Below are 115,343 nucleotides of genomic sequence, written 5' to 3' on the forward strand. Positions count from 1 at the left end.
CCGCTTTCAAGCCCGTATGTGATGCGCGCGCGGCACTTTATCCGGCAATACGCGTGTCAGGGCATTCGCACCGAACAGGTTGCGGATTACGTCGGTGTCTCGCGTTCGTCGCTCGAAGAATATTTTCGCCGCGAACTGCAGTGCACCGTGCATCAGGAAATTTTGCGCCATAAACTGGATGCCGCCAAAACCATGCTTGCAAAGCGCGACGCCTCGAGTGCGGAAGTCGCGATCCGCTGCGGATTCACGTCGCTGCAATACATGTACGCGGTTTTTCGTCGTGAACTCGGCTGCACGCCGCGCGAGTATCAGGAACGCGCGACGTCGTCGGCTGCGCCGGGTTGACTCTTCTACCTCCCCACTTTCGCCGACATGATTACTCACGCTCGCCTTTCCTCCGCCTCCTGGGGCACGCTCGCAAGCGGCGACCCGGTGCGGATCTTCACGCTGCGTAACGCGCACGGCATGAAGGTCGCCGTCAGCGATCTCGGCGCGACGCTCGTTTCGTGGCACGCACCCGATCGCGCCGGACGTCTCGACGACATCCTGCTCGGCCACGACACGCCCACCGAATACTTCGCGGCCACGACGTATATGGGCGCGCTCGTCGGCCGCTGGGCGAACCGCATCGCGCATGCGCGCTTCACGCTCGACGGCATCGATTACGCGCTCGACCGCAACGACGGCCCGAACCTGCTGCACGGGGGCGCTGCCGGATTTCACCGCGCGATGTGGGACGCAAGCGAAGATAACGGCGCGCTCGTGATGCGGCTCGAATCCGCGGAAGGCGACGCGGGTTTTCCGGGCAACGTGACAGTCCAGGTGCGCTACACGCTCGACGACGACGGCACGCTCGGCATCGATTACGAAGCCGTGTCCGATGCACCCACTCCGCTCAACCTCACGAGCCATCCGTATTTCAACCTGACGGGCCAGCCCGACACGGACATTCGCGGTCACGTGATGACGATCGAGGCTGACGAATTCCTCGAAGTGGACGCGGAGCTGATTCCGTCCGGCCGCGCGGAAGTGGCTGGCAACGCGTTCGATTTCCGGCAGAGCGCACCGGTCGGCGCACGGCTCGACTGGCCGCATGTGCAACTGGCGCGCGCCGGCGGCTTCGATCATTGCTACGTGCTGCGCGACGTACCCGGGCCCGATACCGTCCTGCGGCCGGTCCGGCACGTGGCGCGCGCGTACGAACCGGCGAGCGGCCGCGCGCTCACGGTATCCACCAACGAACGCGGCCTGCAGTTCTACACGGGTAACTTTCTGGAAGGCACCGTGGGCCGCAACGGCACCGTGTATCGCAAGCACGCGGGACTCTGTCTCGAAGCGGGCGGATTCCCGAACCAGATCAACATGGAAGAACGCGAGCGCGAACAGGTGATCCTGCGGCCTGGCGAGGTCTATCGCCAGCTCACGCGCTACAACGTGGGCGTGGCCACGTAACGCGCGCCGTCAAACGCCGCCGGTGCGTCGCGTGACGAGCGCCGCGCTTTCGATCACGCAACCCGCCAGGCGCTCCGCAGCCGGTTGCGTATCGCGACGCGAGCGCCGCACGAGGCCGACTTCGCGAAAGAACGTATCGTCGCCTAACGGCAGCGCGATCACGCCGGCGGGCCACGCGCAGAGCCCGGCGGCTTCGGGCAGCAACGCGACGCCCATGCCGCGCGCAACCAGTTCGACGATCGCCTGCAGTTCATCGCACTCGATTGCATCGCGCACGTCGAGCCGCATGCGCCGCAAAAAGCGCTCGACCTGCCGCCCGCCAAACGACCTGCGGTCATAACGGATAAACGGCCCGGCGCAGATCACGTCGCGCCAGTACATGCGCGCTTGCGCCTCGGGCACGAGCAGCACGAACGGCTCGGTCACGAGCGGATGCCACTTCAATTCGGGCGACAGCGCAAACGGCGGCCGGATGATCATCGCGATATCGATCTCATCGGAATCGACCTGCGCAAGCAGGTTCAGCGAAACGCCCGGCACGATCCGGATTCGCCAGGCGGGGAAGTCATGCCGGAACAACGCGAGTGCATCGGGCAGCAGCGAGACCTGGGCGGAAGCGATCGCGCCGATATTCAGCAATCCGCCCTGCCCGGCCATGTCCGCCTGGTCGCCAAGGCGCGCGTACATCGACAGCAGTTCCTGCGCGAGCGCGAGTGTGCGCTTGCCGGCGGCGTTCAAGGTGGCCGAGCGGCCGGTGCGGTCGAAGAGCGCAAAACCCAGATGTTCTTCGAGCCGCTGGATCTGCGCGCTCACAGCGGATTGCGTCAGCCCCATGTGTTCGCCCGCGCCCGCGAACGTGCCGTGTTGCGCCACCGCGATAAGGGTCTGGAGTTCCCGGATCATCTCAATCCATCAATTTTTGTGGATGTCAGATCCAGAATATATCGTTTTTCAGCGATTATTTTAATGAATAAACTGGCTCCATCCAATGTGCGGGCGACACGCCGCACTGTCCTTTCCAACCCTGGAGCCATCGCCGTGAGCATCACCGAATCTGTCATGCCCCCGTTTCATCTCGCCTTTCCCGTGCATTGTCTTGCGGCCGCCCGCGCGTTTTACGGCGAGCTGCTCGGGTGCCCGGAAGGCCGCGCGTCCGCTGAATGGGTCGACTTCAATTTCTACGGCCATCAGATCGTAGCGCATCTGGCGCCGCAGGAAGCCGGCCATCGTTCGACGAACGCCGTGGACGGCGACGCCGTGCCGGTACGTCACTTCGGCGTGGTGCTGTCGATGCCGCAGTGGGAAACGCTCGCCGGGAAGCTGACGCGCGCGGGGACGCAGTTCATCATCGAGCCGCACATCCGCTTCAAGGGTGAAGCCGGCGAGCAGGCGACGATGTTTTTCCTCGATCCGTCGGGCAACGCGGTCGAGATCAAGGCGTTTGCCGATATGGCGTCGCTGTTCGCGAAGTAATCAGGCTGCGCGCGCCGGCACGCGTGTTGAGGCCGGCCGGCGCACCCGCGTTCAGCGATGTTGCGTCGCGACCCGCAGCCCGAGCGAAATGAAGATCGTGCCGATGATCTTGCCCTGCCAGCGGCTGAGCCACGACAGGCGCTTTACCAGCCGGCCGAGCGGGCGGATGGTGAGCACGATCGCCGTCGTATAGGCCGCGCTCAGGCCGACGAAAATCAGCCCGAGCACGCTGAACTGCACGAGCGTCGAACCGTGTTCCGGATGCACGAACTGCGGCAAAAACGCGAGGAAGAAAAGCGCGGTCTTCGGGTTCAGCACTTCGGCGGGAATCGCCTGGAAGAAAGCGCGCGACGGCGTGACGGCGGCCACTTTCGGCAGCGTCGGGTCCGAGGGCTTGTCCATCAGCGCGCGCACGCCGAGATACACGAGGTACGCGGCGCCCACGAGCTTGACGACGTTGAACGCCAGCGCCGACGTCATCAGCAGCGCGGACAGTCCAACCGAAGCACACAGCGTATGGATGAAGTCGCCGCTTGCGATGCCGAGCCCGGTGAGAATGCCTGTCTTGCGGCCGCCCTGCACGGTGCGCGTCAACACCAGCAGCACGGCCGGCCCCGGAATCAGGAACAGGCCAAGCACGACAGCTACGAACGTGCTGAGGGTCGTCGGATCGAACATGTTGTCTCCTTTCTGAGTGGCGCCTTATGCGGGCTTTATGCGCGCCTTACGTGTGCTTTACGCGCGTTTTCACGTGGCATGAGCCGGTTTTCGTACGCGGCGGCGGATTCAACGCCACGCACAACGCGCTCAATATACCCGGACTGCGTAACGCGCGCAGAACGTCATTGCGAAGCGTCCGCGCTCAATCCATCGCCGCGTGCGCGATCGAGCCGGTTGGCGCTGTCGCCGGACGGATCAGCAGGATCAGCGGCACGACAAGCAATGTCGCGACGAACATCAGCTTGAAGTCGTTCAGATACGCGATCATCGAAGCCTGCTGGTTGATCGCCTGGTCGAGCACCGCCATGTTGAGATTCGCGCCATTCCCGAGCATCGGCTGGATCGCGGGGTTGAACACCGTCACGTTGGCCGCGAGGCCCGCATGCGCGACCTGTGTGTTGCGCGTCACGAGCGTCTGCACGATCGAAATGCCGATGCTGCTGCCGATATTGCGCGCGAGGCTGTAGGTGGCGGTGCCGTCCGCGCGCAGCTCGGGCATGAGCGTCGTAAACGTCAATGCGCTTAGCGGCACGAACACGAGGCCGAGACCAAAGCCCTGAATCACGCCCGGCCAGACGATGTCGGACGCCGACAGCACGATCGTGTATTGCATCATCTGCCACAACGCGAACGCCGAGATCAGGAAGCCGGCAAGCAGGAGCACCCGCGCGTCCACGCGTTTGAGCAACTGCCCCGCGATCAGCATCGCGACCATCGTGCCGGCGCCGCTCGGCGCGGTGACGAGGCCCGTCGTCGCGACGGGATAGTTCATCAGGTTCTGCAACATCGGCGGCAGCAACGCGCGCGTCGCGTACATCACCGCGCCGATCACGAAGATGAAGCACGTACCCGTGGCGAAATTGCGATCCTTCAGCAGTTCATAGCGGAAGAACGACTTCGCGCCCGCGGTTGCGGTGTGGACGAGAAAGAACGCGAACGCGAGCACGGCCAGCAGCGCCTCGATACGGATTTCCAGCGAGCCGAACCAGTCGAGCTGCTCGCCGCGATCGAGCATCGCCTGCAACGCGCCGATGGCGAGGCTCAAGGTGGCGAAGCCGAACGCGTCGAATTTCGCGTCGTGTTTTGCGGGGCGCGAAGGCAGGAACGTCAGAACGCCGAAGAGCGCGAACGCGCCGATCGGCACGTTGATGAAGAACACCCAGCGCCAGTTGTAGCTGTCGGTGAGCCAGCCGCCGAGCGTCGGGCCGAGAATCGGGCCCACCATCACGCCCATGCCCCACACCGCCATCGCCTGGCCCTGCTTTTCGCGCGGATTGATGTCGAGCAGGATCGACTGCGACAGCGGCACCAGCGAGGCGCCAAAAATACCTTGCAGCAGACGCGACGCAACGATCTGCGTCAGCGTTTCCGAAAGCCCGCACAGCGCCGAGGCGATCGTGAAGCCCCCAATGGCAAACGCGAGCAGCCGCTTCACGCTCAGGCGATCCGACAGCCAGCCGGTCAGCGGCGTGGCGATGGCCGCCGCGACGATATACGACGTGAGCACCCACGTGATTTCATCCTGCGACGCGGACAGCGTGCCCTGCATGTGCGGCAGCGCGACGTTCGCGATCGTGCTGTCGAGCGTCTGGATGAGCGTCGCGAGCATGATCGAGACGGTGATCATGGGCCGGTTGAGCGGCACGGCGCCACCGTCCGGCTGTGTTTCAGATGACATGAGGGGAGATCACAAGGAGTGTCTTATATAATAAGCATGCTTATTATATAGATCGCCTCCCGTTGCGCAATCAGTACAGACGAAAAGCCGCGCGCGCTGCTTTCATCCCGCAAGGCTTCGTATAATTGGCCGATGAAAACCCCATTTGAACAGCGCTTCGGCTTTCTGGTGTCGGACGTGGGACGCCTGTGCGGCAAGCGTTTCGACGATCTCGCGAAGTCGTCGCTCGATCTCACGCGCGCGCAGTGCCGCGCGCTCGCCTACCTGTCGCACTACGGCGACGTCAACCAGGCGCGCCTTGCCGATCTGCTCGAAGTGGCGCCGATTTCCGCCGGCCGGCTGCTCGACCGCATGGCGGAAGGCGGCTGGATCGAGCGCTCGACGAACCCGCGGGATCGCCGCGAACGGCAGATCCGCATGACGGAAAAAGCGGAGCAGACGCTCGGCCGGGCCCGTGTCGTGGGCGACGAAGTCGCGGCCGAGGCGCTCAACGGTTTGAGCGAGGAAGAAACGCAGCAGCTGATTTCGCTGCTGCAGAGGGTGCGCAACAACCTGAGTACGATCGTCGAGAGTTGAGTGAGGGCTTACAGATGACGATGCCAGAGCACCAGATAGTGGCCACGCTGCGATCGTGCCTCCAGCCAGCGACTTATGCGAGCGAGGCGTCCGCTAAACGGAACGACGCGCGCCAGCCCAGTTGCTCGCGTGCCTTCGTGGTATCGACGTCGCCTTCGGGTTCGGCGATATTGAACACACCTTCGCTGTCGAACTGAAGGGCAAGCAGCACGGCGTGCGCGGCGGCATCCACATGCACGCGGGGCGTGGCAGGCGGCGCATCGAAACCGGTGCCGGGACCATAGAAGTGCCCATAGCGCAGCACGGTTCCCCGCAGGTCTGGTGTTTGCAGCGTGAATTCTTCAAGCGCGACGACGCCACCGACGCTCATCGCCGAGGGCGCCTGCGGATCGAGATCGAGCGGCGCGGTTTCGGCAAACGGCACAGCACCCTGGGCGTAAAACCACGCGATGCTTTGCGAAATCATCCGGTGGCACCCGGCTTCCAGCGCGGCATTCACGAGGTTGCGCGTGCCTTTCACGCGGATCGCCGCGTTACGCACCACGGCTTCGGCCATACGCGCCTTGTCGAGCCCCGGCGGCAGGTCTGTCAGCTGATGCACGACGGCGTCCGGCTGCACTTTCGCCACTTCGGCGCGCAACGCATCGGCGTCGAACACATCGACGATCACGGGCATCGCCCCATTCGCTTCGATCGACGCGGCTTTTCGCGCGTCACGCGTCGTGCCGAATACCGCGTAACCCGCTTTCACGAGCAACGGCGTCAACCGCGCGCCGATAGCACCCGCCGCTCCCGCGAGAAATATCCTTTCCTGTGCCACGTCCCGATCCTCCTGAAGTGATCATCATCCCGCCCGGCCAGATGCGCTCACGTCACATATCGAACGCGACGCATGCAGGCAATGCGAACCCGCCATCGACGGGCAACGGAAATTCTAACGTTTTGGCGACGATGCATGCACTGACGCTCCCGTTCCAGTGCGACAGCGGTTCGCTTCTATCCGCATGCACGGTTGATCTGGCCTGCTTCGACAACGACCGGAAGCGCTTCGTTGCGATCCTTCAGGATCACACCGTGGCCGGTTGACCGGCCACGCTAATCGACCTTCTTCGGATAGTCGATCGACTGCACCTCCACCTCGCCCTGCCCTGGAGTCTGTCTCCGTGTCTTGCGAGCGGCGCGCCCAGTTCGGCAAGACACGCCGTTCAACGAGCGTAGCGCCGGCTGAACAAATGAACAAATTAACAAAGTGCATGGCCCGAACGCGACATGGGTTTGGCTCGAACCGACACGCGAGGCGCAACCTTTGTTCATGCTGATACCACCCGGTTTTTATTGATTGACCGTTCAATATAAAAAAACTACCATGGCCACTCAAATCCATCTGGACGGATCGTTTTCGTCATACGCGGTCCACCCGAAGCGAATGCCCACAACAGCGCTTGCACCATGCCCAAACTCGGAATGCGTGAAATCCGTCGCGCACAGCTGATCGACGCCACGCTCCTCACGATCGACCAGACCGGTCTCGGGGGGACGACACTGGCTTCGGTCGCGCAGCGCGCGTGCATTTCCACCGGCATCGTCAGCCACTATTTCGGCGACAAGGACGGTTTGCTCGAAGCCACCATGCGCCACGTGCTGCGCGATCTGTGGCAGGCCACGTCGCGCCGGCGCCGGGCGGCGAAATCCGATCCGCGCTCGAAATTGCGCGCGGTGGTCGCAGCGAATTTCGATGCCGGGCAGACCAGTGGGCCTGTCATGAAAACGTGGCTCGCGTTCTGGTCCGAGAGCATGCACAAGCCGCGATTGCGGCGGCTTCAGCAGGTGAACACGCGCCGGTTGAACTCCAACCTGTGCGCGGACTTTTCCAGGACCATGCCGCGTCCGGCGGCACGTCGCGCGGCGAGCGGCCTCGCGGCGTTGATCGACGGCCTGTGGCTGCGCGGCGCGCTGTCGGGCGAGCCACTCGACACCAAAGCCGCGCTGCGCGTGGCAAACGACTATATCGATCTGGTCCTCGCCTCGCGCGAGTAAGGACATGAACAGACCGGCGACACCTTCAGAAAGGAGCAGGTCATGGCGGTATTCGCAACGCAACGTCTCTATATCGGCGGTGCCTATGTCGCCGCAACCGGCGGCGAGACCTTCGATACGCTCGACCCCGCCACCGGCGAAACGCTCGCGACGGTGCAGCAGGCCTCGGAGGCCGACGTCGATCGCGCGGTACGGTCCGCGCAAGAAGGCCAGCGCGAATGGGCCGCGCTCACGGCCATGCAGCGTTCGCGCATTCTGCGCCGCGCGGTGGAGCTTCTGCGCGAGCGCAACGACGAACTCGCCGCGCTCGAAACGCGCGACACGGGCAAGCCGATTGCGGAAACCCTCGCGGTGGATATCGTCACCGGCGCGGACGTGATCGAGTACTACGCGGGGCTCGCCACTGCGATTGAAGGGCAACAGATCCCGTTGCGGCCCACGTCGTTCGCGTACACGCGGCGCGAACCGCTCGGCGTTTGCGCGGGCATTGGCGCGTGGAACTACCCGATCCAGATTGCGTGCTGGAAGTCTGCGCCGGCGCTGGCGGCCGGCAACGCGATGATCTTCAAGCCGAGTGAAATCACGCCGTTGTCGGCGTTGAAACTCGCCGAGATTTATACCGAGGCCGGCGTGCCTGCTGGCGTATTCAACGTAGTACAAGGCGACGGGCGCGTCGGCGCAATGCTCGCCGTCCATCCGGACATCACGAAGATTTCCTTCACGGGCGGCGTGGAAACGGGCAAGAAGGTGATGTCGCTTGCCGGAGCATCGTCGCTGAAAGAAGTAACAATGGAACTCGGCGGCAAGTCGCCTCTGCTCGTCTTCGACGATGCCAGCCTCGAGCGCGCCGCCGACATCGCGATGAGCGCCAACTTCTTCAGCTCCGGCCAGGTCTGCACGAACGGCACACGTGTATTCGTGCAGCGTGGCGTGCTGGAACGGTTCGAAGCGCTGGTGCTGGAACGTGTAAAGCGGATTCGCGTGGGCGCGCCAACTGACTCGAACACCAACTTCGGCCCGCTGATCAGCGCCGCGCAATTGCAGAAAGTGCTCGGCTACATCGAAAACGGCGTGCAGGAAGGTGCGCGGCTCATTGCAGGCGGCAAGCGGATGAGTGAAGGGCACTTCGGCAACGGCCAGTACGTCGAGCCGACGGTTTTCACCGGCTGCCATGACGACATGCGTATCGTGCGCGAAGAAATCTTCGGCCCGGTGATGAGCATTCTCGTGTTCGACGACGAAGACGAAGCGATCTCGCGTGCCAATCACACCGCCTATGGTCTTGCCGCGGGCGTCGTGACCGAGAATCTCTCGCGCGCGCATCGTGTGATTCATCGGCTCGAAGCGGGTATCTGCTGGATCAACACCTGGGGCGAGTCGCCAGCGGAAATGCCGGTGGGCGGTTATAAGCAATCGGGCGTCGGCCGTGAGAACGGCATCACGACGCTCGAACATTACACGCGCATCAAGTCCGTACAGGTCGAGCTCGGCCCGTATCAACCGGTGTTCTGAGGAGTGGTGGCGATGGCTTCGAACGAATACGACTACATCATCGTGGGTGCCGGCTCGGCGGGCAACGTGCTCGCCTCGCGCCTTACCGAAGACACGGACGTGACCGTACTGCTTCTCGAAGCAGGCGGCCCCGACTACCGTTTCGACTTCCGCACGCAGATGCCGGCGGCACTCGCCTATCCGTTGCAAGGACGCCGCTATAACTGGGCGTACGAAACGGACCCTGAGCCGCATATGAACAACCGGCGCATGGAATGCGGCCGTGGCAAGGGGCTTGGTGGTTCGTCGCTGATCAACGGCATGTGCTACATCCGCGGCAATGCGCTCGATTACGACGGTTGGGCCGGGCGCCCTGGGCTTGCGAACTGGACCTATCTGGATTGCCTGCCGTACTTCCGCAAAGCCGAAACACGCGATGCGGGCGCGAACGCGTACCACGGTGGCGACGGTCCGGTGCATGTGACGACCAGCAAACCCGGCAACAATCCTTTGTTCGCCGCGATGGTCGAGGCCGGCGTGCAGGCGGGCTTTGCACGCACCGACGATCTGAACGGCTATCAGCAGGAAGGCTTCGGTCCGATGGACCGCACGGTCACGGCGAGCGGCAGACGCGCCAGCACCGCGCGCGGCTATCTGGATCGTGCGAAGGCGCGGCCGAATCTGACCATCGTCACGCATGCCGTGACCGATCGCGTGCTGTTTTCGGGCAAGCGTGCGATTGGCGTCGCGTATCTGCACCATGGCAATGCTGTGACTGCGCATGCACGCCGCGAAGTGCTGGTGTGCAGCGGCGCGATTGCCTCGCCGCAATTGCTGCAACGCTCGGGCGTCGGCCGCTCGACGTGGCTGCGCGAACTCGACGTGCCGCTCATCCACGATCTGCCGGGCGTCGGCGAAAATCTGCAGGACCATCTGGAGATGTATATCCAGTACGAATGCAAGGAGCCGGTCTCGCTGTATCCCGCGTTGCAATGGTGGAATCAGCCTGCGATCGGACTTGAATGGATGCTGCGCGGCACGGGTATTGGCGCGAGCAATCAGTTCGAAGCAGGCGGCTTCATCCGTACCCGCGATGAGGACTTGTGGCCAAACATTCAGTATCACTTCTTGCCCGTCGCGATTAACTATAACGGCTCGAATGCGATCAAGCTGCACGGCTTCCAGGCGCACGTCGGATCGATGCGTTCACCCAGCCGCGGCCGTGTGAAGCTCACGTCACGCGATCCTGGCGCTCACCCGGGCATCCTGTTCAACTACATGGCCGATCCACTCGACTGGCGGGAATTCCGTGACGGCATTCGCATTACTCGCGAGATCATGCGTCAGCCGGCCCTCGATCGTTATCGAGGCCGCGAGCTGAATCCGGGCGCGGAGTTGACGACGGATGAACAGCTCGATGCGTTCGTGCGCATGCGCGCGGAGACCGCCTTTCATCCGTCGTGCTCGTGCAAGATGGGTTATGACGATATGGCTGTCGTCGACAACGAAGGACGCGTGCATGGCATGGAAGCATTGCGCGTGGTCGACGCGTCGATCATGCCGCAGATCACGACCGGCAATCTGAACGCGCCGACGATCATGCTCGCGGAGAAGATCGCGGACCGGATTCGTGGACGGGATGCGCTGGCGCGGGTGGAGACGCCTTACTTCGTTGCGAATGGCGTGGCGTCCAGGAAACGCGAAGCGACGGCGGGTTAATCCGCGCTCCGCCGGGCAGCTGTGATAACGACGGAGGGAACGGCACGAAAGCTAAACCCAAACCCTCAAGCCCTGAGTCTCAAGCCTCACTTCCCGGCTACATAAGCCTTCACCGCCGGTAACCCATCCTTGCCATCAAACGTCTTCACGCCGGCGAGCCACTTGTCGAGCACACCCGGATTCGCCTTCAGCCAATCCTTCGCCGCCTTGTCCGGATCCGTCTTGTTCATGATCGGCAGCATCACGTGGTTCTCGATATCGGTCGTGAAGTGCAGATTCGACACCAGCTTCGCCACGTTCGGGCAACGCGTCGAGTAATCGTTCGCGACGATCGTCAGCACTTTGGCTTCGCCGTAGTTCGGGCCGAACACGTCGTCGCCACCGGACAGATAATCGATCTTCATCTGCACGTTCATCGGGTGCGGTTCCCAGCCGAGAAACACGATCGGCTTCTTCTCGCGAATCGCACGATTCACTTCGACCAGCATGCCTGCCTCGCTCGACTCCACCAGCTTGAACTTGCCAAGGCCGTACTGGTTGCTGTCGATCATCTTCTTGATCAGCGCGTTGCCGTCGTTACCCGGTTCGATGCCATAGATCTTGCCGTCGAGCTTGTCGTAGTTCTTCGCGATGTCGGTGAAGGTTTTAATGCCCGCCTGATACGCATAGTCTGGCACGGCAAGCGTGTATTTCGCGCCGGTCAGGTTCGGCGTCGGTAGCACGGTGAGCTGGCCGGCCTTCCTGAATGGTTCGATCATCGGGTCCATGGTCGGCGACCAGTAGCCGAGGAACACGTCGATCTGCTTGCTCTTCACGCCAGCAAACGTGATCGGCACCGAGGCGATGGTCTTGGTCGGCTTGTAGCCGAGCCCTTCGAGCACTGTCGAAGCGAGACCGGTAGTCGCCGCGATATCCGTCCAGCCGACATCGGCAAACCGGACGTTCCGGCAAGTAGCGGGTTCCGCGGCAAGGACAGACGACACCGACAGCGCGCACAACGATACAGCCAGCAAACGTTTCATGGCGTTCCCTCAGGGTGATTGATGTTTCACTGGTTTTGTCAGGCGGATTTTCCGACGCGGATCCTTTTATGCCAACTCATTCACGCGGACTCGTTCACGCTGACAGCCGCCGCTCGACGCCCGGCGCGTGGCCAAACTGCGCGCCCGGGAAACCGCCCGCGTCGCCGCGTTCGAAATGCCTCAGAACGAATGCCGCATCCCGATCCGTACATCCGACTGCGTATTTGAAGTCGACGGCGTGAAGCTGTAGCCGATCACCGCGTTCACGCCATCCGAAGCGCGCAGATAATCGCCAGAAATGTACACATCGGTGCGTTTGGACAGCAGGTAGTGCAATCCGAGCGAACCCTGGTTCCAGTGGTTGCCTTCGAAGTTCGTGTGCTGATAGCCCCCATAAAGCGCCAGCGCAGGCGTGAAGTTGTACGACGCCCCCGCTTCATAAACCTGCATGCGCGAGGTCAGCCCGAGGCCCTTGATCGTGGTGTAGGTGAAATCGCCGGTGAGCATCAAGTTGCCGATCGTATAGGCCGCACCGACCGCGAACGCGCCTTGCCTGTCCACCGGGAACGACGACGCGCTATACAGATCGGTCACCGCGCCGGTGGCCGGATCGACGGAAACGGTCGGTTGGCCGAGGAAGGTGCGCGTGCCGATCATCGCGTACGGATCGAAGGCATAAATGCCATAAGGATTGTTCAACTGCGTATACGCCGCGCCCATGTTGAACGGACCGTGGTCGTAATGCGCGCCCACGCTCCACGCGCTCTTCTGATGGAAGTCGCCGGCGGTGTTGCCGAACGAGTACATGCCGCCGAAGGTGAAGCCTGCAAAATCGCTCGACAGGAACTTCACGGAGTTCGGCAGACGGTCGCCGTTCATCCGGTCGAAATCGCCCTGGTGAATCGCGTAGCCGCTCGCCCATGCGGAGATGTTGTACAGATAGACGAACTCCTCGGTCATGTCGAGCTGGTCGCCGAGCGAGACAGTCCCCCACGTGCTCTTGATGCCGACATAAGCCTGCCGCCCGAATTCAGCACCGCCGAATCCCAATTGGCCGTTGCCCAGCCGAAAGCCCGATTCGAGTGCAAAGACGGCCTGCATGCCACCACCGAGATCTTCCACACCTTTGAAGCCGATCCGGTTGCCGTACGAAATGCCGTCGTCGAATTTGAATTGATGTGCGCCGCCGGCATTGTTCACGTAGGTGATGCCCGCGTCCAGAATCCCATACAGGGTGACGCTGCCTTGAGCATGGGCCACCGTTGGCGCGCATGCTGCGCTTGCCGCGAGGGCGAGTCCCGAAAGACTGACGGCATTTCTCTTCTTCATCTAATTCTCCCCTGCTCTTTGCCTGCGTATTTCGTTGGATAAAGCGATCCCTGCCGCGCGCTGTCTTCCAACGCGCGGCGCTTCTCGCATGACGGGCATTTCGAAACCGGTTGAGACTGATTGAAGCGAATTCAAGCTGACTAAATTCGATCAATGCTGATTGAAGCTGTTCGCAATGCATACGATCATCTGTCATGCCTGCATCGACGCATCAAGAATAAGGGTCCAGATTTATAAGGATTAAACCGGATGCGACGTGAATCTGTCGATTAGCGACCTCATCGTCAGGAGTGCCGGTGTCATTTCATGCCAAGCGCTGTTTGCACCGCTTGCAAGCCGTTGGCACCGCTCGCGGTATTCACACCGTCGAGCCATGATTTCAGCAATTCGGGGTGTCGCTTGAGCGCGTCGGTGGCGGCCACATCAACGGCGGTTTTCTTCTCCAGCACCTCGCTGATCACGCCGTTTTCCAGATCGACATTGAACGTGAGCTGCCTGAACAGGCGGCCAATATTCTGGCACTGCCCGGTGTAGCCGCTGCGCGCGACTGTATTGACCGTGGCGCCGCCGTAGTTCGGGCCGAAGTACTTGTCGCCGCCGTCCAGGTAGGTCAGTTTGAATTTCGTGTTCATCACATGCGGTTCCCACGCAAGGAACACAATCCATTTTTTTTCACGGACCGCTCGCTCGACCTGCGTCAGCATGCCGGTCTCACTCGATTCGACCAGCTTCCAGCTGCCGAGGCCGAACGCCTTGTCATCGACCATCTTCTTGATGTTCTGATTGGCCGGTGCCCCAGGTTCGATGCCATAGATCTTGCTGTCGAACTTGTCGGCGTTTTTCGCGAGGTCCGCGAACGAATGCACGCCAGCCGCCGCCACGTAATCGGGAACCGCGAGTGTGAACTTCGCATTGCTCAGATTCGGATGCACGACCTCGATCGATTTTTCGTCTTCGAACGGCTTGACGAGCGGCGCTTGCGCCGGCATCCAGTTGCCGAGAAAAACGTCGATCTGCCCTTTCTTCAAGCCCTGGTAAGTGATCGGCACCGACAGGTTCGCCACATTCTGCCGGTAGCCGAGCGCCTTCAACAGAATACCGGTCATCGCATTGGTCGCGTCGATGTCGCTCCAGCCCGGCCCCGCCATGTTGACCTGCGTGCAGGATCGCGGCTCGGCGGCCGCGGCAAAGGTGGTCGCCGCGCATAGCAGCGCCACGCCGGATACAACCTGTTTGAAGAGCTTTTTCATCATGTCGGCTTCCTGTAAGTGGGGTGAACGTTGCGCAGAGGCATCAACGCGCGACGGCCGGAAAACGCGCCATTGCTTCGAGCGTGTCGAGATCGATGTGATTACGCATGTAGCGCTGGCTCGCGTCGACCAGCGGTTGCCAGTCCCATGACGCGATCGCGCCTTGCGTCGTGGCCTCGAAATGGAAACGGCGGCGGCGCTGGCTTTCCAGTACATTGTCGTGCAACGCGGCGAGGTTCCAGCGTTGGGCGATCTCCTCGCGCAGCGCTGTGACCAGCGACGCGTGTTCGGGGCGCGCCGCGAGATTGTCACGCTCCAGCGAATCCACGGCCACGTCGTATAGCTGGTCAGGATCGGCTGGCGTGTGAATGAATTTGAAGCGTCCCCGCCGCAGCATCACAATCGGCGCGATTGCGCCTTCACCCAGATATTCGCCGATCGCTTCGTCGTGGCCGCCCTGGATGCCGTCGGTGCCCTGTATCCCGAGCAGGTGTGCAATGAGACTTTGCCCATCGAGTGAATCGGGCCAGGCGGTCGGCCGTTCACCGCGCGCCATTTCCACCAGCGTGGGCAGCAGATCGAGATGCGAGACCGATTCACGCACGCGATGCGCGTCGAACTGCCGCGGCGCATGGACGATCAGCGGCACACGGCAGCCTCCCTCGAAGAACGTCATCTTGTACCAGAGGCCGCGCTCACCGAGCATCTCGCCGTGATCGGACGTCACGACGATGATGGTGTCGCTGGCGAGTCCCGACTGTTCGAGCGCATCGAGGATCGCGCCGAACTGATCGTCGACGTAAGAGATCGCACCGTAATAAGCCCGCCGTGCATTGCGAATCTGCTGATCGGTCGGCGGTGTGCGGTCGGTTTCGCAGACGTGCCTCAAGCGCTTCGAGTGCGGATCGGCTTGATCGAGCGAATCGCGAAACGCTGGCATCTCGATGTCCTCGTCTGCGTACATGTCCCAGTACTTCTGCGGAATTGCGTAAGGATCGTGCGGATGCGTCAGCGAAGCGACCATGCAGAACGGCCGTGCATCCTTGCCGGCTTGCCGCTCACGCGCGATATCGAAGAGCTTCTGGCGCGTGGTAAACGTGACTTCATCGTCGAAGTCGAGCTGGTTCGTGCGCACGCAGGGGCCTGCGTCGATCACCGAACTCATGTTGTGATACCACGTGGGACGCGTTTCGAAATCATCCCAGTTCGGCGTCCAGCCGAAATCGGCCGGATAGATGTCCGTCGTGAGCCGCTCTTCGAATCCATGCAGCTGGTCAGCGCCGCAGAAATGCATTTTTCCAGACAGGATCGTGCGATACCCTTCGGCGCGAAGATAATGTGCGAACGTCAGCGTTTGCGACGGAAATTCTGCTGCATTGTCGTAAGCGCCGATCGCGGACGGCAGCTTGCCTGACAAAAATGAAAAGCGCGACGGCGCACACAGCGGACTCGCGCAATATGCCGATTCGAATACCACGCCCTGCTTCGCGAGTCGATCGAGATTGGGCGTCTTCGTTAAACGGTGTCCGTAAGCGGCGAGCGCAAACGGCGTCATCTGGTCAGCCATCAGAATGAGAATATTCTGTTTCGTATCAAGCATTGGCGCGCGCCTCGAATAGAATCGCAAGTGTCGGTGCAGGTGTCACTGCACGCGGGATAACCGGCATGCCGGTCTCGCAGTGAGCACCGCCGCGGTGAACATCACTATTGCCGTCCAATTCGCCGCTGTGAAGACGGCAATTCGTTATGTGCCTATAAGGGGGTGTTATGTCGAGGCAGGATCGCTTGCCGCCGATGCAGGCGTTGACGATGTTCGAATCCGCAGCGCGTCTGGCGAGCTTCAGCGCGGCCGCGCGCGAACTGGGCTCGACGCAGCCAGCGGTCAGCCAGCGCGTCGTGCAACTCGAAGAAGCACTCGGCGCACCGCTATTCGAACGCGGCCACCGCGGCGTTACGTTGACGGAAGACGGCGTGCGCCTCTTCGAAGCAGTGCGCAGCGCACTCGACACCATCCGCCTCGCTACCGCGGGGATTCGCGCCCGGCGCACGCCGCAAACCCTCACGCTTGCCACCGATTTCGGTTTTGCGACCTATTGGCTGATGCCCCGCCTGTCGCAATTCAAGGCATTGATGCCGGACGTCGATGTGAAGATCATCACGTCGCAGCATGTGATCGACCCGTCGCACGATCAGGCGGACATTGTGATTGCGTTCGGCGACGAGAATGCCGACTGGACCGCGCGCGGCGCACTCAAGCTGTTTCCCGAGCGCGTGACACCCGTCTGCAGTCCGGCGTTTCTCGCGGCGCATCCGCCATTGCGCACCCCGTCCGATCTGATGACCTTGCCCCTGCTGCATCTCGAACCGACCCAGCCGGCGCGCTGGCTGTCGTGGGCCGACTGGTTCGGGGTGCATCGTCTGGACGCGCCCGCCGCGCATCGCGGCATCACGTTCAACAGCTTTACGCTCGTGGCCCATGCAGCGATCATGGGCCAGGGCGTCGCGCTCGGCTGGGCGCCGCTGATCGACGAACTCCTCGCCACCGGACAACTCGTCGAACCGTTCGATACGCCTGTCGTTACCGGGCGCGGCTATCTGCTCTTCACGCAGCGCGCGGCGACACCCGCAGTCAGCGCATTTCGTCAATGGCTGCTCGGGGAATGCGGACTCGACGCGGAATAAGCGCCTGACGCTCCCATTCCAGTGCGACGGCGGTTCGCTTCTATCCGCATGCACGGCCGGTCTGCTCTACTTCGACGATGCATGCCGCGCCCCGCGGCATCGCCTGTCGCCTGAATGGAGCGTGCATGACTTCCGATTCCCGTCCCGAGCAACTGGTGCTGACCGTCGCGTGTCCGAGCGCGGCGGGCCAGGTCGCCGCCGTCGTCGGCTTTCTCGACCGGCATCATGGCTATATCGACGAGCTCACCGTTTTCGACGACGACCTCAGCGGGCGCTTCTTCGTGCGCTGCATGTTTCATGGTGTGGATCGCAACGAAACGCTTCAGGTGCAGGCGCTGCAGCGCGAGTTCACACCGATCGCCGATCGCTTCCAGATGACATGGGCGATGCACGACGTCGGCACCCGGCCGAAGGTGCTGATCATGGTGTCGAAACTCGAACACTGTCTCGCCGATCTGCTGTTCCGCTGGCGCATGGGCGAACTGAAGATGGATATCGTCGGCATCGGCTCGAATCATCGCGATCTCGAGCCGCTCGCGCAGCAGCACGGCCTGCCCTTCCATCATCTGCCGATCAGCGCCGGGACGAAGCCGCAACAGGAAGCGCGCCTGCTCGACCTGTTCGAGACGTCCGGCGCGGAACTGATGATCCTTGCGCGCTATATGCAGATTCTCTCGGGCGAAACGAGCCGCGCACTCGCCGCGCGGGCGATCAACATCCATCATTCGTTTCTGCCCGGCTTCAAGGGCGCAAAGCCGTATCACCAGGCACACGCGCGCGGCGTCAAGCTGATCGGCGCGACCGCGCATTTCGTCACCGACGATCTCGACGAAGGTCCCATCATCGAACAGGTGGTTGAACGCGTCGATCATTCATACAGCCCGGAGCGGCTGCTCGCCACCGGCCGCGACGTCGAATGCATCACGCTGGCTCGCGCGGTGAAGGCGTTTATCGAGCGGCGCGTGTTCATCAACGGCGATCGCACCGTCGTGCTGCAATAAACGAAACGCCGCTTTTTCAGCGGCGTTTTCGCTTTCTCCAGAGAAGTTGCCGCGCTGCAGGCGGCAACGCGCGCGTCACTTCACCCAGCTATCCACCCGGTCGCCGTGCGCGCTGATCCACGCATCCGCGGCGGCGGTCGGCTTCTCGCCGCTCTGCGTCGCCAGCATCACGCTGTCGATCTCGCCCGGCTTCCACTGGAACTTCTTGAGAAACGCGACGACCGGCGGCGCCTTCTTCTCGAGTTCCGGATTCACGACGTTATCCACGTGTTCTGCTTCGCCGAACACTTTCTTCGGGTCGTCGAGGAATTTCAGCTTGTACTTCGCGAACATCCAGTGCGGCTTCCAGCCCGTCACGATGATCGGCTTTTTAGCGGCTTCGGAGCGCGCCAGTTCAGCGGTCATCGCGCTGCCCGAACTGGGCATCAACTGATAGTCGAGCTTGTAGACCTTGATCGCTTCGCTGGTTTTTTCCATCACGCCCGCGCCGGCATCGATGCCGACAATGCGTGAGCCGAACTCCGCCTTCTTCGCTTCCAGATCGCCGAGCGTGTTCACGTCGGCGTTTTCCGGCACGATCAGGCCGATTTTCGCGTCGTTGAAGTTCGCGCCGAGGTCGACCACCTTATCCTTGAAGTTGTTCCAGTACGCGCCGTGCGTGACCGGCAGCCACGCGGACAGCGTCGCGTCGAGGTCGCCGCGCGCCACGCCCTGCCACATCACGCCGGCCGCGACCGGCACGAGTTGCACCGGATAGCCGAGGCGCTTCTCGATCACGCGCGCGGCCACGTTCGAGGTGGCGACGCTATCGTCCCAGCCTTCCACATAGCCGATCTTGATGGTCGGCTTCGTCTGCGCCAGCACGCTCGCGCTGCTTGCCGCCAGCGCCGCGCTCATCGCGCTCAACACCAGTATCTTTTTGATCAGTCTCATCGCCGTTCTCCCGTTTACCGTCAAGTCAACCCGTTGAGTATTTAGAATCACCAGCCAGAATTGCCGGGTAGCGCCGATTTCCGACATCCAGTTGTCCGCAAGCGACCTGTGTCGCCGGCGAACGGATCGTGCACCGTGCTTTCGCCTTTTTCGCCTTATTTGTCGACGACCAGATCGCTCAACGGCGTGCTGCAGCAAAGCAGCACCATGCCCTGATCGATCTCCCGCTGACGAATGCCCCCCGCGTGCTTCATCGCGACCTCGCCCGACACGAGCTTGACCTTGCAGGTGCCGCACATGCCTTGCGTGCATGACGACGGCAGACGCACACCAGCCTTTTTTGCCGCATCGAGCACGTGCTGTGCGCTGCCGCATTCGATCTGGCGATTGCTTTTGGTGAAGCTGACCTTGAACCTGACGTCCGTCTCGACGGACGTTTTGACCGGTGCCGGCCGGGGCGCACCGGCAGGAGGTTCCACCGTCTGCAACGCATCGGCCACGCGCGCGGTCGTCAATGGCGCGACCTCCTCGCTGACTATTTCGCTGAGCGTTTCGAACGAGAAGCTTTCCTCGTGATAATGACCGCGATCGAACCCGCCCTCTTCCAGCAGGCCGCGCACCGCCTGCATATATGGCGCCGGCCCGCAGGTGAAGATTTCGCGCTCCAGAAAATCCGGCGCGATCAGCTTGAGCAGCGGCAACGTCAGAAAACCGGTGACACCTGGCCAGTTCGTGCGCGTGCCCACCCGTTCGCAAACGAAAGCCGTGCGGAAATGAGCCTGATTCGACGCGATCAGATCGAGTTCGCGCGCGAAAATGATGTCGTCCGGCGTGCGGGCGCTATGCACGAACACGATATCGCTGTCTTCGCCGAGCTCGTGATGCGCGCGGCTCATCGACATCAACGGTGTGATACCCGAGCCTGCCGAAAGAAACAGATACTTGCGCGCCGGATGCCGCGCGCAGGTGAATTCACCAGACGGCCCCAGCACGCGCACCTGCATGCCGGCGTGCAGCGTGTCGTGCAGCCAGTTCGACACCTTGCCACCGGGCACCCGCTTCACCGTGATCGAAATGGTGTGCGGGCGCGTAGGCGGCGACGAGATCGTATAGCAGCGATTCACCGGCTCGCCATCGATCTCCAGTTCGAGCGTAATGAACTGCCCCGGCTCGAATACGAACGCCCGCTCAGACGGCGCACGAAAGAAGAAGCTCTTGACGTCATGCGTTTCCTGCCGCACCTGGCAGCACACCAGCGTGTCGTCGGCATCGCTGTTCCAGCGCGCCGGCAACGTCTCCCAGAAGCGCGGCTGCGTCACGCGATTGGGTGCCGCATCGGGACTGGGCTGAAATGCCGCCTGATCGCGCATCATTGATTTCTCCCGCTCCTGGTTGCGGCGTCGCGCTCAGCGCTGGAATGAGACGATTTTTTCGCCGTGCGAAACCGGCGTGTCGCCGGCATCGGTGGTGTGCGGCGCATTGCTGTAACCAGCCATGCGCCCGATGTACCACGCGCAGAATTTCTCGACGAGTCCTTCGGTGAACGGCGAGTACGGGCCCGGCTCATACGCGCTGCTGGTCGCGCCACGCTGCGAATACTCGACGAGCGTGCGGTCCTGATCGTTGGTCGCGCGCCATACGGCTGTCAGGTTGTCCACGTCGTAGTCGACGCCTTCGCGCGCGTCCTTGTGTACGAGCCATTTGGTGCGCACCAGCGTTTTTCCGGCCGACAGCGGCATCACCGAGAAGCTGACGATATGGTCGCTCATGAAGTGATGCCACGAATTCGGCTGGGTCCAGAACGACAGGCCGCCGAGATCGGCCTGCTCGAAACCGCCAAGCAGCTTTTTCGACGCCACGCGTGCATCCATGGTTTGCGATTCGCCGTCGCGGTCGAGCGGCAACCGTTGCGCGCGAAAGCCGGTGACAAGGTCGTCAAGCCGGTCGATTTCCGCCGACGGCAGCTGCATCGCTTCCCATTGCGCCGTGCGGCGCGCCACGGTCGCCTCGAACGCCGCCATGCCTTCTTCGTTGGCCGGCGTGCGCTGATAGCCGAACCCGTATTCATACAGGGAAATGGTCAGCTCGGGATGGTTCGCGACGCAGTGATAGCACTCGCGATTGTTCTCCATCGTCAGCTTCCAGTTGCCTTCCTCGATGATGTCGATCGACGCGGCGATCTTGCAGTTCGCCAGATCGTGCGGCAGCAGATACGGCTCCATCGCGGCGCGCATCACCGCGAAATCCGCGGGCGGCGTGTCGGCGAGGCAGATGAAAATCAGCCCGGCGAGGTTCTCGACGTGTACCGCCTTCAGGCTGTGCTTGCAGCGGTCGAACTGGTCGCCCATGTGTTCGGCGAACATCAGGTCGCCGGTCAGGCTGTAGGTCCAGCTGTGGTACGGGCACACGATATTGCCGACCGAACCCCTTTCGGCATTGCACAGCCGCGAGCCGCGATGGCGGCACACGTTGTGGAACGCGCGCACCTGCATGTCGTCGTCGCGCACGATCAGGATCGAATCGTTGCCGATGTCCACCGTGACGTAATCGCCCGGCTCCGGCACGTCCGGTTCGACCGCGACCTGAATCCAGTGCTGCCGGAAGATCGCGTCGAGATCGAGCGCGAAAATGTCTTCGCTCGTATAGAACGGCGCTTCCAGCGTATGGCCACTTTTGCGGCGTTCGATCATCGCGCGAACGTCTGCGGAAACTTTCATTGTGTGCTCCGTTGCGTATCTCGTCTGGCGCCGCGCCAGGCCCTCCTGGTCGCATGCTGGCCGGAACCGGAAATCAGTAATCCACGAGTTGATGCTCGCGCAAATACGCGAGGATCACTTGTGCTTTTTCGACGGAACTCCCTTCAATTACGACGTTGCCGCCGCGGTTTTCCGTCGTGGTCGCCGAGAGCATGCGGGCGTGGCCAGAGCGCTTTTCGGCGGCGGCGAGGCGCACCGGTCTGGCGGTGGCCGGGCGGGTGGTCCAGGCGAGGCGGTCGTCAGCATGGATTGCGGCCTGCGCCGGAACCGCGCGGATCGTGCCTTCGCGCAAGCGCGCGTACGCATAGCCCGGCGTGGCGTTTGCCAGCGGATGCACGGCGACCAGCGCCGGCAACCCGACTTCCACCCGCCGGCGCAAACCCTTCGGCATGAACTGGCGGATTTCGGCGCAACCGTCGCGAATCGTCAGATCGACGGCCGCGCCGACCAGCGGAATCTCCAGCGCATTCGCGACGCGATACGGCAGCATGCCGCTGTCAAACGCGCCTTCGGCACGGGTCCCGGTCAACACCAGGTCGTAGCCCTTCAGGCGCGCGGCCAGCGGCGGCGCCGCATCGGCGTGCGGTTCCGGCGTCGATGACAGGTCAAGCACTTCGACGCTGCGCGCGCCCAGCGCGAGATATTCGCTTAACGCGGGGCTCGACGGATCGCCGGCATGCAGCACGTCGAGCGTCGCGGCGTGCTGTTTCGCGAGCGACAGCGCGATGCCGAGCGCGGCGGCGTCGTTGCGGCTGTAGCGCGCCGTGCCGCTCACCGGATGGCGTCCCACTGAAACCAGTACGGCGATTTTCATGCAAGCGCTCCTTCTGCCGCGGCTGCGGAATTCAACAGCGCGGCGCCCGTGCCGCTCGCGCTGCGCGCGGCAGCCGCCGCCTCCGTCAGGGCCGCGATGGTTTCCCGTGCGTCGGCGACCACGGTCAGGTCCGCGCGTCCGGCGATCGGCGCGCTGGCGTCGAGATTGACGGCGATCACGTGCCGGCAATCCTTGATGCCCTGCAGATGCTGCACCGCGCCGGAAATGCCGAACGCGATATAGACGCTCGCTTCGACGGTCTTGCCGGTCGCGCCGATCTGCTTGTCGCGCGTGAAGCGGCCGTCGTCCACGGCGACGCGGCTTGCGCCGACCGCGGCGCCCAGCGTACTCGCCAGACGCTCGAACGCGGCGACATCGCTGACGCCATTCCCCGCCGACACGATGAAATCCGCTTCTTCCAATGCGAGCCCGGCAGCGTCGGTCTCCTCGATGCCGAGATCGCGCACCCCGCCTCCGGCCGACGACACGGGCTCGCCATCGAAGCCGTCGAAGCGCCACACCACGCGTTCGCCCGCACCGACAAACGGCAATTTCGGATCGACCGCGTTCGGTGCGAGCAGCACGACCTCGGGCAACCCGCACACGGCGAACGCACGATGGGCCTGCACGTAAGTCGCGACATGCGCCGTGTCGATCTCGACGACATGCGTCGCGACGCTGGCATTGACGGCAGCCGCATAGCGGCGGCCCAGGTCGCCATCGCCGGTTGCGTTGTCCGGCATGAAAACGTGTACCGGCGCATAGGCTGCCACGCACGCGGCCAGTGCGTTCAATTCGTCGTGCGGCGCAAACCGGCGGCGGTCGAACATCGACAGCTCGATCAGCTTGTCGGCGCCGGACGCGGCCGCGTCGCCGGTGAATTCGCCGAATATCAGCAACACGACTTCGGTTTGCGCGTCCGCGAGCAGCGCCGCGGCGGCAAGCGCCTGGCGTGCATGATCGTCGAGCGCGCCACGGTCGGTGTGCGCGGCGACCAGCATCACGCGCTGCGGCGTGGCCGTGGTGCGGCGCGGCTTCGACTGTTCACGATGCGCGGGGCCAGGCGCGGAAAATCCGCTCGGGTCCGCGGCACCGGCAACCCCGAGCGTGATGCGCTTGAGCCCTTCCGCCGTGATCGTGAACGGCCGGCGCGGATCGATTCGTTTGAGCGTGTTCATCGCGTTACTCCAGCGCCGCTGCGACCAGTTCGGCAACGTCGATCACTTCCGGACGCGGGCCGACCACGCCTTCGAGCATCGCCGTGCAATTCGGGCACGCCACCGCGACGATGTCGGCGCCAACCGCGCGCGCGTCGTCGATACGGATGTCGGGAATGCGCTTCCTGCCGGGAATATCGGTCAACGGCGCACCGCCGCCGCCACCGCAGCACCGTCCACGCATGCCGTTGCGCTCCATTTCCACCACCTTGATGCCGATGGTTTTCAGCAGGCGGCGCGGCGCTTCCGTTTCACCGTTATAGCGGCCCAGATAGCACGGATCGTGATACGTGATCTTGCGATCCTCGAATGCGGCGACCGCGCGCACCGACAGCTTGCCGCTGGCCACCAGCTCCCCGATCAGCGCCGTGTGGTGCTGCACTTCATAGAAGCCGCCCAGCGCGCGATATTCGTTGCGCAGACTGTGCAGCACGTGCGGGTCGGCGGTCACGATCTTGCGGAACGCGTACCGCGACAGCGTATCGATCAGCTGGTGCGCGAGCTGCTGGAACGTGGCTTCGTCGCCGAGCCGCCGCGCGGTGTCGCCGGTATCGGTTTCGACGCCGCCGAGCACCGCATAGTCGATGCCCGCGCGGTTCAGCACCTTCACCAGCGCGCGCAGCGTGCGCTGGTAACGCATGTCGAACGCGCCTTCGCCGGCGATCAGCAGCACGTCCACCGGACGCCCCGGCTGCGCGACCTGCACCTGCAGATCGACGGCCCAGTCGTAACGCGCGCCGATGTCGTAGCCGTTCGCGCTGCCGGTCTCGCGCAGGTTCGCGAGCGTGACGGGCCCCTTGCCCGGCACGTTGCCTTCAACCAGCGCCTGGTTGCGCCGCATGTCCACGATCGCGTCGACGTGCTCGATCAACATCGGGCACTCCTGCACGCAGGCGCGGCAGGTCGTGCATGACCACAGCGTATCCGCTTCGATGAGGCTCGAAACCAGCGGCTTGTCCGGCGCTCCGCCGTGCTGGCCGGGCGCAATGCCGGGCGTCGGGCTGCCCGCGTACGCGGCGTCCGTGCCGCCCACCATTCCGGTGACGAGATCCTGGATCAGCTTCTTCGGATTGAGCGGCTGACCGGCGGCGAACGCGGGGCACGCGGCTTCGCACTTGCCGCACTGCACGCACGCGTCGAAGCTCAGCAACTGGTTCCAGCGAAACTCAACCGGCTTGCCGACGCCATATTCCCTGGCGTCGAGCAGCGGCGCCTTCAGCGCGGTTGGCGGCACGACGTCGTTGTCGTTGCGCCCGGCAAAACGCTCCTGGCGCGGATGAAACGCGAGATGCAGGAGCCCGGCGAGCGCATGCTTCATCGGGCCGCCGCGCGCGGCGCCGAACGTCATCGTGAACGCGCCCACGCCGATCAGCAACGCAACGATCACCGCGAGTACACCCGACATCGCGGCCGCCGGCAGCGCGATAAAAAGCGCGAGACCCAGCGCGAACGACCCGAGCAGCAGCGGCAGATGGTCCCACGGCCCGCGCGAGAGCCGCGCCGGCACCGCCTTCGCGCCGTGTCGCCGACGCCAGACGAACACCGCGCCCATCAGCATCACGAGTGCCGCGAGGAAGATCAGCCTGTCGAGCCACGGCGAATAGATCGCGAGCCCGTAGTTCACGAACACCAGCGCCATCGCGAGGATCGCGCCGCCCGCGGTCGCCATGTGCGTCTTCGCGATGTACGGATCGCGCGCGACCACATGATGCAGGTCCACGAAATAGCGCTTCGGAATGGCAAGCAGACTGGCCCAGCCGTATGCGCCCGCCGCCGTCGCGCGGCCTTCGCGCCAGTAAGCGGCGCGTCGGGCCAGCGCGAACGCGAGGCCGGCCACCGACAGCCACAGCAGGACGGTGATGACAAACACGGGGCTCATCGTCAGAAATCCTTGCAAAGGCGCAGCGCGTCGTAGATCGCGCCGTGAATGTTGTGCATCGAAATGCAGTCGCCGACGCGGAACAGCAGAAAGCGGCCGTTACCGGTTTCCTCGCTCAGCGAAGGCTGCGGTTCGGAGGCGAACAGCTTGTGGACGTCCACCTGGCCGCGGTTGACCGACTCCGGCTTGAGCGCCCAGTACAGCGCGTCGTTCGGCGTGCTGCCGTTTTCGATCACGACCTGATCGACCGCGCGCTCTTCCTGCTCTTCGGTGTACTCGTTGCGGATCACGGCGATTTTTTTTCCGTTCTCCTCGTAGACCTTGTCGAGCCAGTAGTTCGGCGTGTGAATCACGCCCTGCGCGTAGAGGCGGCGATAGAAGATCGGGAACGTGGTGCCGCCCACGTCGTCGGCCACTTTCACGTCGGGCGTGACGATCTCGACATTCGAGCCGCGGCTCGACATGAAGTCGGCGACGCCCGCGCCGGCATGCGTGCTCACGCCGTCATAAACCAGCACGTTCCTGCCCGGCTCGACCCTGCCCGACAGCACATCCCACGAACTGACCGCGAGCCCTGCGTCAACGCCCCACGCGGCGACTTGCGACGTATATGACGAGCCGCCCGTCGCCAGCACGACGATGTCCGGCTTCTCGGCCATGATGGTTTTCTCGTCGGCCGCGACGCCGAGGCGGCGATCGACGCCGAGGCGCTTCGTCTCCATGTCGAACCAGCGCACGATGCCCGCCATCTGCTCGCGCTGCGGCGCCTTCGCGGCCAGCATGATCTGGCCGCCGACGTAGTCGTTCTTCTCGAACAGCACCACGTCATGACCGCGCGACTTCGCCACGCGCGCCGCTTCCAGTCCAGCCGGACCCGCGCCGACCACGACCACCTTGCGCTTCGGCCCCCGCGTCTTTGCGATCACGTGCGGCATGGTTTCTTCGCGCGACGTCGCCGCGTTCTGCACGCACAGCACGTCGAGCCCGTTGTACTGCCGGTCGATACAGTAGTTCGCGCCGACGCACTGCTTGATCTCGTCTTCGCGGCCGTCGCGGATCTTGATGACCATGTGCGGATCGGCGATCTGCGCGCGCGTCATGCCGACCAGATCGACCATGCCGCTGGCGAGCAGCCGTTCCGCCTGGCCCGCATCGCGAATGCTTTGGGCATGCATCACCGGCAGCTTCACGACCGACTTGATGCCGGCCGCGAGATGCACGAACGGCTCGGGCGGCAGCGCCATCGGCGGCATGCAGTTCGCGAGCGTGTTGTGCGTGTCCGCGCCCGAACCGATCACGCCGAGGTAATCGATCAGACCGGTTTCCGACATCGCCTGGGCGATCTCTTTCAATTGCTCGTGATCGAGTCCGTCCTCGTGGAATTCGTCGCCGCACATGCGCAGACCGATGCAGAAATCCGCGCCCACCGCTTCGCGCACCGCCTTCAGCACTTCGATCCCGAAACGCAGGCGGTTTTCGAGTGAACCACCCCATTCGTCGGTGCGAAAATTCGTGCGCGGGCTCCAGAACTGATCGATCAGATGCTGATGCGCGGCCGAGATTTCGACGCCGTCCATCCCGGCATCCTTGACGCGCTTCGCGGCGGCTGCGAAGTCGCCGATGATGCGGCGAATCTCCTCCACCTCGATGATCTTCGCGTTGCCGCGATGGACGGGCTCGCGCACGCCGGACGGCGACATCAGATGCGGCCAGTGCTCGCCGTGAAATGCCGAACGGCGGCCCATATGCGTCGCCTGAATCATGATCTTCGCGCCGTGCCGGTGCATCGCCTCGGCGAGGCGCGCGAGCGGATCGATAATCCTGTCGGTGGACAGATCGACCGACTTCCACCAGCCCTGCGGGCTGTCGATCGACACCGGGCTCGAGCCGCCGCACACCGCGAGGCCAACGCCGCCCTTCGCCTTCTCCTCGTAGTAACGGATATAACGGTCACCGGGCAAGCCGCCGGGTTCCGCATACACCTCCGCGTGCGCGGTACTGACGATACGGTTGCGCAAGGTCAGCTGGTTCAGCGTGAGAGGCTTGAAAAGGTTCGGGTAACGCATCGCGATCGACCTCGGAATGAACTGGCTTGTTGCGGTGTTTTGTACGCGTCTGCGTCTGCGTTTGCGTGTGCGTGTGCTGTTACGCCGTCAGCGGAGACACTTCGAATACGCAGTGATCGTGACCTTCGGCCGCGCATTGCACTTCTTCCGAATGTGACGGGGGACCCTTGCGTGCCGCATCCGGCGCCGTGTCGTTGACCCAGTCCAGCGCGCCCGCGAACCAACCGGCGAACATGTAGCAAAGCTTGCCCTGCTTGCCCGGCTGCGCGAGCACGAACGACGAGTGACGCAGCTCGATGCGCGCGTGCGAACTGGACGGATCGGCTTCGATGATCCTGAAGCGACCCCAGCCGCGTTGCGACAGACGGTTCAGGTAGTGCTCGAATACCGCCATGCCGGCAATGCCGTGCTGCTTCGCTTCCTTCTCGCACCAGAAATACGCGGACCTGTAGCCGGCCTTGTAGAGAATCCCGGCATACGTGTCGCGGCCGAGCGCTTCTTCGGCGGCGATATGGTTGTTCGTGAAGAAATGGCGCGGCACGTACAGCATCGGCAGCGCGTCGGTGGTCCAGACACCGGTGTCCGGATCGACGTCGATGGGCAGTTGAGGTTGCATGGGGAGACTCCGTATTGATGTGGGTGGCTTTCGTGAGCGCGTGAGAATCAGACCTTCCACACTTCGCCGAACACCCGTACCCAGTTCTCGCCCATGATCTTCTTGATGCGCGTCTCGCTCCAGCCAGCGTGTTCCATCGCGGCGGTCAGGTTCGGAAACTCGCCGATCGTGCGGATGCCTTCCGGGTTCACCACCTTGCCGAAGTTCGTCAACTGGCGATAGCGGCCTTTGTCATGCGTGATCCAGTCGAAGAATTCGGTGCTGTAGCCCTGCGTGAAGTCCGTGCCGATGCCCACCTGATCCTCGCCGATCAGGTTCACCACGTATTCGATCGCCTCGATATAGTCTTCGACGGTCGCATCCGGGCCGCGCTTCAGGAACGGCGCGAACATCGTCACGCCGACAAAGCCGCCTGCGTCCGCGATCTCTTTCAGCTGTTCGTCGCTCTTGTTGCGCGGATGTTCTTTCAGGCCCGACGGGCAGCAGTGCGAGTAGCACACCGGCTTGTTCGAAGCGGCAATCGCTTCAGATGAGGTCTTTCCGCCCACGTGCGACAGATCGACCATGATGCCGACGCGGTTCATCTCCTGAATCACTTCGCGACCATAGCCCGACAGTCCGCCGTCGCGTTCATAACAACCCGTGCCCACCAGGTTCTGCGTGTTGTAGCAAAGCTGCACCACGTTCACGCCAAGGTCCTTGAACGCCTCGATATAGCCGAGGTTGTCCTCGAATGCGTGCGCGTTCTGGAAGCCGAAGATGATGCCGGTCTTGTTCTCTTTCTTCGCGCGGTAAATGTCGTCGGTGGTGCGCACGAGCGTCAGGATTTCGCCGTATTCACGGATCTGCTGCTTCATTTCGGCGATGTTGTCGACGGTCTTCTGGAAGCTTTCCCAGACGGACACTGTGCAGTTCACCGCGGTCACGCCGCCCTTGCGCATGTCCTCGAACACCGTGCGCTCGAACTTCGAAATGTTCAGGCCGTCGATGATGATGCTGTTGTCGTGCAGTGTGCTCATCGTGTGCTCCGGGCGTACTCAGTAGATGGGAAAGCGTTCGCACAGCGCGAAAATCTCGCGGCGCACGCGTTGTTCGGTGGCGGCATGGCCTTCCGGATGGTCGCGCAGCGCGTCGAGCACCTCGACGATGAGGCGCCCCACGTCACGGAATTCAGCCACGCCGAAGCCGCGCGTCGTGCCGGCCGGCGTGCCGAGGCGGATGCCGGAGGTCACCGTCGGCTTCTCGGTATCGAAAGGAATGCCGTTCTTGTTGCAGGTGATGCCCGCGCGTTCCAGTGCCTGCTCGACCTGGTTGCCCTTGAGCCCCTTGGGCCGCAGGTCGACCAGCAGCAGGTGGTTGTCGGTGCCGCCCGTCACCAGATCGACGCCGCCCGCCTTCAGCACAGCGCCCAACGCCTGCGCATTGGCAAGCACGTTGTCGATATAGGTCCTGAAACCGGGTTGCAGCGCCTCGCCGAACGCCACCGCCTTGCCGGCGATCACGTGCATCAGCGGGCCGCCCTGCAAGCCTGGGAACACCGCGGAGTTGATCTTCTTCGCGATCTCTTCGTCGTTCGTCAGCACAAAGCCGCCGCGCGGACCGCGCAACGTCTTGTGCGTCGTCGACGTGACGACGTGCGCATGCCCGACCGGATTCGGGTGACGGCCCGCCGCGATGATGCCCGCGATGTGCGCCATGTCCACCATCAGCTTCGCGCCGACGCTGTCGGCGATCGCACGCAGCCGCGCGAAATCCAGCGCGCGCGGATAGGCCGAGAAGCCGGCGATCAGCAGCGCGGGTCGATGTTGCCGCGCGAGTTCCTCGATCTGCCCGTAATCGATCAACATCGTGTCGCGCTGCACGCCGTACTGCACCGCGTTGAACCACTTGCCCGAGAGCGCCGGCTTCGCGCCGTGCGTGAGGTGGCCGCCCGCGTCGAGCGACATGCCGAGCACCGTGTCGCCCGGCTTCGCCAGCGCGAGCATCACGGCGCCGTTTGCCTGCGCGCCCGAATGCGGCTGCACATTGGCGAATTTCGCGTTGAAGAGCTGTTTGATCCGGTCGATCGCGAGCGATTCGATCACGTCGACGTATTCGCAACCGCCGTAGTAACGCTTGCCCGGATACCCTTCCGCATACTTGTTGGTCAGCACCGAGCCCTGCGCCTCGAGCACCGCGCGCGACACGATGTTTTCCGACGCGATCAGCTCGACCTGCGACTGCTGGCGCTCGAGCTCTTTCAACATGGCGCCGCGCACCGCCGCATCGCGCGTCGCCAGCGATTCTTCAAAGAAGGGATTCGGGTTCGACATGAAAGGTCCGTGAGTTCAGGAAAAAAGCCAGTGACGCGTGCCGGAAGCCGCCTTGAAACGCTGCTGCAACCGGTCTGCATGGCTTCTATTCTTGACGTTCGGTTCGCGCGCCAATTTATGAATTCAGACGCGTTCTTTACCTTTTCCGCCATGTGCGACCTTTTTCGACAAGTCGTCATCGGTGTCGCCGCAGCCGGTTTTCAGACGGCCGGGCCAATGTTGCACCGCAACCGGTCGTCGCGCGCGGCTCAGGTGCGTACCGGCATGGCGGCGGCGCCGCTGTGGTGCTGACTTCCCGCGATCCCGGCGAGATTCCACACGCAAACAAGGGTTTAGCCGGATGGCACGGCAGTTGCCTTGATCCTCAAAATCGCAGGAGTCGCCGCTTCCCCACCGCGACGCGACATTACAGATTCGAAGGAATCATTCCTCCCATGTCCACCGATCGCACTGCGTCGTTGTCGCATTTCGCATTCATGCCGGTGCCCAACTTCACGATGATCGCGTTCACCAACGCCATCGAAGTCCTGCGCATGGCGAACTATCTGACGGGGCAAACGCTGTATCGCTGGTCGATCGTGAGCCCCGAAGGCGGCCCGGTGATGGCGAGCAACGGGCTGTCGGTCGACACCGGGCCGGTCGAATGCGTCGGCCAGCCGGATATCGTGTTCGTGGTCGGCGGCATCGACGTGCAGCGCGCCACCACGTCCTCGCACCTCTTTGCATTGCGCCGCTTTGCCCGCATGGGCTGCGTGCTCGGCAGCCTGTGTACGGGCACGTATGCACTGGCGCGCGCCGGCTTGCTGGCCGGCTACGCGTGCGCGATTCACTGGGAGAACATGTCGGCGCTCAAGGAAGAGTTTCCCGACACGCGCTTTCTGAAAGAACTGTTCGTAATCGACCGCGATCGCGTCACCTGCACGGGCGGCGTCGCGCCGCTCGACATGATGCTGAACCTGATTGCACCGCGCGTGGGCACCGCGCGGGTCACGCAGATCGCCGAGCAGTTCATCGTCGAACATGTGCGCGATACCAGCGCGCAACAGAAAATGCCGCTGGTCGCGCGGCTCGGCTCGGCCAACAAGTCGCTCTTCGAAGTGGTCGCGCTGATGGAGAACAACATCGAAGAGCCGCTCTCGCGCGAAGAACTCGCGCGGCTCGCGGGCATGTCGCAACGGCAGTTGCAGCGCCTCTTCCGCGAGCATCTGGGGATGACGCCCACGCATTACTATCTGACGCTGCGCCTGCGGCGCGCGCGTGAGTTGCTGTTGCAGACCGACATGTCGATCATGCACATCACGATGGCCTGCGGCTTCCAGTCGGCGTGCCACTTCTCGAAGAGCTATCGCGACGCCTTCGGCACCGCGCCGACGAGCGAGCGGCGCAAGCAGGCGCCTTCGCTGGCCCCCGCGCCGGCGATGCTGGCTTGACGGCTGCTTCGCGAAACAAGGGTCTTTCCGGCCTGAAAAAACAGACGCACGCGCTGAGCGGGAAACCGCTCAACTCGTGCGTGATTCGTCAGACTCCTGAGATTCGATCGAAAGCAGAAAGCCCCTGCGTCATGCGTCAAGCCGCTTTCAGCAAACCGTGCGGATCGAGGACAAACTTCTTCGGTGCGCCGCCATCGAACTGGCGGTAGCCTTCCGGCGCCTCGTCCAGCGACACGACCGTCACGTTCACGATGTCCGCGATCGGCAGACGGTCCCACAGGATCGCCTGCATCAGGTTGTGGTTGTACTTCATCACCGGCGTCTGCCCCGTATGGAACGAGTGCGACTTGGCCCAGCCGAGCCCGAGGCGAATGCTGAGGCTGCCCTTGCGCGCGGCGGCATCGGCTGAACCGGGATCGTCCGTCACATAGAGCCCCGGAATGCCAATCGCGCCCGCGGCCCGGGTGATTTCCATCAGCGAATTCAGCACCGTGGCGGGTGCCTCTTCATGCTGGCCGCTGCTGCCGTGGCCGTGCGCCTCGAAGCCGACGCAGTCCACCGCGCAATCCACTTCGGGCTTGCCGAGAATCTGCTCGATCTGCTCGCCGAGCGCGGCGTCTTTCGACAGGTCGATGGTCTGAAAACCCATCTTGCGCGCATGCGCGAGCCGCGCCTCGTTCATGTCGCCGATGATCGTACAGGCCGCGCCCAGCAGGCGCGCCGAAGCCGCCGCCGCCATTCCGACCGGGCCGGCGCCGGCAATGTAGACGGTCGCGCCGGGCTTCACGCCGGCCATCACCGCGCCGTGATAGCCGGTCGGCAGAATGTCGGAGAGGCAGGTCAGATCGCGGATCTTCGACATCGCCTGTGCGCGGTCGGGGAACTTGAGCAGATTGAAGTCGGCGTACGGCACCATCACGTACTCGGCCTGGCCGCCGATCCAGCCGCCCATGTCCACGTAGCCATAGGCGCCGCCCGCGCGCGACGGGTTCACGTTCAGGCACACGCCGGTATGCTGGGCCTTGCAGGTCGGGCAGCGTCCGCAGGCGACGTTGAACGGCACCGACACCAGATCGCCGATCTTCAGGGTTTCCACGTCGCGGCCAATTTCGATCACCTCACCGGTGATCTCGTGACCCAGCACGAGGCCGACTTCAGCCGTGGTGCGGCCGCGCACCATGTGCTGGTCGGAGCCGCAGATATTCGTGCTGACCACTTTCAGGATCACGCCGTGGCCGATTGCGCGGCCACGCGGATCGACCATCTTCGGATAGTCGATCGACTGCACTTCCACCTTGCCCTGCCCGAGATACACGACGCCGCGATTGCTGCTCATTTGCCTGTCTCCATGTCTGGTGAGCGGCGCGCCGGTTCGGAGTCACGCGCCGTCTAACGAGCGTAACGCCCGCGCCAACAAAGGACATGATCCGAACGCGACACCGGTTTGGCCGGAACCGACATGTGCGGCGCAATTGCCCAATCGCGCAGGCGCACAAGCGGGCGCTACGGCCGCAGCCGTGCGCGCGCGGCGCCGGCAATGCGCGCGAGCGCCTGCGCGCTCAGCCGCGCGGCGATCTTTCGCACGTAGTCGTGATGCCGCGGCTCCAGTTCGGCGCCAAGTTGTTGCGCGAGCAGATAACGGATCAGCGCGATGCGCCGGTGCCGCAACGCGATGCTCTGATCGAGCAACGCGAGCGCGGCGTGCGCGTCGCCTTGATGGCACGCGCGCTCGGTGAGGCGCGCGGTGGCCAGACGTGTCGACGTCATGTCGGTCACAGGCAGGAAAGGTGCGAAGCGAGCGATGCGGCGCGGCACCGCTCGCGGCGCGTCACGCCATCAGCGGGCCGGCCGCGTCGAGCATGATCTTCACGAAATAGTCCGCGAAGCTGCGGCGCACGACGATGTCGAAGCTATCCGCGCCGGTGGGCAACAGCGTGATCGACGCCTTGAAATAGTGGCTTTGCGCGCACTGTCCGGTGGTGAACAACCGCGGATGCAGATCGAGCGGGCAGCCGCGCGCCAGCACTTCACGCGTGCGCGTGCCGCTGATGTCGAGCACGGTATAGCCGCTGCCGATATCCACCACCGACGCGAAAACGCCCGCGAACGCGGCACCGAGTTTCGCCCGCAGCGGCGCGGTACGCGTGGCGTCGTGCGCCGTGGCCGAGCGCACCAGCCACTCGTCGGGGCCGAGCCACAGCATGTCGTAGCCGTTGCCTTGCGCCGTCGTGTTGGGCGTTTCCGGCGGACGGCAGCCGAGCACGCCTTCCACGGCACGCACGAACGCGGCGTCGCGTGTGTCGCCCCGCACGTTGACCAGTTCCAGAAACGGCCGCTCGCCAAGGCGAAACGCGGACGATGCCGTTGCCTGGTGCTTCTTCAGCAACGCGTCCGCGCCGACCAGCGGAGACTCCTGCCACACACCCGTTTGCCCGCCGACAGCGCGATCGACCATCGACGGTCTCCCTGTTGTTTCATTCCACATGTTGACGTGCTCCTTCGCTGTCGTAGAACACCGAACTGGTGATGCTGGCCGCGACCTGCCTGCCGTCCGCGAGCGGAATCGTGACGGTTTCGCCGATCCTGTCGAGTCCGCCCTTCACCACCGCCATCGCGATCGAGCGCTTCAGGATCGGGCTGTAATAGCTCGACGTGACGTGACCGAGCATCGGCGCAGTGTCGCCCTGGAAGGGACCGGCGACGATCTGCGAGCCTTCGGGGATCACGAACGACGCATCGTCCGGCAGCAGCCCGACCAGTTGCTTGCGCCCGGCCTTCGCGGTGTCGCTGCGTGTCAACGAGCGCTTGCCGAGAAAGTCTTTCGACTTCGCGACGAGTCCGCCCATGCCGAGATCGTACGGCGTCATCGAGCCATCCGTATCCTGTCCGACGATGATATAGCCCTTCTCGGCGCGCAGCACGTGCATGGTTTCGGTGCCGTACGGCGTGATGTCGAACTCCGCGCCGGCGGCCATCAGCGCTTCCCACACCGCACGTCCGACGTTGGCCGGCACGTTCACTTCATAGGCGAGTTCGCCCGAGAAGCTGATCCGCATCACGCGCGCGGCCGCGCCGGCCACCGTGCCTTCGCGATAGCTCATGAACGGGAACGCCTCGTTCGCGAAGTCGACGTCGTGGCAGACCTTCTGCAACACCTTGCGGCTGTTCGGGCCGACCACCGCGAACGTCGCCCAGTGATCCGTGACGGACGCGAGCCGCACGCGCATGTCCGGCCATTCGGTTTGCAGCCAGCGTTCGAGCCAGGTGAGCACGCGCGCCGCGCCGCCCGTGGTGGTCGTCATCATGTAGTGCTGGTCCGCGAGGCGCACCGTGACGCCGTCGTCGAAGATCATGCCGTTTTCGTCGAGCATCAGGCCATAGCGGCACTTGCCGACCTCGAGCTTGCTCCACGGATTCGTATAAACCCAGTTCAGCAGCTTCGCCGAATCGGGGCCCTGGATGTCGATCTTGCCGAGCGTCGAGGCGTCGAGAATGCCGACGCTCGTGCGCACCGCGAGCGATTCGCGCACGACCGCCGCGTGCATGTCCTCGCCCGGCTTCGGGTAGTACCACGGACGCTTCCAGTTGCCGACATCCTCGAACGCCGCGCCGTTTTCGACGTGCCATTCATGCACCGCCGTCTTGCGCACCGGATCGAGAAACTCGCCGAGTTCACGGCCGGCAAACGTGCCGAACGTGACCGGTGTGTAGTTCGGGCGGAAGGTGGTCGTGCCGGTTTCCGGAATCGTCTTGCCGAGCACCTGCGCCAGGATCGCCATGCCGTTGATGTTGCCGAGCTTGCCTTGATCGGTGCCGAAGCCCATTGCCGTGTAGCGCTTCACGTGCTCGACTGATTCGAAACCTTCGCGCGCGGCGAGGAAAATGTCCGCCGCCGACACGTCGTTCTGGAAGTCGACGAATTGCTTCGGTCCTCGCGCGGCGAGTTCGCGGCCGCCGACCAGCCACAGCGGCTGCATCTTCGCCTCGACCGTGTCGGCGACCTGCACCGGGTCCGGGGGCGCGACGGAATACCCGATAGCGCGCGCCGCCTCGACGCCGGCGTCGACGGCGAGGCGAATGCCCTGGCCGAGCGCGAAGTCGCCCGCGCACGCGCCGACGCTGGTTTCCGCCTGCATCGCCTTGCCTGGCACGAAACAGGCCTTGTCGTCATGCCAGTGCGCCTTGCCGCCCGACTGCGCGAACAGATGCAGCACCGGGCTCCAGCCGCCGGACATCGCGAGCAGGTCGCACGGCAGATCACCCTGTTTCGCCCCGGGCTGTCCATTCGAATACGACGCCAGCTCGACCGACGCCACGCGCAGCTTGCCGTGCGCCGCCGTGACGGCCACCCCGTTCATGATCTTGATGCCATGGCGCCGCGCGAGCACCGGCAGCGTCCCTTTCGACTCCGCCGCGCGCGGATCGACCACCGTCACCTGTGCACCGGCCGCCTTGAGGTCCAGCGCGCATTGATAGCCGTCGTCGTTGCTGGTGAACACGACCGCGTTGCGACCCGGCAGCACCGCATAGCGATGCAGATACGTCGACACCGCCGAGGCCAGCATCACGCCCGGCAGATCGTTGTTGCCGAACACGATCGGCCGTTCATGCGCACCCGTGGCGAGAATCACGCGTTTCGCGCGGATCTTCCACATCAACTCGCGCGTGCCCTTGCGTTGCGACACCGGCAGGTGCTCGGTGAGCCGCTGCGTCACCGTCACGAGGTTGTGGTCCTGATAGCCGAATGCCGTGCTGCGGCACAGGATCTTCACATCAGGCATCTGCCGCAACGCATCCTCGATCTGGTGAACCCATTGCAGCGCGGGCTTGCCGTCGATCTCCGCGCGACACGACAGCAGCGAGCCGCCGGGTTCCGGCTGATCGTCGACCAGCGTCACGCGCGCCCCAGACCGCGCCGCCGCGTGCGCCGCCGCCAGTCCGGTCGGGCCGGCGCCGATCACGAGCACGTCGCAATGCGCGAAGCACTTGTCGTAGCGATCCGCGTCCTTTTCCTCCGGCGCCGTGCCGAGGCCGGCCGCGTCGCGGATCGCTTCCTCGTACTTCGGCCAGAACCTGCGCGGCCACATGAACGTCTTGTAGTAGAAGCCCGCCGGAATGAACCGTGCGATCTTCTGATTGACCGCCATGCGGTCTTTCTCGATGCTCGGCTTCGCGTTCACGCTGGTCGCGACGAGCCCCTGATACAGTTCGACTTCGGTCGCACGTGCATTCGGCACGGTGTAGGCGCCCGTTTCGAGTTGCACGATCGCATTCGGTTCTTCCACGCCTGCCGTGACGATGCCGCGCGGCCGGTGATATTTCCAGCTGCGCGCGACGAAATGCACGCCGTTCGCGAGCAGCGCGGAAGCCAGCGTGTCGCCCTGAAAACCCTGATATTTGCGGCCGTTGAACGTGAAGTTCAGCACGATCGCGCGGTTGATGCGCCCACCGCCGGGCAGTCGGTCTTTCTGGCTCATGCTGTCTTGCCCTCGTTGTCATCCATCGCGAGCAGTGGACGCTCGAACGTCTCGTAGCCCTGAATCTCGTAGCTCACCGTGTCGCGCTGCGCCTTGAACCAGCGGCGGCACCCCTGCGTGTGCAGCCATTGCTCGCGATGCACGCCGCGCGGGTTCCTGCGCATGAAGAGGTAGTCGCCCCATTCCTTGTCGGTGAGCTTTTCGGTGTCGAGCGGACGCGCGATATCCGCTTCGCCGCCGCAGGAAAATTCGGTTTCGGCGCGTGGTCCACACCACGGGCATTCGATCAGCAGCATCTATGTTCTCCCTACTCTGGTCCCATGCAACTCACGTTGCAGCGCGTGAATATCAGTGAGCGACGGCGGCGGCACCGTGCTCGTCAATCAGGTGGCCGGTATAGAACCGATCCAGCGAGAACGGCGCGTTCAGCGGATGCGGTTCATCCTTTGCGATCGTGTGCGCGTAGGCCCAGCCCGAACCCGGCGTCGCCTTGAAACCGCCCGTGCCCCAGCCGCAATTGAAATAGAGTCCCTTCACGTCGGTCTTGCCGATGATCGGGCACGCATCCGGCGAAACGTCCACGATGCCGCCCCACTGCCGGTTCATCCGCACGCGCGAGAACACCGGGAACATCTCGACGATCGCCTCCAGCGTGCCCTCGATGATCTGAAAGCTGCCGCGCTGCCCGAAGCCCGTGTATTGATCGACGCCCGCGCCGATCACCAGATCGCCCTTGTCGGACTGGCTGATATACGCATGCACGGCATTCGACATCACCACCGTGTTGACGACCGGCTTGATCGGCTCGGACACCAACGCCTGCAGCGGATGGCTTTCGAGCGGCAACCGCACGCCGGCCATGTCGGCGAGCGTCGACGTGTTGCCCGCCGCGACGATCGCGACCTTCTTCGCCTTGATGAAACCCTTGACGGTGTCGACGCCGGTCACCTGGCTGCCGTCGCGGCGAATGCCTGTGACCTGGCAGTTCTGCACGATATCGACGCCGGCCTGGTCCGCGCCGCGCGCGAAACCCCATGCCACCGCATCGTGCCGCGCCACGCCGCCGCGCCGCTGGATCGACGCGCCGAGCACCGGATAGCGGCTGTTCAGGTTGATGGTCGGCTCGATTTCCTTGATCTGCGCGGGCGTGAGAAATTCGGCGTCGACGCCGTTCAGCCGGTTCGCATTCACGCGCCGTTCGGTGTCGCGCACGTCCTGCAACGTGTGCGCGAGATTCATCACGCCGCGCTGGCTGAACATCACGTTGTAGTTGAGGTCCTGCGAAAGACCTTCCCACAGCTTCATCGCCTTCTCGTACAGCGCGGCCGATTCGTCCCACAGATAGTTCGAGCGCACGATGGTCGTATTGCGCGCCGTGTTGCCGCCGCCGATCCAGCCTTTCTCCAGCACGGCGATATTGCGCACGCCGTGCTCTTTCGCGAGGTAATACGCGGTGGCGAGGCCATGGCCGCCGCCGCCGACGATCACGACATCGTATTCACGCTTCGGCTCGGGGCTCTTCCACTGTCGCTCCCAGTTCTCGTGATACGACATCCCGTTGCGCAACAGGCTGAATATCGAATAGCGGCTCATCGTCGTTCCTTGTTGGTACTGTTTGCTTCTTCAGTCGTTCAGCACTCGATGACGTTCACGGCCAATCCGCCGCGCGACGTCTCCTTGTATTTCGTCTTCATGTCCGCGCCCGTTTCACGCATCGTCTTGATCACGTTGTCGAGCGACACGTAGTGCTGGCCATCGCCCTTCATCGCCATGCGCGCGGCGTTCAGCGCCTTGATCGCGCCCATCGCGTTGCGCTCGATGCAGGGAATCTGCACGAGCCCGCCAACCGGGTCGCAGGTCATGCCGAGGTTGTGCTCCATGCCGATTTCAGCGGCGTTCTCCACCTGCGTCGGCGTGCCGCCCATCACGGCGGCGAGCGCCGCGGCGGCCATCGAACATGCGACACCCACTTCGCCCTGGCAGCCCACTTCGGCGCCCGAGATCGACGCGGTTTCCTTGTAGATGATGCCGATCGCGGCGGCGGTCAGCAGGAAGGTGACGATGCCGGCGTCGTTCGACGCGTGCATGAACTTCACGTAGTAGTGCAGCACGGCGGGAATCACGCCGGCCGCGCCGTTCGTGGGCGCCGTGACGACGCGCCCGCCCGCGGCGTTCTCTTCGTTGGCGGCCATCGCGTAGAGGTTGACCCAGTCGAGCATCGACAGTGGATCGCGCAACGACTCTTCCGAGCGCGAGCGCAATTGCTCGTACAGATCGGCGGCGCGGCGCTTGACGTGCATCGGGCCGGGCAGTTCGCCGCGCACCTTGCAGCCGCGTTCGACGCAGGCGGACATCGTGCGCCAGATCGCCAGCAGCCCATCGCGCACCTCCTGTTCGGTGCGCGACGCGCATTCGTTGGCGAGCGTCACCTGCGCGATCGACAGGCCGGTTTCGCGGCACACGCGCATCAGATCGTCGCCGGTGCGAAACGGGTGAGGTACGCCGGCGCCGGTGCGCACGCCATTCACGCGATCGCCTTCGCGATTGACGACGAAGCCGCCGCCGATCGAGTAATACTCCTTCTCCACCAGCAGCTGGCCGTTTTCGTCGAAAGCCTGAAAGCGCATGCCGTTCGGATGCACGATGTCCGAGCCCGGCGCGCCCGGCATCAGCTTGCGGAAGAAACCAAGGTGTTCGCGCTCGTCGAACCGGACCGGATGCCTGCCGAGCAGCACGAGCTGTTTCGTTTCGCGGATTTCCCGCAGGCGCGGCTGGATGACGTCCGGATCGACCAGGTCGGGCAGATTGCCTTCGAGGCCGAGCAGCACCGCCTTGTCCGTGCCGTGCCCCTTGCCGGTCGCGCCGAGCGAGCCGTACAGTTCGACCTTCACGCGGCGCACGAAGCCGAGCAGGTTGGCGTCTTCGATATGCGAGGCGAAGCGGCAAGCGGCGATCATCGGCCCGACGGTGTGCGAGCTCGAAGGACCGATACCGATCTTGAACAGATCGAAGACGCTAACGTTCATGACGTGCCTTGTGCATTGCGATGCCGGAGTGGCGGGCGCTGCCCGGTGTGACCTTTACCTGCCTCCATTGCACCAAACGTCAATCCGGACCGATAGAATAAAAACGGCATCACGGTGGGATGGTGGCGTCAAACCGTACGCCCGCAAAGCGCGGCGGCGGATTAACGAAGATTCCTGACGCATTGGCGACAGGCGCGTGGAACGCGACTGGCGATGCTGGGGCACGATTGCCGTGGCGCATCGCGCGGTATACCCGCACAGCCGGATTGCACGCCTAGATTCCACGCCGGCCACGAGTGCTATGCTTGATTCACCCCTTTCCTTGCGGGCTGTGTGCATGAATTCCGCTGAACCGCGTCCCCTTCGATCCATCGACGCCACCCCGAAGCAACGCATCCGCTTCGGCATCATCCTGCTGCCCAACTTCACGCTGACAGCGTTCTCGGGTTTCGTCGACCTGTTGCGCCTGTCGGCGGACGAAGGCGATTTCAGCAAGCCCGTGCGCTGTTCGTGGAGCGTGATAGGGGAAACCCTTGCGCCGGTGCGCGCGAGTTGCGGCATCCAGATCACGCCGTGGGAAACCTTCGACCACGCCGAGCCGTTCGACTATGTCGTCGTGGTCGGCGGCCTGCTGCACTCGGGGCCTGCGGCCAGCGACGCGACGCTCGCGTTCATCCGCCGCGCCGCCGCCACCGAAGCGACGCTGGTCGGCATGTGTACGGGCGTGTTTTCACTGATGCGCGCGGGCGTGCTGGACGGTTACCGCATCTGCGTGAGCTGGTTTCATTACTGGGATTTCATTGAGCGCTTTCCGTCGGTAAATGAAGAAGCGCTCGTCGCGGACCGGCTGTTCGTGATCGATCGCCGGCGCATCACGTGTTCCGGCGGACGCGCGTCGATCGACGTCGCCGCCGCGATCCTGCTGCGTCACTTCGAAACCGCCACGGTGCAAAAGGCGCTGCGCATCCTGCTGGTCGACGACATGCAGAAGGGCAACGCGCCGCAGCCGCATCCGCCGGGTCTCGCGCCCGCCGCGCATCCGAAGGTGAAGCGGGCGATCCTGCTGATGGAACAGCACGTGGGCCGTGCGCTGTCGCTCGACGAGCTGGCGGGCAAGCTGGATCTCTCCGCGCGTCAGCTCGAGCGGCTCTTCAAGGCGCAAACCGGCAAGGCACCGCAGGCTTACGCGAAGCAGGTGCGTTTGCGAACGGCCGCCTGGCTGCTGACAAGCTCGGATAAAACGGTGGCGGATATCGCGTCGAGTTGCGGCTTTTCCGACGCTTCGCATCTGGGCCGCGAATTCCGCAAGCAGTTCGGCCTGCCGCCGGTGATGTACCGCGAGCAACGCGGCACGGCGGCCGAAGCGGACGACGGCGCCGGGTATGACGAAACCTTTCCGGGCCGGGCGCAGGCGATCTGAAGCTGGCTTTCACATGGCTCGCGGTGCGCGTTTTTCTACGCCAGCAAGCGCCGCTCGACGCTCGGCGCGTGGCCGAACTGCGCGCGATAAGCCTTGCTGAAATGACACGGCGAATGAAAACCGCACACCGTCGTCACGCGCGCAATCGACGCGTCGGTATTGCGCAGCAGTTCGCGCGCGAGACGCAAACGCAGCGTCAGGTAGTAGTGCGTCGGCGACACGTTGAGGAACATCTTGAACATGCGCTGCAAATGCCGCTGCGACAGATTGACGAGCCGGGCGAGTTCATCGGGCGACAACGGCTCCTCGATGTTCGCTTCCATCAGCCGCACCACCTCGACCAGCTCCCCGCGCGTGAAGCCGACCCGCGCATCGACGGGAATGTGCTGATAATCGGTCGAGCCGCGAATCCGCTCGACGATGAACTGCTCCGACACCTGCGCCGCGAGCGCGCGGCCGAGGCGCATGCCGACCAGCGTGAGCATCAGGTCGAGCGGCGCGGTGCCGCCGGTGCAGGTCAACCGGTCGCGGTCGATCACGAAGAGTTCGTCGGCGAAACGCACGTGCGGGTAGCGCTTGTGCAGCGGCGACATGTCTTCCCAGTGCACCGTACAGCGATAACCGTCGAGCAGATTCGCGGCGAGCAGCGCGTACGGCCCGGTGCAGATCCCGCCGAGCGGAACGCCTCTGGCCGCGACATCCTGCAGCAGCGCGATCACCGTGGCGTCGACGTAATCGCTCACGTGCCAGCCCGCGCAGACGATCAGCACGTCCGGCATGCCGGCTTCGGCGAGCGTCGTGGTGGGCTTCACGGCAATGCCGTTGCTGGCGCGCGCCGGTTCGCCATCCGGCGTGATCACCGACCACGTGTAGTGCTGCGCGCGGCTCACATAATTCGCCATGCGAAGCACTTCGACCGCGCTCGTGAACGCGATCATCGAAAAATTCGGCAGCGTCAGGAAGCCGAAGTGCGCGAGCCCTGAGAGCGGCGATTCAGCCGGTGTTTCGACAGGGGGAAACGCGTCGCGCTTCATGGGCGACTCAGCCGTGCTGCGCCGCCGGCGCGCGGCGCACCTTCATCACGCTGCGCAGGCCCGACAGCAGCGGCGCACGCGCCATGCCCGGCGAGCGGCCGAAGCTCTCCGTGATGCGGTCCAGAATGATCGCGAGCATCACCACCGAGAGGCCGCTTTCGAAACCGAGCCCGATGTCGAGCCGCTGGATGCTCGCCAGCACGTCGTTGCCGAGACCGCCCGCACCGACCATCGAAGCGATGATCACCATCGAGAGCGCCATCATGATCGTCTGGTTCACGCCGGTCATGATCGACGGCAGCGCGTTCGGAAACTGCACCTTGTAGAGCAACTGAAACGGCGTGCAACCGAACGCCTGCCCTGCTTCGACGATTTCGCGGTTCACGTGCTTGATGCCGAGCGCCGTGAGGCGCACCGCGGGCGGCATCGCGAAGATCACCGTCGAGAGAATCCCCGGCACGCGGCCAAGGCCGAACAGCATCGCCGCCGGAATCAGGTAGACGAACGCGGGCATCGTCTGCATCAGGTCGAGCGCCGGGCGCACCACCATCTCGACGTAGCGGCTCTTCGCGGTCCAGATGCCGAGCGGCACGCCGAGCAGCAGGCTGATCAGGGTCGACGACAACGTGAGCCCGAGCGTGATCACCGTCTGATCCCAGAAGCCGGTTCCGTAGATCAGCAGCAGCGCGAGCAGCGTGAACAGCGCGAACCGCCAGCCCACCCGCCACAAGCCGATGCCGACGAAAAACGCCATCAGCGCCCACATCGGCACCGCCTGCAAGCTGTGCTCGATCAGGGCGGCAAAACTCTCGATGACCTTGCCGATGGAATCGAAGGTTTTCGCGTCGTGATCGAGCAGGTAACGAACACCGTGATCGACCCAGGTGCCAAGCGGAATGATTTCAGACATGGGAGCCTCGGTGGCGGGTCAGGACATTGAGCACGTTCGTCTTGTTGACCGAACCGCAGTAGGAGCCATCCGCCTCGACGACCGGCAGCGGCGCGCGGCTCGCCACCACGCGTTGCACGACGTCGTCGAGCGGCGTGCTGCGGCGGATGCATTCGACGGCGTTGAGTCGCGGCGACGCGCCGCCCGTCGTGTCGCGGCACACGAAGCCGCGAATCCGGCGCTCGCCGTCGAGCACGAACGCGTAGTCGGCGTGGCCGTTCAGTGTCGCCGCGACGCTCGATGCGTCGATCTGCGTCGTGTGCGAGTGCATCAGCGGCACGGCATCGGTCTGCATCAGGTCGCCGGCCGTCAGATAGCGGCTGGTGTCGATACCTTCGAAAAACGCGCGCACGTAGTCGTCGGCGGGATTCGTGATGATGTCGCGCGGCGTGCCGATCTGCACCACCTTGCCGCCTTCCATGATCGCGATCCGCGTGCCGATTCGCATCGCTTCTTCGAGGTCGTGGGAGACGAACAGGATCGTGCGTTGCTGCTCGCGTTGCAGGTCGAGCAGCACGTTCTGCATTTCCTTGCGCTTGAGCGGATCGAGCGCGGAGAACGCCTCGTCCATGATCATCAGCGACGGGTTGACCGCCAGCGCCCGTGCGAGCCCGACGCGCTGCTGCATGCCGCCCGACAACTGCGCCGGCAGCTTTTCGGCGAACGGCGCGAGGCCGACCTGCTCCAGCACGATCATCGCGCGCCGCTCGCGCTCCTTCTTGCCGACGCCCGCCACTTCGAGTCCGAACGCCGCGTTCGACAGCACGGTGCGTTGCGGCATCAGCGCGAACGACTGGAACACCATGCTCATGTCCTTGCGGCGCAGCGCCGTCAATTCCGGGCGCGGCACGCTGGCCACGTCGCGGCCGTCGATCAGCACCTTGCCGGCCGTCGGCTCGACGAGGCGATTGATCAGGCGGATCAGCGTCGACTTGCCGGAGCCCGACAGGCCCATCAGCACGAAGATCTCGCCTTCCCTGACTTCGAAGGAGACGTTATGGACGCCAACGATCTGACCGGTGCGCGCGAACACTTCCTCTTTGGTTGCGCCGCCTGCCAGCATGCTGGTCGCCTGTTTCGGGTTGGGGCCGAATACCTTGCACAGCCCTTCGACCACGACCTTGGGGGAATTCATCGAATACGCTCCTGGTGTGGCGGACGTGCGTCCGCTCCGTGCATACATAGTTGCCAGAAAAAAGTACCCCTGGCCGACGAATTGCGACAGGCACATGTGGAAATGCGACACGGGTCGTGCGTGGATGCTGGCCGACGGTGGTAGAAGCTTTGCCGGGCAAGGGTTTGGTGGGTGTTGGCCGGCGTGGCCGGGCGTGTCGTTTGCGTGCAAGTGGGGCACGTATGGGGGGATAAACTTCGGCCGGGATGGCGTTGCGCGCCAGCCTGATGACGTAAAAGCAGGACAGCTTCGTTTGCAAATTTGTGCTGCAGCGCCGCAAGTAACCGGCGCAAGCCGCGCTTACGGTCAATGTGACGACGCACGAGTCGCACAGACTCATCGTGCTCACGCCGCTCAAAACCGCGCAAGCCTCACGACCTGCTGCTCATCACACCCAAACGCCACGACACGCGTGCGGCCTGAAATTTGTCGTCGCTGAACCTTACAGTTAATATCAGACGAAAATCCGATCCCACGCCGGTGCGTCATCCATGACCCCGGCACCTCGGCACACCGGCAGCGCTACCCCGCTATCGAAACGATTTCTGGAGGAATGCAATGGTTCGGCTGGTGATGATCCTGCTGGGCGTCGACTATCTGCGCACGCGCTGGCGGCCGTTGATGGCGGTGGGCTGGATCAGCGTGATCGTCGGCGTCGTCATCTTCATCGATGCGCTCGACAACGCGCTGTATTTCCCGATCACGCCATTCGCGCTGCTGCTCCTCGCGGAGGGCCTCGCGACGCTCGCCGTCGCGTGGACAGGGATGGGCGGCCAGCGCACGCTGCGCTACGTGAAAGGCGGGGCGTTCTGCATCGCGGCGCTCCTGATACTCGCCGGGGATCACCACGGCAACTTCATCCTCTCGCTGATTTTCGGCACGCTCTTTCTCGCCGATGGCCTGCTGCAGATCGTGTCCGCGAAGGTCGTGCGCTTTCGCACGTGGCGTCTCGCGATAGCGGGTGGCGTCGTCGAAATCGCGCTCGCGATCTTTTTCTACCAGCCGTTTCCGACCTGGTATCTGGGCACGGTGCCGTATTGTCTCGGGCTCGGTTTGATCTTCGGCGGCTGGAACATGATCCTGCTCGCCTCGCGCGTGCGGCGGCTCGCCGCGAACCCGGCCGTGGCACGCGAAGCCGCCGCGCAGGTGGCGAGCGCGACGCCGCGCGAGCGGCAAAAACGCGGCGTCGTCGAATGGGACGGACCGCCCGCGCCCGGCGAGCCCGCGCTGACGGTTCACGTGTGGACGCCGGTCGGTTCGTCGAAATCGGAAGCGCGGCGTCAGTTGATCGTCGACCGGTACATTGCCGCCGTGGACCGCAACGGCGTGATCTCGACAGGGCATGCTGCGCTCGAATCGCCGGAAGGCGTCTATATCAGCCTGTATCCGGGCGTCGAGATCGACCGCTCGCCCGACGACTTCACCCGCATCCTGCGCGCCACGCGCGAAAACGACGTGCCCGGTGTGTTTCAGCCCGACTACACGACGGAATCGAAGGCGTGGTGTCCATCGACGGTTCAGGTGCGTATCCGCAATTACGATCCCGAACGGCTGCGCCGGTTCTGGGAAGCGTATCGCCAGGACGCCACCTACAACCTGACCCACCGGAACTGCTCGAGCACGGTTTCGCGCGCGCTGGAAGCGGCCATCGAGGGCGCCTCGGCACGCGTCTGGCAACGCGCGGGCGGCTGGCGTCCGTTCGTGCGCGTGCTGACCACGCCCGAGCTCTGGGTCGCGGCGCAGATCCGCAAGCGCGCGGCGACCATGGCGTGGACGCCCGGCCTGACGCTCGACTACGCACGCGCGCTCAGCATGCTGGCCGATCCGCGCCCTTCAGGCTGGGGCAAGATGGCGAGGCTCGCGCTGCAACGGATGTATCGCTCGCGGCAGCAATGGCGCGAAGAAGAAAAAGCCGCCGGGGAAGGCAGCAGCCCGAAGCCGGCGGGCACGGCAGGCAGCGAGATCTAGCGGGGTTTGAAAAGCGCCCTGTTATGACACCGGCGTTGAGCGCTCGCCCGCGTTTCCCAGGTACGCACGCAGAGGCGTCAATCGCATACATGCCTGGCGGTCTACCGTTGCGGTGCGGGCTGAAAAATTCCACGGTTCGCGATGACATAGTCGCGCACGGAAACCGGCTTTCGACCGGTAATCTGTTCGACGACATCGTTCGTGCCAGCGAATTCGCCAGCCTGATAGCCGCGATACACAGACGTGATGTGCTGGACGAAATGTGCCGACAGGCCGATTTGCCCAAGACGCGCCTCGAATGATTCCAGGCTTTCCGGTTCGTAGCGCACCGGGCGGCCGAGCGCATCGCCGACAATCTTCGCGATCTGCTCATGATCCAGTTCTTCGGCGCCGAACAACGAATATGTTTTCCCTGCATGAGACGCCGGGTCCAGCAGTACGCAGGCGATCACACGGCCCTGATCGGCGGCGGCGATCGGCGCATGGCGGCCGAATTCAGGGCGCGCTTTCCGAAAGTCATCACGGAAGAAGAGCGGATTTTCGTCAACGATGGTCCAATCTGGACTTCAGCGGGAATTGCAGACGCGGAAGACGAACGATCTGATCGGGAGCGATCGCTCCGACGGGCGCGGCGAGGATCGACATCCGTGGATCGTCAGCCTCTTAAGTTCGGAAAGCTATTGGCCGGCAATCTGGCCGAACCCGAACGTGCTCTCGTGCGATCGACCGTCCGCGCCGCGGCGACAGCCAGACTTCCGCACTCGACCCAGCCAGGACGTTGTGCGATTTCCGTCGAGTGTCGTAGCGTCATCCAGGCGGTCATTGAAATCACACTGCGAGAGACTGTTGCCCCCGCAACGCGAACCTTCGCCCGGACGGCACGACTTAGATACCCAGCCCACCCAGTGACTTCCCACCGTCCACGAACAAGGTTTGGCCGGTGATAAAACGGCTAGTCGGCGACGCGAAAAAAGCGATGACATGCGCAATGTCATACGGCGATGCCGGTGCTCCACCGGGTTCCAACGCAACGGCCGCAGCGTATTGATCGGCCGGCATGGTGCGCGTCATCGGCGTATCCGTAAAGCCCGGTGCAATCGAATTGACCACAATCTGGCGGGGGCGCAGTTCCATCGCCATCGCACGCGTCAATCCGATCACACCCGCCTTGGAGGCAACGTAGTCGGCAAACCCTTTGCCACCCAATGCCCCACGCGACGAAACGGTCACGATTCGGCCACCGGCGCTCATCCGACGCGACGCTTCCTGCGCGGCGACGAATACACCAAGAAGGTTGACTTCCAGTGTCCGCCGGAAGTCCTCGTCGGTGATCTCGTCGAAATAGCGAGGCGCATAGATCCCTGCTGCACAGATCATGACATCCACTCTGCGCTGTGTGGCCACGATTCTGTTGATCGCTGGACGATCGCAGACGTCGGCGACCGCCCCCTCGACAGAAAGTCGTTCCGCAGTAAAGTGTTCAACCATCTGGCGCACGGATTCCGCATTCCGGTCAATCGCGATCACATGAAAGCCTGAGCGCGCCAGAATCTCCACCGTAGCCAGGCCAATGCCGGATGCGCCACCTGTGACGAATGCGGTCTGCGTTTCAGAGAAGCTGCTGTCTGTCGTTGGCATGTTCAATTACCTTTGCTCTGGGGACAGGTTTATGTATTGAAGGGTACTCATTCGGCGCGCTATCTGACGCTTCTCCTCAATCCGAGCGCAGACGTTGGGATTTTGAGTAAGGCAGAAACGCGGCAAGCAGAACAGCGACCGCCACACTGAGGGCAAGACAATAGAGCGCCAAAGTGAAGTCGGGCGTTCTGGCCCGCACCACTCCCACCAGCCACGGCGCAAAGAAGCCTGCCAGTCCGCTGATTGCATTGATCAGGGCCATGCCGCCTGCGGCGCCGGCACCGGCGAGAAACGTCGGGGGTATCGTCCAGAAGACGCTCAGCGAGCCGACAATGCCAGCCGCCGCCAGGCAAATGAATATGAACGAGACCAGCGGCATCGAAGAAGTCAGGCCGCTTGCCGCGAGTCCGGCCGCGCCCACGATCAAAGCGCTCGTCAGATGCCATCGGCGCTCCATGGTCCGATCGGAATGCCTGGCATTGGCGATCATCGCGACCGCGCCCAGAATGAACGGAATCGCACTCACCAGCCCGATTTCGATGATCGACAGGTTGGTGAGTTGCTTGATCACCTGAGGCAACCATGTCGAAATGCCGAAGAAGCCGATCCCGATGCAGCAGTACAGGCACCCCATCAGCCACACCATCGGCGCAGCAAGCGCATTCTTAAAGGTCGCGCTCCCCTTGCTTGCCGCCGTCGCCTGCTCGCTCGCCATCGCGCCGACCAGCCAGCTTCGCTCCGCCGGGCTGAGCCAACGGGCTTCGGATGGCTTGTTGACCATATAGAAGAAGGCCACCACGCCAAGCACGGTCGCGGGTGCGCCCTCAATGATCATCATCCAGCGCCAGCCCGAGAAGCCGCCCTTCTCATGAAAATGCGAAATGATCAGAGCGGAAATCGGCGACCCGATAATGAGCGAAACGATGTTGGCCGAGTAGACCTGACTGATGGCCTTGCCAAGATGCTTTGCCGGAAACCAGAGCGCGAGGTAGTACAGCACCGAAGGGAAAAAGCCGGCTTCGACGATACCGAGAACAAGACGCGCCACATACAACTGCTGCGGCGTTTGCACGAAAGCCATGCCGACCGACACCAATCCCCAGGTGAACATGATCCGGGCGAGCCAGGTGCTGGCGCCGAACCGATGCATCATCATGTTGCTGGGTACTTCGAACACGATATAGCCAAGGTAAAAGATCCCGGCGGCGAAGCCGAACATTTCCGGCCCCATGCCGAGTTCCTGATTCATCTGCAAAGCGGCAAAGCCAATGTTCGCCCGATCGAGGTAGTTGATGAACCATGCAATAAAGATGAGCGGCACGAGGCGCCACGTGACCTTGCTGATGAGCTTCGTTTCTGCCGCATCGTCCAGCACGGCACGAGCCGTGTCCCGCTGATGAATGTCGTCGATACAGGCCGCCCCAATCGGGGGTAACGTGGCATCCGTTTCTTTCACGATGATCCTCTAGCTTTGAATAGGAAGACAGACGTCGAACTTTTCCGTGATCGCGATCTGGAAGAGATTGGAAAAGAGCCCGCCATGCATGGTGCCGATAATGTTGCTATCTACGTCGCCGAGCCGCTACGCGACAAGGATTTTCGAGTCTGCGGCATACGCGACGATTTCGATCTTCATGCCGCTCACGACCAGCGCGTTCACGATCACCGTCGAACGATTCGGGTACGGCTTCTGAAAGTACTGCCGATAGATTTTGTCCACCGCTCCGACGTCCGTGACATCAACCAGATAGATCAGCACCTGGGCCACGTCGCGCAGCGATGCGCCAGCTCCGTTCAGCGTGAGTTCGAGGTTCCTGAACGTCAGATGTGCCTGATCTTCAATTGCGCCCGTCTCAATCGACCCATCCAGACGCACGGGTCCGTGCGCGGTGTAGATCACGCCGGCAGTGCGGGTCGCCCAGGAAAATGGCTGGCTGATTTCCGGCAGGTGTGTTTCGATAGCTTCAGTCATGACGTGGTGAATAGATTCAAATGAAGGCACGCGCACCAGGCTCGTGGCTTTGAATAGCGTGCGACCATACTGCGCTGAACAGACGATTCCGCCGGGAAAAACACGGAACCGCCGCAGCGCCAGCTACAGCGATTCAGCGAAATGCGCGACCGTGTCGGCAAGCGAATAAGCGGCAGAAAATCCGAGTTCGCGCCGTGCGGCGCTGACATCCGATGGCGCCGGGCGAATATGCGGGAACGCAGCGAAGCCACCTTCTGGCAGCTTGAGTTCCGCAATGCTCAACGACGGATAGCACCGCCGCACCACTTCAATAAATTCGTCGAGCGAAAACCATTGACCTGTCGCGATGTTGTAGACCCGTTGCGTCGGTGTGGGCGCGCATAACGCTGCAACGTTGGCAGCGGCGCAATCACGTGCGTCGATGAATTCTTCACGACCGTTCCACAGCAGGATGGGGTCATCAAGGCGTGCCGCCGTACTGCTCCGCCCTGCCTGAAGCAGGCAACCGAGCAACTTTCCGGGTACGCTCGTCGCCGCCTCGGCCCCCGCGCCAAGTACCGCCCCATAACGGAGAACGACGACACTCAGGTCGTAGAGCGACGCGTACGCCAGCGCCAGATGCTCGCTGGCAATCTTCGTGGCGGCGTAAATGCTCGCCGGCCGCTCGCTCACGATCCGATACGGAAAATCTTCCGGGATCGGCGTGGCCGGCAGCGACGCGAACGCCGAATACATCACCGTCGTCGAGCTTGCAATCACGATGCGCGCCAGCTTGCGCCGCCGCGCGATCTCCAGGACGTTTGCCGTACCCATCGTGTTAACCCGGATGCCTGCCAATGGATCGCGACGAATCGCGGTAGACAGCAGTGCTGCCGTATGCACGATCGAGGTTACCCCGTGCCTGGCCACGAGATCGTCGAGTTGGGTGAAATCGGTCACATCGCACAGCGCCAGCCTTACCCCGCCCAACGTCTCTTCCGGGCGCGGGTTCACGTCGACAAGCAGAACCTCTTCGCCCCGCTCCTGCAGTTGAGCCGCTGTTAGCCGGCCGATCGTGCCCGCCCCCGTGATCAAAACAGTCATCGTCTTCTCCTCCAGGTCAGTGGTCGGCAGGACTTCCACGTCCCTTCACATGCCGGCTGGAAACAACGATACGAGTACAAATTATCTTCGTCAACACAAAATTATGTTGATTTTATAAATTTCTACAATAATTATACGAACCTGTTGAGATCAACGAATCGCACCACGCACACGGAGCAAGCTCTTGTCTAACTGTAAGAATCGACTGAAACCACAGATGGCGTTGCCCACGCCGAACGCGCAGGCGTATGAAGAATGCGTGCTGGGGTGGTCGTCGCGTGAATACCCGCAATTGCGGGTCGAGAAGGACATCGCGTATGGCGATCACCCCGCGCAGCGCTATGACGTGTACGGCGGAGACCACACGGCCGACGCGCCGATCGTCGTGTTCTTTCACGGCGGCGGCTGGACCAATGGCTACAAGGAGTACGCAGCGTTCATGGCGCCCTGTGTCGTGGCTGCGAACTGCGTGCTGGTTACGCCAGGCTATCGCCTCGCACCAGAGCATCCCCTACCCGCTGCATTCGACGATGGCGTTGCGCTACTCAGTGCACTGGCACGCACTCGTCCCTCCTGGGCGGGAAACGCACAACGCGTGATCCTCGCAGGTCATTCGGCCGGCGGCCACCTTGCAGCTCTGCTGGCGCTACGCCCGGATTCACTGGAAGGCGCCGGGGTGAATCCCCGGATCATCGCCGGCTGTATGCCGGTGAGCGGCATCTTCGATCTGCATCATCCTCACCCGACCCCCGGCTCTCTGGAAGCGCGCGTCTACGACCTGGTGCTCGGCACCGATACCGATGACGCACGCATGAGCCCGCTCTGCTGGACTCGCGGCAACACGGTTCCGATGGCGCTGACCTACGGTGAACACGACAGCGAGAGAGTCATCCTCTCGAACCGCCGGATGGCCAGCCTGCTCGCTTTGCAGCCAGCGCCGACGTCCTGCGAGGTCGAGCGCAATGCCGACCATTTCCAGACCCACACCTTTCTCGATAACGCCGCACATGCCTGGTATTCGCGGCTTGCCGTACTCGCGCACGCGAGCGCTGTGTAGTCCGCAATTCTGAATTCCCATCCCATTGGAGTCTTTGAAATGAGCAAAGCTGGACTTAAAGCATCCCCGATCGCGGCCGCCGTTCTCTCGCTGTCCGCCGTCACCTGCCATGCGCAGTCGAACGTCACGCTGTACGGCATCATCGACGCGAGTGTCGACTACGTGTCGAATGAAAGCGGCCACCACGCGGTGCAGGCGCAAAACGGCATGATCAATGGCAGCCGTTGGGGATTGAAAGGCAATGAGGACCTTGGCGGAGGCACCAGCGCGGTCTTCCAGCTGGAGAATGGCTTTAACATCTTCAACGGGAAATTGGGCCAGGGCGGACGGGAATTCGGCCGTCAGGCATGGGTCGGTCTCAAGGACAAAACACTCGGTACGGTGACGTTCGGCCGGCAATACGATCCGACGATCTGGTATCTAGCCGTCTATACCGGGGGCTTTAACGGCGGAACCGCATTCGCGCATCCGTTCGACAACGACAACATGGGCAATTCGTTCAGACTCGACAATGCGGTTGAGTATGCGAGCCCGACGTGGGGCGGATTTTCGATGCGCGGCATGTATGCATTCTCGAATCAGGCGGGCGGCTTCAAGAGCAATCGCGCTTATAGCGCCGGCGCCGGCTATACGCGCGGAGGCTTGAGTCTCGGCACAGCGTTCATCATGATCGACAACGTCGGCGGCAATGCGGGCGGCGCCGTGGATGGCAGCACGACTGGCGACTCGACGTTCATCGGCAGCCGTCAGATGGTGTGGGGAACTGCAGCGAGCTACACGTACGGAAGCGGCATCTACGGAGCGACGTGGACGCACACCCGGATCGAAAATGGAACATCGGTGAATCTGGCTGGCTACAAGCCATTGGGGAACGCCGGCATGAGCCTGGATAACTTCGATGTGAACGTGACGTACAACGTGACGCCAGCGTTTGCCCTGCTCGGCACCTATACCTACACGATGGCGCGCTTCACAAACTCACAGGTCAGTGCGAGTCCGAAGTGGAATCAGTTCAACGCACAGGCTGATTACTTCCTGTCAAAACGAACGGATATTTATCTTGATGCCGTGTATCAACACGTGAGCGGCGGTGCGAACACACCGTTTGCAAACGCGATTATCTGCGGCTATTCGCAATCCTCATCGCCGAGCCAGCTCGTGGTTGGCCTGGGCCTGCGCCACCGCTTCTGATTCCGGGCTGCGTTGCAACTCGGCTGGGTTCGCATCCGTGTGCCGGGCGAAACGTGCCATTCAGTTCCGGACATCGCGCCGCGCGTTCATCAGAACGCGCGATTTGCAAAACATTTACGCCTTTGCCAGTTCAGCAGATTTTCGTGCTCGCCGTGGTGCGGCACGTTTTGATTCAGGTGATGCGTTGCCCGTGGCCTGTGCTCGCGCCGCCGCGGTAGACCGGGGAGTCCTGGCGGCAGCCCTTCCGGAGGCCATCTGGGATTGCTCGGAGGCCGGTTCGTCCAGATAGTCGATTACCGCGAGCGTCGCATTCAGATGTTCGCGCAACACCGTGCATGCCCGGTTCACGTCGCGTGACAGGGTCGCTTCCATGAGCACCTGATGCTCGTTGAAAATACTGTCGGTTTTGGCCGTGAAGCCCAGCCGCGCGAGGCGAAGGCGCCGGTAGCGTTCGGCATGATCGATAAGCTGCCCATTGATCCGGTGCAACCATGGCGAACTCGCCGCACCGAGCAGCGCCCGATGAAAGCGCCGATGGGCCGCTTCCCAGGCGTCGACACCCTCAATATCGTCTAACGACGCAGGGACAGGCTCATGAGTCAGCTTATAAAACGCTGCAGAAATCTCTGCCCCCCAATCGGCGTCGCCGCGAAGGATCGATTCAGTGAGCAGGATGGTTTCGATATGAACACGCGCAGAAACAATATCCCGGAGATCTTCGGCCGACACCGGCGCGACCCGGAAGCCGCGTTGACCTTCATTCGACACCAGACCTTCGCGGCTCAGCAGCATCAAGGCTTCGCGGATCGGACTCATGCCGAGGCCATAGCGGTCCTGAAGTCCTTGCAAACGGAGCTTCGAATCGGGTTCCAGCACGCCAGACAGGATATCCCGGTGCAGCAGCCTGTATGCCTGATCGGAAAGCGTGCGTTCGCTCTCCTCCTCAACACGCGGAGCGCGCGCATTACGTGACGCAACGAGATTTCGGCTGATCGGTTTCATTTCAAATGGTGAGTGTGAATCAGGCAGCTGACTTCGCGCCCGTCTCAGACAATAGTATTTTGAAAATCATACGCGAATTATAAATTTTGTGGTGGTCAAGATTTTGCATGCCCGTTTGGAAAACCTCCGGGAAAGGCGCCTGTCGCCACTGTCCGTAGCGGGATAGGCTTCGGCCTTCCATGGCGACCCCGCAATGGACCGCTCCTGGCCGAGGCCGTGTAAAAACGTGTGAGCCGGCAGTCTGTCGGGCATCTGGTGAGGCATGAAGTTGTTGTCGCGACGGTTGACTGCCTTGAACTTGCTACAGTCGATAGCTACGACACGCTTGTGTGAACAGCTTCAGGTCACGGCATATCATCACGAAGCGCCGGCATACGTTGCGAATGCCGTCGCCATTGCTTCGCCTGAACTCGGCAATCGTCATGAAGTCCGGCGCAAGCCGGCCGGTCAGCCACATCAATTCGACATTGCGCTGGCACTCCCGCTCCAGGCGTCGGCCAGACTGCACGCGATTGAGATAACCGTAGATATAGATCTTGAGCAGCACGGCCGGGTGGTAAGAAGGTCGCCCGGTGCCTGCCGGCGTGGTGCCTTCGAATCCGGGGGATGCCAGTTCGAGTTCGTCGACGAATGCGTCCACAATTCGCACAGGGTTGTCTTCAGCGATGAAGTCATCGAGACACTCTGGCAGAAGTGTCGCCTGACTGCGTTGCGCACCTTCGACAAATCGCCCCATCTGCGCCTCTCATTTCAGCAGATTGATTCAGTCCAGGTGATCACACGCGTTTTTACACGGCCTTGGCCGAAACCGGTCAGTCGCCGGCCAGGGCTGTGGAACAGCTTCGGCTGGAAGCAGCCAGATTCATGATCGAGCAGAGCCGGCACACGATTAACGTGGTGGCACAGGAAACGGGCTTTGTGGACCGGGAACGCATGCGCCGCGCGTTCCTCCGAACGTTCGGCGTGCCCCGCCGATGTCCTGCGCAGGAACCCCCGGCGGGAACCGGTCGCTGGCGGCTGAAATCCGTTCTCACGCCGGCGAATCCAGCGAATCGTCAGCCGCCGGCAACACGTCCCCGCACCACACGCTTTCGTCCTTCAGGCCAACGCCCGTGAGCTTCATGGTGCGTGCGGCCTCGAGCAGATGAACCAGTTTGAAGGCGGCCACATCGTAGCTCAAGCCTTCCGGACGCACGTTGGAAATGCAGTTACGCTCGGCATCGCTTCGTCCTGTGGCTGGCCGATAGGTCAAGTAGACCCCGAGGCTCGCTGGCGAACTGAGTCCCGGCCGCTCGCCGATCAACACGGCCACCATGTCCGCGTTCAACAGTGCGCCGATCGGGTCACCGATCGCGACACGCGCCTGGGTTGCCACGACAACCGGTCCGATACGCCAGCCGCGCAGCTGTGCGATCGTTCTGTCGATCAACGGAATGGCGTGGAGGGCAGCCGCGTTGGCCGACAGCCCGTCGGCAATCACGAAAACCAGATCGGTCCGTGCTGTCCCTGATCCCGCGTACGGTACGAGACATGCGGCGCTTTGCACGTCAAGCATGCGCCCCAGATCCGGACGCCGTAGATACTGCTCGCGATTCTCCGCCGCACTGCACACCTCGACCGAATCGAGTGCCCTCTTGTCGAGTTCGCGCCTTAGCAGAGCAGTGTCGAGCGGCGTGTGAACGGCATCACGAGCTTGCGCATGGGACAGATTGAACGCAAGCAGCGGCGCGGTTGGCAGGCTGCTGCCCGTGCGTCCGAGCGCGATCCGCGCAGCGGTGAAACGGCGCAACGCATGCCACGGATCCACCGTGATCGCGCTATCTCCAGCCGTGGCTGGAGCATGGTCCCGGGTTTCCCGTGTCATCGCCCGATCCATTCGAGGAGCGGCTGTGCCCGCGACTGATCCTGAATCAGACCCCGCGCGTCGGTGACACCCATCGCCTCGAGCCATGCGTCGAATTCCGGCGCCCGTTTGAGACCGAGCAGCCGTCGTACATAGAGCGCATCGTGAAACGACGTGCTTTGATAGTTCAGCATGATGTCGTCGGCGCCCGGGACGCCCATGATGAAGTTGACGTTGGCCGCGCCGAGCAGCGTCAGCAAGTTGTCCATGTCGTCCTGATCGGCTTCGGCGTGATTCGTATAACAGATGTCACACCCCATCGGTACGCCGAGCAGCTTGCCGCAAAAATGGTCCTCGAGTCCGGCGCGGATGATCTGCTTGCCGTCGTACAGATACTCAGGGCCGATGAAGCCGACCACCGTATTGGTCAGAAACGGATTGAACCTGCGCGCGACCGCGTACGCCCGCGCTTCGCAGGTCTGCTGGTCAATGCCATGATGCGCGTTCGCGGACAGCGCGCTGCCCTGTCCGGTCTCGAAGTACATCATGTTTTCGCCGACCGTGCCGCGCTTGAGGGAACGGCCCGCGTCATACGCCTCGGCGAGCAGCGACAGGGACACGCCGAAGCCCGCGTTCGCCTTCTGGGTACCGGCGATCGACTGGAAGATCAGATCGACAGGCGCACCCTTTTCGATCGCGGCAAGCGTGTTGGTCACGTGCGTCAGCACGCAGGTTTGAGTTGGCACTTCGTACGCGCGCCGGAACTCGTCCATCATGGTCAACAGCGCGGTGATCGCGGAGACCGAATCCGACGCGGGATTGATGCCGATCATCGCATCGCCGCACCCGTACATCAGGCCGTCGATCATGGACGCCGCGATGCCCTTCACGTCGTCGGTCGGATGATTGGGCTGCAGGCGCACCGACAGATGCCCCGGCAGCCCGACCGTGTTCCTGAAGCGGGTGACGACCGGGCGCTTGCGCGCAACGAGGATCAGATCCTGGTTGCGCATCAGCTTGGACACCGCGGCGACCATCTCGGGCGTAAGACCGTCTGCAATACGTTCGAGCATCGCGGTGTCGGTGGTATCCGCGAGCAGCCAGTCGCGAAACTCACCGACTGTCAGATGCGATACCGGCGCAAAGGCCACGGCGCAATGTTCGTCGATGATGAGACGCGTGATCTCGTCGTCTTCGTACGGTATCAGCGCTTCACCCAGAAACGTTCGAAGCGGCACCGCCGCCAGCGCCATCCTGGCGGCGACGCGTTCCTCTTCGGACGCAGCGGCAATCCCGGCAAGCTCGTCGCCTGAACGGCGCGGGCTTGCCTTCGCAAGCAGCGTGCCGAGGCTGTCGAAGCAATAGCCGCGCGTGCCGATGGTTTCGCGAAAGTTCATTTCATCCTTCCCGCAATCCGGTTCCGGCGGCGACTATGCACCGCTGCCTCCAACGGTTTTCAGGCTTTTCCATTGTCCCTGCTGGACCTGAAACAACGTGTACGGCGGCTTGATCAGATCACCATACGGATCGAAGCTGATCTTGCCGGTCACACCCGTGACCGTCACTTTCGGCATGCTGTCGACGATCTTTGCGCGGTCGAGCGAATTCGCGTCGTGAATCGCCTTGATCATCGCGAGCGCCGCGTCATATGAAAACGGTGCGTACAGTTCGACACTCTGATTGAAGCGTGCCTTGTAACGCTGACCGAACGCCTGTGCGGCGGGCAATTTGTCGAGCGCCGGACCGGGTTCCAGATCCTGCGTGCCGTCACCCGCCGCACCCGCGATCTGCAGGAACGCATTGCTCTTCAGCGCGCCCGCGCCGAACAACTGCGCAGTCATGCCCAGCGAGCGCATCTGCTTGACCAGCATCGCGCCCTGCTCATCCAGGCCGCCAAAGAAAATCAGGTCGACGTTCCTGCTTTTCAGCGTCGTCAGAATCGCGCGGAAATCGACGGCTTTGTCGTTGGTGAACTCGCGATCCACCACGTTGCCATTCGCTTCCTTCGCGCCCTTTTCAAAGGCATCCGCGAGACCTTGTCCGAACGCCGTGCGATCGTCGATGATCCCGATGCGCTTCGCCTTGATCTGCTCAACCACGAAATGGCCCGCGACGACGCCGCCGACGCCGTCGTGCCCCATCGTGCGAAACACGTTCTTGAAGCCCTGTTTAGTCAGTTGGGGATTGGTCGACCCCGGTGTGATCATCGCGACATTCGCCTGATGGTAGACAGCCGAGGCCGGAATGCTGCACCCCGAGTTGTAGTGGCCGATCACGCCCACCACGCCGTCGTCGACCAGTTTCTGCGCGACCTGAATCGCCACGCGCGGGTCGGCCTGATCGTCCTGCACGTCGAGCACGAATTTGACCGGTTTGCCGTTTACCGTCGGATGCTTCGCGTTTTCTTCATCGAGCGCGAGCTGCGCGCCATACTGCAAGTCCTTGCCGACGCGTGCCACCGGACCCGTCAACGGTCCGACGAAACCAATCTTGACCTCTTCCGGATCGGCAGCCCAGGAAGACTGTATTTGCGCACCGAGTGCGCAAACGACGAAACTCAAAAACCAGTAGCGGCGATTCATGATGCGCTCCTTACGAGATATCGCGTCGCGGGTTGTGTCGATCAGCCGGTTCGATACGCGACGTCTCGAAGCCGCCCTGCAGTGCTTGCTACGAATCCTGAAACTGCTGCCGGCAACGCCCTGGCGAAATCTGGAAACGCGTGGCCGCATAGGGTGCGAGATCGAGCGGCGGTGCGCGCTTCGCAACCAGGTCGGCGACGATGCGCCCGCTCACGCCCGCCAGCGTCAGCCCGAGATGCTGGTGGCCGAACGCGTAAATCACCCGTTCACTGGCGCTCGAACGTCCGAGCACCGGCACGCCATCCGGCAAGGTCGGGCGAAAACCCAGCCAGCTGTTGTCGGGTTGATCGAGTGCCGGTAACGCGCGCTTCGATGAAAACGTCAGCAGGCTGATCAGCGAGTCGTTGTGCGCATTCCCGAATCCAGCCAGTTCGACAGTGCCGGCGACGCGAATTCCATCGCTCATCGGCGTCATGTAGAAACCCCGCTTCGCCCAGCCGACCGGCCGCGATATCAGTTGCTGTGCGCCCGGATAACGCACGTGATAACCGCGCTCGGTATCGAGCGGCACCGCGTCGCCGCATTGCGTGGCGAATTGCGCGGAGCGCGCGCCGGTGGCGATCACCACATGGCTGAAACGCTGCGCGCTCCCGTCGACCACCACGCTTGCCCCATCCGCCAACGGCTGCACCGCGCTCACGGTGGAGCGCTGCAGCGACAGCCCTTGCGCCGCGAGCTGTTCATACAGTTTCTGCAGGAAACCGGGCGGATCGGAGAAGTGCCAGGAGTCGCTGAACAGCACGCCTCGCTCGAAGATCGGCGCGAGCGACGGTTCGAGTGCGCGAATGTCGCCGCCCGTCAGCACGTCGAAGGACACACCCAGCTTCTTGCGCAGATCGAGCGCGGGACTCGCGGCATCGAAGGACGCGGCATTCGAATACAGATAAAGGCATTCGCGCGAGCGGACGAAACGCGCCAGTTCCGGGTCCGACAGCAACGGCGCGTAACCGTCCTGCGCACGCGCGAGCAACGCGGCAAGCGCAGCGGCGCTCGCTTCATAACGACGGGGCAGCGAACTCATCATGAAGCGCGCGAGCCACGGCGCGAGGTGTGGCAGATAGCCCCAGCGCAGCCTGAACGGACTGTCGCTCGACAACAGGAAACGCGGCAGGTCGCGGAACACCGACGGGTTGTTCACGGGAATACAGGCGTAGTGCGCGAACGTCCCGGCGTTGCCGAACGACGCGCCCTGCCCGACGCCCGAGGGATCGAATAGCGTGACACGATGACCGTCGCGCATGAGCGCCGCAGCGCTCGCGAGGCCGATGAATCCCGCTCCGATGATGGCGATATCCGACATTACCTGCGCCCTTCCATCGCTTGCTGGCCGATCCGCGACACATAGCCGGTGGCGGTTCCATCACCGTGCTGGTGGCGCTTCGCCATCAGCACGTAAGCCCCCGAAGCCACCGCGAGACTCGCGAGACTGGCCATCAGCTGCGGCCGCAGTGCCGGATCGGCGCCCATGGCAAGCAGCACGCCGGCAATCGCCGCCACCACCGCATACGACAGCCACGGAAAGAGCCACATCTTCAGCGTCAACCGTTCCGGCTCAGTGGCTTCGATGCGCCGGCGAATGCGGATCTGTGCCAGCGCCGTCGCGAGATAAACGAACAGCATCACCGCGCCGGACGCGTTCACGAGAAACAGGAACACCCCCTGCGGCGACACGATGGCCGCAATGATCGCCACGTAACCGACCACGCTGCTCCACAGCACCGCGAGTCGCGGGACTTTGTGTGGCGTCAGCGTCAGCAGCGACTTCGGCGCGTCGCCGCGCTCGGCGAGGCGGAACAGAATCCGCGACGACACATACAAGCCCGAATTCAGCGCGGACAGCACGGCAACCAGAACGATCGCGTTCATGATGTCAGCGGCGCCTGGAATCCGCATTGTTTCCAGTGCGGCCACGAACGGCGAATGTCCCGTGACGATGCTGCCCCACGGCACGATGCACGCAATCAGGAACATCGAACCGACGTAGAACGTAATGATCCGCAGGATCACCGAACGCGTCATGGCCGCGACGCTTTTGGTCGGATCGTCCGATTCGGCCGCGGCGATCGTCGCGATTTCCGCGCCACCCACCGCGAAAATCACCGTCGGCACCGCCGCGAAAATGGACATCGCGCCGAACGGCATGAAGCCGCGATGGCTGGCCAGATTCACCAGCGCACTGCCGGTATGGCCGAACCCGAACACATAGGCCGCGCCGATCGCGATGAACACGATGATCGCGGCGACCTTGATCGACGCGAACCAGAACTCGAATTCACCGTACGACTTCACCGACAGCAGATTGATCAGCGTCATCACCGACAGCAGCACGAGGCCAATCATCCACACCGGCGCCGGAATCCAGCGTTGCAGGATCCCCGCGCCCGCCACCGCTTCGACCGCGACGACGATCACCCAGAAATACCAGTAGAGCCAGCCGCTGGTGAAACCGGCCCAGTTGCCGAGGCCGATGCGCGCGTATTCGGTAAACGAGCCGATGCCCGGCACCGCCAGCGCCATTTCGCCGAGCATGCGCATCACCATCAGGACAACGATACCGGCGACCAGATAGGACACGCAGGCGGCCGGGCCGACTGTTGCGAGCGTCGCACTGCTGCCGACAAAAAGACCCGCGCCGATGATGCCGCCGAGCGCAATCATCGTGACGTGCCGCTGCCGCAAGGCGGCGCCGAGTTTTGGCGCGGCGCTGGATACGGAGGACTGTGGAACACTCATCGGACAACTCCTGCCAAGTGGTTCGGGACACTGCCGGGTTGCGTCTTCGATCTGCGCCACCAGACAAACTCTGGCAATTAGAATCACACAATATTTTTTTGTGTGCAATTAAAACGCGCATTGTATGGCTTTAGCATTTTCCCTGGGTGGCGCATGGCGCGCTCCTTGCCACCTGATCCAAACCTGCAAATGGCTTTCCAAAGGGCATTGAAGCAGGGGCTCTCTGGTATAGAATCGACAAAACTCCGCACAATCGCGGACAAAGCTGGTTTTGTATGGAGACGCGTGATCTTATGGCTTCTGGTAAAGACACAGCCCGCCCCGCCAATGGCGTGCCGAACCAGGCGAAGCGGTCCACCTATATCGAGGTGTCCAGTTCGATCGAGCACGAGATCCGCAGCGGCATTTATCCGCCGGGCAGCCGGCTTCCGCCGCAGCGGCAACTGGCGACCGAACTCGGCATCAACGTGTCGACGGTGTCGCGCGCGTACAAGGAATTGCAGCTACGCGGCCTGGTGATCGGCAGCAAGCGGCGCGGCTCGCTGGTCACGGGCGGCGCGATGCCGAGTGTCGAACCGATGCGTCCCGCGACCCATGCGGCGATCGACCTGACCGTGAACCGGCCCGCTACCGGCGAATTTCTGAGCTGCCTCGCGCGCACGCTGGCGGAATTGCCGCGCGACCCGCGTTATGCGGAGGTGCAGGAATATCAGTTGCCGCAAGGACCGTCGTGGGCACGCGACGCCGGCGCGCGCTGGATGGCCGCGCCGGGCTTCACGCCGGCGCCCGCGCATGTGGTCGTGACGAGCGGTGCGCAGCACGGCCTGTACGCGGTGCTGAACAGCCTGATCGGCACCGAGGGTGTCATCCTCGCCGATCAGCTCACCTACTACGGCCTGAAAGCGCTCGCGCCGGTTTTTCAGTTCGAAATCGTCGGCATTCCAAGCGATCGTGACGGCCTCTTGACCGACGAGGTCGAACTCGCGTGCCGCCGCATGCCGGTGAAGGCAATCTTCACGGTGCCCAATCTGCAGAATCCGACCGTGACGACGATGAGTCTCGCGCGCCGGATGGCGCTTGCCGATATCGCGCGCCGGCATGGCGTGGTGATCATCGAGGACGATGTTTATGGGCCGCTCGTCTCGCAGCGTCTGCCGACGATCGCGAGCCTGTGTCCCGAGTTGACGTTCCATATCGCAGGGACCTCGAAAATCCTCGCACCCGGCTTGAGGCTAGGTTATCTGCTCAGTCCACCGGACAGCTCGGCATTGTGCGCGGAGGCCGTGCGAACCACGGCATGGATGCCCGCGCCGATGTCGATGCTCATCGCGTCGATCTGGATCGAGGACGGCACCGCGCGTCACATCATGGATGCGCAGCTCACCGAGATTCGCGCCCGCCAGGATCTCGCCCGCGAGCTGCTGCCGCAGGAGTTGCTGCAGACCGATCCCGCATGCATGTTCGTGTGGCTCAAGTTGCCGCAACCCTGGCGAGCCGATGATTTCGCCGCCAATGCGAAGGCACGCGGCGTGGTGGTGATGCCGTCGTCGGCCTTTGCCGTAGACCGCTCGGACATCGAGCACGGGGTACGGATCAACCTCGCCTGCGCGACGAGCCGCGATCAGCTGGTGAGTGCGCTACGGCTGCTGACCGGGACGCTCAAAGACCGTCCGAGAGCGCTGTTCGGGACGATCTGATGCGGCGAAGCCTGAAGCAACACAGTTGCAGCCGATAGACCTCGACAGATGCCACACGAGAGAGGTTGCAAAAGGTTTCATATAGAAACCTTTTGGCATATGATTGTGGCGTCGCGTAGATAGGACGTTCATGATGGCAATCGCACTCAAACTGTCAGACGAACTGGTCGAGATTGCAAAGCCGCACGCGGCGGCGAAGCATCGTTCGGTTCCCAAGCAAATCGAGCATTGGGCACGACTCGGGAAGGCTGTCGAAGACAACCCCGATATGCCCGTGAGCTTCATTCAGGACACCCTTTTGGCCGTTGAGGAGGCAAAGGCGGGGCAAACGGCTGAGTATCAGTTTTCCTCGTGATGACGACCCGTATTCGAGCTACACCAACCTTCGAACGTGCTGCCAGGAAACTGCATACCCGAGACAAGAAAGCGCTGGACGATGCAGTACGGGAAATCGCGGCGAATCCGGATACAGGCGTCGCGAAGAAGGGGGACCTGGCGGGCGTCTACGTCCACAAGTTCAAGATCAACAAGCAGGAAGTCCTGCTCTCGTACCAGTACACGCCGGACGAGTTAATCCTGCTGAGCCCGGGTTCGCACGAGAATTTTTATCGCAACCTCAAGCGCTAGAAAAGCAGGATGACCGGCAAACCCGACCTCCCGCCATGGCCGCGCATGAACCCCACGCGCGTATGACGTATCGCGCGGGCGAGGCTGCGACTCTGGCCTCGCCCCGCCCGACAGCGCATACTCGAACGACGCACTGACCGCACCGGTCGCTGCACCGGCATCGCCACCACCACCAGTGTTCCGGCCGCGCGTGCCCAATGTCATCGGGCACGCGGATTGCTAAAATCTTCCACGTTGCTGAAGCCGGCTTCTCGCGGCGAGACGCCCTTTCACCCGGAACCCCGACTCATGAACCTCCCGTCGCCGCCGAACGGCAGACCCAATCGCGTGTATCCCCCGCACACGCCGACGCTGCATGGACTCGCGTCGGTGGTGACCGGGGTCGTGGTGGTGTGCGGGCTGTACTTCGGACGCGCCGTTCTCATTCCGATCATCCTGTCGGTCCTGCTCAGCTTTCTGCTCGCGCCGCTCGTCACCACGCTGCGCCGCCTGCACATGGGCCAGTTGCCGTCGATCTTCATCGCGGTGTTCTTCGCACTGGCCGCGCTGCTCGGCGCGGGCGCGCTGATCGGCGCCCAGATCGTCCAGCTCGCCGCCGACCTGCCACAGTACCAGGCGGCCATCGAACGCAAGATCGAAACCGTGCAGGAAAAAACGGTCGGCCGCGCCGACGTGCTGTTGAGCCGCGCCGCCAGCGCGCTGCAACGGGTCGCGCCTTCACGGCCGGCGCCGCGCACGAGTGGCCGCCCCGCCCGCGGCACGGCCGCCGCGCCGATGCCGGTCGAGGTCCACGAACCCGCGCCGACGCCGCTCGGACTCGCGCAACGCGCGTTCTCGCCCGCCATCGCGCCGATCGAGACGACGTTCATCGTGCTGGTCGTCACGATCTTCATCCTGCTGCAACGCGAGGACCTGCGCGACCGCCTGATCAGCCTGTTCGGGTCGAGCGACCTGCATCGGACCACCACGGCCATCGACGACGCCGCCGTGCGCCTCTCCCGCTACTTCGTCGCACAACTCGCGCTGAATCTCGGGGTGGGCGCGGTCATCGCACTCGGGCTCGCCCTGCTCGGCGTGCCGGGCGCGCTGCTCTTCGGCGTGATTTCCGCGCTGCTGCGCTTCGTGCCATATATCGGCATCTGGATCGCGGCCCTGCTGGCCGTGTGTCTTGCCGCCGCGATCCAGCCGCAATGGACGATGGCCGTATGGACGCTGGTGCTCTTTATCGTCATCGACGTGGTGGCGGGCCAGATCGTCGAGCCGCTTTTGTATGGACATCGATCGGGGCTGTCGCCGCTCGCGGTGATCATCGCGGCGATTTTCTGGAGCTGGCTGTGGGGGCCAGTCGGTCTCGTGCTGTCGACGCCGCTCACGCTGTGCATCGTCACGCTCGGCCGCTACGCCGACCGCCTCAACTTCCTCACCGTGCTGCTGGGCGACCAGCCGGCGCTCACACCCGCCCAGAACTTCTACCAGCGGCTGCTCGCGAACGACCTGCATGAAGCGATCGTCCAGGCGGAGCGGCTGCTGGGCGAGATGTCGATCGTCGACTACTACGATCAGGTCGTGCTGGAAGGATTGCGCCTTGCACGCAACGACGCGTTGCGCGGTGTGCTGCACACCGAACAGCTGGCGCGGATCAACGAGGCACTCGTCGACATCGTCGAAAATCTCGAAGCGGTGGAAGGTGCGCCAGACGTACACGCGCTCGACGAATCGGACCCGGCGGCGACATCGGCGGACGCCACCGGCGCATCGACGCGCGTGGCCACGATGACGGGCGAACCGGTGCTGTGCGTCGCGGGGCGCGGCGCATTCGACGAAGTCGCCACGGCGATCGCCGTGCAGTTGCTGACGCGTTACCGGATCGACTGCGTCGCCACGACCTATGAGCACTTCCGGCGCGGCGACGTGGCTGCGGTGGATGTGAATCGCGTACCGGTGATGTGCGTGATCTCGCTCGATGCCGCCGAGTCGCCACCGTATCTGCGCAACCTCGTGCGACGCGTGCATGCACAGGAAACGTCAGCCGCGCTCATCGTCGGCTTCGGCGCGCCGTCCGGAGACGAACCCGATGTGCCCGCCAGCGTCAGCGCACTCGCCGGCACGCGCGGAGCGACGACGTTCCGCGCCTTGATCGAGGAATCCCGCGCGGCCGTGCGCGCGATGGAAGAAGAAGGGGAGATGACGGACCGACCGGGTGAGGAACCCGGTTTCGCCCCAGCCGGGAGCTAGATCCGTCAGGCATGCATTATGCGGGCCGCCCCGGATCGCGTCATCAAGTGTTCTCGCAAGACACCGTTGCGAAATCCACGAGTGTGAATGTGATGGACGGCAGCCCCGGGGGCAGCCAGGCGCCACGCGGCTCCGTGAACCGGCGATCCGTTACCATGACGCCTGCGCCGTCACGTGCGGCGCGTTCCTTTTCTTCGTAGAACCTCGCCTTGCCGACTTACACGCTGCCCGCCGCCCTCACCGCCGAACTCGAGATCCGCAAGAGCCGCTTTATCGCGCACGCGATTCCCGTCGCGGATCGCGACGCGGCAATGGCGGCACTGCGCCATCTGCGCGACGCGCATCCGGGCGCGACGCACGTGTGCTGGGCGCTGCTCGCGGGCGGTCAGTCCGGCATGTCGGACGACGGCGAGCCGTCGGGCACCGCTGGCCGGCCGATCCTGGAAGTGCTGCGGCATCACGATCTCGATGGCGTGCTGGCTGCCGTGGTCCGCTATTACGGCGGCGTCAAGCTCGGCGCGGGCGGGCTCGTGCGCGCCTACACCGACGCGATCGCGACCGCGCTTCAGGATGCACCGCGCGTCGAGCGCATCGCGCAGGTGTTGCTGACCGTCGAGGTCGGGTACCCGGACGAGGCGCGCGTGCGCCGCTGGATCGAGCAGGAACATCACGCGCTCGAACAGAGCGCCTATGGCATGGCCGTGATCCTGACGATCCGGATGCCCGCCACCGTCATCGACGCGGCACGCGAAGCGCTGCGCGACATGACACAGGGCCGCGCGATTTTTCCCGAACCGGCCGCCTGACGCTCAACGTACAACCCGCCCGCGCAGCGTACCGGTCGCCGTCGTGAATCGAGGAAGGATGGCGGCACCGTTCGCGTCATCAATCTGACACAGCCGCCCTGCACGATCAAAGGTCCCGCCAACCGATCCTTTCAGGGTAAGGCCATGCCAGAACTCTCCTATCCGCAACCGGAAGCAGCTGCTGGACGAGGCCGGAGCGCGAGCCTCATCGTCTTCATGCTCGTCATCGCCGCCGGCGCCTTTTACGTCGCCACCCATCTGATCGACGACCTGCAGCCGCTGCGCCCCAACGCGTTCCTGCCGTATTTCCTGCTCGGCATCGCGTTGCTGATCGCGCTCGGCTTCGAGTTCGTCAACGGCTTTCACGACACGGCCAATGCCGTCGCGACCGTCATCTATACGCATTCGCTGACGCCGAATCTCGCCGTCGTCTGGTCGGGCACCTGGAATTTTCTGGGCGTGCTCACGTCGAGCGGCGCGGTGGCGTTCGGCATCCTGCAACTGCTGCCCGTCGAACTGATCCTGCAGGTCGGCAACAGCGCCGGTTTCGCGATGGTGTTCGCGTTGCTGATTGCCGCGATCATCTGGAACCTGGGCACGTGGTACTTCGGGCTGCCGTCGTCGAGCTCGCATACGCTGATCGGCTCGATCATCGGCGTCGGCCTGATGAACCAGCTGATCCACGGCTCGTCGGGCACGAGCGGCGTGGACTGGAACCAGGCGCTCGGCGTCGGCAAGTCACTGCTGTTTTCGCCGCTGGTCGGGTTTCTGGCAGCCGCCCTGCTGTTGCGCGTGCTGAAGGCGGTCGTGCGCGTTCCAGCGCTTTACGCTGAGCCGAAGGGCAAGAAACCGCCGCCGTTCTGGATCCGCAGCCTGCTGATCCTCACGTGTACGGGCGTGTCGTTCGCGCACGGTTCCAACGACGGCCAGAAAGGCATGGGCCTCATCATGCTGATCCTGATCGGCACGGTGCCCGCTTCCTTCGCGCTGAACAAGGCCGTGACGCCCGCCGAAACGCAGACGTTCCTCGCGGTCTCGCAACAGGCTTCGGCCACGTTCGCGAAATACACGAACGGCGCGCCGCCTTCGGCGAACCCACGCGCCGACGTCGAAGCCTTCGTGCAGACACGCCAGCTCACGCCCGCCACCGTGCCCGCGCTGAAACAGCTGACGGAGCAGATCGGCCAGCAGGTCGGCTCGTCGGGTTCGATGGCGAACGTGCCGACGGACCTCGTCGACAACGTGCGCAACAACATGTACGTCGCGTCGGAGGCGATCCGCCTGATGGAGAAGGCGAAGCAGCCCGCGTTCGCGGCGGACGACCTCAAGGCGATCGATAACTTCAAGAAGCAGACCGACCACGCCACCAAATTCATCCCGACGTGGGTGAAGGTTGCGGTCGCGATTGCGCTGGGGCTTGGCACGATGGTCGGCTGGAAACGGATCGTCGTGACCGTCGGCGAGAAGATCGGCAAGCAGCATCTGACGTACGGGCAAGGCGCCTCGGCGGAACTGGTCGCGATGCTGACGATCGGCGCGGCAGACGTGTACGGCCTGCCGGTTTCGACGACACACGTGCTGTCGTCGGGCGTGGCCGGCACGATGGCGGCGAACGGTTCGGGCCTGCAATGGAACACCGTGCGCAGCCTCGTGCTTGCATGGGTGCTGACGCTACCGGTTTCGATCGTGCTCGCGGGCGGGTTGTACTGGGCGTTCCGCTTCGTGTTCTGAAGCGTCGTCGATGCATGCATGCACCCGATGTGAAAAACGGCGTGCAGTTCATTGAACTGCACGCCGTTTTTCATGACCTGCGTCCGGACCGGATCAGATCAGTAGACTTCCGGCACGATCATCGAAGCCGGCACCGGCTGGCGGATGTACTCCGTGTTGTAGACCCGGTCAGGCAGCGCGATCGACGGATGGTCGATCTCGTGGTACGGCACCTGGCTCAGCAGATGGTGAATGCAGTTCAGGCGCGCGCGCTTCTTGTCGACTGCCTGCACGACCCACCACGGCGCCTCGGGAATATGCGAGCGATGCAGCATCACTTCTTTCGCCTGCGTATACGCTTCCCAGCGACGGCGGCTTTCCAGATCCATCGGGCTCAGTTTCCACTGCTTGAGCGGATCGAGAATGCGGTTCTGGAAGCGGATTTCCTGTTCTTCGTCGGTGATCGAAAACCAGTATTTGACGATCTGGATGCCGCTTCTCACCAGCATTTTTTCGAATTCCGGCACTGAGCGGAAGAACTCTTCGTACTCTTCGTCGGAGCAGAAATTCATCACGCGCTCGACGCCCGCGCGGTTGTACCAGCTGCGGTCGAACAGCACCATTTCGCCGCCCGCCGGCAGATGCTGCGCGTAGCGCTGGAAATACCACTGCGTGCGTTCGCGGTTGTTCGGCGCGGGCAACGCCGCCACGCGGCACACGCGCGGATTCAGGCGCTGCGTGATGCGCTTGATCGCCCCGCCCTTGCCCGCCGCGTCGCGGCCTTCGAAGATCACGACGAGCCGGTGCCCCGTGTGGACGATCCAGTCCTGCAATTTGACGAGTTCGCCCTGCAGACGGAACAGCTCGCGAAAATAGTGTTTGCGCGCTTCGCGGGCTTCGGCGGTGAGGCCATCCGCGCCGTCGACGATGCGGTCGTCCACTTCCATTTCGAGTTCCTCGTCGTATGCGTCGATGAGGTCTTCTTCGAAACGGCGCTGACGTTCGGCAAACGCCGCGGCGTCGAGGGCCATGTCATTTTCTTTCATCGTCATTCTCCTGTGCGACGGAAACGGGTTGCCCGCGCGATGCGTGCAGTATCGATGATCCGATTATCGAAGCACGAAGTGTCAGCCGTGTTACCCCGGTGTGGCCGTCACGGTGCGTGGACGGCGGCGGCAACGCGTGCCAGGGGACGGGCAAAGCTCAGTTCGTGCCCGTCCGGATCGACGAGATGGAAATAGCGCTCGCCCCACGGCGCGTCCGATGGCGCGAATTCGGGTGTCAACCCGGCGGCCCGCGCCTTGCGATACATGCCGTCGACATCGGACACGTAAATGATCACGCGCCCCCACCAGGTGATCGGGCCACGCGTGTCGGCGATCACGTTGAGGAACGACGAGCCCAGCGCGAATGACGTAAACGCCTCGTCAGGTCCACCGAAGCGGCGTGGAAAGCCCAGCGCTTCGTAGAATGCCACCGCGCGGGCCATGTCATGCGTCGCAAGCGTGATCGCGCTCAGCGATTCGACCTCGGGCTGGGGGGCGGGTTGGGGTTCTTTCGTTCCGGATGGGCTCACGGGCTGGTTCATGCTGTCGTGCTCCTTTCGCGCGAATTGCCGCACCGTGGCGTGATCGCGTCGTGTCGCGACGTCGCCGCCCGGACTCGCGGCACGTCGGTGCGGGCGGCGGCAAGGCAGATGTCAGGGAAGTGTCTCACAGCGCCTTCGCCTCGCGCATCTCCGCGGCACTTGAAAAACGACGGCGCGACCCCGCATCTTCGGGTCCAACTATCTGGAGCGTCATCATGGGAAGCCGTCCCCGTTTCATCGATGATCTGTCGCCACGCGCGCCGTCCGACGCGGCCGCGCCTCTGCCGGCCGCCACCGACGACGCGCTGCTCGACGCGTACTCCCGCACCGTCATCGGGGCGCTGGAGCGCGTGCAGCAGGCCGTCGCGTTCATTTCCGTCGAGCGACGCCTGCCGGGCGACGCCGGCGGGCCGGGCGGCCGCGGCGCGCGCGGCGGCACGGGCTCCGGCTTTCTCTTCACGCCCGATGGCTATCTGCTGACCAACAGCCACGTCGTGCATGGTGCGACGCATATCCGCGTGACGCTGGCCGATGGCGCCCGATTCGACGCCGATCTCGTCGGCGACGACCCGGACAGCGATCTTGCCGTGCTGCGGATCGGCTCGCCCGAGCCGTTGCCGCACGTCGAACTGGGCGAATCGGGCAAGCTGCGCGTCGGGCAGATCGCGATCGCGGTCGGCAATCCGCTCGGGCTCGCGCAGACAGTCACTACCGGCGTGGTGTCCGCGCTCGGCCGCTCGTTGCGCGCGAACTCGGGCCGCATGATCTACGACGTGATCCAGACCGACGCCGCGCTGAATCCGGGCAACTCCGGCGGGCCGCTGATCAACTCGGCAGGTCAGGTGATCGGCGTGAACACGGCGATCATCCCCGGCGCGCAGGCGATCTGCTTCGCGACGGCCATCGACACGGCGAAGTGGGTGATCATGCAGCTCTTCGCCTACGGACACGTGCGACGCGCCTATATCGGCGTGGCCGGCACGACGACGCCCCTCTCGCGACGCGTGCAGCGGTATTTCGGGCTGTCGGCGGCGAGCGGCGTGCGCGTCATGGAAGTGGTCAGGCATAGCCCGGCCGCGGCGGCCGGCGTGCGGACCGACGACACGATCGTGGGGATCGACGGCGTCGAGGTGGAAAGCGTCGACGGATTGCAGCGGGTGCTGGACGCGTCGCGGATCGATCGCGTCGTTTCGGTGGCTGTTCTGCGCGGCGCGCGGAAGCTCGAGCTGGGTTTGACGCCGGTTGAGCAGGTCAGTTAGCCATTCCTGATTCGTTGCCGCTTTGTTGCCTATACTGGGGAGATCGATCAGCTGCCGAGGAGAGCGAGTTGGCCAGTGACTACCAGGTGAAAGTCGCACGAGACATCGCCGGATATGACGATTCCGGCATACCGAGGGTCAGGCGCGGACCCGCGCGGGTCGTGGTTGTTGCAGCGCAGCGGGAAATGGTGTTCGGCGATCGGGATGCGTTGGAGCGGTTTGTTTTTGCCTGCCGGCAGGCTGGGGATGAGGCTTTTTCTTCTTCCTCTTCCTCCTTCTCTTCTTCTATTTCTTCTCAGGATGCCGCTCATGCCGATGCCTGGTGTCGGTTCTTTGAGCGGATTTTGAAGCTTTAGGGTTTTCTTTTCTTTCTTTGGCCTTTCCTTGAATTCATGTCGGTCTATTTGTGTTGCCCCTGTGCGGGGCGGCACCTACTTTTCTTTGTCTTCCAAAGAAAAGTAGGCAAAAGAAAGGCGCTTCGAAATGCCATCTTTTCTCGGTGCGTCATTCTTGGGGAATGGCACCCCATGAGGTGTCGCCCTCGCACTCGATGCCGCACTGGTCCGCGCATGATCTGATCCCCCGCGCCACGACCTCCGTGACACAGCATTCATTCACCGGCTTCGCACTTCGTGCGCGCCGTCAGGGCTGATACGTGTCGAGGAAGCCGGTAAACCTGGCCCGCAGTTGATACGCGCGATACGTGTGCATCCTCCACGGGCAACGCGATATCCCGACGTGGATGCCCGACAGTTGACTCCCATCGAGAACTGAGCGCCTCAGTTGTACACAAATGACTCCAACGAGAAGCGCAGGCAGCGGCTTCCAATGCCACTCCCCGTCACCACAACAAAAAACGGGCACCGAATCCCGATGCCCGCCTTTCCCTGCTCTCCCGCATTTCCCGCTACTGGATCACCCTCGATATCCCGCGTCCTCGTGGGTCGGATACCGGCTCCGGTGTGTCTCCGTTGATCTTGATCGCCTGGATGTCGCCGCTGAAATCCTGTCCCTTCAGCACGTATCCCTTCGCCTCGATCTCCTTCGCCAGCTCGCCGTCGATCGGCTTGTACGGCTCCCAGAAAATCGTGTTCGGCGGCAACAGCTGGTGGTGAAAGCGCATCGCGGCCACCGCCTCCGGCAACGGCATGTTGAAGTCATACACGTTGTTGATCACCTGGAATATCGACGTGAAAATCCGTGAGCCCCCCGGCGTTCCAATCACGAGCGATACCTTGCCGTCCTTCGTCAGGATCGTCGGCGACATCGACGACAACGGACGCTTCTTCGGCTCGATCGAATTCGCGTCGCTGCCCACCACGCCGAACATGTTCGGCACGCCCGGCTTCGCGGCGAAATCGTCCATCTCATCGTTCAGCACGATCCCGGTGCCCTCGGCCACCACGCCCGATCCAAAGTAACCGTTGATCGTGTACGTATTCGATACCGCATTGCCCCACTTGTCGACCACCGAGAAATGCGTCGTCTCGGCCTTCTCCGGCATCGACGTGCCAAGCCCCGGCTGTACGCTCTTCGTGTCCGAAGGCGTCGTCGGGTTCACTTCAGCGGCGCGCTTTGCGATGTACGGGTCGTCGATCAGCTGCTCGATCGGTACCTTGTAGAAATCCGGATCGCCCAGGTATTGCGCGCGGTCAGCGAACACGCGCTTCTCGATCTCGGCGATCAGATGCACGTATTGCGCGGAATTCAACGGCACACCCTTGAAATCGGACGCGAGATCCGCCTTCATCTTCAGCAGTTGCACGAGACCGATCCCACCCGAACTCGGCGGCGGTGCGGTGATCACGTGGTAACCGTTCCAGTCAGCTTCGATCGGCTTTCGCCATACGGCGCGATAATCCTGCAGGTCGCGCTTCGTGATCGCACCGTGCCCGTGCATCGAAGCGGCGATCAGGTCAGCCGTCTTGCCGTTGTAGAACTCCCTGGCACCGTTGTTCGCAATGCGCGTCAGCACGGCAGCCAGGTCGGGCTGCTTGAAGTTGACGCCCTGCTTCAGGTTGCCAAAGTACGTGTCGAAGTTCGTCTTGCCTTCGAATTCCTTCGAAGCAGCCTCGCGGCGCTTGTCGAGCTGCTCGTCGACTTCGAAACCGTCGGTGGCGTATTTGATCGCGGGCGCAAGAACCTGCTTCCACTTGAGCCGCCCAAAGCGGTGCTGCGCTTCCCACATGCCCGCCACCGTGCCCGGCACGCCGACCGCGTAGTAGCCGTACAGGCTCTTGCCCTTGATGACGTTGCCCTGCTCGTCGAGGTACATGTTGCGCGTCGCCGCAAGCGGCGCGCGCTCGCGATAGTCGATGAAATACGGCTTGCCGTTCACGTAGAGCGTCATGAAACCGCCCCCGCCGATGTTGCCCGCTTCCGGATACGTCACGGCAAGCGTGAAGGCAATCGCAACGGCGGCGTCGACGGCGTTGCCGCCTTCCTTGAAAATCTGCCCGGCGGCATCGGCGCTGTACTTGTCGGCAACCGCAATCGCGGATGCGCTCAGTACAGCCGGCTGCGGCTTGACGACACCCTTGGCAACAGCTGGCGCGCTCTCGAGAAAAGCGGCCGACGCGGATACCAGCGCGACCAGCGCAAAGCCCGTTGCCGACGATTTCACGTTATTGAACAGCTTCATTGCGTGTCCCCCATGTCAACTCCCTCATGCAGCGATGAACAAGTCTGTTCTGGGCTTATATCACGCGAGTCCGGGATTTGCGAAGCGTCCCAACATATGCAACCGATGGTGCGGCACGCAAAAAGTCATCGGGCAGCAGGGAGAAACATCAAGGCGCGCAGGCGGTCACGCAAGGCAACGCGCGCGCCAGGACGCGCGATCGTGCCGGCATCGTCGATCAACGTCCCCGGCAATCGTCCGCAACGCACGTGCGAACGAACGTTCGATGGCGCGCGGCGGCAGGTGCCGTCGCGGCGCAACAGCCAGTGCCCGAGGGCCGCCGCGCAGCGCGCGTTACGTGCTGCCGCGGCCGCCGCGCGCGATTTCGTCGCCGCTTCCCTGCGGCAGTCGCGCGGTGACGGGAATCGAAGCCACCGAGAACAGCCCGACGAAGAGGAACGCCGGCCAGAAGTCCGTCCAGACAATCGTCGCGTGGCCCTGCAGGTCGTGCGAAATCTGCAGCACGAGGCCGGCGATCGTCACGCCAAGCCCCAGCGAAATCTGCTGGATCACGCTCGCCACGCTCGTCGCGCGGCCGACGTCGCGGCTCGGAATGTCGGCGTACGCCAGCGAATTGAGGCTCGTGAACTGCAACGACGGAAACACGCCGCCCACCAGCACCACACCCCAGATCAGCCAGTGTGGCGTGCCCGGAACGAAGAGCCCGTAAATGGCAATCACGAGCCCCGAAATGGCCGCGTTGATCATCAGCACCTGGCGAAAACCGAAGCGCGCGAGCACGCCCGATGCAAACGGCTTCATGAAGATCGACCCGAACGCGGACGCGCACGTGATCGCGCCCGCCGCGAACGCGGTCATCCCGAGCCCTTCCTGCAACGCAAGCGGCAGCAGAAACGGCACTGCGCCCAGTCCAATGCGAAACAGCGAGCCACCCACCACGCTCGCGTGAAAACTCGGAATGCGCAGAAGACGCAGATCGAGCACGGGCAATTCGACGCGCCGCGCATAGAACCAGTAGGCAAGCAGCAGCAACGCGCCGGCCACGCACATGAGGGTCGACGACGTGCCCGATACCAGCTCGCCGCCGACAAGCGACAAGCCGAGCATGAAGAGCGACGCGCCGCCGGCCGAGAGCACGAAACCGGCCCAGTCGAGGCGCCCCGGATGCGCCTCGCGGACGTTCGCGATATGCCGGTTCGCAAGCCAGATGCCGAAAATGCCGATCGGGACGTTGATGACGAAAATCAGACGCCAGTGCAGATACGTCGTGATGAAACCGCCGAGCGGCGGCCCCACGACCGGCCCGAGCAGTGCGGGCACGGTCAGATAGTTGACCGCCCTGATGAAGTCCGACTTCGGTACCGAGCGGAAGATGATGATCCGCCCGACCGGCACCATCATCGCGCCGCCGATGCCCTGCACGAAGCGCGCGACGACGAACATCCCGAGCGACGTCGACGCGGCGCTGATCAGCGAGCCGACGATAAAGATGCCGATCGCGGTGCGAAACACGGTGCGTGAACCGAAGCGGTCGGCCACCCAGCCGCAGATCGGAATGAATACGCCAAGGCCGATCACGTACGCGGTGATCGCGAGCTTGAGCGTGATGGGATCGTGACCGAGGTCGCGTGCAAGTGCGGGAAGTGATGTCACGAGGACCGTGGCATCGACGTTTTCCATGAACATCGCACACGCGACGATCAGGGGAACGATGAATGTGCCTAGAGCAAGAGGCATTGGCAGATGGACAGCAGGCGTCGAAGCCGCGGACGTAAAGCCGCGATTATCGCATCGCACGCTTGCGCGATGTCATCAATCGCGCACGAAATCCAGCTCGGGGCTGCCTGCGTGCCCGGCATGACGGGTGTTTCGCCCGACATTGCGCACAACGGCCGCCACGGCCTGCACGGCTAACGCTGGCTTCACCCCGCCCGGCAGGCACGGAGCGCGACAACGCGCTCCGATGCGATGCCCGCGAGAGATCAGGACGTGGTCTGACGCGCCAGGCTGACGAACGGACGCAGTTGCGTCAGGATCTCGCGGCCCGCACGCGCGACGTCGTTCGGGAAGTCGATCTCGATCCACGGCGCACCCGTCACGTCGGCGGTATCGAACACCTGGCTGCGCTCGAGCAGCAGGTCGCGCACCGCTTCTTCATGCGGCAGGTTCGCGCGGCCGCTGTCGATATAGCCCGCGACGATTTCCGCGAAGCGGCGCGCGGCTTCCTCGCGAAAGCGGAAGAAGCCGACCGATTCGCCGATCGTGTCGTATTGCAGGCCGACGGCCAGCTGCTTGCGCAGTTCGACCGGCACGCCGTCCTGCAGACACAGTTTGACGGGTTCGTCGCCGGTTTCGAAGTCGCGGTCGATCAGAAGACGGTTGACGGACTCGCCCGCCACCAGCGCGCCCAGAATACGCTCGTCGTACAGCACGTCGGCGTCCATCACGAGGACGTCGCCGCCACGCGTGAGCGCATCGGCGACGGTATGCACGGTCAGCACGCTGCCGAGGTCGTAGCGCGGATTCAGCACGATCTCGACGTGATGCGGCCAGTTGATGCGCTTGAGCTCCGCCTCGACGAGCTCCGGCTGGAAGCCGAGCGCGAGCACGACGTCGTGGACACCCGCGGCGTCGAGCATCTGCAGATGACGCTCGAGCAGGGTCACGCCGTCGAATTGCAACAGGCACTTCGGAAACTGATCGCCAGCCGGTTGCTGGAGACGCAGGCCAAGACCTGCAGCAAGGATGATCGCGCGCATGGGCGGCCCTTTCTAAAAGACGGTTAATCGGCAACAGGCACGCGCGTCGCACGACGGCGCTGCCATTTTCGTTCTCTGAAATGCAGATACAACAGGCCCGGCAGACCGAGCAGAAGTTCGCGTGCGCGTTTGGTGAGCGAGAGCGCCAGCGCCGCATCGGGCGGCAGCCCGACAAGCGGCGCGAGCAGCAGATAGCCGCCTTCCTGCACGCCGAGCGAGCCGGGAATCGCGAACGCCGCGCCACGGATCGCCTGGCCGATGCTCTCCAGCAGCATCGCATCGATCCAGCCAACCGGATGGCCGAGGAAGCGCAACGCGAGCCACACTTCGACGGTGCCGACGAGCCAGCCGAGGAAACTCAGCGCGAAACTCGCCGCGGCGCGGCCGCGCTCGCGGTAGAGCGCATGCACGGCGGCGTCGATCGAATCGGCGCTGTCGGTGAGCGCGGACCAGTCGCGCTTGCCGAACACCTTTGACACGGTGCGCAGCAGCCGGCCGAACAGCCCGCGCCGTTGCGCGAAGTAGAACATCACGATCATGCCGCCGAGCACGCCGGTGCCGATGAACGTCGCCGTCCGCAATTCGCGCAGCGGACCGTGCGTGGCGTACGCGCTGAATATCAACAGGCCGAGCACCGCGAAGACGATCTGCGCGAGCGCCTGCAACGTCGTGCTCACGGTGATCGCCGCGGCGGCGTCGCGCATCCGCATGCCGCGCTGCGAGAGCTGGCGCACCATCACGACGGGGCCGCCGATCTGGCCGGCCGGCAGCAGGCTGTTCACCGATTCGCCGATCCAGCGCGCGAACACGGCGTCGCGATGTGTCACGTGATCCTGGCGCGGCTTGAACAGGACAGAGATGGCGCCGGCATCGAGCACGAGCGGCAGCACGTGGAACGCGGCGACCAGCGCGAGACCCCAGCCCGCCGCGAGCAGCGTCGAGGCGACCGGGCCAAAACCCTGCCACGCCAGCAGCGCGACGAACAGCGCGGTGCCGATCGTCAGCAGGATCATTGCCGCGCGCGTCACGCGGTGTCTCCGCTACGCCTCATCAGTTGCCTGAAAACCTGACGGAAACCGAAATACGCGATCGCGTCCTTCATGTTCGAAATGAAGCGCTTCCACGGACGCATGTTCGGATCGGTGACGTATTCGAACGTCAGCGAGACGCGCATTTCGTTCTCGCCCATCGGCGAGATGCGGTGACGCAGCTTGTCGCCGTCGAAGAACACGAGGCCGCCCGGCGGAATCTGCACGGAACCGGGCAGGTCCGGCTTGCTGTCGTCGCGGGTGTGCAGTTCGTAGTCGAGACGGCACGTCGATTCGTCGATCACGCCGAGCAGCAGCGTGTAGCGGCGGCCGTCATAGTAGGACGTGTCGTAATGCCAGCCGATGTGGTCGCCCGGACGCGTGTAGTAGTAGAGCGCATACGCGTGCGGGTCGTCGGCGGGCGACACCATCAGCCGGTCGCCGGACAGCTGTTCGAGCCAGCCGATCAGTTCCTTCGAACGGTACAGCCCGGCGATGAACGGCGCGAGGCGGTCGATCGTGTGGCGACTCACGCTGCCACCCTGCTTGTGACCCGGCAGATAATTGCGGTTCACTTCATCCAGCAACCCGCGGGCGCTCGCGACGAGTTGCGCCGTCACTTCCGGCGCGAGGAAATCGTCGAGATACAGGAACGCGCCCTGATCCGCGAAATCGTTGCGCAGGCGCGCATTGTCGAAACCGTGCGTACGGCTCGCAACGGCGCGATCAGCGTCAGGCGTCGCGTGCTGCGAGCCCGCGGCCTGTGAATCGTCCAGCGCGACGGGTTCCATCACGTCGTTTCCAGCATGCACATTCATCTGCTAACCCATAACCTGACTGGACTGCGCCGCGGGCTGCGCACGGCGCGACACGCGGCGGTAATCGATCATCACCCATACGGCAAAGAGCGGCGCACCGATCGATGCGGCGATGATGAACAGCGATGTGCCGGACGTCAGCGTGACGAGCGGCAACAGATACAGCACGTCCTCGGTCTCGAAGCCGCCGGCCGAGGCCTGCTTCGTGCCGGCCTTGCCCGCCATCTCCTCGATCCGCATGCGCAGGAAGAAGATCACGGCCACCGATACGCCCGCAACGGCGCCCAGCAGTGTCGGCAGCGCGACCAGACCGTGCCCCCCCACCGTGCTCATGCCGATGCCCATGCCGAGGAACAGCAGGACGGTCACGAGCGCATCGCTCGCGAGGTCGTACAAATGACCGATCCGGCTCGTCTTGCCGCTGATGCGCGCAAGCTCGCCATCGGTGTGATCGACGAAGTTCGACAGCACGATCAGAAAAGCACCCGCGTTCGACGAAACAAATCCGCCACGAGCAAGGCACAGCGCGCCCGCCACGCCGATCAGCAGGCGCAGCGTGGTGAGATGATTGGGGGTGATGCGGGTGTCGATGAGGGGCGTCACGAGCCGGCGGGCGAGCCGCGCATCCCATGTACGGGGCGCGGGAACGTTCGGGCGAATGGAAGGTCGTCGATTCATAACCCGGAAATATATACGGGTTATGCAATCCTTGCTGTCTACGTCACTGTTTCGTTGCGCAAAATCGTCGTTTCGGCGTGGTCCCGGACGCACGTTTTTGGGATTCCTGGTAAAGTGCCGTACCTGTTGCGCCACCATGGGTGTCATGGTCGCGGCGCAACCTCCGCCACGAAGATCGTCGGCGGATTGCGAACGCACTATCCGGATTCCCATGAAACGTTTCATTCCTGTCCTTTCCGCTGTTCTTGCCCTTTCGCTTGCTGCAATACCCACGTTTTCGCACGCAGCCGACCTCGACGCGTCGCTCGCCTGCAACACCACCGCCCACGACTTTTTCGCCGACCTCGCCAGCCAGCAACTGATCGATCCGAAGCCGATGCGCGTCGAGAGCAACTCGATCAACGCGTTCTGGCCCGCGCGCGGCGCCCGGCTCACGGCGTTCGGCTTTCCGGTGTTCGCGGTGGTCGGCTTCGAAAAGGACGACCCGATGTTCCGTACCGGCGACGGCGAGCCGCTCGCAAAATCAGCCTACGGCGTCGTGGTATTCGCGAGCGACACGAAGGTACAGGCGGTTGTCGACAGCCTGGGTGGCACGGCTATCGTCCATCACGCCGGACCGCACCTGACCGCGATCTTCTGCAAGCGCAGCTAGGCGCCGCCGCGCATGCGTCCGGCCAGACTCAGCCCGGCCGGCGAAAATCGTTCTCGACCCACGTTGCCGCGCTCGCCTTCGTCAGCCTGAAGTTCGGCGCGACCTTGACCTGCGCGAGCTGCTCGCCGTACGGATCGAGCGCCGTGAGGAGCGCGTAGGGATCGTCTTCCGAAGGCACGATGTCGAGCGTGATTTCCAGTTCGTCGGCGCCTGTCGCCGAGGCGACGTTCACGCTCTTGTGCAGCAACGCGTGCAACTGCTGCTCGTGACGCCGCAACACCTCCGACGCCGTTTTCTTCAGCGTGTTGAACGCCGACGTATCGAGCGGCTTCGGATTCTTCTTGTCGCGACCCATCGTCCACGGGCCGACGAGCGCGGGTTCCGGCTCGCCGTCCTTGATCATTTCCACCGCCCAGCCGTCGTCGTCCTCGTTCTTGATGACGCGCGCCGTCCAGCCGTCGTCGCGCCACAGGCGGGGATCCTGCTGGACCCCGGGCACGGCGGCCTCGTCTTCGGCGGTCAGAGCGGACGAGGGAAGCGAATTTTCGGGCATGACTGTTTTACTCACGTTCAGGGACATTCCAGCAGACAAGTGCCGGATTTTACCCGCATCGCAGCGCGCGAAACCGTCACCCGGCCAGACGGACAAGGCATCGACACAATAGCGCCATACGTGGAACGATGAATTGCGTATATCGCGTTAATTAAAATATATTACTGATGATATTCAAACGTCGCGACCCGCGAGTCTCTTTAAAAGCGAGAAGAAAAATCTCATGACCAGAGATGGCGCGCCTTTAAAACAGGTATTGCGTCATCCTCAAAATGCGCAACAATACCTTGTGTGAAAATGCGTGAACTTTTTCCGGAACTGGAAATTCGCCACCGGCGGCATATTCCGCCCAGCGCCTTCTGTCGTGGCACAGCAACGGAGACGTCATCTGAAACACGGCATCGCCGGATAATAAAATCCGAAAATCCTTTTGTAAATCCACAGTTACCGCAATCCGTTTCATCGTTACAGATTCCGGAAATCACTATTGCGTCGATCGGGACAAAAATCTGTCACCAGACGAATACACTTCGCTGCGAATCGTCAGTAGGCGGCTTTAGCGTCGTCGAACTGGATGCGATTCCTTATGCACTGTCCCGGAGTTAAAAGCATGAAAAAAACCCTTATCGTTGCGGGTATTCTCGGCGCGTTCGCCGCCTCGGCAGAGGCGCAAAGCAGCGTCACGCTGTACGGCACGCTCGACGCAGGCCTCGTCTACACGAACAACCAGGCGGGTCACAGCAACTGGCAGCAAGGCAGCGGCGCGGTCTCGAACACGTACTTCGGCCTGCGCGGCAGCGAGGACCTGGGCGGCGGTCTGCACGCCATCTTCACCCTCGAAAGCGGTTTTAACCTGAACAACGGTTCGTTCTCCGAGAACAACACGATGTTCAACCGCCAGGCCTACGTCGGCCTGAAGAGCGACCAGTACGGCCAGCTGACGCTCGGCCGCCAGTACGATTCCGTCGTCGACTACCTCGCGCCGCTGTCGGCTGCGGGCTCGGGCTACGGTAACAACCTGGCCGGTCACCCGTTCGACAACGACAACCTCGACAACTCGTTCTCCGTGAAGAACGCGGTCAAGTACACGAGCGCGAACTATGCCGGTCTCCAGTTCGGCGGCCTGTACGGCTTCAGCAACGCCGCTGGCCAGTTCTCGAACAACCGCGCGTGGAGCGCCGGCGCATCGTATGCGAACGGCCCGCTGAGCGTCGCGGCGGCCTACCTGCAGCTGAACAACGCCGGCAGCAACAACACCGGTGGCGCAGTGTCGAGCGGTGACGGCAGCGCGAACCTCGCCGCTGAACTGCAACGCACGTATGGCGTCGGCGCGAACTACACGTATGGTCCGGCAACGGTCGGCCTCGTGTGGACGCACACGCAGCTCGACAACCTGCAAAGCGCGAACGTGGGCGGCACATTCATCGGCGGCCTCTCGGGCACGAACCTGCACATGGACAACTACGAAGTGAACGGCAAGTACTCGTTCACGCCGGCGTTGAGCCTCGCGGCCGCCTACACGTTCACCAATGGCAAGGTGTCCGGTTCGAACGGCTCGGGCGATCCGAAGTGGCACACGGTGTCGCTGCAGGGCGACTATTCGCTGAGCAAGCGCACCGACGTCTACCTCGAAGGCGTGTACCAGCACGCGTCAGGTGAACTCGGCAACTTCGGCGCGAACGTGGCGGCGATCAACACGCTGACACCGTCGTCGACGGCGAACCAGACGGCTGTTGCGATCGGTCTGCGTCACCGCTTCTGATGTTGCATGCGGACCGGGCGTTCAGCCCGGTCCGGCGAAACGCGCGCGTGCTCCCGCCACGCGCGCGTTTTTTCATGGGCGCGTTTTATATGCGTGCGTTTGCGCGCGCTTCCGTGCGTCGGCGTGTGCCCGGCTTCATGCTCGCGTTCCCGTGAGCGCGCTGGTCGATGCAATGGGTCGATTCATTCGATAACGGCGCGTATACTTTCCAATAGCCGCCTTCCTGTTCTGCGTCGCGTCGTGCTGTGCCTCGCGCGACGCGTGTCTCTGAAGAACGGCGGCCTTCGTCGCGGAGCACGTGAATCACGTATCGCGCTCCGCCCGCGCCCCATGTTCCCGCACATCGACGGGGACGCCGACGACTGGACTCATGAAACGACTTCTTCTGCTGCTTCCTGTTGCTGTCCTCGCTGCGTGCGGCTCATCCGGCAGCACGCCAAAGACGGGTTCCACCGGCCCGATGATGTACTTCTCGTCGCACCGTTCAACCGCCGATATCACGAGCTGTCTCGTGAGCCGTCTTTCGCGTGTCAAGACGGCGGGCGCCAACGGCTCGACCGAACTCACGGTGGGCTCCAGTTCACACAGTTCGTATTTCGTCACGCTGACGCCGTCAGGCCATGGCTCGGTGATCAAGGTGCTGCGCCCCGACGATTCGCCGGAAGACCCGCCCGAACCGGAGCTGCGTTTCGATATCGCGCGCTGCGCGGTCTAGCTCACGTAACCGACGATCCCGGTAACGACCGCGAATCGCGCAGGCGAAAATCGGTTCGATGGCGCGTTCATCGCGGCCGGCGCACGCCGTCACTCCATACCCGGGTTTGCGCTGACACGACGACTGGCGTGGGACTTGCTTATTGCATTGTCCACGATGTTCCGGCGACACGACCGGAACTCAAACAGGAGGAGACAATGCGCGAAGACACCCCTCACGCCCCCCAGCCGATGACAGGTCGCGAGACGGGCTGGCTTACACCATCCATACAAAAGTCCCACGAACGTTCCGAGACCTTCGGGCTGTGTACGTTCACATGCCCTGACTACGACGTGCTGCCCAAAGCGGAACTGCAGCTGCGGCTCGAACAGAGCCGGGTGCTGTGCGCACACGCGACGCCCGTGATGGAAACGCTGCACGAGCAGATCGTCAACACCCAGAGCATGATCGTGCTGACCGATGCCGAAGGGTTGATCCTTCACTCGATCGGCGACGACGACTTCCTGCAACGGGCCGAGAAAGTCGCGCTGCGGCCCGGCGCGAACTGGGCCGAGGATCGCCAGGGGACGAACGCGATCGGCACCGCGATCACGGAGCGCGCACCGACCGTCGTGCATGGTGAACAACATTACCTCGCTGCCAATCGCTTCCTCACCTGTTCGAGCGTGCCGATCCTCGACCCGTACGGCGATCTGATCGGTGTGCTCGACGTCACCGGCGACCATCGCAGCTATCACCAGCACACGATGGCCCTTGCGCGGATGTCGGTGCAGATGATCGAAAATCATCTTTTCTCCAGCACGTTCCGCGAAACGTTACAGATCGCTTTCCACGGAAGGCCCGAATTCCTCGGCACCCTGATGGAGGGCATCGCCGCGTTCACCTGCGACGGCCGCTTTTTATCGGCAAACCGTAGCGCGCAATTTCAGCTCGGCATGCCGCTCGCGGCACTCCGCGCGCATACGTTGTCCTCCCTGTTCGGCCTGACCAGCCCGCAGCTGATCGATCGCCTGCGGACCAGCCGGGGGCAGCATGTTTCGCTGGACCTGCACAGCGGCGCCGTGGTCTGCGCGAGCGTCGAGTTCAGACGGGCAACGCTGGCGAACAACGACTGGCCGCAGGCGTCTCACGGCACGACGCGGCCGTCGCCGCAGCCGGCACCGCGGCCCGTCGCGACCGCCAGAGCGCCGTCGCGGCTGGAGAGTCTCGACACGGGCGACCCACAGGTATCGGCGGTCATCGCGAAGGTCCGCAAGGTGATCGGCAAGGACATTCCCATTCTGATCACGGGCGAAACCGGCACTGGCAAAGAGCTGCTTGCGCAGGCCATCCATAACGATTCGCCGCGTGCTGGACGCCCGTTCGTCGCGGTCAATTGCGCGTCGATTCCGGAAACACTGATCGAGTCTGAACTGTTCGGCTATGAGGAAGGCGCCTTCACCGGCGCGCGCCGCAAAGGCGCACTGGGCAAACTGTTGCAGGCCAACGGCGGCACGCTGTTTCTCGACGAAATCGGCGACATGCCCTATCCGCTTCAGGTGCGCCTGCTGCGCGTGCTGCAGGAACGGCTCGTGAATCCGCTCGGTTCCGCCAAGTCGATCCCTGTCGACATCGCGATCATTTGCGCCACACACCGCGATCTGCGCGAGATGATCGTCCAGAACCGCTTTCGCGAGGACCTGTACTACCGGTTAAACGGACTAGTCGTCAAGCTGCCACCGCTGCGCGAGCGGACGGACCTCGCGACCGTCATTCACATGATGCTGGAGAGCGAGCCTCTCGACGTCGCCGCCAGCACCCGCCTGAGCGTCGCCCACGACGTCATGGCGCTGTTCGAGCAATGCACCTGGCCGGGCAACTTCCGTCAGCTAGGCAACCTCCTGCGCACAGCCGCGGCGATGGTCGAGGACAACGGAGAGATTCGTCGCGAGCACCTGCCCGACGATTTCTTCGACGACCTGCGCAACGTGACTGCATCCGCGCCCGTTCTGCCCGGCTTGCCGGCGCGGCAGCCCGCGCCTGCCTCCCGTCTGCAGGACGTCGCGGTGTGCGCGATCGCCGGTGCGGTCGCGCGACACGGTGGCAACGTGTCGGCGGCGGCCCGGGAACTGGGCATTTCCCGGAACACGGTTTATCGGAAGATGCCCGGACTGGCCGCCCCGGATCACCTTCTTCGCGAAGTCTGACAATCAGCTGACACCAGGCTGTCCAACGACGCACGAAACTGTTGCTCCGCGAGTGTTGAATTTTGTGACACGGGTGTTCCTAAACTGAGCAACTGCACGCCCCGTCATTGTTCTGTATCGAGCGACGCCTCGGTGCAGGCCGGGGCGCGTTCATCCAATCGACTGTTTCTTTCCTTCAATCGCGATCGCGTCCAGCGTCTGGTCTGCCTCACCGGTCAATGCACTGTCCGGCATGGACATTGCATTAGTCGCGGCGGCCGCCATTCCAGTGCGGTTCATTTTCCTAACTATCGTATTCAAGGAGACAGTCATGCAGTGGACGACCCCCGCCTACACCGATCTGCGTTTTGGTTTTGAAGTCACGATGTACATCGCCAACCGCTAAAGCTACGGTCAGACGCCGCCGCTCGTCTGCCCTGCACGGCGACGAACGGCGGCACCTGGAGCAACGTCCATGAAGATCAGGATTCCCGGCCCCGGCCTCGTCGCAGACGGCGGGCTGCCGCAATGGAACTGCAACTGCGCGAACCGCAGCCGTACACCCGGCATCGACGTCGCGCATCACTTCAGAATGCCCGAGGCACAGCGGCGCGCAGCGCATATCCTGCTGTTCAGGATCGACCTCCCGTGGTCGATGCTGGACGCGCCTGAAAAGGCGTATCCGGTATGAATCTGCCCAATGCCAGCGGCGCCGCCCGCGCGTGCCCCCGCCTGCGATCCACGTACCAGCTGCAATGGGAGACCGCCCAGCGTACCTACGTGCTGCTCTACCCCGAGGGCATGGTCAAGCTCAATCCCAGCGCAGGCGAAATCCTGCTGCGTTGCGACGGTACGCGCGAACTGGACGACATCATCGGCGAGCTGGAAGACCTGTTCCGCGCGTCGGATCTCGCGACCGATGTCTACCGCTTCATCGAGGATGCGCGGCAGCGTCAGTGGCTCGACTGACAGGAACCTCGACGGCAACCGTCCACCACCACCGCTGCAGCGCGTTGCCGGATTGACGCATGGCCGCCGGCTGCATGCGCGCTCCGCCACAACCCTGTCGACTTCGCGCGGCATGGCGCGGGGATCGGCACGATAACGTAGAGAGACTTCGTCCGTGAAGCGCGGCGGCCTGGTATCGTCCTGCCGCTGAAACCATTCCACGCGTTTGAGCGCGCTCCATGAAGCGGTCGTAAATCTTTCCATCGATCGACACGCGCGATGGACAGGCACACACCTCTCCGTTCGATGAGCAATCCGAATCACCTCCGCGACTGTTGCATTTGTCAACAGCCCGGCTGTCTGCTGCACCACGATGCAACAACCCTGTCACGGCCGACTGGCGCGCGAACCCGCGCCATCCCGCACGAAGCCGCGTGTACGCGCGATGCGACGCGTGTTTTCGAAAATGGCATGCGACTTGCCTTAACGGCTGCGCAGCCATTCTGCAACCTTCAACGGAAGGATCGCGAGCGGCGTCGCACCGACAAATCAACAGGAGACAACATGAAAACATCATCGGTTCCGGTCGCGCGGCTCGCGACGCTCGCGCTGGCCGCCGTCGCCGCCATCGGTCTGCGGCCCGAGCCGGTCGCCGCGGCCGCCGGCTATCCGGCCGTCACGTATGAGCGGTTGACCGCGGCGCAAAGCGATCCCGGCTGGCTCACCTACTACCGGACGTACAACGGTCAGGCGCACTCGCCGCTCAAGCAGATCGACACGTCGAACGTCAAGAATCTCAAGCAGACCTGGAGCTACAAGTTTCCCGCCGATCTTCAGCAGGGCTTCGAGGCGACACCGATCGTCAACGGCAACTATCTCTTCGTGACCACGCCGAAGGACAACGTGTACGCATTCGATGCGACGTCCGGCAAGCAGCTCTGGAAGTACGAACCGAAGCTGGGTGACGAATCGTTCAAGACAGCGTGTTGCGACGTGGTCAACCGCGGTGTCGCGCTGTATGGGAAGAACGTGTATGTCGCCATGCTGAGCGGCGAAGTCGCCGCGCTCGACGCGCAAACGGGTGCGCTGGTGTGGAAGCAGCAGATGTTCGAACCGGGTCTGGGCTATGCGTTCTCACTGGCGCCGCTCGCACTCGACGGCGCAATCGTGGTCGGCAGTTCCGGCGGTGAATATGGCGCGCGCGGCTTCATCGCCGCGCTCGATCCCACGGATGGCAAACAGCTGTGGAAACGCTACACCATCCCCGGTGCGAAGGAGAAGAACGGCAACACATGGCCCGACGGCATGCAGGAACATGGTGGCGCACCGGCATGGTTGACGGGCACCTACGACGCCGCGTCGAAGACGCTTTATTGGGGCGTCGGCAATCCGGGCCCGTGGCTCGCGGATCTGCGCCCCGGCGACAATCTCTATTCCGATTCGCTGCTCGCGCTCGACCCGAAGACAGGCGACCTCAAATGGCACTATCAGTACACGCGCCACGACACCTGGGACTATGACGGCGTGAACACACCGGTGCTCGCGAACATCAAGTACGAGGGCAAAGACTACGACGCCATCATTCATGCCGATCGCAACGGCTACTTTCATGCGATCGACAGAACCACGGGCAAGCTGATCTATGCGCGGCCTTTCGTGAAGGCAACGTCGGTGACCGGCTATTCCGCCGACGGCGCGCCAATCCAGGATGCAGCGAAGTACCCGAAGACGGGCACAACGATCGACACCTGCCCCAGCTTCCTCGGCGGCAAGAACTGGTGGTCGGTCTCCTACGATCCGGACAGGCACCTCGCGTTCGTTCCCGCGCTGCATGCCTGCATGTCGCTCTCCGGCAAATCGGTGAACTACATGGAGGGCTTGCCTTATCTGGGCGAGGGTTTCGAGATCAAGCCTGAACCTGGCAGCAAGGGCTACGGCGAACTGCAGGCCATCGATGTCAATACCGGCAAGAAGGTCTGGAGCCACTGGACCAAAATGCCATGGAACGGCGGCGTTGCGACGACGGCGGGCGGCATTGCCTTCAGCGGTTCGCTCGACGGTCATCTCTATGCATTCGACGAAGCGACCGGCAAGGTGTTGTGGCAAAGCCCGAAACTGGCGAGCGGCATCATTGCGCAGCCTTCGGTGTTCGAAGTCGACGGCAAGGAGTTCGTCGCAGTGCTGGCCGGATATGGCGGCGCGAATCCGATCTGGGGTGGCCCGATGGCGAAGTCCGCGGAGAAGGTACCGCGCGGCGGCACGCTGTATGTCTTCGCGCTGAAAGGCTAATCACCTCATCTATCGACGGTCACGCGCGGGCTTTACGCCGCGGTGACCGCCCTTATGCTACGGAAGCACCATCATGACCTTGCACCTCCATTCCTTGCCGGCCGCAGCGCTGCTCGTTACGTGCGCCGCATTCATGCCTTTCGACGCGATTGCCGGCGTGCGTGTCTGCACTTTTCCGGGCAGTCCGTCGACGGCACTCGACCAGAAAGTCGCATCAGAAACATTCAGGACCGCGGGCATCGCCGCGACGATCGTCACGCACGGCATAGCCAATGGCGATGACGATGGCGTCTCGCTGAAGGAACTCGACAAAACGCTCGGCCATCAGTGCGACGTGATCGCGGGCTTTCCACGTTCGCCAGTCGCCGACGCCACGGGCGGCAAGATGCTGTTCTCCCGCGGCTATCTTCGCTCGGGTTATGTGAGCATCGAATCCGCGAATGTGAAGACAACGGGTGTCGCCCAGAACACTGTCGCGGCCATGTATGCGAGCCCCGCGCAACTCATCGCGGTTCAGCAGACCGGCGTGCGGCTCGACCTGGAAAACACCTCTGCACTGAGCGTCGAGGCGGTAGCGGCGGGCCGTGCCCGGCGGGCGATCGTCTGGTATCCGGCCGTCGTCGCGTATGGCCGTGCGCATCCGGAACAGCGCTTCACGGTGTCGTCGACGGCTTCGCCGTATGCGGACTGGCATCTGGTGTTCGCGTTCGCATCGAGCGGCGCCACGCTGCAAAAAAGCGTCGACGCCGCGCTCGACAAGATGACCGCCGACGGCAGGCTCGCGGCCTTGACCCATGAGTGGGCGCTGCCCGCCAGTCAATCGGCTGCTGAATCCGCGCACGCGCCGAAGGTTTCATATCTCGAACGTGCCACCGTCCCCCACGCGCAGCAAGGTGGGATCCGGCTGGCGGTGGCAGGCACGTCGACACAAGGGCGCTTCATCAAGGTGTCCGATGCCGCCTCGACCGATGTTCCGTCCTTCGACCGCATGCAGGCGAATCACGGCAAGGCGCTGTACGCCAGTTCGTGCGCGAAGTGTCATGGCGGGGCGTTGCAGGGCGTCACCGGACCGGCCTTGCGCGGTCCCGCATTCGCGCCGATATCGAATGCCCATTTGACGGTCGGCGGCATCTTCGGATACATGGCGACCAATATGCCAGCCGATCGCCCCGGCAAGCTGAAGGATCAGGACTATGCGGACATCATGGCCTTCCTGCTGTTTTCGAACGGCTATACGCCGGGCTCCACGAAGCTGACGGCCGATAACGCACGCACTTCGGCGACGAAGCTCATCGCGGGTCCCGCGCATTGAGCCCGGTGCGCGGCAAGCGGGAAAACCTTCGGTGAGTTCGGGGCCGAACCGCCGTTTTCGTCGGCGCGACGCCGTGGCGAAGCCGACTCTTTTACCGCACGTGCGCACCCTCGCTACCAGACGGTCCGCTCTGACGATTGCGTCTTGTGCCGTGCCGACGAGGCGGAGCGGGCGGACGCGACGCGCACGCTGCCACCATGAATTGGGGTGTATATGACCGCGGCTACCAACCGGGCACTCCGCCAGCTCCGCCCATGCATGCGCTTTTAATCGGGATGAAGACCTGCTCTCCGGTCCTCACCTCTGTGTTCATCTAGACACCAGTGGAGGGCGTCTACGACGTATTCACCGACGCCCGGCCCTGACCCGAAAGTCAATGCCATAAATCATGCCATGCGATTTCCGCTGGATCAGGCCGTCGCTTCTGCTGGTGCCCGCTTGATCGCCTTCGGTGCATGCTTGCGCGCCTGCCACAGATCGTAGTCGAGCTGCATGCCAAGCCACAAATCGGCGCGGCCTCCTCGTTCCACACCGAGCCATTGCTCGATACGTAGCGCCATTTCGGGAGTGATCCCACCGCGCTCGTTGAGCAGACGGGACAAGGTCACACGGGACACGCCGAGTTGCTCAGCGGCATCCGTTACCGTCAGGTTCAGTGCAGGTAGCACGTCTTCCCGAAGGATCGCAGCAGGGTGCGGCGGATTGAACATGCTGGAACTAGCTTTCGACATTGTGGAAATCTCCATACACCCGATATTTCCGGGTCAGTGTTGCGTGGAGGTGCTATGCCAACACGGGGTCATACGTGCCAAGCGGCACCTCAAAACATCCGGTAACTGCCTCTAGTGGTAGTCCCGGTAATCTACGAGGACGGCATCTCCTCCTTCAAATGTAAACGTCAACCTCCAGTTACCGTTCACAGTCAATGACCACATGCCGGCCTCATCACCCTTGAGGGGATGCAATCCCCAGCCAGGCAGGTTCATGTCATGTTGCGACTTGGCCCTGTTTAAAGCTGTCAACTGGCGCATCAGCCGCGCCTTGTGTGCTGCCTGAACCCCTGCTGCCGAGCCGGTTTCAAACAGGCGCTGCACACCTTTGTGCCTGAAAGACTTAATCATGGTGTGCTCTTTAAATTACCACGAAACAAGTGTACCGTGTATTAATACATTTTACAAGTTGAATGGAGTTGATGCCGTTTGCTATGCCGCTCCACAACGTCAGCGACATCCCCGCCACATGCAAGTTATCCCCAGTTTTTGTTCACAAGCCTGTGGACAACCTGGGCATCACCGGAGCAAGTCATTGAACTGACTGGCAATATCATGTGTGCTGCAAGACGGCAGACATCAGGCATCTGACGCCTTCCATTCCCGGCCGAAGCACGTAGTCCGCTTTTCCACCCCGACAGCACCAACCAGCTAAGGCATCGAAAACGTCTTCACGAGCGTCAGCTCTCCCGCCTTGCGCATCGGCACTCGAACCGTCTCGCTCTTCTCGTTCGGCGTGTTCTCATCGGTGATGATCGAGACCTGCGCGACGGTCATGTCGCCCGCACGGTTCCCGCTGCCGTAATAGTTCACATACACGAGATAGGTGCCGGGAAGCGGCGCGGCGGATGAATAGATCTCCGGCCCATAACCGGTCGTGACGTCGACGTCGAGCGCCCCTCCGTTCGGCGCGACGCGGTCGCCATAAAACGTGTGCGCGCCGTCCGGCGAAACGACGTGCAGGTCGAGATCCGTGCCGTCCGTGTCCCATGCCAGCACGATGCGCAAACGGGGACGCGTCTTGCCGCTATACGCGTCGTAGAACTGGACACGCCTGCGGGTCCCGTCGGCCGTGCGCACCTCGACGCTGTTGCTGCCCCCGGCGAACGCATACGGCCGCGAAAAGCCGCCGTCGGCCTCGACGCGTTGCGGCAACGGCGTCCCGTTCACGACCATGGTCGCGACCGATGTCCTGTCCTTCGATGTCGCCTTCGGCGCGCTCTTGATGTGTCCCGCGATCATCGCATTGACCGACTGCCCTTCAGGCGTCGCCACCGATACCGCCGGATAGTGAACGTCCTGCGTGTAACGCGCGGTGTCGCCGCTGGTGTCGCGCCAGCCGTTCAACGGCGCGGTCATGTCGATATCGGTTGCGCGTGCGGCGCATGCGCACAGAAGAAGAATCGCCGCCGCGCTCCAGTGCATCATCCTGGGTTTCATGGTCGCCGTTGCATCCACGTTTAGAGTCGCTCGCTCTTGATGAGCATCAGGTCGCCGATCTTGCGCAACGGCACCGTCATCGTTTCGCGCTTTTCGGCCGGCGTATTCTCGTTGAACACCAGGATCAGTTGCGCTGTGATGACCTCGCGCTCATGCGCCTTCGCGTCGAAGTTATAGCCGGTCGAATCGAAGTTACCCCAGTAGTTCAGAAAAAACAGCCACGTGCCATGCTCCGGCGCCGCGGACGAAAATATACCCGGTCCGGCGCCATCGACAGAGTCGACATCGAAACCGCTGCCATCCTCAAGCGTCGGATTCGCCCAGAATGCGTGCAGGCCATCGGGCGTGATGACGTGAAGATCAACCTGCGCCTTCGGATCATTCCACGTCACGATCGCACGCAGTTTCGCCTGCGGCCTGCTGCGATCCGCTTCGAAAAACTGCATGCGCTGACGATGCTGGCCATCTGGCGACACAATCTCGATGCTGTTCGACCCCGCACCGAATGCCCACGGACGCGCGAACGCACCTTCGTCGTCGGTATAGAGCGGCGTGGCGTTGCCGTTGACGACGAGCGTCGGTGGCTTGCGGCCGGATCTGTCGACATGCTTGAGGCGCCCCTCGATCAGCGTGCGAAAACGTTGCGCCCCGCGATCGACCGGCGGTCGCGGATAAGCCGCGACGAAGCGCTCGCCCTCGTTCGTCAGTCCGCTGTGCCGCCAGCCGTTAAATGCGCCCGTCATTTCGGCGAGCGCATCGTCGCGATCCGCGGCAAACGTGGCGGCGGACATCGCGCCCGCGACGGCTATGACAACCGCCGGATAGAGGCCCGCACGGCGGCACCCGGTGCGCCGGCGGCATGTGTCGTGTTTCATTGACTGGTCCCGTCAGAGCGGATTAAAGCGCGCGCGGTGCGTTCGACGAACGCCTCGTCCTGCCCACGCGGATGATGCTGGAATGCAAGGTGCACGTACTCATGCGCGAGCGCGACGCGATCGTCCTCAGTCTGCAAACGATGGATATACAGCCGGTTTCGCTGCGCGTCGGCGTAGGGACGGCCTTCACGCACCGCGCAGACGGCGGGCAGATCCGGCGTTTCATAACCCGGTTCCGTATCGAGACGACGCGCCCACCGCTTCGCGTTACGCTCGAGCCACGCGTGCGCGCCGGCAACCGTCTGGCAATCGTCAGACAGTGGACTCTGGAACGACGTCAGCGTCGCCTGAGGCCACGTCCTTGCGAGAATCGCGTCGAACGCGAGGCCGCGCTGCGCGGCCGCTTTCGCTTCGAGCCAGCTCATCTGTCCAGGCGCCGCCCGGTCGTGGTGATACTGAACCGCGACGCCCGTCAGCACGAGCCCATCGGTCAAATCAGCCGCATGCCGCGCAGGCACACGTGCGGCATGCGACAACACGCGCTGTGTACGGCTGCTGTCGTCGATGCGAAAGCACCCGCGATCGCGTCGCGCCTGTTGCACGAGATAGCTTCGCGCGGCGACGGCCAGCGCTTTCGCCGCTTCCGGTTCATCCGTATCGCCTTCGCGCTCGACCACGCGCGCGACATAGTCGTTCAACCCAAAACGCCCGATGATGTGCGGCACGCCGTCCGCATCGTTGTCGAGCATCAGTTCATCGCTGCTCTCGATGCGCAGCCAGTTGCCGTTTGCAAACCCGACGCGATACGCGCCATCGAGCGGCCCGGGCTGCGTGACCTTCGCGCGCCCCTTCGATTCGCCGAGCACCTCGCGGATCGGGTATCGCACGAAGAAATCGACCACGACGCACGCCGAGTCATCGGGGACGCTCACCTGCGACAGCAACGGGCCCACCGCTGGCGCTGCCGCGGCCAGCACCCGCGCGCTGCCACCGGGGCCACCCAGCCACACCGGCGTTCCATCCGCGAGCCAGCCCGCCGCGCCGCCGATCGATGCGCCGGGCCGCGCCGGATCGGGCATCGTCCACGTTTTCGCGCGCAGCACGCTTCCGTATAGCGAGACCGTCCCTTCGCCGCGTCCGCTCGTCAGCACCGATACCAGCGTGTTGGCCGCATCCGCGCGGGGACGCGCCGGCATCGACTGCAACGCCGTCAGCAGATCGATGACGCTCACGCGCTGTTCGGGCTTCATCGAACGCAGGTCGCGCAGCCACGTGGGCGCATGCGCCGCGCTCCAGTATTCTCGCCAGCCGGCCGGATCGAGATGCAGTCGCGCAGGCGCGAAGTAAAGGCCGCACGATTGCACGAGCGCATGTTCGCGGTCGATCCGTCCGCCTGTCATGCAGCAATACACCTCTTCGGGATCGCCGCCGGTGCATGTGTAATCCGGTGACGCAATGCCTTTGTCGACCAGGTAGCCATAGACGAAGAGCTTCCACACGCTGCCAAGCGGGGTTTCAAGCGTCGGCGGCAACGTATCCGCCGATTGCATGGACAGCGGCGCGCCAGACGCCGCACCTGAATCGAACTGCCACGACGCCGCGCGGCCGTCATGTAGCCACGCAAAGCGCAACATCCGGGGCGACGATGAATGCGAAGGCGTGGCCGCGAGCGAGCCCGTCGCGCCAACCCCGAAGAGGGTCAGCACGATCACGGACATCACGCGCAGCATCCGCATCATCGACATTTCGTTCACTCGATCCGCATCGTGACCAGTTTGTCGCTCTTGCCGCCTTCAAAGGCCTTCGCGTCGGGTTGGTACATCCGGAAAAAGCGGGCTGGCGGCACGACGAACGTGCCCGGCAGCGCAAAGCGCACGAGCTGGCGCAGCGTGACAGGACGATCGAGCAACGGCACGGGCTGGTGATACGCCATCTCGCCCATTTCGAACGTCGCGGTGCGCTGGAATGGCTGCGGACCGCTGCCGCCCTCGCCCGGTCCGGGCAGGCCTTCGATGCTCACGCCCCAGCTTGTCGCTTCCACCGAACCGCCCGGCGGCAGCGGCACGTCGAGCAGGCCGTAGTGGAACGCGCCGTCCTTCTTCGGCGTCAACCGGACTTCGTCGACGTAGAGCGCGTTGCTGTCGATTGCATCGCCCGGCTTGAGCGCCTTCGCGGAGAACACGAACCGGCCCGGCTCCGTTTTCCCGCCGGCGTCGCTGTCGTTTCCATTGCCGCGCGCGGCAACCGGGACGAGCCTGTACAGCGTGCGTTCGATCGTGACCGGCAAGCGGCTCGATTCGGCCGCATGGCTCCGGAACGAAACCAGCGCCGTGACGTCGGGCCGCACCGTGCTGACATCGAGCGTGGCGGGTGCGGCGGCGCCGCTCCAGTTCCATACCGCGGCGCCAGTCGGCGTGACAGCCTGCGTCCAGCCCGCCCCGCGCACCGAGGGCAACGACGTATCGACGACATCGCCACCCAGCGACTTGCGCAGCCACAGCAACGTCAGCGCGCGATCGAGCGTCGGATAGCCGGCGCTGCTGTTCGCGAGCAGGGTAGACACGTCGTTCGACGCGGAACTCCCCGCGCCGCCTGTCATGATCAGCAGGCTTTGCACGACCGGTGCGGGGTCCGCGGCGAGCGACGCACGCGCGGCGCCGGCAAGCGCGTCGAAGCCGTCGGGCAGTTGCGCGTTAGCACTACGTGCCATCGATGCAGCCAGCACGACCGCCATCGCCCTGCCACGCGGCGTATCCGCCTGCGCGAAGATGATGCTGTCCGACGCATCGAACGTGCTGGCGTGCGCATCGGCCGGCTTCGCGCTCTCGCGCGCCAGCTGGCCGGCCACGCCGGAGAGCGGCGTCGCGACGGGCAGCCCCATCTGCTGCATGAACCACAGCGCCAGCGCGCGATGCAGCAACGGCTCCTTGCTGGCGGCATCGCGATATACGTCCATCGCGTACTGCCAGTTGTCGGCGGGCAGCGAGATGCCGAGGCTGCGGCTCGCCAGCCAGTCCGCGTAATACGCGTAAGCGGTGATCAGCGCGCTGCCGCGCGTGGTATCGCCCCACCAGCCGAACGTGCCGCCGACGCCCGCCAGCATCGCCAGACGTTGTCGCTGGTTGCGCAGCAGCGCGTCGATGCCCTGCGTCGCGTGGATATTCTCGCCACGGCTGATTGCATCGTGCGCCAGCGTCAGTGGAATCAACCGGCTCGACGTCTGTTCGGCGCAGCCATACGGATACGCGATCAGGTCATCCGCGACGCGCGCGAACTGGCTCGCCGCGCTGCCCATCAGGCGCACGCTGACGTCCCGCGCGTCCGGGGCAAGCGTGAGCGGCTTTTGCGCGGCATCCAGCGTGACCGCCGTTTCGTGAAGGTCGAGCCAGCCGGTTGCGTCGAGGCCGAGGGTCGTCTGCAGGCGGTCGACATCCTTGCCCGCCTGGCGCAGGCTCGCGGTCACCACACCGGGCTTCAGCGCGCCGCCCGGCAGCTTCAGATAGTTCGCACCGGGTTTCAGCGTGACCCGCCGGTTGATCGACAGACCGCCGCCATCGACGATCCAGTCGGCGTCCACATTCGCTGTTGTCTGGTTGAACGCGAGCATGTCGATCGCAGGCTGATCGTTCGCGCGAAAATGCGTCGGGCCGCTCCATTTCAGATACAGCGCCTTGTCCGAGCGAACGTAGGCGGTGCGCTGGCCGACCATGCCGTCGCCGCTAACCGCGCGCACGGTGATGCGCCAGCGCGCGAGCGCGTCCGGCATCCGGAACGTCATGCGGGCATGGCCGTCGGCGTCCGTGTGCAGGTCGCCCTCCCATGCGGCGGTGTCCATGTCGTCGCGACGCGGCCGTTCCAGCACCTTCACGCCGCGCTCGTTGTACTGCCCGCGCTGCGGGCCGCCGGGCGCGCCGCGCAACGCGGACAACGCCAGATCGTACGTGATGAACGACAGGCTCGACGACGTGCGCACGTTATTGCGTCGCGGGTGATAGAAGAAATCGACGATGTCCGGTGCGATCTCCGGTTGCAGCACGTAGACCATTTCATCCACCACGCTCACGGTCAGATTCGACGTAACCGGCTTGCCGTTCAGCGCGCTCGTGAGATCGAGCGTGACGAGCTCGCCGGGCCCGTACACCGGCTTGTCGCTTTTCACGGCGATATCGATCGACGGCTGCGCGACGACGATACCCGCGTTCTGGAACACGTATTCACCCGCGTGTACGTAAAGCACCGAGAACGTCATGTTCGGCGCAAAGTCCTCGCCGACCTTGATACGCGCCTTCCATTGCGTGGGCGCGACACGTTGCAGCTGCACCCAGTCGCCGCCCGACGACAGCAACGCGCGGCGCTCAACGTTGTCGCGCTCGAGCGTCAGCAACGCGTCGTCGACCGCCATCGGGAACGTGATCAGCGCCTCGGCCGTGTCGCCGACCCGATAGCGGTCGCGGTCGAACACGATCTCGACGCTGCCGGGAACAGCCTTCACGCCGTCGCCCGCGACCCAGTGGCTCGTCGCGGCGAGCAGGTTGCCGGCGGCGTCCCTGACGGAGAGCATGTAGGAACCCGGCTCGTCGAACTGGACGGGAAACGGGAACGTGCCGCCCGCCTTCGCGCCCTTGAGCGTGCCGCCCGCATGCGTCTGCGATTCGAGGCGCACCCACTCCCACGTTGCCGGCGCGCGGGCGACGGCGCCCGCGTCGGCCGCGGCGAGCGCCTGCACGGTGAAACTGACCGTTTCCTTCGGCTGCGAGAACGACTTCGGCGAAGCAAGCCTGTAGGGCGTCGCACCGCGCGCGATCAGCACTTCACGTGTCACCCGCACGCGATACGCGGCGCCATCCCGCGCGAACAGCGTCAACGCGTAGCGACTCGGCTCCTTCGCGGCGGGCAAGGTGAGCGTCGCGTTGCCGTTGCTGTCGGTCGTCAGTTCCTGCTGCTCCAGCTTGACCGGAAAGAGTCCCGCATAGCGCAGTTCGCCGTCGACGATCGTCACACGTTGCGCGCGCAACGTCACCGACACCTTGCCGTCACGCACCGGCTTGCCGTCCGGATAGCGCAGCGCGATGCTGCCTTTCAGCGTGTCCCCGGTTGCGTAGTCGGTCTTGTCCATCGTCAGGTTGACGTCGAAGTGCGGCTTCACGTATTCGGCGACCCGAAACGCGCTGCCATACATATCGCCGTTGTAGCCAAAGCGCAGCGTGTAACCGCCCGCCGTCGCCTCCGATGGAATGTTGAAATCCGTCTGCGCACCGGTATCCGCGGAGAAATGCACCTTGTTCGTCGCGATCGGCGAGCCGTTCGGATCGAGTACGTCGAGGTTGATATCGGCGTCGGCCGCGGGCGTTGAAGTCGTGGCGTTTTTGAACGTGCGGCCGATGAACTTCACATGCACCTGATCGCCCGGCCGGTACAGCGGACGGTCGGTCACCGCGTAAATCTTCGTGTTGTAGATCTCGCTGTCGTAGTAAAAATTCTCCGACACGAACACGCCGCCCGCCGGATCGGTACCGAGCACATAGCTTCGTTCGGGGCTGACGTGCCGCAGCATCAGCGCGCCGTCGTTGCCCGTCACGCCGCTTTGCAGGACACCCACGCCATCGGTCCAGTTGACGGCCGTGCCAGGCACCGGCCTGCCGTCGTCGCGACGCGCGGTCCATACGAGCAGGCTGCCCGATGAGGCCTTCACCACCGCGACGGTATCCGAGACGAACAGCAACGTGTGCGCACGATAGTTGCCGATGATCGCCTCGACGATATACAGCCCCGGCGGCAGCTTGCCGACCGGAATCATCACGTTGCCCGTCGAGGCCTCGATAAAGTTGCTGCTGCTGCCTGCAAGATCGACGCCCTTGGGCGGCTCGATATTTTTCGCGTCCCAGATCGGGTAGCGAAAGCGCGCGACCGGGTCGTAGCCCTTCAGTGGCGCAAAGCGCGACGCGGGTTCGAAGCGCGTCGGCTTGCCGGCCTGCTCGCCGAGCCTGAACTGCGGCTGGGCTTCGGTGACCTTGCTGCGCGTGGCGAACGACAGGACGCGTTGCCACGCGCGACGCGCTTCGGTGAACCACCGGTCCCAAAGATACGCGAGCGTATTGGCGAGCCCTTCGCCCTGATAGTTCGGCGCGATAGTCAGACGATGCAGATTCTTCTGCGCCTTCAGGAATTCGAGCGGCCGCGGCACGCGGTAGACGACGATATCCGCGCCGCCATACGCTTCGAGTTCCGCCTTGAACTCGCGGCCTGGCGCTTCGAGACGCACCTGCGCGACCTGATCGGCGCCGAAGCTCTTATCCGAGAGCAGAAAGAACGGCTGGCCGTTCACGACCTGTGTGTCGTATCCGCTTGGCGTGGCTGACGCCAGCGTGGGATTGTCGGGCAGGTTCGCGGAATCGTCGCCGGTGCTGGAGGTGGCCGGCGCTGTCGCGGCGTCGTCGGCCATCGCGGGTGAAGCCGGTAGCGACAGGCACAACACGAGCATCGACATCAGCGCCAGAAACGCAACGCGCGCGCGACGCCGCGTGCCGACGGAAGATTCGCTGCAAGCGGCGACGAAGGGCATACGGATCATGGTGTGAGAAATGCAAAGCGAAAAACGCCGACGAAATTCGGATTGCCGTCGAACGGCTGCCAGCGGGAGTCTTTCCATTGCATGAGGTCGGAAACGGCGACGGCGCGCAGACCGGTGTCGGTCGGCGAGACGGTGCCTGTGTGATAGGCGATATAGCGGTCGAGCCAGATCATCAGGTGCTGGTCGTCGCCCTGGTCGAAGAACAGAAGATCGCCGGGCAGCGCCTGATTCACGTCCTTCGCGACAAAGCGGCTGTTGCGTTGAACCAGCGCGATCGCGGACGCATACGGCCCGACGCTGCCGTCGATATGCGTCCAGCGGTTCGCCAGCGCGCGCTGCGACGACGAGAGCTGCAATTCCGGCGGCAGGCGGCTCGCATCGGCGACACCGCTCATGCCGTTCGCACGCAGCCACTTCGCGTCGTGCGGCCTGAGCGCCTCGCCGGCCGCGAAGCGCACGAGCCCCGCGCAGTCGCGTTGCGTCCAGCGCGGCGTCGGACCGTTGCGCATCTGCTGGTCGACGATCCGCACGAACCACGCGCGAAACGCGGCGGACTGTTCGGGCGAGAGCGCATCGGGATCGGGCGCGGCCGTCGTACCCGACAACGCGTGTACGTTCGACACGACCAGCGGCGTGACGAGCGCGGCGGCCACGCGTGCCAGCCACGCGCGACGGCGCGGATCGTGTACACCCGGGGTGTCGCGCACCGGCATCTCAGTCGCTCCCGGCACCGGGCTGGTCCGGGGGCGTATCCGCGTCGCCGCTTTCCAGGTTTTTCTCGACGGCGGCGACGGCCCCCGCGCGATCGAAGTGCCATTCGACGGGCACCCATGACGTGCCCGACGGCAGACTCGCCGGCAGGCTCAACGACAGCGGCGGAAAGTGCGCGAGCGCGCGCAGTTTCGGCGTCAGATGCGCGCGGGCCGCGTTCCGGAAGATCGATTCCTGATCGGCGGGCAGCGCCGTACCGGCTTCGCGCTCGATCAGCGCGGCGGCAGTGGCGGGCGTCAACGTGACGATCGTGCGCGCGAGGCGCTCCGGCGCGAGCGTATCCGCGAGCGCCGGATAGCGCTTGTCGAGTACCGCAAGCGTGTCGTCAACGAGCCGCGCGTCGGGCGAAAACACCAGATAGCCGTGGGCGAGCGCGAGCGTCACCGGGAAGTAACGTGGCGCGGCGAGCCGGGCCCCAAACGGCGCTTTGGCCGCGAGCGCCGTACCCGAGCGGGCACTGACGGGCCGCTGCCACACGGTGACGTCAGCGCCCGGCTCTTGCGTCGTCACCGGCAGGCGACGATAGCCCGCCTCCTTGCCGGCGTTCGCCTCATACGCGCCGATCACTTCGCCGAAAGCACTGGCCAGCGCCGTTTTCAGCGCGGGATCGACCGTTGTGCCCGGGGCTTTCAGGCGCGCGACGAAAACCGGTGCGACCAGCGTCGACTTCGCGTACCAGCAGGCCGCCGCGGGCCCCGCGAGATGATCGCTGATCTGCGTGGCCGCTTGCGGGCCATCCTTGATCACGTTGCCGAGCAGTCCCCCGGCATCTTTCCAGTCGACCGGCAGGCTCGCGCACGCGGCGGGGTTGGCGGGCAACGCGCGCCACAGATCGGTGCCGTTCCATTGCCGCGGCAAACGTGCCGGATCGATCAGCGCCGCGGTCCGCCAGACAGCCGGTGCATCACCCGTCGATGAAAAATCAAAGCGCAGCGCCACGATGCCGGAGAAAAACGCCTGATAGCCGAACGACAGCCAGTTCGCCGACACGATCACGCGATGCCCCTTCGATCCGGCAGGCAATGCGTCGAGCCGGAAAGCGCGTGCCGCGTCGTCGTGGCCCGACAGCAGGCTGGAGACCAGATCGGCGCGCTCGCCGATCGGCGCGTTATCCGCGTCGAGCAGCACGCCCGGTGCCGACAGGACGACAAGGCGATCGTCCTTCGCGGCAAACAGCACGGTGCGGCCAACCGCGAGCTTCAGTGCGTAGACCGGCACGTCGCCCGACAGCTTCGCGACCTGGCTCAACTGCGCATCGCTCGCCGCCACGGTGCCGAGCCCCTGCAGGAGCTTCGCGAGTCCATTGCGATGCATGGACATCATCCAGTAGCCAGGGCGGCCGTCCGGTGAACGCCAGAGCAACACGTGCGCGGGTTCGTCGAAGACGCGCCTGACCAGCTCGTCGCGCAGATCGAGTTGATGCTCGAACGCGAGCCGGCGCAGCGCGCCTTCCGCGGAAAGCCGGCTGCTGTTCGATTCGTAATAGTCGACGAAATCCTGCGTCAGCACGTCATGCAGCAACGGTACGCGCAGGATGTCGCGCGGCAGCCGCGAGAGCGCTTCGCTATCGATGATGACGTCGGGGTGGTGAATATCGAGGACGACTTCGGCCGTTTGCACCGCATGCGGTTTGCCGAAATACCGCCAGCCCGTCTGTATGCCGACGGCGGTGACAATCAGGACACCGGCCACAAGAATGGCGATTTTCTTACGCGACATCTTCATCTGGTTTCGAATGCTTATTGTTGTCGCCCGATGCAGTGCTCGGGAAAGCCGCGACCGGCACAAAAATATCAGCATTGAACCGTTCAACGCTGAACGTCACGCTAAAAACAGATTGCCAGACTGGCGCCGTTAGAACCCGTTAGAACTTGTTAGAACCCCTGCGAACCGCGCCGGCTGCTAATCGAGGCGATCATAACCGATATTTTTTGGCGCAAGCCACGGCCGGCCGAAATTTGACGACTTATAACAACCGTCTGATTCAGCGTTGCAATACGGCGGACTATTCTGTCAGACCGGAATATTCAGGCCGTCGAGAACGGCGGCGATATCTGACGGTTTATAGGCAGCCCAGATAAAACCCGGCAACGGAAAACCGGATTGAGAACGGCGGCAAACATGAAAATGCGTCGCGCAATACACCTGTTTTATTTTTCATTCATCGCGACGCGTCTTCACGCAACCTACACCACGTTCTTCTCCACGATCGGCCGGTTCTCCAGCACGCGCGCAAAACCGAGCGACGACAGATCGAGCGTCGTATAGCGCCCATGCAGGATCAGTTCGCTGATGCCGCGCCCTGTCGCCGGTCCCTGCTGCAAACCGTGCCCGCTGAAACCATTCGCGAAGATGCAGTTATCGACATCCGGGTGATGTCCGATGATCGCGTTCTGGTCGAACACGTTGTACTCGTAATAGCCCGACCAGCAGTTCTGCACGCGCAACGCCTCGAACTGCGGCACGCGATGCGCGAGCGTCGGCCAGATCACGTCGTCGAAGAGCGCGTGGTCCACTTCGTCGAGCGGCAGGTCGTCGGGATCGTTGTCCGCCGCCGGCGACGTGCCGCAAATGAACGACTTGCCTTCCGGGCGGAAATAGACGCCCGACGGATCGATCAGCAGCGGGCAGCGCGCAAGCTGCGCGGGCGAACTCACATTGAAAATGCTGCGACGGCGCGCGAAAACGGGAATGTCGATGCCGACCATCGCCGCGACCGTTCGCGACCACGCGCCTGCCGCGTCCACGACCACGTCGCACGCGTACGTTTCGCCGTTCGACGCGACCACTTCGGTCACGCGTCTTCCCGTGCGACGCATCGCGCTCACTTCCGCGGCCACGTAGTGCGCGCCCAGTGCCTGCGCTTTCTTGCGCAGCGCCTGCACGAGGCCATAGCCGTCGAACCAGCCTTCGCCCGATTCGCCGTATGCGCCCGCGGCGAGGTCGTCAGTGTTGAGCCATGGAAAGCGCGCTTGCAGCGCCTCGCGATCGAGCAGGCTGATGTCCGCGCCGAGGCTCTGCTGCAACGCATGATTTTCGCGCAACGTGCTGATACCCGCGGGCGTCGCGAGAAACAGATAGCCGCCCTCGTGCAAGTCGATCGAAGGCTTCGCGCCGTCGATGCCGAGCCGCTCGCCGATCGAGCGCAGAAATTCGATGCCATAGAGCGACATCTGGATCGATAGTGGCGTGGAAAACTGCTGACGGATCGAAGCCGCCGACAACGCCGACGAAGACCGCGCGTAAGTCGGATCGCGCTCGATGACCGTGACGCTCACGGTGGGGTCGGACGCACGCAGAAAATACGCAATCGAACTGCCAATGACGCCACCGCCGACGACCACGACTCTCGAATCCACGTCTCACTCCGTGATGAAGCTGCGTGCCGGGCGCGCCGCGCGGCGCCCGGACGTACACGTTATCTGCGTTTGCCGCTGGCCACGTGACCGTGCGGGCTAGCCGATGTTGAAGTCGATATCCTGCGCGAGCGGCAACGCCGACGAGTAGTTCACCGTGTTCGTCGCGCGGCGCATATACGCCTTCCACGCGTCCGAGCCGGATTCGCGACCACCGCCGGTTTCTTTCTCGCCACCGAACGCACCGCCGATTTCCGCGCCGCTCGGCCCGATGTTGACGTTCGCGATGCCGCAATCGCTGCCGGCATCGGAGACGAAACGCTCCGCTTCGCGCAGGTCGGTGGTGAACACGCACGACGACAGGCCGTGCGCCGCCGCGTTGTTCGCCTCCACCGCTTCGGCGAAATCCGTGTAACGCAGCACGTACAGGATCGGCGCGAACGTTTCCTTCAGCACGACCGGTGTTTGCGACGGCATTTCGACCAGCGCCGGACGCACGTAGTAGCCGTTCTCGAAACCCTTGACTTCGACGCGCTCCCCGCCCGTCACCTTGCCGCCTTCGCTGGCCGCCTGCCGCAGCGCTTCCTGCATGCGCGCAAACGACTGCTTGTCGATGAGCGGCCCCATCAGCGTGCCCTTTTCCAGCGGATTGCCGATCGGCACCTTCGCGTAAAGCTGCTTGAGGCGCTCGACGGTCTGCTCGTACACGCTTTCATGCACGAAGAGGCGCCGCAGCGACGTGCAGCGCTGGCCCGCCGTGCCGACCGCCGAGAACAGGATGCCGCGCAGCGCCAGTTCCCGATCGGCCGTCTGCGTGACGATGCCCGCGTTGTTGCCGCCCAGTTCGAGCAGCGAGCGGCCAAACCGCTTCGCGACTTCGACGCCCACCGTGCGGCCCATTTCCGTGCTGCCGGTGGCGCTCACCACCGAAGCACGCGGATCGGCCACGAGTTTCGCGCCGACTTCCCGTGTACCGTTGATCACGGCGGTGAGCCCGGCGGGCGCGTCGCCGAATGCCTTCAGTGCTTCAGCCAGGATCTGGTTGACCGCGAGCGCGGTGAGCGGCGTTTTCTCGGAAGGCTTCCAGATCACCGCGTTGCCGCAGACGAGCGCGAGCGCCGCGTTCCACGACCAGACGGCCGCCGGAAAGTTGAACGCCGAGATCACGACGCAGGTGCCCATCGGATGCCAGGATTCCGCCATCCGGTGGCCGGGACGCTCCGATGCGATCGTCAGGCCGTACAACTGGCGCGACAGGCCAACCGCGAAATCGCAGATGTCGATCATTTCCTGCACTTCGCCGAGACCTTCCTGAAGGATCTTGCCGGTCTCGAGCGTGATGATGCTGCCGAGCGCCTGCTTCTTTTCACGCAGACGGTTGCCAAGCAGGCGCACCAGTTCGCCGCGGCGCGGCGCCGGCACATCGCGCCAGCGGGCGAACGCCTGCTTCGCGCCGGCGAGGGCCGCGTCGACTTCGGCGGTGGTGTTGCTGGCCACGCGCCCGATCAGCTCGCCGGTGATCGGCGAATGCACGGCGATGTCGCCGGCTTCAGCCAGATGGGCAATGCCGAGATCGGCGAGGATGGTCGAAGCGTTCATGGCATGAGTCCTTTGATTTCCAATACGAAACAAAAGCAGGTCCGGTGACTATACACGGTGGGTTTTATGGCGACAACCCCGGGGTATGCCGGAGCCTTGAGGCCACCATGAAGGGTCCGATGCGGCACCGGTCAGCCCTTTTCCCCTTGCGCCTCCCGGAAGACCGGCGACAACCGCCATGCCGGCGTGGCCCGATGGAAAGCCAGTGTTTCTTATTGGAAAATAATGGGCATTCCGGTCGGCATGAGTGCGGGTCGCATCCGGCGCAAGCGCGTCACCGGGCAACGCGCATCGATCCCGCGGAGGGATCGCGGCGTTACGTGAGATCGTGCAGATCCTTCTCGCGCGGCGGCCCGACCTCGAAGTCCGCGAAATCGACGACGAGGCCCGCGCGTTCCGGCGTACAACACATCGGCCCGACGAAATAGCCTGGCGCAACAGGAAACGGCGCGAGCCTCAGAAGCGGCCATGTCTTGCCATCCGTCGAGAACTGCAGCTTGAGCACGCCTTTCGACACCGTCGCGCGCAGCCAGAATTCGCCGGCCGTCGCGAGGCTCGATCCGACGGCCCAGTCCGATTGTCCGACGGTCAGGACGCTGCTCAGCAACAGCGCGCCATCGGTGAATTCAACGCCCGCCTTCACCCAGTTCGCTTCATCGATGCGCACCATCAGTCCGGCCTGGTCGTACAGCGATTCGAAGCCGCCGCGAATATGCACCTGCGCCGTGAAATCGCCCTCGGTGCGCGCGCCGAAACAATGCCCGGAATCGCGCACGAAACCGTAGTGCGTCTTGCGCCAGAAGTCGGTGCTGGCATCTGTCGTGACACGCAGCCGGTCGTCTTTCAGAACCCAGGTGGCGGGCTCGTTCAGCCATTCGCACTGGTTGAACATGGTTGGTGTGTCTCCTGTGTCGGCTGGAGTTAGCGTGTCGGTTGGAGTTAGCGCTTTAGCGCTTACTCCAGCCCCATAGCGCTTACTCCAGCCCCATGCAACTTGTTGCGGTCGACCAGAGTTGGCGCTTCAGCTGTCGATCAGAGTTCGCGCTTTAGCGCGCTACTCTGATCCCATGCAAAGCTCTTACTCTGGTCCCATGCAACGTGTTGCTGAAAGCGGCCACGACATCATGGACCCGCACGGTACCCGTTATATCACCCGCCCCCGTTCCCCACGACGTTTCACACGTAGCGTGCTAATGCGCGGCGCGCAACGCTTCGTCGGCCGCCGCGAGCCGCGACGCCATCACCTTCACCACGAAGCGATGGAACTGCTGCGCGGTCAGCGGATCGTCCTGTTCGAGCGCGCGCAGTGTCGCAAGCGAAAGCCGCCGCACGCGCGCGGGACCATCGGCGCACACATCCGCACTGCGCGCCTTCTGCGTGTACACCGCCATTTCACCGACGATGGTACCCGGCCCGAACGACCGCAGACGAATCGTGCGGCCATCCATCAGCGGCAACGACACCGTCACGCGCCCGCGTTCGACGAGATACATCGCGTCGCCCGCCTCGCCGCGACGAAAGAGCGGCTGCCCCGCTTCAAGCTCCCGCACTTCGAGACATGCCAGCAACGCATCGAGCGCCCGAGGCGAAAAATGCGGCGCGAGCGTCGCCTCGAAATTTTCCTCGCCAGGTGAAACCAGGTTTACATAAGGCGAGAGCAACCTGCCTTCGATCCATTCAAGGCCCGCATCGAGCGTCGCGAACTGGTGAATCCGCAGATTGAGCGTGCCGGTCCGCGCGAGCAGGTCGCGTGAGCGCGTGGGCAACGCGGTCAGCACGAGATCCGCGTCGTGCGCCGCGCACATTTGCCGCAACTTCACGAAACCGATCGACACCGACGCATCCATGCCGTTCGTCGCCGCGAAATCGAGCACGACAAACCGGACTGGCGCCGCGCCGCGCGCCGCCAGCCGTTCACGCATGCGCTGCAGGATCGAATTCGCGGTGCCGAAGAACAGAAACCCCTGCAGGCACGCGCCGCACACCTGCGGACCGAGTTCGTGCAACTGTTGCATCTCCTCGATGCTGCGCTCGACGTTCGACGTGCGCGTGCTTGCATCGAATTCCATGCGCACGCAACTGACGCGGCCATACAGCAGCGCGAACATCACGCACGCCGCAATCACACCGGCCACGACGCCCGCCACCACGCCATAAAACGCGATCACGCCCAGGATAACCGGCACGAGCAGGTACTCATGCCAGTTCAACCGGCCGTATGCAACGAACAGCCACTGGACCAGCAGCCGCAGGCCCATGAAAAACTGCAGGCCCACGAGAACAGGTACGGGAAAGAGCGCGACGAGGTCCGGCGAAACGGCCAGCACGACAAGACACGCGAGTGATGCGAACACACCCGCCATACGGCTCGTCGCACCGGTGCGCACGTTGAGCAGCGAACGGTTGAACGACTGATAGCCGACCATGCCGCCCAGCATCCCGCTTGCGATGTTCGCGATGCCTGCTGCGCGCATCTCGCGATTCAGGTCGACTTCCTCGCCGGTTTCGGCGCCGAGCGCGGTCGAATTCATCAGGATCGTGATCGCCGACACCGACGTCACGACGAGCGTCTCCGGCAGATGCGAGCCGATCGCCGGCCAGTCGATCGCGCCCTGCGCGAGCGTTGCGCGCAGATGCAGCTCGGGCAGCTGGATCGCGTGCAGCGGCACGTGCGGCAACAGCAGGCCCATGTGCCGCGCGTCTTCGACCGACAGGCCCGCGACGTTCAGCAGAAAATAGAACAGCGCGATGCCGCACGCGAGCGTCAGCGGCAACACGGCGGCGTGATTCCACACGCGCGACAGCACGGTGAGCAACACGCCGATGATCACCGCGGGCACCCACGCGAGCCAGTGCAGATGCACCAGCACGGAGGGCAACGTGTTCCACTGCGGCGCTTCGCCGGTCATCACGCGAAAGGCGCCGGCCAGCAGCAGGTAACCGGTGCCCGCGAGAAAACCGCCCACCACCGGATAGGGCAGGAACTGCAACGAGCGGCTGCGCTTCGACGAACCGATTGCAAAGAGGATGATGCCCGTCACGATCGAACACAGCGCAATCGCGATGAGCACGGTCAGCAGAATGGTGCGCGGCGAACCGCCATTGGCGCGCACGCTGCTCGCCACGCCCGCCGCGACGCCGACAAGAAACGCTGTCGCGTTGCTGTCGGGGCCGCCGATGTTCGCGCGCATCGAACTGGTGAGCGCGATCACGAGTGCCGTGACCACGCAGCTGACCAGCGCCGTCGGCACGCCGAGTTCGGCGTAACGCGCGAGATCGGCACTGAAGATCATCGTGCCGAGGCTCATTGCGTAGCAGAGCATGACCAGCGTCGACACCGCACCCGCGCCCAGGTCACCGATCAGTGCGGTGAAACGCGGCCGGATGCGGGCATCGGTGGCGGAAGCGGTTGGACCTGACTTCACGGGCGCTCTCCCGATGGCTGCGGGTCAACTCCTGGCCGCACGAGTATCCGCCGCTGCGCCAGAACGTGTCAATTTCCGCACCGCATCCCGCACCCGCTTAAAAGTGCGCGACGTACACTAGCCGGTGGCGCACCTTCGTGCGTCTGCCTGCACCGGAATCTGCCCGCGCCCAGCGGGTTCGCTGCAAAACCCGCTTTAGGCGACGGCGATGAATATCGATCAGTGGCTCGATGCGTTAGGGCTTGGACAATACGCAGATGCGTTTGCCGCGAACGATATCGACATGGCGATGCTCCCGCAACTCACCGACGCCGATCTCAACGTACTCGGCGTGGTCTCGCTCGGCCATCGCAAGCGCATCCTGGCAGCGATTTCCGGCAACGCCGCCGCAGTGGCGACGCCCACCCCCGGCACGGAACCCGTCGCGCCCGTCGCACCCACCGCCGCGGTGGCGACGCCTTCAGGCGAACGCAGGCAGGTGACGATACTCTTCGCGGATCTCTGCGGTTTTACGGCGCTTTCACAGACGCTCGACCCGGAGGAACTCCGCGAGCTGACCGGGCGCTATACGGCGCTCGTCGACGGCATCGTGCTCGGCTATGGCGGCACGATCGACAAGCACATCGGCGACGCCGTGATGGCGATCTTCGGTGCGCCGCGCGCGCATGACACGGATCCACTGCGCGCGGCCCGCGCCGCGCTCGACATTCACGAAGCGCTTGCCGGGCTAGGCACAACCGCCGCGCGCCCGCTGAAGGTACACGTCGGCATTGCAAGCGGCGAGGTCGTGGCGGGTACGCTCGGACGCGCCGATGCGCAGGACTACACGGTACTCGGCGATTCGGTGAATCTCGCGGCGCGTCTGGTCGCGGCGGCGGGTCCCGGCGAGACGCTGCTTTCCGACAGCGTGCAGCGCGCGCTGGGTGACATCGTATCCGTCGATGCCGCCGGTGAAATGCGCTTCAAGGGCATCGACACGCCCGTTCGCGTCTGGCGTCTGCAGGGTATCGCGGCCGATGCCGTGGCCGCGAGCCGCAGTCAATTCGTCGGACGTAAGGCGGAACTGGAGCAGTTTCACGGCATCGCGCGCGCGTGCGTCGAGCAGCGCGCCGGACAGGTTGTGTATGTGCGCGGCGACGCCGGCATCGGCAAGACGCGTCTCGTCGACGAAATGCGCCGCTTCGCGGCGGCGCAGGGATTCGGCATCCATCGCGCGCTCGTGCTCGACTTCGGCACGGGCAAGGAGCAAGGCCCGTTGCGGGCGATCGTCGGCAGCCTGCTCGGGCTCACGTCCACCTCGAATCTGAACGAGCGCGCGGAAGCCGTCGCGCACGCCGTCGCTTCCGGTACCATCGAGCCCGCGCAGCGCGTGTTTCTTCACGACCTGCTCGACGTGCCGCAGGCGGGCGAATGGCGCACGCTGTATGACGCGATGGACAACGCCGCGCGCATCCGCGGCCAGCGCGCCGTCGTCGCGACGCTCACCCTGCACGCGTGCAGGCGCGAACCGACGATGATCGTCGTCGAAGATCTGCATTGGGCCGATCCGCGGATGCCCGGCTATCTGTCTGCCTTTGCGACGGCGATCGCCGACGGACCGGGCCTGCTCGTGATGACGTCGCGCGCCGAAGGCGATCCGCTCGACGCCGCGTGGCGCGCGAGCTGTCGCGGCACGCCGCTCGCCACGATCGATCTCGGTCCGCTGCGCGGCGACGAGGCGCTGAGCCTCGCCGGCACCTTCATCGATGCGACACAGCGTATCGCGCTCGCCTGCGTCGATCGCGCGGGCGGCAACCCGCTCTTTCTCGAACAGTTGCTGCGCAACGCGGAAGAAGGCAGCGGCGAGGCCGTGCCCGCGACGATCCAGAGCCTCGTGCTCGCGCGCATGGACCGCCTCGCGCCGCTCGATCGCCAGGCGTTCCAGGCCGCGGCCGTGATCGGCCAGCGCTTCGATCTCGCGCTGCTGCGCCGGCTCATCGACGCGCCCGATTATGTGTGCGACGGTCTCGTCGCCAACGCGCTCGTGCTGCCCGAGGGCGACGACTACCTCTTCGCCCACGCGCTGATCCAGGAAGGCGCGTATTCGACGTCGTTGCGCGCGCGCCGCCGCGAGCTGCATCAGCGCGCCGCCGAATGGTTCGCCGCGAGCGACCCGGTTCTGCATGCGCAGCATCTCGACCGTGCCGGCGACGATCGCGCACCGCGCGCGCTCCTTGAAGCCGCAACCGCGCAACGCGCCGCGTATCTCACCGATTCGGCGCTGCGTCTCGTCGAGCGCGGTCTCGCGATCGCGGAACGGAACACCGACCGTCACGCACTGCTCTGCCTGAAAGGCGAACTACAGCGCGACCTCGGCGACATCGCGGGATCGATCGCGACCTGTCGCGAAGCCATGGCGATGGCGCCGGACGAAGCGAGCCTGTGCGAATCGCAACTCGGGCTCGCGGAAGGGCTGCGGGTCAGCGAAGGGCTCACTGAAGCGCTCGCGCTGATCGACGCCGCGCAGCAGATCGCGGAGCGCCTCGATCTCGTGCCCGAACTCGCGCGGCTGCATCATCTGCGCGGCAACATATTCTTTCCACTCGGCCGGATCGACGAATGCCGCGCCGGGCACGAGCAGGGCCTCGTGTATGCGCGTCGTTCGGGTTCGGCGGAAGCGGAAGCACGCGCGCTCGGCGGCCTTGCCGATGCGGCCTATGCGCAGGGCCGCATGCGCACGGCGTTCGATCATTTCAGCCGCTGCGTCGCGCTTGCCCGCGAACATGGTTTCGGACGCATCGAAGTCGCGAACCGCTCGATGGCTGGATTCAGCCGGGTCTATCTGAACGAGGCGCGACTCGCGCTCGAAGACGGCGCCGCTGCCGCGCGTGTTGCGGGACTCGTCGGACAGCCGCGCGCCGAGATGCTCGGCGAGACGATGGGCATGTTCGCGAGCCACGAGCTGGGCGACACCACCGCGATGCGGGTTCATCTCGAACGCGCGCTGCAGCTTTCGCATCAGCTGGGCGCGCGGCGCTTCGTGGCGCAGGCGATGGAGATGCAGGCGCGTCTTTTGCTCGACGAAGGCCGGCGCGGCGAAGCCGTTGCATTGTTGCGCGAGGCGCTCGCGATCGCACGCGAGATCGGCGCGCAGTTCACCGGACCGAAGACCCTGGGCGCACTGGCCCGCGCAGTGGAAGACGACGCGGAGCGCATGCAATGCCTCGCCGAAGGTGAAGACCTGCTGGGACACGGCGCGGTGGGCCACAACCATCTGTGGTTCTATCGCGATGCCATCGAGGCGACGTTGTCCGCGGGCGACGCTTCAGGCGCGTTGCACTACGTCGCGGCGCTCGAACGCTACACGCATGCCGAGCCGCTTCCATGGGCGGACCTTTTCGCCGCGCGCGGGCGCGTGCTGGCGGGCGTGCTGCAAGGGCACAAGGACGATGCGACGCGCCGCGAACTCGAACGGGTTCGCGACGCGCTGGCCGAAGCGGGCTACGGCCGCTACCGGCCTGCCGTGGATGCCGCCCTCGCCCGCTACGGCGACATCGACGCGACCGGTGCCGCCCCATCGTAGACGCGCGAATTACCGCTCGTTTTCCGGGAAGTCCGCGCCGACAGTCGCCGCTTCCCACGCGTCGAAATCTCCGCGCAGCAGATCGATCTTGCCGCGCGCGAGGTCGAGCGCCGTCTTGCCGAGCAACAGGCGCAACGGCGGCCGGTCGGACAGCGCGGCGTCGATGATCGCCTGCGCCGCGCGCACCGGATCGCCCGCCTGGTTGCCGCTGCGCGCCGCCGTCTGTTTGCGCCGCTCGCCGGCCGTTGCGTCGTAATCGGCGATACGGGTGGCGGATTCCTTGATCGACGGCCCCGCCCAGTTCGTGCGGAACGGTCCCGGTTCGACTATCAGCACATCGATGCCGAGCGGCTTCACTTCCAGCGCGAGCGATTCGGAAATGCCTTCCACCGCGTATTTCGTGCCGTGGTAATAACCGGTGGCGGCAAAACTCGCGATGCCGCCAATCGAGGACACGTTGACGATCAGGCCGCTGCGCTGCCTGCGCATCTGCGGCAAGACGGCTTTCGTCATGTCGACGAGGCCGAACACATTGGTTTCGAACATCGCGCGCACGGCGGCGTCCTCGCCTTCCTCGATCGCGGCGAGATAGCCGTAGCCCGCGTTGTTCACGAGCACGTCGATGCGGCCGAACTGCTGCGTCGCCTGCGCGACGACGTCATCGATCTGCCCGCGCTTCGTCACGTCGAGCGGGAGCGCCAGCGCACGCCCTTTGTGCGCTTCGGCGATGTCCTGTACCTTCGATGCGTCGCGTGCCGTGACGACGGCGCGCCAGCCGCGCTCCAGCACGAGTTTTGCCAGTTCGCGGCCGAATCCGGTCGAGCAGCCTGTGATGAGCCATACAGGATCGTCTCGATTCATCATGAGAGAACTCCAGTGGGTGGGGGGAGACAAACAGAAAATGAGGGGCACGAAGGCGTCAGGCCCGCATCGTGCTGATCAGATCACTACGGTAACAAAAAACAGGACTTCGCGACGGAGTCCGTCATGGGAGAAACAATGCGAAAGCCATTTGTCGGCGGCCTGTGCGCAGGTGCGGCCGCACTGCTGATGCTGCCTGGGGCATCTTACGGACAGCCCGCGCAGGCGTACACGAACAGTCCGGTGAACCTGTATGCCGGGCCATCGCAGGAGTATCCGGTCGTCTCGCAGTTGCCGGGCAGCGTACCCGTGCAGGTGATGGGCTGCGTGAGCGGCTATTCATGGTGTGACGTCGAGGTGTCCAACGTGCGCGGCTGGGTCTATGGCGCAAATCTCAGTTACCCGTATCAGGGCAGCAGCGTGCCCATCATGACCTACGGGCCGACCATCGGCTTTCCGATCGTGACGTTTTCGATCGGCACGTACTGGGGACGCTATTACCGCGATCGTCCGTGGTACCACGACGAGCCGCGCTGGGAGCGTCGGCCGCCTCCGCCACCGCCGCCTCGTGGACGCCCGCCTGGGCATGGCGGGCCGCCGCCGGGACATGGGGGACCGCAGCAGGGGCATGGGGGACCGCAGCATGGGCACGGTGGACAGCAGCAGGGGCACGGCGGCGGCGGACATCCGTCCGGGCCCCCGCCTTCACATGGCGGTGGTGGCGGCGGAGGCGGCCATTCCGGCCCGCCGCAAGGCCACGGCGGGGGTGGACATCCCTCCGGACCACCGCCTTCACATGGCGGCGGTGGCGGTGGTGGCGGCCATTCCGGCCCGCCGCAGGGCCATGGTGGTGGTGGCGGCGGTGGTCATTCTGGACAGCAGCCGCCTCCGCGTTGAGCGGAGTCCATCAGGCAACCACCCGCTCCCGCGTCAACCGCGGGAGCGGATGATAGAAGATGCGCGCAACCGGAATCGGGCAAGCCAGGAAAAAGACTCGATCCGTCTTTCTCTTCCACGTCGGAGAGGTTGTATTCCGCGCGCACGGCCTTCAGCACCGTTTCGATGTCGCGTTCGTAGCCGATCGCGCCGCCAAAGTGCTTCATGGTCCAGTTGCAGCCCGACGCATCGGGCTCCGTCTTCTGCGGACGCGGCACGCGGATCTTCACGCCGTCCTCGACGATTTCATGAATGCGATGAATGCGCCGGCTC

Annotated in this window: 97 protein-coding genes and 4 pseudogenes (2 of these 101 cut by a window edge); 36 read left to right on the plus strand and 65 right to left on the minus strand. The window is 63.8% G+C overall.

The annotated features are described in order from the left end of the window. On the plus strand, positions 1–345 hold the final stretch of the coding sequence (locus BLV45_RS20375) for a XylR family transcriptional regulator (protein WP_090535813.1). Its footprint begins 858 nt before the window's first position; only the last 345 of its 1,203 coding nucleotides appear in the window; its start codon lies off the left edge, out of view; its stop codon occupies positions 343–345. 27 nt (positions 346–372) lie between these two features. Next, positions 373–1,452, plus strand: coding sequence for an aldose epimerase family protein (locus tag BLV45_RS20380; protein ID WP_090535815.1), 1,080 nt, complete (start codon positions 373–375; stop codon positions 1,450–1,452). A 9-nt stretch (positions 1,453–1,461) separates the two neighbouring features. Here BLV45_RS20380 and BLV45_RS20385 read toward each other — a convergent pair whose 3' ends face one another. Continuing rightward, on the minus strand, positions 1,462–2,355 hold the full coding sequence (locus BLV45_RS20385) for a LysR family transcriptional regulator (RefSeq protein WP_090535817.1): 894 nt from the start codon (positions 2,353–2,355) through the stop codon (positions 1,462–1,464). Positions 2,356–2,511: 156 nt separating this feature from the next. Here BLV45_RS20385 and BLV45_RS20390 point away from each other — a divergent pair, with 156 nt between their 5' ends. Next, entirely contained in the window at positions 2,512–2,925 is a 414-nt protein-coding gene (locus tag BLV45_RS20390; RefSeq protein ID WP_407671044.1) for a VOC family protein, read from the plus strand. A gap of 51 nt (positions 2,926–2,976) precedes the next feature. Here the strand turns inward: BLV45_RS20390 and BLV45_RS20395 are convergent, their stop codons facing one another. Further along, positions 2,977–3,603 (minus strand): LysE family translocator, encoded by a 627-nt coding sequence (locus BLV45_RS20395; protein WP_090535821.1) that lies wholly within the window; start codon positions 3,601–3,603, stop codon positions 2,977–2,979. A 184-nt stretch (positions 3,604–3,787) separates the two neighbouring features. Beyond that, complete coding sequence (locus BLV45_RS20400) at positions 3,788–5,323, minus strand: DHA2 family efflux MFS transporter permease subunit (RefSeq protein ID WP_090535823.1); 1,536 nt, start codon at positions 5,321–5,323, stop codon at positions 3,788–3,790. A gap of 132 nt (positions 5,324–5,455) precedes the next feature. Between BLV45_RS20400 and BLV45_RS20405 the strand changes: the two genes are divergently transcribed. Next, positions 5,456–5,899: a MarR family winged helix-turn-helix transcriptional regulator gene (locus BLV45_RS20405; RefSeq protein WP_090535825.1), complete on the plus strand. Its 444-nt coding sequence runs from the start codon at positions 5,456–5,458 to the stop codon at positions 5,897–5,899. A 73-nt stretch (positions 5,900–5,972) separates the two neighbouring features. Here BLV45_RS20405 and BLV45_RS20410 read toward each other — a convergent pair whose 3' ends face one another. After that, a complete protein-coding gene (locus BLV45_RS20410) occupies positions 5,973–6,719 on the minus strand; it encodes an NAD-dependent epimerase/dehydratase family protein (RefSeq protein ID WP_090535827.1) in 747 nt (248 codons plus the stop codon). Positions 6,720–7,348: 629 nt separating this feature from the next. Here BLV45_RS20410 and betI point away from each other — a divergent pair. Genes betI through betA form a run of 3 tightly spaced genes read left to right on the plus strand, consistent with a single transcriptional unit; the run spans position 7,349 to position 11,146 of the window. Next, on the plus strand, positions 7,349–7,936 hold the full coding sequence (gene betI / locus BLV45_RS20420; protein WP_090535831.1) for a transcriptional regulator BetI: 588 nt from the start codon (positions 7,349–7,351) through the stop codon (positions 7,934–7,936). Positions 7,937–7,978: 42 nt separating this feature from the next. Then, on the plus strand, positions 7,979–9,448 hold the full coding sequence (gene betB / locus BLV45_RS20425; protein WP_090535833.1) for a betaine-aldehyde dehydrogenase: 1,470 nt from the start codon (positions 7,979–7,981) through the stop codon (positions 9,446–9,448). Positions 9,449–9,460: 12 nt separating this feature from the next. After that, on the plus strand, positions 9,461–11,146 hold the full coding sequence (gene betA, locus BLV45_RS20430; RefSeq protein ID WP_090535835.1) for a choline dehydrogenase: 1,686 nt from the start codon (positions 9,461–9,463) through the stop codon (positions 11,144–11,146). An 86-nt stretch (positions 11,147–11,232) separates the two neighbouring features. Here betA and BLV45_RS20435 read toward each other — a convergent pair whose 3' ends face one another. The 4 genes from BLV45_RS20435 to betC form a co-directional block, all read right to left on the minus strand. Then, positions 11,233–12,168, minus strand: coding sequence for a choline ABC transporter substrate-binding protein (locus BLV45_RS20435; RefSeq protein ID WP_090535837.1), 936 nt, complete (start codon positions 12,166–12,168; stop codon positions 11,233–11,235). Between the two features lie 180 nt (positions 12,169–12,348). Beyond that, on the minus strand, positions 12,349–13,497 hold the full coding sequence (locus BLV45_RS20440; protein WP_090535839.1) for a porin: 1,149 nt from the start codon (positions 13,495–13,497) through the stop codon (positions 12,349–12,351). Between the two features lie 299 nt (positions 13,498–13,796). Then, positions 13,797–14,750 carry a choline ABC transporter substrate-binding protein gene (locus tag BLV45_RS20445; RefSeq protein WP_176954218.1) on the minus strand — a complete coding sequence of 318 codons (954 nt, stop codon included), beginning with the start codon at positions 14,748–14,750 and terminating at the stop codon, positions 13,797–13,799. A gap of 40 nt (positions 14,751–14,790) precedes the next feature. Further along, on the minus strand, positions 14,791–16,347 hold the full coding sequence (betC, locus tag BLV45_RS20450) for a choline-sulfatase (protein WP_090535841.1): 1,557 nt from the start codon (positions 16,345–16,347) through the stop codon (positions 14,791–14,793). Between the two features lie 167 nt (positions 16,348–16,514). On the opposite strand from betC, the gene BLV45_RS20455 reads away from it, so the two are divergent. Further along, positions 16,515–17,429 (plus strand): choline sulfate utilization transcriptional regulator, encoded by a 915-nt coding sequence (locus BLV45_RS20455; protein WP_090535844.1) that lies wholly within the window; start codon positions 16,515–16,517, stop codon positions 17,427–17,429. A 125-nt stretch (positions 17,430–17,554) separates the two neighbouring features. Beyond that, a complete protein-coding gene (gene purU / locus BLV45_RS20460) occupies positions 17,555–18,430 on the plus strand; it encodes a formyltetrahydrofolate deformylase (RefSeq protein WP_090535846.1) in 876 nt (291 codons plus the stop codon). Positions 18,431–18,505: 75 nt separating this feature from the next. Here purU and BLV45_RS20465 read toward each other — a convergent pair whose 3' ends face one another. The 10 genes from BLV45_RS20465 to BLV45_RS20510 all read right to left on the minus strand — a co-directional run bounded on the left by BLV45_RS20465 (position 18,506) and on the right by BLV45_RS20510 (position 31,023). Beyond that, complete coding sequence (locus BLV45_RS20465) at positions 18,506–19,363, minus strand: glycine betaine ABC transporter substrate-binding protein (RefSeq protein WP_090535848.1); 858 nt, start codon at positions 19,361–19,363, stop codon at positions 18,506–18,508. A 155-nt stretch (positions 19,364–19,518) separates the two neighbouring features. After that, positions 19,519–20,736, minus strand: coding sequence for a hybrid-cluster NAD(P)-dependent oxidoreductase (locus BLV45_RS20470; RefSeq protein ID WP_090535850.1), 1,218 nt, complete (start codon positions 20,734–20,736; stop codon positions 19,519–19,521). 33 nt (positions 20,737–20,769) lie between these two features. Then, positions 20,770–22,080 (minus strand): aromatic ring-hydroxylating oxygenase subunit alpha, encoded by a 1,311-nt coding sequence (locus BLV45_RS20475; RefSeq protein ID WP_090535852.1) that lies wholly within the window; start codon positions 22,078–22,080, stop codon positions 20,770–20,772. Between the two features lie 73 nt (positions 22,081–22,153). Then, on the minus strand, positions 22,154–22,933 hold the full coding sequence (locus BLV45_RS20480) for a drug:proton antiporter (protein ID WP_090535854.1): 780 nt from the start codon (positions 22,931–22,933) through the stop codon (positions 22,154–22,156). Next, complete coding sequence (locus BLV45_RS20485; RefSeq protein ID WP_090535856.1) at positions 22,930–24,111, minus strand: electron transfer flavoprotein subunit alpha/FixB family protein; 1,182 nt, start codon at positions 24,109–24,111, stop codon at positions 22,930–22,932. The genes BLV45_RS20480 and BLV45_RS20485 overlap by 4 nt, the downstream gene beginning before the upstream one ends. Before the next feature lie 4 nt (positions 24,112–24,115). Next, positions 24,116–26,029, minus strand: coding sequence for a (Fe-S)-binding protein (locus tag BLV45_RS20490; protein WP_090535858.1), 1,914 nt, complete (start codon positions 26,027–26,029; stop codon positions 24,116–24,118). Positions 26,030–26,031: 2 nt separating this feature from the next. Next, positions 26,032–28,095 carry an NADH:flavin oxidoreductase gene (locus tag BLV45_RS20495; protein WP_090535861.1) on the minus strand — a complete coding sequence of 688 codons (2,064 nt, stop codon included), beginning with the start codon at positions 28,093–28,095 and terminating at the stop codon, positions 26,032–26,034. A gap of 79 nt (positions 28,096–28,174) precedes the next feature. Then, positions 28,175–28,711, minus strand: a complete 537-nt coding sequence (locus BLV45_RS20500) for a DUF5943 domain-containing protein (RefSeq protein WP_090535863.1) — start codon at positions 28,709–28,711, stop codon at positions 28,175–28,177. 47 nt (positions 28,712–28,758) lie between these two features. Beyond that, complete coding sequence (locus tag BLV45_RS20505) at positions 28,759–29,730, minus strand: dipeptidase (RefSeq protein ID WP_090535865.1); 972 nt, start codon at positions 29,728–29,730, stop codon at positions 28,759–28,761. An 18-nt stretch (positions 29,731–29,748) separates the two neighbouring features. Further along, positions 29,749–31,023, minus strand: a complete 1,275-nt coding sequence (locus BLV45_RS20510) for a serine hydroxymethyltransferase (protein WP_090535867.1) — start codon at positions 31,021–31,023, stop codon at positions 29,749–29,751. Positions 31,024–31,032: 9 nt separating this feature from the next. On the opposite strand from BLV45_RS20510, the gene BLV45_RS20515 reads away from it, so the two are divergent. Continuing rightward, a complete protein-coding gene (locus tag BLV45_RS20515; protein ID WP_143130457.1) occupies positions 31,033–31,314 on the plus strand; it encodes a hypothetical protein in 282 nt (93 codons plus the stop codon). Between the two features lie 143 nt (positions 31,315–31,457). Beyond that, on the plus strand, positions 31,458–32,453 hold the full coding sequence (locus BLV45_RS20520; RefSeq protein ID WP_090535871.1) for a GlxA family transcriptional regulator: 996 nt from the start codon (positions 31,458–31,460) through the stop codon (positions 32,451–32,453). A gap of 136 nt (positions 32,454–32,589) precedes the next feature. On the opposite strand, the gene fdhA is transcribed toward BLV45_RS20520, so the two are convergent. The 7 genes from fdhA to BLV45_RS20555 all read right to left on the minus strand — a co-directional run bounded on the left by fdhA (position 32,590) and on the right by BLV45_RS20555 (position 40,956). Next, positions 32,590–33,789 (minus strand): formaldehyde dehydrogenase, glutathione-independent, encoded by a 1,200-nt coding sequence (gene fdhA / locus BLV45_RS20525; RefSeq protein WP_090535874.1) that lies wholly within the window; start codon positions 33,787–33,789, stop codon positions 32,590–32,592. 167 nt (positions 33,790–33,956) lie between these two features. Then, on the minus strand, positions 33,957–34,220 hold the full coding sequence (locus BLV45_RS20530) for a hypothetical protein (RefSeq protein ID WP_090536314.1): 264 nt from the start codon (positions 34,218–34,220) through the stop codon (positions 33,957–33,959). Positions 34,221–34,281: 61 nt separating this feature from the next. Continuing rightward, positions 34,282–34,938: a sarcosine oxidase subunit gamma gene (locus BLV45_RS20535; RefSeq protein WP_090535876.1), complete on the minus strand. Its 657-nt coding sequence runs from the start codon at positions 34,936–34,938 to the stop codon at positions 34,282–34,284. Beyond that, the gene (locus tag BLV45_RS20540) at positions 34,928–37,930 is read right to left on the minus strand and encodes a sarcosine oxidase subunit alpha family protein (protein ID WP_090535878.1); all 3,003 of its coding nucleotides are present in this window, start codon (positions 37,928–37,930) and stop codon (positions 34,928–34,930) included. Before BLV45_RS20540 ends, BLV45_RS20535 begins: the two co-directional genes overlap by 11 nt. After that, positions 37,927–38,226, minus strand: coding sequence for a sarcosine oxidase subunit delta (locus tag BLV45_RS20545; RefSeq protein WP_090535879.1), 300 nt, complete (start codon positions 38,224–38,226; stop codon positions 37,927–37,929). The genes BLV45_RS20540 and BLV45_RS20545 overlap by 4 nt, the downstream gene beginning before the upstream one ends. Positions 38,227–38,278: 52 nt before the next feature. Further along, the gene (locus BLV45_RS20550) at positions 38,279–39,523 is read right to left on the minus strand and encodes a sarcosine oxidase subunit beta family protein (protein WP_090535884.1); all 1,245 of its coding nucleotides are present in this window, start codon (positions 39,521–39,523) and stop codon (positions 38,279–38,281) included. Between the two features lie 38 nt (positions 39,524–39,561). Then, positions 39,562–40,956: an L-serine ammonia-lyase gene (locus BLV45_RS20555; RefSeq protein WP_090535886.1), complete on the minus strand. Its 1,395-nt coding sequence runs from the start codon at positions 40,954–40,956 to the stop codon at positions 39,562–39,564. Between the two features lie 337 nt (positions 40,957–41,293). Between BLV45_RS20555 and BLV45_RS20560 the strand changes: the two genes are divergently transcribed. Then, on the plus strand, positions 41,294–42,376 hold the full coding sequence (locus BLV45_RS20560) for a GlxA family transcriptional regulator (protein WP_090535888.1): 1,083 nt from the start codon (positions 41,294–41,296) through the stop codon (positions 42,374–42,376). 35 nt (positions 42,377–42,411) lie between these two features. Here BLV45_RS20560 and BLV45_RS20565 read toward each other — a convergent pair whose 3' ends face one another. The 3 genes from BLV45_RS20565 to BLV45_RS20575 are packed head-to-tail and all read right to left on the minus strand — an operon-like array spanning position 42,412 to position 45,494. Then, positions 42,412–43,410 carry a GlxA family transcriptional regulator gene (locus BLV45_RS20565; RefSeq protein WP_090535890.1) on the minus strand — a complete coding sequence of 333 codons (999 nt, stop codon included), beginning with the start codon at positions 43,408–43,410 and terminating at the stop codon, positions 42,412–42,414. A 7-nt stretch (positions 43,411–43,417) separates the two neighbouring features. Next, a complete protein-coding gene (gene choW / locus BLV45_RS20570; protein WP_090535891.1) occupies positions 43,418–44,320 on the minus strand; it encodes a choline ABC transporter permease subunit in 903 nt (300 codons plus the stop codon). Then, positions 44,313–45,494 carry a quaternary amine ABC transporter ATP-binding protein gene (locus BLV45_RS20575; RefSeq protein WP_090535893.1) on the minus strand — a complete coding sequence of 394 codons (1,182 nt, stop codon included), beginning with the start codon at positions 45,492–45,494 and terminating at the stop codon, positions 44,313–44,315. The genes choW and BLV45_RS20575 overlap by 8 nt, the downstream gene beginning before the upstream one ends. 597 nt (positions 45,495–46,091) lie before the next feature. On the opposite strand from BLV45_RS20575, the gene BLV45_RS20580 reads away from it, so the two are divergent. Beyond that, a complete protein-coding gene (locus BLV45_RS20580) occupies positions 46,092–47,501 on the plus strand; it encodes an HdeD family acid-resistance protein (protein ID WP_090535895.1) in 1,410 nt (469 codons plus the stop codon). A gap of 101 nt (positions 47,502–47,602) precedes the next feature. Here the strand turns inward: BLV45_RS20580 and BLV45_RS20585 are convergent, their stop codons facing one another. After that, complete coding sequence (locus BLV45_RS20585) at positions 47,603–47,899, minus strand: Rossmann-fold NAD(P)-binding domain-containing protein (RefSeq protein WP_176954219.1); 297 nt, start codon at positions 47,897–47,899, stop codon at positions 47,603–47,605. Positions 47,900–47,986: 87 nt separating this feature from the next. Between BLV45_RS20585 and BLV45_RS27975 the strand changes: the two are divergent. Then, positions 47,987–48,094: pseudogene (locus BLV45_RS27975) on the plus strand (GlxA family transcriptional regulator); the annotation flags it as partial. Between the two features lie 292 nt (positions 48,095–48,386). Here the strand turns inward: BLV45_RS27975 and BLV45_RS20595 are convergent. The 4 genes from BLV45_RS20595 to BLV45_RS20610 all read right to left on the minus strand — a co-directional run bounded on the left by BLV45_RS20595 (position 48,387) and on the right by BLV45_RS20610 (position 52,194). Further along, entirely contained in the window at positions 48,387–49,139 is a 753-nt protein-coding gene (locus tag BLV45_RS20595; protein WP_090535910.1) for an SDR family NAD(P)-dependent oxidoreductase, read from the minus strand. Positions 49,140–49,215: 76 nt separating this feature from the next. Continuing rightward, positions 49,216–50,595 carry an MFS transporter gene (locus BLV45_RS20600; RefSeq protein ID WP_245753436.1) on the minus strand — a complete coding sequence of 460 codons (1,380 nt, stop codon included), beginning with the start codon at positions 50,593–50,595 and terminating at the stop codon, positions 49,216–49,218. A gap of 126 nt (positions 50,596–50,721) precedes the next feature. Further along, positions 50,722–51,111 (minus strand): RidA family protein, encoded by a 390-nt coding sequence (locus BLV45_RS20605; RefSeq protein WP_090535912.1) that lies wholly within the window; start codon positions 51,109–51,111, stop codon positions 50,722–50,724. Positions 51,112–51,234: 123 nt separating this feature from the next. Continuing rightward, entirely contained in the window at positions 51,235–52,194 is a 960-nt protein-coding gene (locus BLV45_RS20610; protein WP_090535914.1) for an NAD-dependent epimerase/dehydratase family protein, read from the minus strand. A 217-nt stretch (positions 52,195–52,411) separates the two neighbouring features. Between BLV45_RS20610 and BLV45_RS20615 the strand changes: the two genes are divergently transcribed. Together BLV45_RS20615 and BLV45_RS20620 are read left to right on the plus strand one after the other, a co-directional pair. Next, the gene (locus tag BLV45_RS20615; protein ID WP_090535916.1) at positions 52,412–53,251 is read left to right on the plus strand and encodes an alpha/beta hydrolase; all 840 of its coding nucleotides are present in this window, start codon (positions 52,412–52,414) and stop codon (positions 53,249–53,251) included. Positions 53,252–53,290: 39 nt separating this feature from the next. Further along, complete coding sequence (locus BLV45_RS20620; RefSeq protein ID WP_090535918.1) at positions 53,291–54,442, plus strand: porin; 1,152 nt, start codon at positions 53,291–53,293, stop codon at positions 54,440–54,442. A gap of 114 nt (positions 54,443–54,556) precedes the next feature. Here the strand turns inward: BLV45_RS20620 and BLV45_RS20625 are convergent, their stop codons facing one another. Together BLV45_RS20625 and BLV45_RS20630 are read right to left on the minus strand one after the other, a co-directional pair. Continuing rightward, positions 54,557–55,444: an FCD domain-containing protein gene (locus BLV45_RS20625; protein WP_090535919.1), complete on the minus strand. Its 888-nt coding sequence runs from the start codon at positions 55,442–55,444 to the stop codon at positions 54,557–54,559. Positions 55,445–55,681: 237 nt separating this feature from the next. Then, positions 55,682–56,180: pseudogene (locus BLV45_RS20630) on the minus strand (transposase); the annotation flags it as partial. A 62-nt stretch (positions 56,181–56,242) separates the two neighbouring features. Between BLV45_RS20630 and BLV45_RS20635 the strand changes: the two are divergent. Next, positions 56,243–56,465 (plus strand): annotated as a pseudogene (locus BLV45_RS20635) (helix-turn-helix domain-containing protein); the annotation flags it as partial. 9 nt (positions 56,466–56,474) lie between these two features. Here BLV45_RS20635 and eutC read toward each other — a convergent pair. The 5 genes from eutC to BLV45_RS20660 all read right to left on the minus strand — a co-directional run bounded on the left by eutC (position 56,475) and on the right by BLV45_RS20660 (position 62,662). Next, positions 56,475–57,308, minus strand: a complete 834-nt coding sequence (gene eutC / locus BLV45_RS20640) for an ethanolamine ammonia-lyase subunit EutC (RefSeq protein ID WP_245753438.1) — start codon at positions 57,306–57,308, stop codon at positions 56,475–56,477. Then, a complete protein-coding gene (locus BLV45_RS20645; protein WP_090535922.1) occupies positions 57,305–58,684 on the minus strand; it encodes an ethanolamine ammonia-lyase subunit EutB in 1,380 nt (459 codons plus the stop codon). The genes eutC and BLV45_RS20645 overlap by 4 nt, the downstream gene beginning before the upstream one ends. 33 nt (positions 58,685–58,717) lie before the next feature. Continuing rightward, positions 58,718–59,869, minus strand: a complete 1,152-nt coding sequence (locus tag BLV45_RS20650; protein WP_090535924.1) for a branched-chain amino acid ABC transporter substrate-binding protein — start codon at positions 59,867–59,869, stop codon at positions 58,718–58,720. 88 nt (positions 59,870–59,957) lie between these two features. Beyond that, on the minus strand, positions 59,958–61,229 hold the full coding sequence (locus tag BLV45_RS20655) for an NAD(P)/FAD-dependent oxidoreductase (protein WP_090535926.1): 1,272 nt from the start codon (positions 61,227–61,229) through the stop codon (positions 59,958–59,960). Beyond that, on the minus strand, positions 61,229–62,662 hold the full coding sequence (locus BLV45_RS20660) for an amino acid permease (protein ID WP_090535927.1): 1,434 nt from the start codon (positions 62,660–62,662) through the stop codon (positions 61,229–61,231). The genes BLV45_RS20655 and BLV45_RS20660 overlap by 1 nt, the downstream gene beginning before the upstream one ends. A gap of 293 nt (positions 62,663–62,955) precedes the next feature. On the opposite strand from BLV45_RS20660, the gene BLV45_RS20665 reads away from it, so the two are divergent. From BLV45_RS20665 to BLV45_RS20690, 6 genes are all read left to right on the plus strand, one after another. Beyond that, complete coding sequence (locus BLV45_RS20665) at positions 62,956–64,359, plus strand: aminotransferase-like domain-containing protein (protein WP_090535929.1); 1,404 nt, start codon at positions 62,956–62,958, stop codon at positions 64,357–64,359. A gap of 133 nt (positions 64,360–64,492) precedes the next feature. Beyond that, positions 64,493–64,714 (plus strand): TA system antitoxin ParD family protein, encoded by a 222-nt coding sequence (locus BLV45_RS20670; protein WP_090536319.1) that lies wholly within the window; start codon positions 64,493–64,495, stop codon positions 64,712–64,714. Next, the gene (locus BLV45_RS20675; RefSeq protein ID WP_090535930.1) at positions 64,714–64,986 is read left to right on the plus strand and encodes a type II toxin-antitoxin system RelE/ParE family toxin; all 273 of its coding nucleotides are present in this window, start codon (positions 64,714–64,716) and stop codon (positions 64,984–64,986) included. The genes BLV45_RS20670 and BLV45_RS20675 overlap by 1 nt, the downstream gene beginning before the upstream one ends. Positions 64,987–65,274: 288 nt before the next feature. Continuing rightward, entirely contained in the window at positions 65,275–67,221 is a 1,947-nt protein-coding gene (locus BLV45_RS20680) for an AI-2E family transporter (protein WP_090535932.1), read from the plus strand. 209 nt (positions 67,222–67,430) lie between these two features. Further along, positions 67,431–68,027: an IMPACT family protein gene (locus tag BLV45_RS20685; RefSeq protein ID WP_090535934.1), complete on the plus strand. Its 597-nt coding sequence runs from the start codon at positions 67,431–67,433 to the stop codon at positions 68,025–68,027. A gap of 144 nt (positions 68,028–68,171) precedes the next feature. Continuing rightward, complete coding sequence (locus tag BLV45_RS20690; protein WP_090535936.1) at positions 68,172–69,758, plus strand: inorganic phosphate transporter; 1,587 nt, start codon at positions 68,172–68,174, stop codon at positions 69,756–69,758. Between the two features lie 98 nt (positions 69,759–69,856). Here BLV45_RS20690 and ppk2 read toward each other — a convergent pair whose 3' ends face one another. Then, positions 69,857–70,783: a polyphosphate kinase 2 gene (gene ppk2, locus BLV45_RS20695; protein ID WP_090536322.1), complete on the minus strand. Its 927-nt coding sequence runs from the start codon at positions 70,781–70,783 to the stop codon at positions 69,857–69,859. Positions 70,784–70,890: 107 nt separating this feature from the next. Then, a complete protein-coding gene (locus BLV45_RS20700) occupies positions 70,891–71,325 on the minus strand; it encodes a VOC family protein (protein ID WP_090535938.1) in 435 nt (144 codons plus the stop codon). Between the two features lie 215 nt (positions 71,326–71,540). On the opposite strand from BLV45_RS20700, the gene BLV45_RS20705 reads away from it, so the two are divergent. Continuing rightward, a complete protein-coding gene (locus BLV45_RS20705; RefSeq protein ID WP_090535939.1) occupies positions 71,541–72,584 on the plus strand; it encodes a S1C family serine protease in 1,044 nt (347 codons plus the stop codon). 68 nt (positions 72,585–72,652) lie between these two features. Beyond that, positions 72,653–72,940: a hypothetical protein gene (locus tag BLV45_RS27245; protein ID WP_143130458.1), complete on the plus strand. Its 288-nt coding sequence runs from the start codon at positions 72,653–72,655 to the stop codon at positions 72,938–72,940. 551 nt (positions 72,941–73,491) lie between these two features. Here BLV45_RS27245 and ggt read toward each other — a convergent pair. The 6 genes from ggt to BLV45_RS20735 all read right to left on the minus strand — a co-directional run bounded on the left by ggt (position 73,492) and on the right by BLV45_RS20735 (position 80,508). Beyond that, complete coding sequence (gene ggt, locus BLV45_RS20710) at positions 73,492–75,225, minus strand: gamma-glutamyltransferase (RefSeq protein ID WP_090535941.1); 1,734 nt, start codon at positions 75,223–75,225, stop codon at positions 73,492–73,494. A gap of 333 nt (positions 75,226–75,558) precedes the next feature. Next, entirely contained in the window at positions 75,559–77,022 is a 1,464-nt protein-coding gene (locus BLV45_RS20715; RefSeq protein ID WP_281246323.1) for an MFS transporter, read from the minus strand. Positions 77,023–77,207: 185 nt separating this feature from the next. Beyond that, entirely contained in the window at positions 77,208–77,984 is a 777-nt protein-coding gene (locus BLV45_RS20720) for a phosphocholine cytidylyltransferase family protein (protein WP_090535944.1), read from the minus strand. 23 nt (positions 77,985–78,007) lie between these two features. Then, the gene (locus BLV45_RS20725) at positions 78,008–79,012 is read right to left on the minus strand and encodes an HpnL family protein (protein WP_090535945.1); all 1,005 of its coding nucleotides are present in this window, start codon (positions 79,010–79,012) and stop codon (positions 78,008–78,010) included. Further along, complete coding sequence (locus BLV45_RS20730) at positions 79,009–79,830, minus strand: HalD/BesD family halogenase (RefSeq protein WP_090535947.1); 822 nt, start codon at positions 79,828–79,830, stop codon at positions 79,009–79,011. Before BLV45_RS20730 ends, BLV45_RS20725 begins: the two co-directional genes overlap by 4 nt. A gap of 3 nt (positions 79,831–79,833) precedes the next feature. After that, positions 79,834–80,508, minus strand: a complete 675-nt coding sequence (locus tag BLV45_RS20735) for a CDP-alcohol phosphatidyltransferase family protein (protein ID WP_090535949.1) — start codon at positions 80,506–80,508, stop codon at positions 79,834–79,836. A 211-nt stretch (positions 80,509–80,719) separates the two neighbouring features. Between BLV45_RS20735 and BLV45_RS20740 the strand changes: the two genes are divergently transcribed. Further along, positions 80,720–81,160 carry a hypothetical protein gene (locus BLV45_RS20740; RefSeq protein WP_090535950.1) on the plus strand — a complete coding sequence of 147 codons (441 nt, stop codon included), beginning with the start codon at positions 80,720–80,722 and terminating at the stop codon, positions 81,158–81,160. 28 nt (positions 81,161–81,188) lie between these two features. On the opposite strand, the gene BLV45_RS20745 is transcribed toward BLV45_RS20740, so the two are convergent. Both BLV45_RS20745 and BLV45_RS20750 read right to left on the minus strand, forming a co-directional pair. Next, positions 81,189–81,713 carry a hypothetical protein gene (locus BLV45_RS20745; RefSeq protein WP_245753440.1) on the minus strand — a complete coding sequence of 175 codons (525 nt, stop codon included), beginning with the start codon at positions 81,711–81,713 and terminating at the stop codon, positions 81,189–81,191. 244 nt (positions 81,714–81,957) lie between these two features. Next, positions 81,958–82,176 (minus strand): hypothetical protein, encoded by a 219-nt coding sequence (locus BLV45_RS20750; protein ID WP_090535952.1) that lies wholly within the window; start codon positions 82,174–82,176, stop codon positions 81,958–81,960. A 147-nt stretch (positions 82,177–82,323) separates the two neighbouring features. Here BLV45_RS20750 and BLV45_RS20755 point away from each other — a divergent pair, with 147 nt between their 5' ends. From BLV45_RS20755 to BLV45_RS20765, 3 genes are all read left to right on the plus strand, one after another. Next, positions 82,324–83,475: a porin gene (locus tag BLV45_RS20755; RefSeq protein WP_090535955.1), complete on the plus strand. Its 1,152-nt coding sequence runs from the start codon at positions 82,324–82,326 to the stop codon at positions 83,473–83,475. A gap of 370 nt (positions 83,476–83,845) precedes the next feature. Then, the gene (locus BLV45_RS20760; protein WP_090535957.1) at positions 83,846–84,190 is read left to right on the plus strand and encodes a sugar ABC transporter ATPase; all 345 of its coding nucleotides are present in this window, start codon (positions 83,846–83,848) and stop codon (positions 84,188–84,190) included. A 197-nt stretch (positions 84,191–84,387) separates the two neighbouring features. Continuing rightward, positions 84,388–86,376, plus strand: a complete 1,989-nt coding sequence (locus tag BLV45_RS20765) for a sigma-54-dependent Fis family transcriptional regulator (protein WP_090535959.1) — start codon at positions 84,388–84,390, stop codon at positions 86,374–86,376. Between the two features lie 150 nt (positions 86,377–86,526). On the opposite strand, the gene BLV45_RS28120 is transcribed toward BLV45_RS20765, so the two are convergent. Next, positions 86,527–86,655: a hypothetical protein gene (locus BLV45_RS28120; protein WP_281246326.1), complete on the minus strand. Its 129-nt coding sequence runs from the start codon at positions 86,653–86,655 to the stop codon at positions 86,527–86,529. Between the two features lie 31 nt (positions 86,656–86,686). Between BLV45_RS28120 and pqqA the strand changes: the two genes are divergently transcribed. The 5 genes from pqqA to BLV45_RS20790 all read left to right on the plus strand — a co-directional run bounded on the left by pqqA (position 86,687) and on the right by BLV45_RS20790 (position 90,904). After that, positions 86,687–86,761 carry a pyrroloquinoline quinone precursor peptide PqqA gene (gene pqqA, locus BLV45_RS20770; protein WP_090536325.1) on the plus strand — a complete coding sequence of 25 codons (75 nt, stop codon included), beginning with the start codon at positions 86,687–86,689 and terminating at the stop codon, positions 86,759–86,761. 69 nt (positions 86,762–86,830) lie between these two features. Further along, complete coding sequence (locus BLV45_RS28285; protein WP_090535962.1) at positions 86,831–87,046, plus strand: hypothetical protein; 216 nt, start codon at positions 86,831–86,833, stop codon at positions 87,044–87,046. Further along, positions 87,043–87,324 (plus strand): pyrroloquinoline quinone biosynthesis peptide chaperone PqqD, encoded by a 282-nt coding sequence (gene pqqD / locus BLV45_RS20780; protein WP_090535964.1) that lies wholly within the window; start codon positions 87,043–87,045, stop codon positions 87,322–87,324. The genes BLV45_RS28285 and pqqD overlap by 4 nt, the downstream gene beginning before the upstream one ends. 543 nt (positions 87,325–87,867) lie before the next feature. Then, positions 87,868–89,592, plus strand: a complete 1,725-nt coding sequence (locus BLV45_RS20785; RefSeq protein WP_090535967.1) for a methanol/ethanol family PQQ-dependent dehydrogenase — start codon at positions 87,868–87,870, stop codon at positions 89,590–89,592. 73 nt (positions 89,593–89,665) lie between these two features. Next, the gene (locus BLV45_RS20790; protein WP_090535969.1) at positions 89,666–90,904 is read left to right on the plus strand and encodes a c-type cytochrome; all 1,239 of its coding nucleotides are present in this window, start codon (positions 89,666–89,668) and stop codon (positions 90,902–90,904) included. A 410-nt stretch (positions 90,905–91,314) separates the two neighbouring features. Here the strand turns inward: BLV45_RS20790 and BLV45_RS20795 are convergent, their stop codons facing one another. The 12 genes from BLV45_RS20795 to BLV45_RS20850 form a co-directional block, all read right to left on the minus strand. Continuing rightward, complete coding sequence (locus BLV45_RS20795; RefSeq protein ID WP_176954220.1) at positions 91,315–91,635, minus strand: HigA family addiction module antitoxin; 321 nt, start codon at positions 91,633–91,635, stop codon at positions 91,315–91,317. A 111-nt stretch (positions 91,636–91,746) separates the two neighbouring features. Next, positions 91,747–92,025: a type II toxin-antitoxin system RelE/ParE family toxin gene (locus tag BLV45_RS20800; protein ID WP_090535972.1), complete on the minus strand. Its 279-nt coding sequence runs from the start codon at positions 92,023–92,025 to the stop codon at positions 91,747–91,749. A 300-nt stretch (positions 92,026–92,325) separates the two neighbouring features. Next, on the minus strand, positions 92,326–93,114 hold the full coding sequence (locus tag BLV45_RS20805) for a YfaP family protein (protein WP_090536327.1): 789 nt from the start codon (positions 93,112–93,114) through the stop codon (positions 92,326–92,328). A gap of 20 nt (positions 93,115–93,134) precedes the next feature. Then, entirely contained in the window at positions 93,135–93,905 is a 771-nt protein-coding gene (locus tag BLV45_RS20810) for a YfaP family protein (protein ID WP_218133553.1), read from the minus strand. 80 nt (positions 93,906–93,985) lie between these two features. Next, positions 93,986–95,725 carry a DUF2300 domain-containing protein gene (locus BLV45_RS20815; RefSeq protein WP_407671045.1) on the minus strand — a complete coding sequence of 580 codons (1,740 nt, stop codon included), beginning with the start codon at positions 95,723–95,725 and terminating at the stop codon, positions 93,986–93,988. Between the two features lie 14 nt (positions 95,726–95,739). After that, positions 95,740–100,560 carry an alpha-2-macroglobulin family protein gene (locus BLV45_RS20820; protein WP_245753443.1) on the minus strand — a complete coding sequence of 1,607 codons (4,821 nt, stop codon included), beginning with the start codon at positions 100,558–100,560 and terminating at the stop codon, positions 95,740–95,742. Continuing rightward, the gene (locus BLV45_RS20825; RefSeq protein ID WP_090535979.1) at positions 100,557–101,273 is read right to left on the minus strand and encodes a DUF1175 domain-containing protein; all 717 of its coding nucleotides are present in this window, start codon (positions 101,271–101,273) and stop codon (positions 100,557–100,559) included. The genes BLV45_RS20820 and BLV45_RS20825 overlap by 4 nt, the downstream gene beginning before the upstream one ends. Position 101,274: 1 nt before the next feature. Continuing rightward, positions 101,275–103,056 carry a DUF2138 domain-containing protein gene (locus tag BLV45_RS20830; RefSeq protein ID WP_090535981.1) on the minus strand — a complete coding sequence of 594 codons (1,782 nt, stop codon included), beginning with the start codon at positions 103,054–103,056 and terminating at the stop codon, positions 101,275–101,277. 461 nt (positions 103,057–103,517) lie between these two features. Next, entirely contained in the window at positions 103,518–104,690 is a 1,173-nt protein-coding gene (locus BLV45_RS20835; protein ID WP_090535983.1) for an NAD(P)/FAD-dependent oxidoreductase, read from the minus strand. 96 nt (positions 104,691–104,786) lie between these two features. Then, positions 104,787–106,286: an L-piperidine-6-carboxylate dehydrogenase gene (gene amaB / locus BLV45_RS20840; RefSeq protein ID WP_090535985.1), complete on the minus strand. Its 1,500-nt coding sequence runs from the start codon at positions 106,284–106,286 to the stop codon at positions 104,787–104,789. A 316-nt stretch (positions 106,287–106,602) separates the two neighbouring features. Beyond that, positions 106,603–107,178 carry a DUF1349 domain-containing protein gene (locus BLV45_RS20845; protein ID WP_090535987.1) on the minus strand — a complete coding sequence of 192 codons (576 nt, stop codon included), beginning with the start codon at positions 107,176–107,178 and terminating at the stop codon, positions 106,603–106,605. Positions 107,179–107,476: 298 nt separating this feature from the next. After that, positions 107,477–109,711, minus strand: coding sequence for a SulP family inorganic anion transporter (locus BLV45_RS20850; protein WP_090535990.1), 2,235 nt, complete (start codon positions 109,709–109,711; stop codon positions 107,477–107,479). A gap of 208 nt (positions 109,712–109,919) precedes the next feature. Between BLV45_RS20850 and BLV45_RS20855 the strand changes: the two genes are divergently transcribed. Continuing rightward, positions 109,920–113,273 carry an adenylate/guanylate cyclase domain-containing protein gene (locus tag BLV45_RS20855; RefSeq protein ID WP_090535992.1) on the plus strand — a complete coding sequence of 1,118 codons (3,354 nt, stop codon included), beginning with the start codon at positions 109,920–109,922 and terminating at the stop codon, positions 113,271–113,273. A 9-nt stretch (positions 113,274–113,282) separates the two neighbouring features. Here the strand turns inward: BLV45_RS20855 and BLV45_RS20860 are convergent, their stop codons facing one another. Next, entirely contained in the window at positions 113,283–114,137 is an 855-nt protein-coding gene (locus BLV45_RS20860) for an oxidoreductase (RefSeq protein ID WP_090535994.1), read from the minus strand. A 135-nt stretch (positions 114,138–114,272) separates the two neighbouring features. Here BLV45_RS20860 and BLV45_RS20865 point away from each other — a divergent pair, with 135 nt between their 5' ends. Further along, positions 114,273–115,031, plus strand: a complete 759-nt coding sequence (locus tag BLV45_RS20865; protein WP_090536331.1) for an SH3 domain-containing protein — start codon at positions 114,273–114,275, stop codon at positions 115,029–115,031. Positions 115,032–115,120: 89 nt separating this feature from the next. On the opposite strand, the pseudogene BLV45_RS20870 reads toward BLV45_RS20865, so the two are convergent. Continuing rightward, positions 115,121–115,343 (minus strand): annotated as a pseudogene (locus BLV45_RS20870) (hypothetical protein); its annotated part runs 44 nt beyond the window's last position; the annotation flags it as partial.

Source organism: Paraburkholderia sartisoli (assembly GCF_900107685.1).
GTDB lineage: Bacteria > Pseudomonadota > Gammaproteobacteria > Burkholderiales > Burkholderiaceae > Paraburkholderia > Paraburkholderia sartisoli.

What these genes read in the sequence shown, in the direction of transcription:
- BLV45_RS20860 (WP_090535994.1), bottom strand. Translation starts at nt 114,137, where the DNA reads ATGATGAATCGAGACGATCCTGTATGGCTCATCACAGGCTGCTCGACC.
- BLV45_RS20625 (WP_090535919.1), bottom strand. Translation starts at nt 55,444, where the DNA reads ATGAAACCGATCAGCCGAAATCTCGTTGCGTCACGTAATGCGCGCGCT.
- BLV45_RS28285 (WP_090535962.1), top strand. Translation starts at nt 86,831, where the DNA reads ATGAAGATCAGGATTCCCGGCCCCGGCCTCGTCGCAGACGGCGGGCTG.
- BLV45_RS20845 (WP_090535987.1), bottom strand. Translation starts at nt 107,178, where the DNA reads ATGTTCAACCAGTGCGAATGGCTGAACGAGCCCGCCACCTGGGTTCTG.
- BLV45_RS20755 (WP_090535955.1), top strand. Translation starts at nt 82,324, where the DNA reads ATGAAAAAAACCCTTATCGTTGCGGGTATTCTCGGCGCGTTCGCCGCC.
- BLV45_RS20465 (WP_090535848.1), bottom strand. Translation starts at nt 19,363, where the DNA reads ATGAGACTGATCAAAAAGATACTGGTGTTGAGCGCGATGAGCGCGGCG.
- BLV45_RS20440 (WP_090535839.1), bottom strand. Translation starts at nt 13,497, where the DNA reads ATGAAGAAGAGAAATGCCGTCAGTCTTTCGGGACTCGCCCTCGCGGCA.
- BLV45_RS20670 (WP_090536319.1), top strand. Translation starts at nt 64,493, where the DNA reads ATGGCAATCGCACTCAAACTGTCAGACGAACTGGTCGAGATTGCAAAG.
- BLV45_RS20555 (WP_090535886.1), bottom strand. Translation starts at nt 40,956, where the DNA reads ATGAACGTTAGCGTCTTCGATCTGTTCAAGATCGGTATCGGTCCTTCG.
- BLV45_RS20380 (WP_090535815.1), top strand. Translation starts at nt 373, where the DNA reads ATGATTACTCACGCTCGCCTTTCCTCCGCCTCCTGGGGCACGCTCGCA.
- BLV45_RS20675 (WP_090535930.1), top strand. Translation starts at nt 64,714, where the DNA reads ATGACGACCCGTATTCGAGCTACACCAACCTTCGAACGTGCTGCCAGG.
- BLV45_RS20865 (WP_090536331.1), top strand. Translation starts at nt 114,273, where the DNA reads ATGCGAAAGCCATTTGTCGGCGGCCTGTGCGCAGGTGCGGCCGCACTG.
- BLV45_RS20455 (WP_090535844.1), top strand. Translation starts at nt 16,515, where the DNA reads ATGTCGAGGCAGGATCGCTTGCCGCCGATGCAGGCGTTGACGATGTTC.
- BLV45_RS20740 (WP_090535950.1), top strand. Translation starts at nt 80,720, where the DNA reads ATGAAACGTTTCATTCCTGTCCTTTCCGCTGTTCTTGCCCTTTCGCTT.
- pqqD (WP_090535964.1), top strand. Translation starts at nt 87,043, where the DNA reads ATGAATCTGCCCAATGCCAGCGGCGCCGCCCGCGCGTGCCCCCGCCTG.
- BLV45_RS20575 (WP_090535893.1), bottom strand. Translation starts at nt 45,494, where the DNA reads ATGAATTCCCCCAAGGTCGTGGTCGAAGGGCTGTGCAAGGTATTCGGC.
- ppk2 (WP_090536322.1), bottom strand. Translation starts at nt 70,783, where the DNA reads ATGAAAGAAAATGACATGGCCCTCGACGCCGCGGCGTTTGCCGAACGT.
- BLV45_RS20510 (WP_090535867.1), bottom strand. Translation starts at nt 31,023, where the DNA reads ATGTCGAACCCGAATCCCTTCTTTGAAGAATCGCTGGCGACGCGCGAT.
- BLV45_RS20390 (WP_407671044.1), top strand. Translation starts at nt 2,512, where the DNA reads ATGCCCCCGTTTCATCTCGCCTTTCCCGTGCATTGTCTTGCGGCCGCC.
- BLV45_RS20810 (WP_218133553.1), bottom strand. Translation starts at nt 93,905, where the DNA reads ATGTCCGCCGCCACGTTTGCCGCGGATCGCGACGATGCGCTCGCCGAA.
- BLV45_RS28120 (WP_281246326.1), bottom strand. Translation starts at nt 86,655, where the DNA reads ATGAACCGCACTGGAATGGCGGCCGCCGCGACTAATGCAATGTCCATG.
- BLV45_RS20565 (WP_090535890.1), bottom strand. Translation starts at nt 43,410, where the DNA reads ATGAAGCGCGACGCGTTTCCCCCTGTCGAAACACCGGCTGAATCGCCG.
- BLV45_RS20805 (WP_090536327.1), bottom strand. Translation starts at nt 93,114, where the DNA reads ATGAAACCCAGGATGATGCACTGGAGCGCGGCGGCGATTCTTCTTCTG.
- BLV45_RS20830 (WP_090535981.1), bottom strand. Translation starts at nt 103,056, where the DNA reads ATGAAGATGTCGCGTAAGAAAATCGCCATTCTTGTGGCCGGTGTCCTG.
- BLV45_RS20815 (WP_407671045.1), bottom strand. Translation starts at nt 95,725, where the DNA reads ATGCGGATGCTGCGCGTGATGTCCGTGATCGTGCTGACCCTCTTCGGG.
- BLV45_RS20800 (WP_090535972.1), bottom strand. Translation starts at nt 92,025, where the DNA reads ATGATTAAGTCTTTCAGGCACAAAGGTGTGCAGCGCCTGTTTGAAACC.
- BLV45_RS20785 (WP_090535967.1), top strand. Translation starts at nt 87,868, where the DNA reads ATGAAAACATCATCGGTTCCGGTCGCGCGGCTCGCGACGCTCGCGCTG.
- BLV45_RS20735 (WP_090535949.1), bottom strand. Translation starts at nt 80,508, where the DNA reads ATGAATCGACGACCTTCCATTCGCCCGAACGTTCCCGCGCCCCGTACA.
- BLV45_RS20615 (WP_090535916.1), top strand. Translation starts at nt 52,412, where the DNA reads ATGGCGTTGCCCACGCCGAACGCGCAGGCGTATGAAGAATGCGTGCTG.
- purU (WP_090535846.1), top strand. Translation starts at nt 17,555, where the DNA reads ATGACTTCCGATTCCCGTCCCGAGCAACTGGTGCTGACCGTCGCGTGT.
- betB (WP_090535833.1), top strand. Translation starts at nt 7,979, where the DNA reads ATGGCGGTATTCGCAACGCAACGTCTCTATATCGGCGGTGCCTATGTC.
- BLV45_RS20500 (WP_090535863.1), bottom strand. Translation starts at nt 28,711, where the DNA reads ATGCAACCTCAACTGCCCATCGACGTCGATCCGGACACCGGTGTCTGG.
- BLV45_RS20435 (WP_090535837.1), bottom strand. Translation starts at nt 12,168, where the DNA reads ATGAAACGTTTGCTGGCTGTATCGTTGTGCGCGCTGTCGGTGTCGTCT.
- BLV45_RS20560 (WP_090535888.1), top strand. Translation starts at nt 41,294, where the DNA reads ATGAATTCCGCTGAACCGCGTCCCCTTCGATCCATCGACGCCACCCCG.
- BLV45_RS20730 (WP_090535947.1), bottom strand. Translation starts at nt 79,830, where the DNA reads ATGAATGTGCATGCTGGAAACGACGTGATGGAACCCGTCGCGCTGGAC.
- betC (WP_090535841.1), bottom strand. Translation starts at nt 16,347, where the DNA reads ATGCTTGATACGAAACAGAATATTCTCATTCTGATGGCTGACCAGATG.
- choW (WP_090535891.1), bottom strand. Translation starts at nt 44,320, where the DNA reads ATGTCTGAAATCATTCCGCTTGGCACCTGGGTCGATCACGGTGTTCGT.
- BLV45_RS20530 (WP_090536314.1), bottom strand. Translation starts at nt 34,220, where the DNA reads ATGACGTCGACACGTCTGGCCACCGCGCGCCTCACCGAGCGCGCGTGC.
- BLV45_RS20665 (WP_090535929.1), top strand. Translation starts at nt 62,956, where the DNA reads ATGGCTTCTGGTAAAGACACAGCCCGCCCCGCCAATGGCGTGCCGAAC.
- BLV45_RS20745 (WP_245753440.1), bottom strand. Translation starts at nt 81,713, where the DNA reads ATGCCCGAAAATTCGCTTCCCTCGTCCGCTCTGACCGCCGAAGACGAG.
- BLV45_RS20385 (WP_090535817.1), bottom strand. Translation starts at nt 2,355, where the DNA reads ATGATCCGGGAACTCCAGACCCTTATCGCGGTGGCGCAACACGGCACG.
- BLV45_RS20400 (WP_090535823.1), bottom strand. Translation starts at nt 5,323, where the DNA reads ATGTCATCTGAAACACAGCCGGACGGTGGCGCCGTGCCGCTCAACCGG.
- BLV45_RS20545 (WP_090535879.1), bottom strand. Translation starts at nt 38,226, where the DNA reads ATGCTGCTGATCGAATGCCCGTGGTGTGGACCACGCGCCGAAACCGAA.
- ggt (WP_090535941.1), bottom strand. Translation starts at nt 75,225, where the DNA reads ATGAAGCTGTTCAATAACGTGAAATCGTCGGCAACGGGCTTTGCGCTG.
- BLV45_RS20505 (WP_090535865.1), bottom strand. Translation starts at nt 29,730, where the DNA reads ATGAGCACACTGCACGACAACAGCATCATCATCGACGGCCTGAACATT.
- BLV45_RS20855 (WP_090535992.1), top strand. Translation starts at nt 109,920, where the DNA reads ATGAATATCGATCAGTGGCTCGATGCGTTAGGGCTTGGACAATACGCA.
- BLV45_RS20820 (WP_245753443.1), bottom strand. Translation starts at nt 100,560, where the DNA reads ATGATCCGTATGCCCTTCGTCGCCGCTTGCAGCGAATCTTCCGTCGGC.
- BLV45_RS20620 (WP_090535918.1), top strand. Translation starts at nt 53,291, where the DNA reads ATGAGCAAAGCTGGACTTAAAGCATCCCCGATCGCGGCCGCCGTTCTC.
- BLV45_RS20535 (WP_090535876.1), bottom strand. Translation starts at nt 34,938, where the DNA reads ATGTGGAATGAAACAACAGGGAGACCGTCGATGGTCGATCGCGCTGTC.
- eutC (WP_245753438.1), bottom strand. Translation starts at nt 57,308, where the DNA reads ATGACACGGGAAACCCGGGACCATGCTCCAGCCACGGCTGGAGATAGC.
- BLV45_RS20470 (WP_090535850.1), bottom strand. Translation starts at nt 20,736, where the DNA reads ATGATGCGCGATCAGGCGGCATTTCAGCCCAGTCCCGATGCGGCACCC.
- BLV45_RS20645 (WP_090535922.1), bottom strand. Translation starts at nt 58,684, where the DNA reads ATGAACTTTCGCGAAACCATCGGCACGCGCGGCTATTGCTTCGACAGC.
- BLV45_RS20690 (WP_090535936.1), top strand. Translation starts at nt 68,172, where the DNA reads ATGCCAGAACTCTCCTATCCGCAACCGGAAGCAGCTGCTGGACGAGGC.
- fdhA (WP_090535874.1), bottom strand. Translation starts at nt 33,789, where the DNA reads ATGAGCAGCAATCGCGGCGTCGTGTATCTCGGGCAGGGCAAGGTGGAA.
- BLV45_RS20660 (WP_090535927.1), bottom strand. Translation starts at nt 62,662, where the DNA reads ATGAGTGTTCCACAGTCCTCCGTATCCAGCGCCGCGCCAAAACTCGGC.
- BLV45_RS20610 (WP_090535914.1), bottom strand. Translation starts at nt 52,194, where the DNA reads ATGACTGTTTTGATCACGGGGGCGGGCACGATCGGCCGGCTAACAGCG.
- BLV45_RS20595 (WP_090535910.1), bottom strand. Translation starts at nt 49,139, where the DNA reads ATGCCAACGACAGACAGCAGCTTCTCTGAAACGCAGACCGCATTCGTC.
- BLV45_RS20790 (WP_090535969.1), top strand. Translation starts at nt 89,666, where the DNA reads ATGACCTTGCACCTCCATTCCTTGCCGGCCGCAGCGCTGCTCGTTACG.
- BLV45_RS20480 (WP_090535854.1), bottom strand. Translation starts at nt 22,933, where the DNA reads ATGAAAATCGCCGTACTGGTTTCAGTGGGACGCCATCCGGTGAGCGGC.
- BLV45_RS20680 (WP_090535932.1), top strand. Translation starts at nt 65,275, where the DNA reads ATGAACCTCCCGTCGCCGCCGAACGGCAGACCCAATCGCGTGTATCCC.
- BLV45_RS20495 (WP_090535861.1), bottom strand. Translation starts at nt 28,095, where the DNA reads ATGCGTTACCCGAACCTTTTCAAGCCTCTCACGCTGAACCAGCTGACC.
- BLV45_RS20795 (WP_176954220.1), bottom strand. Translation starts at nt 91,635, where the DNA reads ATGTCGAAAGCTAGTTCCAGCATGTTCAATCCGCCGCACCCTGCTGCG.
- BLV45_RS20485 (WP_090535856.1), bottom strand. Translation starts at nt 24,111, where the DNA reads ATGAACACGCTCAAACGAATCGATCCGCGCCGGCCGTTCACGATCACG.
- BLV45_RS20550 (WP_090535884.1), bottom strand. Translation starts at nt 39,523, where the DNA reads ATGAGCCGCTATTCGATATTCAGCCTGTTGCGCAACGGGATGTCGTAT.
- BLV45_RS20445 (WP_176954218.1), bottom strand. Translation starts at nt 14,750, where the DNA reads ATGATGAAAAAGCTCTTCAAACAGGTTGTATCCGGCGTGGCGCTGCTA.
- BLV45_RS20655 (WP_090535926.1), bottom strand. Translation starts at nt 61,229, where the DNA reads ATGTCGGATATCGCCATCATCGGAGCGGGATTCATCGGCCTCGCGAGC.
- BLV45_RS20520 (WP_090535871.1), top strand. Translation starts at nt 31,458, where the DNA reads ATGTCCACCGATCGCACTGCGTCGTTGTCGCATTTCGCATTCATGCCG.
- amaB (WP_090535985.1), bottom strand. Translation starts at nt 106,286, where the DNA reads ATGAACGCTTCGACCATCCTCGCCGATCTCGGCATTGCCCATCTGGCT.
- BLV45_RS20650 (WP_090535924.1), bottom strand. Translation starts at nt 59,869, where the DNA reads ATGAATCGCCGCTACTGGTTTTTGAGTTTCGTCGTTTGCGCACTCGGT.
- BLV45_RS20540 (WP_090535878.1), bottom strand. Translation starts at nt 37,930, where the DNA reads ATGAGCCAGAAAGACCGACTGCCCGGCGGTGGGCGCATCAACCGCGCG.
- BLV45_RS20475 (WP_090535852.1), bottom strand. Translation starts at nt 22,080, where the DNA reads ATGAAAGTTTCCGCAGACGTTCGCGCGATGATCGAACGCCGCAAAAGT.
- betA (WP_090535835.1), top strand. Translation starts at nt 9,461, where the DNA reads ATGGCTTCGAACGAATACGACTACATCATCGTGGGTGCCGGCTCGGCG.
- betI (WP_090535831.1), top strand. Translation starts at nt 7,349, where the DNA reads ATGCCCAAACTCGGAATGCGTGAAATCCGTCGCGCACAGCTGATCGAC.
- BLV45_RS20580 (WP_090535895.1), top strand. Translation starts at nt 46,092, where the DNA reads ATGGTTCGGCTGGTGATGATCCTGCTGGGCGTCGACTATCTGCGCACG.
- BLV45_RS20825 (WP_090535979.1), bottom strand. Translation starts at nt 101,273, where the DNA reads ATGCCGGTGCGCGACACCCCGGGTGTACACGATCCGCGCCGTCGCGCG.
- BLV45_RS20750 (WP_090535952.1), bottom strand. Translation starts at nt 82,176, where the DNA reads ATGAAACGGATTGCGGTAACTGTGGATTTACAAAAGGATTTTCGGATT.
- BLV45_RS20405 (WP_090535825.1), top strand. Translation starts at nt 5,456, where the DNA reads ATGAAAACCCCATTTGAACAGCGCTTCGGCTTTCTGGTGTCGGACGTG.
- BLV45_RS20765 (WP_090535959.1), top strand. Translation starts at nt 84,388, where the DNA reads ATGCGCGAAGACACCCCTCACGCCCCCCAGCCGATGACAGGTCGCGAG.
- BLV45_RS20490 (WP_090535858.1), bottom strand. Translation starts at nt 26,029, where the DNA reads ATGAGCCCCGTGTTTGTCATCACCGTCCTGCTGTGGCTGTCGGTGGCC.
- BLV45_RS20700 (WP_090535938.1), bottom strand. Translation starts at nt 71,325, where the DNA reads ATGAACCAGCCCGTGAGCCCATCCGGAACGAAAGAACCCCAACCCGCC.
- BLV45_RS20395 (WP_090535821.1), bottom strand. Translation starts at nt 3,603, where the DNA reads ATGTTCGATCCGACGACCCTCAGCACGTTCGTAGCTGTCGTGCTTGGC.
- BLV45_RS20760 (WP_090535957.1), top strand. Translation starts at nt 83,846, where the DNA reads ATGAAACGACTTCTTCTGCTGCTTCCTGTTGCTGTCCTCGCTGCGTGC.
- BLV45_RS20705 (WP_090535939.1), top strand. Translation starts at nt 71,541, where the DNA reads ATGGGAAGCCGTCCCCGTTTCATCGATGATCTGTCGCCACGCGCGCCG.
- BLV45_RS20720 (WP_090535944.1), bottom strand. Translation starts at nt 77,984, where the DNA reads ATGCGCGCGATCATCCTTGCTGCAGGTCTTGGCCTGCGTCTCCAGCAA.
- BLV45_RS20605 (WP_090535912.1), bottom strand. Translation starts at nt 51,111, where the DNA reads ATGACTGAAGCTATCGAAACACACCTGCCGGAAATCAGCCAGCCATTT.